The sequence below is a fragment of the Prauserella muralis genome, from assembly GCF_003202285.1.
Classification (GTDB): domain Bacteria; phylum Actinomycetota; class Actinomycetes; order Mycobacteriales; family Pseudonocardiaceae; genus Prauserella_B; species Prauserella_B muralis.
This window is the reverse complement of record NZ_MASW01000001.1, coordinates 1,229,687-1,342,438: the sequence shown is the minus strand read 5'-3', so window position 1 is coordinate 1,342,438 and position 112,752 is coordinate 1,229,687. Positions and strand designations below refer to the sequence as shown.

Sequence of the window (112,752 nt, the reverse complement as noted above, 5' to 3'; positions counted from 1 at the left end):
CTCGGCCGCCAGTCCCGGCAGGGTCAGCGGCTCGCCGGACCGGGCGTGGTAGCCGACCATCACCTGGAACAGCGGGTTCCGCGCCAGCGACCGGACGGGGTTCAGCCGTTCCACCACGGCCTCGAAGGGCACGTCGGCGTGCGAGAACGCGGCGAGCGCGGTGTGCCGCACCCGGCGCACCAGCTCGGTGAAGCTCGGCGCGCCGGACAGGTCGGTGCGCAGCACCAGCGTGTTCACGAAGAACCCGACGAGGTCGTCGAGCGCCTCGTCGGTGCGCCCGGCGATCGGTGCCCCGAGCGGGATGTCGTCGCCCGCGCCCACGCGGTGCAGCAGCGCGGCGGCGGCCGCGTGCAGCACCATGAACATGCTCGCGCCGGTGTCCTGTGCCAGCGCCCGCAGCCGCTTGCAGGCGTCCGGATCGAGCTCGATCTCGGTCTCGGCGCCGCGGAACGCGGGCCGCCCCGGCCGCGGCCGGTCGGTCGGCAACGGCAGCTCCTCCGGCACACCGTCCAGAGCGGACTCCCAGTAGGCGAGCTGGTCGTCGGCGACGGCGTCGAGCACCTGCTGCTGCCACAGCGCGTAGTCCGCGTACTGCACCGGCAGCGGCTCCCACTCCGGCGCGTGCCCGCCCAGCCTGGCGGCGTAGGCCGCCGACAGGTCGCGCAGGAACGGCCGGTCGGACCACTCGTCGGTGGTGATGTGGTGCAGCACCAGCACGAGCAGGTGGTCGTCCTCGGCGACCCTGGCGATCGTGCACCGGATGGGCAGCTCCCGCGCCAGGTCGAACGGCCGGTTCACGGCCGCGCGCACGAGCCCGGGCAGCTCCGTCTCGCGTGCAGAAACCACCTGGACCTCCGGCGCGGCGGCGGCCACCACCCGCTGCCAGGGCACCCCGTCGTGCTCGGTGAACACGGTGCGCAGCGCCTCGTGCCGGGCCACCACGTCACCGAGCGCGCGCCGCCACGCCTCGGTGTCGAGGCTTCCGCGCAGGCGCACCACGAGCGGGAAGTTGTACGCCGCCGACGTGTGCTCCATGTTCTGGATGACCCACAACCGCTGCTGTGCGGGCGAGGCGGGCAGCTCGGCGGGGCGGTCGGCGGCCACGAGCGCGGGGCGGGCCGGGGTGCCCGCGCGGCCCGCCAGCTCGGCGACGGTGGGCGCCTCGAACAGGTCGCGGATCGCCAGCTCGGCCCCCAGCGCCGACCGGGCCCTGCTGACCAGCCGCGTCGCCAGCAGCGAGTGCCCGCCGAGGTCGAAGAAGTTGTCGTCGATGCCCACGCCCGGCACGTCGAGCAGTTCGGCGAACAGCCCGCACAGCAGCTCCTCCTCCGGCGTGCGCGGTGGGCGGCTCGGGCCCCTGTCCTCCGTCTCCGGTGCGGGCAGTGCGCCGACGTCGAGCTTGCCGTTGACCGTGAGGGGCAGGCGCTCAACGCGCAGCACGGCGGCCGGGACCATGTAGTCGGGCAGCCGCGCCCTGAGGTGCTCGCGCCACTCGATGTCGCCGTCGGCCACCACGTAGCCGACGAGCCGGTTCCCGCGCACCACCACGGCGGCGTGCGTGACGTCCGGGTGTGCGGCGAGCGCGGCCTCGATCTCGCCCAGCTCGACCCGGTAGCCCCGGATCTTCACCTGGTCGTCGGTGCGGCCGAGGAAGTCGATGATCCCGTCGGGCCGTCGTTTTACCAGGTCACCGGTGCGATACATCTGGGATCCCGGCTCGCCGAACGGGTCGGCCACGAACCGCTCCGCCGTCAGTCCTGGCCGGTCGTGGTAACCGCGCGCGAGGCCGACCCCCGCGATGTAGAGCTCCCCTGGCGTGCCGGGCGGCACCGGGCGCAGGTACGGGTCGAGCACGTACGCGCGGGTGTTCCGGATGGGCCTGCCCACAGCGGGCGTCGCACTGTCCATCGTGGACGCGCCGAGGGTGTTGATGGTGTACTCGGTGGGCCCGTACAGGTTGTAGCCGTAGGTGCCCGGCGTCTCGGCGAGCGCGCGCCACACACCCTCGGACACGGCCTCACCGCCGAGCAGGACCAGCGGCGGCACCCGGCGCGCGAGCAGCCCTTCCTCGATGAGCAGCTGCGCGTACGTCGGGGTCACGTTGACGACGTCGATGCGGTGCTCGTCGCAGTAGGCCACCAGCGCCTCGGCGTCGCGCCGCAGCTCCTCGTCGCAGACGTGCACCTCGTGGCCCTCGACGAGCCACAGCAGCTCCTCCCACGACATGTCGAAGGCGAACGAGACCGTGTGCGCGATGCGCAGCCGCCTGCCGCCCGCCGACGCGATGGCGGGGCCGAAGATGGCCTCGCGGTGGTTGAGCTGCATGTTCGTCAGGCCCCGGTAGGGCGTCACCACGCCCTTGGGCTTGCCGGTGGAGCCGGACGTGTAGATGAGGTAGGCCGGGTACTCCAGCCGGTGCGGCACGTCACTGGCGAACGCGGGCCGCTCGTCGTCGCCGATCGGCGCGCTCGGCAGGCCGTCCAGCTCGGCGCGCACCTCGTCGAGCAGCGGCGCCGTCAGCACGAGCAGCGGGTCGGCGTCCTCGATCATCAGCCGCCTGCGCTCGTCCGGATGGTCGAGGTCCAGCGGCAGGTACGCGGCACCGGTGCGCAGCACGGCGAACAGCGCCACCACCATGTCGATCGAGCGCGGCAGCTCCAGCGCCACCACGCGTTCCGGCCGCGCGCCGCGCGCGAGCAGGAACCGGGCGAGCCGGTTGATGCGCGCGTCGAGCTCGGCGTAGGTGAGCCGGTGCTCGCCGAAGACCAGCGCCGTCGCCTCGGGTGTCCGCTCCGCCTGCGCGGCGAGCAGGTCTGCCACGGTGTCGTTGCCGATCGGCCGGTCCGTCCACTCGGCGGCCAGCGCCTCGCGCTCGCGGGGCAGCAGCAGGTCCAGCGTGCCCACCGGCGCGCCGAGGTCGCCGGCCAGCCGCTCCAGCAGTGTCGTGAACCGCTCCAGCACCGCGGTTGCCCGCTCGGTGCCGAACAGGTCGGGACGCGCGGCCAGCGTCACCCGCAGCCGTTCCTCCGGCGTGACGATGAGCGTCAGCGGGAAGTGCGTGCCGTCCACGTTGGACACCGCGGTGACGCCGTGGCGCTCCCGCAACCGCTCGAGCCTGCTCTCGCCGTCGTCGGTGCGGAGCACGAACAGCGTGTCGAACAGCTGCCGGTGGCCCGCCTCGAGCTGCAGCCGCCCGAGCCCGACGTACTCGTACGGCATGACCGCGGCCCGCTCGGACTGCACGCGGCGCAGCAGGTCCAGCACCGGCTCGCGCGGGTCGAACGCGATGCGGGCGGGGATGGTGTTGAGGAACATCCCGATGGCGTTGCCGACGTTCGGCACCTCGGCGGGACGGCCTGCCACGACCGCGCCGAACACGACGTCGGTGCGGCCGACCATGCTCGACAGCGTCAGCCCCCACGCCGTGCTGAGCAGCGTGTTCAAGGTCAGCCCGTGGCGGCGTGCCTCGGTGCGCAGCCGCTCGCCCGCCTCCGCGGGCAGCACGACCTCGTGGTCGACCGGGATCACCGGCTCGCGCGACCGGTCGGCGGACGCCACGAGCGTCGGCTCGGCCAGCCCGCCGAGCGCGCGCCGCCACGCCCGCGACGCCGCGTCGTCGTCCTGCACCGCCAGCCAGCCGAGGTAGTCGCGGTAGGAACCGGGCTCGGCGAGCCCGCTGTCGTCGCCGTCGCGCTCGTACAAGGCCAGCAACTGTTCCAGGAACAACCACGCCGACCAGCCGTCCCACAGCACGAGGTGGTGCGTCACCACGAGCCGGTCACGCCCCCCGGGCAACCGGATCAGCAACAGCCTGCACAACGGCGGCGTGGCCAGGTCGAACCGCTGCCTGCGGTCGGCGGCCAGCAGCTCGTCGACCTCGGTCTCGCGCGACACCTCCACCTCGCGCAGCGGCACCGCGCAGCCGTCCACGAGGAACTGCACCGGCTGCGGCAGCCCGTCGCTGGTGAACCCGGTCCGCAGGCTCGGGTTGCGGGCGAGCAGTGTCGCGCACGCCGTACGCAGCCGCGCCGGGTCGAGCCGGTGGTCGAAGTCCAGGCACTCCTGGGAGACGTAGACGTCCAGGGCACCGGTGTCGTAGCTGGCGTGGAAGTACAGGCCCTCCTGCAACGGTGAGAGCGGCCAGATCTCGCGCACCTCGTGCGGGGTGAGCGCCCGCACCCGGCGCCACTGCTCGGCCGTCAGTTCGACCCGCCCCGCGTCCGCCGGGATCTCCCGCACTCCGTCGCCGGCGTGGACGGCCAGCGCGGCCGGGGTGCGATGCTCGAACACGTCGCGCGGGCTGACGTCCAGGCCCCGGTCGCGGGCCTGCGTCGACACGGCGATCGAGGTGATGCTGTCGCCGCCGAGCACGAAGAAGTCGTCGTCCGGCCCGGCCTCCGGCAGGCCGAGCACCCCCGCGACGATCTCGCACAGCAGCGCCTCGCGCGCGTCGCGCGGCGCCTCGCGCGGCCCGGTGGCGCGCTCCGGCGCGGGCAGCGCGCTGACGTCGAGCTTGCCGCTCGGCGTCAGTGGCAGCGCGTCGAGCACGACGAACGCACCGGGCACCATGCTCGCGGGCAAGGCGTCGGCGAGGCCCTGCCGCCAGCCGTCGACGTCCGGCTCGGCCGTGGGCACGACGTAGCCGACCAGCGCGCCGTCGCGGGCGGCGACGGTGGCCTGCGCCACGCCGGGCAGCCGCGCCAGCGCGGCCTCGATCTCGCCCAGTTCCACGCGGTTGCCGCGGATCTTGACCTGGCGGTCGGTGCGGCCGAGGTACTCGACGGCTCCGTCCGCGCGCCTGCGCACGAGGTCCCCCGTGCGGTACATCCGCCCACCCGTCACCCGGCCACCGCCCCCCATCGACGCACTCCGTGCGACGGCGTCCTCAGGCGAGCCGAAAGGGTTCGCGACGAAGCGCGACGCCGTGAGCCCCGGCCGGTCGTGGTAGCCGCGCGCGAGCTGCACGCCCTCCAGGTACAGCTCGCCGGGCGCTCCGTCCGGCACCGGCCGCAGCAGCGGGTCGAGCACGTGCAGCCGGGTGTTCCACACCGGACGGCCGATCGGCACCGAGACACCGCCGTCGGCGTCCGAGTACGGATGCCACGTGACGTCCACGGCGGCCTCGGTCGGCCCGTACAGGTTGTGCAGCGGCACGCCGGTGAGCGCGTCCCAGCGGGCCGCCGACTCGGCGGGCAGGGCCTCCCCGCTGCAGAACACGCGCCGCAGGCTCGCCGGCCACTCGCCGCGTGGCACGGCCTGGAGGAACGCGGCCAGCATCGACGGCACGAAGTGCAGCGTCGTGACCCGTTCGGCCTCGATGAGCCCGGCCAGGTACGCGGGGTCGCGGTGGCCATCGGGGCGGGCCAGCACCACGGCCGCGCCCTCGAGCAGCGGCCAGAAGAACTCCCACACCGACACGTCGAAGCTCGACGGCGTCTTCTGCAGCACGCGGTCGTCGGCGGCAAGGCCGTACTGGCCCTGCATCCACGCCAGCCGGTTGACGATCGCCCGGTGCGTGACGACGACGCCCTTGGGCCGCCCGGTGGAGCCGGAGGTGTAGATGAGGTAGGCGGGCTGGTCCGGGTGCACCGGGTCACCGGACGGCGCGGCGACGTCCTCGCCGTCGACCGCCAGCCGCTCGACGTCGCCGGGCAGCTCGGTGCCGGGCAGCGTGACGGCCAGCCGGGCCCCGGAGTCGGCGAGCATGAACGCGATCCGCTCGGCCGGGTAGTCCAGATCGACGGGCAGGTAGGCGGCACCGGACTTGAGCACTCCCAGCAGCGCCACCATGAGCTCCGCCGAGCGCGGCACGGCCACGGCCACGACCCGCTCCGGGCCCGCGCCCCTGGCCCGCAGCCGGGCCGCCAGCGCGTCCGAACGCCGGTCCAGCTCCACATAGGACAGCCGGGTGTTCTCGAACACCACGGCCGTCGCGTCCGGAGTCCGGGCCACCTGCTCGGCGAACGCCGACACGAGCGTGCGTTCGGGCACCTCGTGCGCCGTGTTGTTCAGCTCCGCGATGCGCTCGCGCTCCGGCGCGGACAGCACGTCCAGGGCCGCCACCGGACTGGCGGGCTCGGTCAGCGCGGCGAGCACCCGCAGGTAGCGCTCGGCGACGTCGCGGGCGAACGCCTCGCCGGTGCGGTGCTTGATCTCCAGCCGCAGCCGCTGCCCGGGGTGGGCGATGAGCGCCAGCGGGTAGTGCACGGCGTCGAGCACCCGCACGTCGTCGAACACGCCGGGTTCGGCCGCGGCGGGCTGGTTCTCCACCACCACGAGCGTGTCGAACAGGTCCCCGCCGCCGCGCTGGATGTCGGCGAGGCCGAGATGCTGGTGGTCGAGCAGCGCGGACTGCTCGTCCTGCCAGCGCCGCAGGGCGGTGCCGACCGTGTCGGCCGGGTCCAGCCGCAGCCGGGCGGGCACGGTGTTGATGAACAGGCCGACGGCGTTCTCGATGCCGTCGACGTCCGCACCGCGCCCGGAGACGGTGCTGCCGAACACGACGTCGGTGCGCCCGGTGAGCGCGCCGAGCAGCAGGCCCCAGGCGCCGTGCAGGATCGTGCTCAGGGTCAGTCCCTCGGCACGGGCCACCTCGCCGAGTGCTCCGGCGAGCCGTTCGGGCATCTCGACGGCGAGGCTGCCGGGTGGGGCGGGTGGCGTGGCGACGAGCCGGGTGGGTTCCGCGTCCGCCAGCGCGGCCCGCCACGCCCGCTGCGCGGCCACGCGGTCGCGGGTCGCCAGCCACGCCAGGTAGGCCCGGTGGTCGGGAGCGGGCGGCAGGTCGTCGGTGGCCAGCTCGCGCAGCAGCACGGACACCGACCAGCCGTCGGCCACGATGTGGTGCAGGGTGAGCACGAGCGTCGCGCCGCCGACCAGTGTGGCCCGCAGCAGCGGCGGCGCGCCGAGGTCGAAGCCCCGCGCGCGGTCCTGCTCCAGCGCCGTGTCGAGGTCGTCGGCCTCGCGCCAGGGCAGCTCGGCGTGCTCGGGGATGCGCTGCACGACCCGGCCGTCGGGCAGCTGCCGGAACCCGGCGCGCAGCAGCGGATGCCGGTCGAGCAGGCGTTGCAGCCGCGCCCTGAGCACGGCGGGGTCGACGCCTCCGGCGAGCTCCAGCACCTCCTGCACGACGTAGGAGTCGTCGTCGGGGCTGACCGTGGCGTGGAAGTAGAAGCCCGGCTGCAGCGGCGACACCGGCAGCGCGTCGTCGTCCAGCTCGACCCGCGCGGCGGCGTCCGGGGTGCCCGCGACGGCGGCGAGCGCCGCGACGGTGCGGTGGCCGAACACGTCGCGCGGGGTGATGGCGAGCCCGGCCCTGCGGGCCCTGCTGACGAGCTGGATGGCGACGATGCTGTCGCCGCCGAGCTCGAAGAAGCTGTCGTGCACGCCGACCGACGGCAGGTCCAGCACCTCGGCGACCAGGGCGGCGAGCGTGTGCTCGGCGGGCGAGGCCGGTTGGGCGTCGCCCGCGAGCGCCGTCCAGTCCGGCTCGGGCAGGGCCGGTTTGTCGATCTTGCCGTTGGGGGTCAGCGGCAGCGGGCCGTCGAGTGCGACCACCACGCTCGGCACCATGTACTCGGGCAGGCTGCGCGCCACGAACGCCCTCGCCACGGCCGGTTCGGCGTCGCCGACGACGTAGCCGACGAGCCGCTTGACGCCCCGGTGGTCCTCCCGCACGACGACGGCGGCCTGTGTGATCTCGGGATGCGCCATCAGCGCCGACTCGACCTCGCCGGGCTCGATGCGGTAGCCCCGGATCTTGACCTGGTTGTCGGCCCTGCCCAGGAAGTCGAGGTTCCCGTCGGCCCTCCATCTCACCCGGTCGCCGGTGCGGTACATCCTGCTGCCCGGCGGCCCGAACGGATCGGCGACGAACCGCTCCGCCGTGAGCCCCGGCCTGCCGCGGTAGCCGCGGGCGAGGCCGCGCCCGCCGACGTACAGCTCACCGACCTCGCCGACGCCCACCGGCCGCAGCGCGGCATCCAGCACGTAGGCGCGCGTGTTCGGGTCGGGCCGGCCGATCGGCACCGGTCCCGTCCAGTCCTGCTCGGCGAGCCACAACGTCGAGTTGACCGTCGCCTCGGTGAGCCCGTAGGCCGCCACCACACGCAGGCGCTTGCCCCAGCGCGCGACCAGCTCCGGCGGCACGGTCTCGGTGCCCACCACCAGCACGGCGCCCTCGGGCAGCTCGCAGTCCGGCGGCAGCGCGGCCACCAGCGACGGCGGCAGGATCATGTGCGTGGCGCCGTGCTCGGCGAGGTACTCGGTGAGCTCCGGCCCGGCGACCCGCCGTTGTGCGGGCACGACGATGCTGCGTCCCCCGACGCACAGCGACATCGTGAGGTCCCAGACGGCGACGTCGAACCCGGCCGAGGCGAACTGGGCGACCCGGCTCGTGGCGTCCACGCCGAGCCGGTCGACGGCGGTGGCGACGAGGCTCCCGATGCCCTCGTGCGACACGACGACGCCCTTGGGCCTGCCGGTGGAGCCCGAGGTGTAGATGACGTAGGCGGCCGCGTCGAGCGGGATCGGCAGCCCCAGGTCGCCGTCGTCGTAGGCCGCCAGCGCCGCGTGATCCAGAGTGGACAGCGTGAGCGTCGCACCCGCGTCGGCGACCAGGTAGTCCAGCCGCTCGCGCGGGTGGTCGGTGTCCAGCGGCAGGTACGCCGCTCCCGCCTTGAGCACGCCGAGCAGCGCGACCACGAGGTCGGCGGAGCGCGGGAGCTCCACGGCCACGACGTCCTCGGAGCCCACGCCGCGTTCCCGCAGGTGGCGGGCGAGCCGGTTGGCGGAGGCGTTCAGCTCGCGGTAGGTCAGCGTCTCGTCCTCGCACACCACCGCGACGGCGTCCGGGGTGCGCGCGACCTGCCGCTCGAACGCCTCCGGCCAGGTCAGCTCGTCGACGGCGCGTTCCTCCACGCCGAACGCGGCGGGCCGGGCGAGGTCGAGGGTGCCGAGCGGCCGGTCCGGCGCGGTGAGCAGGGCGTCCAGTGTCGCGAGGAACCGGCGCTCGTGCTCGGCCAGCTCCTCCTCGTCGCAGGCGCCGTCCAGCTCGATCAGGAGGCCGTAGTCGGCCCACCGCTCGCACAGTGTCACCGACAGGTCGGTGACCGGGCCGAGGGCGAGGTCGCGGAAGTCGACGGCAAGGCCGCCGAACCTCAGGGTCCGGCTGAAGCCGATGTAGTTGGCCGTCGGCCCGACGAGCTGGGCGAGCCCGTCGGCGAAGCCCAGCTCCCTGGCCAGGTCCTCGCCCCGGTAGCGGCTGTGCGCGGTCAGCTCGCGGACACCGGCGTCCACGGCGGCGAGCAGCTCGGCCGGGGTGGTGTAAGGCCGCACGGTCAGGCGCAGCGGCAGGACGTTGGAGGCCATGCCCGGCGCGAGGCGGGCCTGACCGGTGCGGGCCGGGACGGGCACGCCGAGCACGATGTCGGTGGCCCCGGTGGCGCGGTGCGTGTAGGCCGCGACGGCGGCGAGCGCGACGCGCGAGAGCCGCACGCCGTGCCGTTCACCCAGGTCCCGCAGGGCGTCGGTGCGCTCGCGCGACAGCTCGGTGGTCCGCCGGAGGACCTCGGCCCCGGTGCCGCGCCCGACGAGCCTGGCAGGCTCGGGCCGGTCGGCGAACCTGGCCAGCCAGTGCTCGCGGTCCACTGTGTATCGCTCGGACGCGCGGTAGCCCGCGTCCGCGTCCGCGAGCGCGCTGAGCGGCGCGAACGTCGGCTCTTCCGTGCCGTCCACGTAGAGCTGTCCCGCGCGCTGCGTGACGAGCAGGCAGCCGTAGGCGTCCATCACCAGGTGGTGGTAGCGCTGGTACCACCACAGCCGGTCGTCGGCGAGCCGCAGCAGCGCGTGCGCGAACAGCGGACCGCGTTCGACGTCGGTGGGAACGCGGCGCTCGGCGCGCATCCAGGCCGTCGCGGCGGCCTCCGGGTCCGCCTCGCCGCGGAAGTCGAGCAGGCGCGGCTCCGGGTCGGCCGGAGCGGGCACCTGGCGGGGCGTACCCCCGATGCCGGGAAACCGCACGTGCACGCTCTCGGCCTCGGCCACGGCCTGCCGCGTCGCCGCGGTGAGCCTGCCGAGGTCGACCTCGCCGTGAACGTCGAGATACCAGGCGATGTTGTAGAGCGGGTCGTCCGGTGCGATCTGCTGAGCCAGCCAGATCCCGGACTGCGCACTGGTGAGCGGAGCACCCGACATCGGGGGACGCCTTTCGTTCTTACTTGCCCGACTGGCCGGTCAGCCGCGGCACCATCTGGTCGATGGCGTAGGGGATCGACAGCACGGTGTTGAACGAGAACGCGGCGCCGATGTCCGGGTTCTCGTACGGCACGAACAGGTCACGGCCCTGCTGGTGCACCTTCAGCCGCTGGTACAGCGGCTCGGCCTTGATGCGGTCGTTGGCCTCCTCGCTGGAGGTGACCCACACGAGCCGGTCGGTGTCGAGCACGTCGAGCTGCTCGGAGCTGAGTTCGGCGACGTTGGCGCCCTCCTGCGCCAGCTCGTCGATCTTCGGGTCGAGCTTGAAGCCCATCTCGCGGAAGAAGATCGCCTTCGGGTCGGAGCTGGTGAACGCGGAGTAGATGCCGGGCTCGAAGCTGTCGGCCACGGTGAGCGTTTCCTCGGCGAACTCGGGGTGCTGCTCGCGCACCTTCGCGAACTTCTGGTCGGTCTGCTCGATCAGGTCGTTCATCGTGTCTTCCCTGCCGAGCGCCTTGCCGATGGGCCGCGCCATGTCCTTCCACGGAGCCGCGTAGTCGGGGTAGCCCTTCGGCTGCGCGACGACGGGAGCGATCTGCGAGAGCTTGTCGTACTGCTCCTTCGTCATGCCCGAGTACTGGGCGATGATGACGTCGGGCTGCAGCTCGGCGACCTTCTCCATGTTGTACTCGTCGCGCTCGCCCACGATCGCCGGCTGCGTGCCGCCCCAGCGCTGCTTCGTCCACGGCCACTTGCCGTACGGCCGCTCCTTGAACCAGTCCACGACACCGACCGGCTTGACACCGAGTGCGAGCACGGCGTCCTGGTCGGACAGACCGAGGGTGACGACCTTCTTGGGCTGCTCGGTGATCTCCGTGGTGCCGTACTTGTGCTCGATGGTCACGGGGAACGCGCCGCTCTGCGCCGCAGGCGACGTGTCACCGCCACTCGGCTCCTCGCCGGAGCCGCCGCACGCGGCCAGCACCACGCCGAGCACCAGCGCCAGCAGCGCCGCTGGCAGGCGCAGGCGCGCCTTCGCCGGCTTCCCAGTATTCGCAGACATCGGGGTCAACCTTCCTGTTTTCCTGACAGAACTGGCAGGGACGGACCCGGACGGCGCTGTCAGAGCGCGCGCCCGCTTCCACTGACCGCGTACTGCGCGGCAGGCCTGATCTCCCCCAGCGAGGGCCGTCGGTCGAGGATCGAGCGCAGGATCTCGCCCGACCGCACGGCGTTGTTGGACAGCAGCGACGACGTGATGCCGTGCGTGTGCTCGGTTCCGCCGCCCTGCAGGTAGACACCGCCCACGACGTCGGGGGCGGTGCGCACGCGGTAGTCCCGCTCGACGAGCGGCCTGCCCTGCTCGTCGCGCAGGCAGTGGCCCGCGACCTCGCCGAGCAATGGCGCGAAGTCGCCGGGGCGGTAACCGGTGGAGTAGACGGCCACATCGGCGTCGAGCACCGTGCGCTCACCGGTGGTGAGCGAGGCGACGGTGATGCGCAGGCCGTCGCCGGTGTCGGCCACCTCGGCGGGCTCGGAACAGTTGAAGATCCGCAGCCGCTCGGTACCGAGCACCTTCTCCCGGTAGAGCCGCCGGTAGAGCTCGTCGATGAGCTCGAGGTCCACCACGGAGTAGTTCGTGTTGGCGTGGTAACCCATGATGCGGTTCTTGACCTCGTCCGGCGCGCCGTAGAACTCGTCCACCGCGCCGGGATCGAAGATGCGGTTGGCGAACGCGCTGTCGTCGGAGGGGCTGTAGCCGAAGCGGGAGAACACCGCGCAGACCTCGGCGGCGGGAAAGCGCTCGTGCAGGAACGCGGTGACCTCGGCGGCGCTCTGGCCAGCGCCGACCACCACGAACCGGGACGCCTCCGACACCTCGCCGACGCGGTGCAGCAGCTCGCTGTTGTGCCAGATCCGCTCGGACGGCGGCAGCTCCTCCGGAAGATACGGTTCGAGCCCGGTGGCCACCACGAGGTTGCGGGCCCGGTGCACCTCGCCGGAGGCCGACTCGACGTCGAAGAAGACCACCCGGTCGCCGTCGTGCACGGGCCGGACGGCGACCACGTCGTGCTGGTAGGAGACCATGTCGTCCACCTGCGCGGCGGCCCACTCGAAGTACTCGTGGAACTCCACCCGCAGTGGGAAGAGGTTCTTCTGGTTGACGAAGTCGACGAGCCTGCCGCGGTCGTGGAGGTAGGCCAGGAAGCTGAACCTGCTGGCCGGGTTGCGCAGCGTCACGAGGTCCTTGAGGAAGGACACCTGCATGGTGGCGTCCTCGATGAGCATGCCCCGGTGCCAGCCGAACCGTTCCTGCCGCTCCAGGAAGTGCGCGGTCACCGGGCCGTCGGCGCCCCCGCCGTTGGCCGCGTTGTGCTCGGCCACCGCGATGGCGAGCGCCAGGTTGGACGGCCCGAAGCCCACGCCCACCAGGTCGTAGACCGGAGTACCGTCCTTCAGCAGTGCCTGTGACATGAGCTGTCCCATCGCCGACTTCACCCAGACGCAGGCAACCCTAACCTAACTAAGGGCAGCCTCAGTTAGTACATTCGTGGGTGATCCTTATCCCTCCGGCGCAGGGTTGTCAGATTAGGTAAGCCTTGCTTCACTGTGGCGGTTTGCGTCGCGTTTGCCGTCGAGGGACCGGAGGAACGATGCGGGTCGTCATGTTCGGCTACCAGACCTGGGGCCACCGGACACTACGAGCGCTGCTCGACTCGGAACACGAGGTGGCGCTGGTGGTGACGCACCCGAAGTCCGACCACGCCTACGAGCGGATCTGGGCCGACTCCGTCGCCGACCTGGCCGCCGAGCACGGCGTCGAGGTGGCACTGCGCAACCGGCCGGACGCCGAGCTCACCGCGCGGCTGCGCGAGGTCGAGCCCGACCTCATCGTGGCCAACAACTGGCGGACCTGGATCCCGCCGGAGATCTTCACGCTGCCGCGGCACGGCACGCTCAACGTGCACGATTCGCTGCTGCCCGCCTACGCGGGCTTCTCGCCGCTGATCTGGGCGCTCATCAACGGCGAGAAGGAGGTCGGCGTCACCGCGCACATGATGGACGACGAGCTTGACGCGGGGCCGATCGTGCTGCAGAAGGCAGTCGAGGTGGGCCCACGCGACACCGCGACGGACCTGTTCCACAAGACCGTCGACCTCATCGAGCCCACGGTGTCCGAGTCGCTGGCGCTGATCGCCTCCGGCCGCACGGACTGGACGCCGCAGGACCGCACGAAGGCCAGCTTCTTCCACAAGCGCTCCATCGAGGACAGTCGCATCGACTGGACCTGGCCCGCCGAGGACATCGAGCGCCTGGTGCGCGCGCAGTCCGACCCGTACCCGAACGCGTTCACCTTCTACCAGGGCGAGCGCATCCACATCCTGCGGGCATCGGTGTCGCGGGGCCGCTACGGCGGCACGCCGGGCCGGATCTTCATCCCCGAGGGCGACGGCGTCGTGATCGTCGCGGGCGCCGACGCGCGCTACGGGCAGAACCACGGGCTCGCCCTCGAACGCGTCCGCACCGACGACGGCGCCGAGCACGCGGCGACCGACTTCTTCCGCACGATGGGCGGCTACCTCACCGCGCGCCCGTGACATTCAGTGGCGGAAGGAGTGGCAACACCTGCTGCGACGCGTGCAGAGCCGGGTTGCCACGCAGGCGGCGGCGCACCGGGGCAGCGCCGTCGACGAACTGATCGCCGATCGGCGTGCTGAGGCGGCCAGGGACGACCGGAGCCCGGACGCAACGGTTGCCGGTACGCCCGGAGAGGGCACCCGCGGGTCGGGTGGGGCATGACTGCCGTGCTCGACGGCCGCGCCGCGCTGGCGTTGCTGCGTGCCGAGCCCGGGCATGAGCGAGTGGCTGAGCCCTTGCCCGGCTCGGTGATGTCGGCGCTGAACGACTCGGGGTCGTGCAGCGGCTCGTCCAGCTGGGCAGTGCCACAGCCGATGACGACGCGGCCGCACTCATTGCCCTGGACATCCGCTGAGCACCCGAGAGGACCGACTCCGGGCGCTACCCGGCGGGTCAGACGCGGACCAGCATCTTGCCCGTGTTGGCTCCGGCGAGCAGGTCGAGGAAGGCCTGCGGGGCGTTGCGGATGCCCTCCACGACGGTCTCCGAGTACTTCAGCCCGCCGTCCCGGACCAGCGGCGCGACCTCCTCCAGGAAGCGCGGCCGCAGGTCGTAGTGGTCGCCGACGAGGAACCCGCGCATCGTGAACCGCTTGGCGATGACCTGCGTCAGGTTCCGCGGCGCCGAGGGCGGCTCCGTGGCGTTGTACTGCGAGATCATCCCGCACACGGCGATCCGGCCGTGCAGCTTCAGGGCGTCGATGGCGGCCTCGAGGTGCTCGCCGCCCACGTTGTCGAAGTAGACGTCGATGCCGTCCGGCGCCGCCTCGGCGAGCTGCTCGGTCACCGGGCCGTCCTTGTAGTTGAACGCGGCGTCGAAGCCGAGCTCGTCGACCAGCCAGCGCACCTTCTCCGCCGAGCCCGCGCTGCCGACCACCCGGCTCGCGCCCTTGCGCTTGGCCAGCTGGCCGACGACGGAACCGACCGCGCCCGCCCCGCCGGAGACGAACACCGCGTCGCCCTCACGGAACGCCGCGACCTCCATCAGCCCGGCGTACGCGGTCAGCCCCGTCATGCCGAGCACGCCGAGGTAGGTGGTGACCGGCGCGGCGTCGGGGTCCACCCTGGCGACATGCCTCGGGTCGAGCACGGCGTGGCTGCGCCAGCCGAGGCCGTGCAGCACCACGTCCCCGGGAGCGAATCCATCCACATCGGACTTCACGACCTCGCCCAGCGCGCCGCCCTGCATGACCTTGCCGACCTCGTACGGCTCGGCGTAGCTCTTGGCCGAGCTCATCCGGCCCCGCATGTAGGGGTCCACGGAGAGCCAGATGTTGCGCACCAGCAGCTGCCCGGCGCCGGGCTCGGGCTCCTCGACGTCCACGACGGAGAAGTCGTCCAGCGTCGGCGTGCCGTGCGGGCGGGAGGCGAGCCGGATCTCCGTCGCGGTCATGCGGACTCCTTCGCCGTCGCGTCGAGGTTGGCGAGCACGTCGTCGTAGATCCGCTTGAGCCCGCCGGGCGCGAACGTCTTCTCGAAGAAGCCGCCGATGCCGCCGGCCCCCTCCCACTCGGTCTGGATGCGTACGAGGCTCCGCTCACCGGCCTCGCGGACCGTCCACGTGGTCACCATGCTGGAGTTGGCGTCGGTCTCCACCAGCGTGCCCGGCGCCGGCTCGCTGACCGTGGCCGCGACATCGCGGACGCGCTTGGACGTCGCCTGCAGCGTCCAGCGCGCGACCGTGCCCGCACCCGTTCCGCCCTCGCTGACCTGGTAGTCGCGGTAGGCCTCGGTCAGGATCTTCGGGCGGGTTTCGGTGTAGTCCGCGACGAGCGCGCGCACCCGGTCGGCGGGCGCGTCGATCGTGCGCTCGGCCGTGGCCGTGACCTTTCCCATGTGCTCTCCTCTTTCGCTGCTACTTGGCGAGGCCCTCGATCACCTCGGCGCCGGGCAGCGAGGCCAGCAGCGCACCGGTGACCAGGAGCTTGCTGCCCCGGATGCCGCTGCCGATCACCAGCTCGGGCGAGTCGGCCACGGCGCTGTCCACGAGGATCGGCCAGCCCTCCGGCAGGCCGATTGGGGTGATGCCGCCGTACTCCATGCCGGTGAGCGCGACGGCCTCGTCCATCGGCGCGAACGACGCCTTGCGCACGTCGAGCCTGCGCCGGATGACGTTGTTGACGTCCGCCCGCGTGGTGGCGAGGATCATCGCCGCCGCGTACCGCACCTCGCCGCCGCGCTTGCCCGCGACGACGACACAGTTGGCGGAGGCCGCCAGCGGCGAAGAGTACGCGGCGCAGAACTCGGCCGTGTCGGCCAGCGTGGGGTCGATCTCGGCGACGCCGATGGGCTGCTCGTCGAGGCCGGTCAGCGCCTTGGCGACGGGGGTGGCGACGAGGTCGGGGCGTTCAGCTGCCGGGACGACGGTGAGGGTTCCCGCGATGTTCCAGTTGCTCACACCGCAACCGTACTCACCAGCTCTGGCCGCCGCGCTGCACCTCGATCAGCTTCGGCCGGACGTCCACGATGTAGACGAGCGAGGCGACGATCCCGGCGAGCCAGAAGATCATCCCGGCGCCGTAGAAGCCGAACAGCAGCATCGCCGCCGTGGAGCCGCCGGTGATCGCCAGCCAGACCGGCTTGGTCATCCGGTCGATCGCGGTGTACGCGTCGGCTCTCTGCATCACGGCGTGCACGAATGCGACCAGGCCGACAAGGGTTCCGGCCCAGTCGATGACCCAGACGATCCACATCGCGAGAAGCGGCACGCAACCAGCGTACGTCAGTGCGCCCAGCAGGCGAGAACGCCTTCCGGCCGGGCACCCCCGGCGGTGGTGAGCGGCGTCACGCACGACAGGGCCCCGGGTACCGGCCGAACCGGTTCCCGGGGCCCTGCGGGGCGTGCGGTCACTTGGTGGACTTGCTGTTCCCGCCCGTGGACTTGCGGGTGCTGGAGCTGGTGCTCGAGCTGGTCTTGCGGGCCGACGCGGTGCGCGGCGTCGCCTTGGTGGTGGTCTTCGGGCTGGCCGGCGAGGTCTCCTCGACCTTGTCGGCGACCTCGCTGGTGACCTCCTCGACCTTCGCGGCCGCGTCCTCCATCTTCAGCGCGGTGTCCTCGCCGACCTCACGGGTGCGGCCGGTGACGCGGGCCAGCACCTCGTCGACGCGCTCGCGGGCGTCCCCGGTGACGTCGCCGACCCGCTCCTGCGCGGTCTGCAGGACCTCCTCGAGCTGCTCGATGCTGCGCCTGACCTGCGGCTGCTCCCGCAGCCGCTCCCACGTCTCCTCGCCCGACTCGGCGAGCTTGTGGTAGAGCTTCAGCGCCGCCTCGGTGTACTCGTCGAGCAGCTTGCGCAGCTCGGCGGGCTCGAAGCGCTCGCGCAGGCTGTCGACGTCGGAGGGCAGCTCCTCGATGTTCTTGCGCGCGGCGTCGCTGCTCTCGGTGACGCGCTCCTTGGCCTTGTTGACGGCGTCGACGACGGCGTGGCTGGCCAGGTTTCCCGCGCCCAGCGCGGCGAGCAGGGACGTCTTGACCTGCTCGAAGGCGGTGTTGACGGCCTTGCGGAGGTCGTCGGAAGTGGCGGTCGCCATGGTGTTCACTCCTCGGGTTTCGACTCGGGTTCTGGCTCGGGTTCGGATGTGCTGGCTACCTGGTTCTCCCGACGGAAGGACTCGTAGACGTCGAGCAGAACCTGCTTCTGGCGCTCGGAGAGCGCGGTGTCGGCGCGGATGGCGTCGGTCACCGGGCCGCCGACGGGCAGATCGAGGATCCCCGCCTGGACGTAAAGCGCCTCCGCCGAGATTCGCAACCCCTTGGCGATCTGCTGCAGGATCTCCGCACTCGGCTTGCGGACCCCGCGTTCGATCTGGCTGAGGTACGGGTTGGAGACACCGGCCAGTTTCGACAGCTGCCGCAAGGAGATCTTGGCGTGGCTGCGCTGCTGGCGGATGTAGGCCCCGATGTCACGGCCGATGTCGGCGACCTTGTCCATGGGCCCGGCCGCGGCACCGTTGCTCTCGGCTGCCGGTGTGTCCGTCACCTGCTTTCGCACCTCCTCCTCACGACACCCTCGACGGTACGCGCGAGTGCTAACTTTTGCAAGCACCCTGCTTGCACCCTTCGGGCGACTACTGTGAGGTGAATGAGCTTCGCCTCGCGGGAGCGCAGGCGCCTCGCGGACCGGCTCCGCCGCGACGGCGCCACCACCGACCCGCGATGGCTCCGCGCGTTCCGCCAGGTGCCCCGGCACGCCTTCCTGCCCCGCTTCTACGTGCCCGAGGGGTCGCGCTGGCTCGCGGTGGCCGACGGTGACGCGGGCTGGCTGGAGACCTGCTATTCCGACTGCGCGCTGGTGACCCAGCTGGACGACGACCCGGGCAGGTGGGAGCAGGCCCGGCGCGACGGACCCGTTTCCGGGGTACCCACGTCGTCGTCGAGCATGCCCGGAATCATGGCCGTGATGCTGGAGGCGCTGTGCGTGCGCGACGGCGACCGGGTACTGGAGGTCGGCACCGGCACCGGCTACAACGCGGCGCTGCTGTGCTGCCGGCTCGGCGACGAGAACGTCGTCACCGTGGACATCGACCCCGCGGTGCTGCTGCCCGCGCGGGCCTCCCTGGCCGCGCTCGGCTACGCACCCGGGTGCGAGATCGCCGACGGGGAGCTGGGCCTGCCGGAGCGCGCCCCGTACGACCGCGTGCTGTGCACCTGCTCGGTGTCGCGGATCCCGCCTGCCTGGCTGGAGCAGTGCAGGCCGGGTGGGCTGGTCGTCACGACGCTGAACCGGCCGATCGGCGCGGGGCTGGTGCGCCTCGTCGCGGGCGAGGGCGCCACCGGGCAGGGCCGGGTGCTGCCGCACGACGGGCGGTTCATGCCGATGCGCGCGCACCGGCTGCCCGCCGCGGGCGGGGTGCTCGCCGGGCGAGTGGCCACGGCGAAGGGCACCACGGCGTTGCCGGTGTCGACGGTGCTGGATCCGGCGGGCCCGTTCGAGTTCTTCGCCGGGCTCGCGCTGCCCGGCGTGACGGTGGCCGCCGACCCGGACGACGAGGGCGCCTCCTACCTGGTGCATCCGGACGGTTCCTGGGCGGGGCACCGGACCGTCGACGGCGAGTTCCGGGTGGAGCAGGGCGGCCCGCGCAGGCTCTGGGACCTCGTGGAGGAGGCCTACGAGCTGTGGCTCGCGCTGGGCGAGCCCACCCGCGGCGACTTCGCCGTCACCGTGGACGGCGAGCACCAGGAGTTCCGCCTCGGCGACCACGCCTGGCCCCTGCGCTGATCGACGAGCCGAAGGGCACCTTGGGCACGGCCCTACCCCGACAGGGCGCTAGTCGTCGGCGCGCTGGCCCCGGGGCAGGACGAAGAGCTCACCGTTCCACAGGAAGCCCCGGTCCCCGGTCCGGAACCAGCCGTTGCGCAGCGACTGCAGCGTGCGCCGCAGGTCCCGGTGGTAGCCGGAGAACACCGCCCCGCCGCTGACCTCGATGTCCCCGACGCCGTTCGCGGGCGCGGGGCGGCCGTCCGGCCCGACGATGCGCAGCCGCATGCCCACCACCGGATACCCGGAGGACACCAGCCGGATCCGCGGAGCCGCGCTGTCCTCCGGCACGAAGCCCACCCTGCCGGGCCCCCGCAGCAGGTGCTCGTCCACCGACGCGACGGTCGGCTCGGTGTCCGGCTGCTTGCAGGTCACCGCGAACGCCACGGCCGGAACCTGGTACATCGGCGTCGGGGTCGACTCTCGCACCCCCGCCGCGGCGAAGGCGTCGCGGAACCGGGTCAGCACGTCCGGTTCCAGCGCGCCGCCGATGAGCCCGACCCTCCAGCGCGTCAGGCCCTGCCTGGCCACGTTCGCGTGCTGCGCCGCCTCGCTGAGCCGCAGGTAGCACCCCGCCCTGCCGAGGGTCACCGTCGCCTGCACCTTGGCGAGGTAGGCGAGCACGTCGCCGGGCGCGCTGGTCATCCGGTGCGGGCCGAAGGCGTGCACCCTGCCCCCCACGAAGAGCTGGCTCAGCAGCCCGAACAGGCCGAGCGAGTCGTGCATCGGCAGCCACTGCACCAGCACGTCCTCCAGCCCGAGACCCGCCGACCAGCGCACGGCGCGCACACCCGCCACGACCTGCCCGTGCGTGAACGCGTTGCAGACGAGCTCGCCGTCCGGCCCCGCCGACAGCTGCACCAGTGCGGGCTGGCTGTGGTGCAGCCGGGGCAACGGCAGGAGCGCGTCCGCCACCCCGGCGCCGCAGAGCTTGGTCTCCGGCCGCACCTCCAGCAGCCGCTCCCCGACCGTCTCCAGCGCACCCCCGGCGACCACGTACTGCAGGCGCGCCGCGTCCATGGCCTCCACGATGGTCTGCAGCCCCGCCCGGTAGTGCTGTGCCCCCGGGTTGAACGGCAGGACCACCGCGGTCGCGCCTGCGCGCAGAACGCCGAACAGGTCCACGAGGAACTCCGGCCGGTGTGAGGCGAGAACGCCGACCGGCTCGGTCGCGGGAATGCCGTTCGACAGCAGGTAGGACGCGCGCCGGGCCGACATCGCCTCCAGATCGGCCAGGCGGATCGAACGGTCCACGTCGGGAAAGCTGACCATCCCAAAAGGACTGCGCTGCGAACTCTCCACCAGCCCCTCGACGATGTCGGCGGCAGCGTTGGACGCATGCGGCCGCAGCCCGATGCTCGCCTCGATCCCGTGAATGGTCGTCCCCTCCCGTTCGGGCCCGCCGGGGCACCGTGATGAATCACGAACCGTGCGAACACGGCCGGCGAACCAGCGGCGAACACGCGAGCCGGTACGGCTCGGGCAGAAATCTATCCCGCCGTTGTGACGGACCGCGACAATGACGGCGACAATTGCCGTCATTGTCACCGGCTCGGGTGTCACCTGCTCCGTCCGGATCGGTCCCGCGGCTAACTTCGCCCCAGTGGCCGGGGTGTGACACCCCCTGCGGCCGGAAACCGGAAATGGGTGGTCCGATTTGGTCAGAGTCATCTGGACGGCCGGCGGCGACGACGTCGGGCAGCCTCCTCCCGAGGTCGTCCGCCGGTTCGCGCCACCTGCTCCCTTCGACCCGGCCTGGTTCACTTCGGACACCAACGGTCACAGTGGACGATGCTCGTACTGTCTGCAGCCCGCCGTGACGATGACCACCACGGGGCCGCACCGCAGGCTGGCGTTCTGCTCGGCCCACGACCGGCAACACCGGTGGATCCGGCATGCGCCGTCGAACACGTGGTGGTACCTGCCTTCGCACCGCGACTCCGCGGAGTCCTGGTGGGTGCTGCGTCGCCAGGCCCGCGGCCTCGCAGGCGGCCGGCCCGGCTGGTACTGCCATGAACAGAGCGGTCAGCGCATCGTCGACACCTACTCCACGAGGCTCTACCGGGCCAGAGCGGTGGCGGAGTCGGTCCTGGGCAACCTGCTGACCGCGAGGTGAGTCACACGGCTTCCTCGCGCCGTTCGGTCCGCTTGCCTCCGCTCCACTCGGCCGCCAGCGAGTCCACGGTCCGCACCGGCTGCGCGTCGGTGGCCTGGTCGTGGGCGTCGGCAGACTCGGCAGGCGCGGCAGGTCCGGCAGCGGCGGTGGTCGCGCCGGGCGAGGCGGCGGGAGGCTGCGCCGACGCGGTGGCGCCGCGATCGGCGACCTCGGCCTTGAAGACACGCAGGGACCGCCCCAGACCCCGTGCCGCCTCCGGAAGCCGGCGTGCTCCGAACAACACGATCACGGCCAGGAGAAGAATCAGAAGGTGCGAAGGTGCGAATCCGCCCATTCCCATAGCGGAACCGTATTCCTGGCGACCGCGACCGGCAACGAAACGGCATGGTTGTCCGTCGATCGGCTGAACGCCACGCGCGGGCTTCGGACCCCGGCAAGGCGAAAGATTACTGTTCACACCAGCCAGCAGTTCCCGCGGTTCGCCGCTGAAAGGACATGTCGATGCCCCGAACCGAACTCGATCACCTGTTTCGGCATGGCGGGACGCGCGCCTCGGGCGACGGGAACCAGATTCCTCCGGTCGGTGCACTCACCCTCACTCGCAGGGTCGGCACCATCGCGGGCGTTCTTGCCGTCCGCACCGCCGATCTCGGCCGCCGCAGGCTGACCCGGGCGGTGCGGAGGCGGGAAAAATCGGAGTGGCAACGCTGGCTGACCGAGACGATCACCCAGCTCGGGCCTGCCTTCATCAAGAGCGCGCAGCTGCTCAGCACCCGTCGTGATCTCGTGCCGCGCCAGGTCTGCGAGGCCCTGTCCGGGCTCTACGACGACGTCCGTCCCATCCCTCCCGGCGAGCTGGTCCCCTTGCTCGAACCGCTGCTGGGTCCCGCGCTCGCCGGCATCGTCGCCAGGGACGGCGGCGCGGCGACCGCCTCGGGCAGCGTCGCCTGTGTGTACACGGCGCAGCTTCCGGACGGCTCACGCGTCGCCATCAAGGTGCGCAGGCCCGGGATCGAGCGCACACTCGCCACCGACCTCACCATTCTCCGCCGCGGCGCCCGGCTCCTGCGACGGCTTCCCGGACTGCGTGGGGTGCCGATCACCGAGATCGTCGACCAGCTCACCGAGTCGATCTTCCGGCAGCTGGACCTCAACGCGGAGTGCGACCACCTCGACGAGCTGTATCGCAACATGGCGAGGTTCGAGCGGGTGCGCGTGCCGCGGCCGTACCGGGAGCTGTCCGGAAAGGACGTCATCGTGATGGAGTTCATCGAGGGACTGCAGCAGCGGCGCCCGGACGAGATCGAGGAGGAGGTCAGGGAGAAGGCCGTGCTGGAGGCACTGCACGGCGTGTACCAGATGCTGTTCCAGGACGGTCTTGTGCACTGCGACCTGCACCCCGGCAACCTCTACTTCCGCCAGGACGGCTCCGTGGTGCTGGTGGACGCCGGCTTCACGGTCCGGCTCACCCCGCAGGCACAGGACAAGTTCGCGGGCTTCTTCCTGAACATGGCCAAGGGCAACGGCCTCCGCTGTGCGGACATCGTCCTCTCGACGGCGACACCGGGACCGGCGACCGACACCGACGGCTTCCGCCGCGAGCTGAGTGCCCTGGTGGACGCGCATTCGGGGGTGTGTGCCGGGGACTTCGACCTCGTGAGCTTCGCGACCAAGCTGTTCGACATCCAGCGGCGCTACGGTCTGTACGCCGACCCGCAGTTCGTGTTCCCGATCCTGTCGCTGCTCGTCCTGGAGGGCACGATCCGGGACTACGCCCCGGACATCGACTTCCAGCACGAGGCCATGCCCTTCCTGGTACACGGGACGATGGAACGTGCGGTGCGGGCGTGGCAGGCCGGCCTCACCGAGGAGGAGCGGCTGGCCTGACAACAGCGCAGTGCCGGTCCGCTCGCGTCCCCTCCGTGCGAGCGAACCGGCACTGGCCTTTCACCGGTTGGCTTCTGTCCGAATCAGACCAGCTGGCCCACGTTGATGTTCATGCCGTCGAGCCGCATGTAGGTGCGGCTGTCACCGGGCATGCCGATCTTGATGGGCGCGGCCATCCGGTACAGCTGGCCGCCGCTGGGGCTGCCGTCCGGGTTGGTCCCCTGCGGCGGCGGCGGGAACGTGGTGACGTTGCCGACGAGCTGCGCGGGCTCGAGCGTGCGGAACAGGAACGGGCCTTCGCAGTTGCCGCAACGCTCGAAGGTGATGTCGAAGTTGAGCATCATCTTCGCCAGCAGGCTGCCCGGACCGGTGACCGAGAGCAGGCTCTCCGGCGACACGTCCACGTCGGGCAGCCGGATGGTCACCTTCCCGAACATGTCGTGGAAACCCTCGACGGTGTGGTTGAGCACCTGAAGGCGCACGAAGTTCGCTCCGCCGACGGTCACCTTCACCACGATGCTGCCGATGAAGTTGAGCCGCGGCGCGGGCGGCGGCAGGTTGACGATCAGCGTGGCGCCGAATGCGTTGCAGCTGCAGTTGATCGTCTGACCGATCTCCGGGAGCAGCCCCGCACCGTCGCCGCCGGGCAGCGGCAGCTGGTCGGTCCGCATGGTCTGGGCCGACGCGCTGCGCGCGTCCAGCAGCGGGACGCCCGCGACGACGGCCGCGGCCGCGGCGCTCGCCTGACCTGCGCGCCGGAAGAACGACCGCCGGCTGTCTACTGGGTCGGGTTCGGTTTCGAGCGGGGGCAGAAAGTTGTCGTACAAGTCCGCCATGGTTGATTCCTTTTCCAGAGTGGGCGGCCACGGTGACCGCGAGCACCAGTGCGCTGGTGCTGGGACGTGGGCGGGGAGGGCCGGGGACCGGAGTGGGGCACCGATTGCCCGGTACCCCACCCGGCCTCCATTCCCTGCGTGATCAGCCGCCCAGGATTCCGTTCGGCAGGATCTCGTTGAACATGTGCTGCGGTGTCGTCACCGCGTCCGTGACGCTGCCGACGTTCGGGGTCAGGCCACTGCCGCCCAGCAGGCCGTCGACGGTCGGCGACAACGTTCCGCTGCCCGACTCCGGCGGCGCGGTCAGCGACGGAGCTGACCCGTCCTGGTCCTCGAGCGGCTGGCTGAAGGCGCACTCCTTGCACGGCGGCGGACCCGGAGTCGGTTCCGGTGCAGGCTCCGGCTCGGGAGCAGGCTCGGGCGCGGGCTCCGGTGCCGGTTCGGGAGCAGGCTCGGGCGCGGGCTCCGGCGCCGGTTCCGGCGCCGGTTCCGGTGCAGGCTCCGGCGCCGGTTCCGGTGCAGGCTCCGGCGCCGGTTCCGGCGCAGGCTCCGGCGCAGGCTCCGGCGCAGGCTCCGGCGCAGGCTCCGGCGCAGGCTCCGGCGCAGGCTCCGGCGCAGGCTCCGGCGCAGGCTCCGGCGCAGGCTCCGGCGCAGGCTCCGGCGCAGGCTCCGGCGCAGGCTCCGGCGCAGGCTCCGGCGCAGGCTCCGGCGCAGGCTCCGGCGCCGGTTCCGGTGCAGGCTCCGGCGCCGGTTCCGGTGCAGGCTCCGGCGCCGGTTCCGGTGCAGGCTCCGGCGCCGGTTCCGGTGCAGGCTCCGGCGCCGGTTCCGGTGCAGGCTCCGGCGCCGGTTCCGGTGCAGGCTCCGGCGCCGGTTCCGGTGCAGGCTCCGGCGCCGGTTCCGGTGCGGGCTCAGGTGCCGGTTCCGGCGCTGGGCCGGGCTCCGGGGCCGGCGCGGGGCCGTGGATGATCACGAAGTAGGAACCCGTGTCATCCACCACGATGCTGTCGACGTCGCCGTCGCAGTAGTAGTTGATGACCGTCCCCGGCGGGAGCGCGTCCTCGCCGACCGTCGTCGACTCCGACCCCTGCGGTTTGTGGATGACGATCGTGGTACCCGGGGCGACCTCGGGGAACACGAGGTGCGAGCTGTCCCCGTTGGTGTAGTACACCTGGCTGCCCGACGGCAGGGTCACCGTCTTCGGCGGTGTGGCACAGTCACGCGGGCTCGCACCGTGAGATGCCAACTGGACCGCGGAGTCACAATCGCTCGCCACGTGGGACCGGCTGTCGGATGCCGCCCCCAGCACGTGAAGCGCGGATTGCATACCGCTGCTTCCACCCGATTCAGCGGCGGAAGCCGAGACCGCGGTTGGCAGCAGCGCCACACCAAGTCCCAGCAATCCGGCACTGAATGCTCGGATCGTTCTGGACACTAAGAGTACTCCCCGTCTTTCTAGTCGCGACGCACCAGCCTCGTGGCGCACCATCGACGCGGTTGAAGACCATCAAGACTCTTGTCCGCCACTGTCCACATCGCCATGAGAAACCGGCGGGCGAAACCCGAACAGGTTGACGCAATCGCCCAACAGGTACAAGGGCCGCTCCATTGATCGCAAAGCGATACGTAACCCGCCGGTACACAGCGGACAGTCGACACGGCAGCGTCGCCAATCGCCTCTCGTGTGGCTGTTCGTCACCGACAGTGTCCATATTCGACCCATCGGACAGCGCGCCCTCCGGCAGGACGGCGACACGGCACCCACTGTGGTGAACCGGTTGCCGCTGCGCTCCCGACCGGCCCGCCGGCCGCTATACCTGTACCGGATCGAAAAGGAACCGAACGGGGACGCCCATGTCACGAGGCACGACACGAAGACTGCTCACCACACTGGCCGCTGCGCTGATCGCACTGGGTGCCGGCACGCCCGCGACGGCGAGCGGCACCGTGTCCGGCGTTCCGCGCGGAGCGCTCGCACTTCTGCTGTGGCAACCGGACACCGGCAGGTTCCTCGGTGCCGCCACGCTCACGTGCAGGCCCGACGGAGGCACCCATCCGCGTTCCCGTGCGGTGTGTTCCGCGGTCCGCGCGGTCGACGGCGACCTCACCCGGCTGCCCAGCGACCCGGCGGCGTCCTGCGTGCTGATCCACCAGCCCGTCCGTGCCGAAGCGCGCGGGTACTGGAACCACCGGGCGGTCCACTACACGCGCACGTTTCCTAACCGGTGCGTCGCCGCCGTGGACACCGCCTACCTGTTCGGCTTCTGACCGGACCGGCGGCGGTCACGCCGAGTACGGCTGCAGGGCGCTGAGCAACTCGCTGGGAATGGGCACGGGCTGCATACCCGGTCCGTCCCGGCGCATGCAGGCGATCGTCTGGCTTCCCTTGGCCACCAGCTGCGGCAGCGGTTCGCCCAGCCGGAAGTAGTCGAACAGCATCGTCACCCTGCTGCCCTCGGCACCGCCGAGCGACATGCGAACCTCAACGGTGTCCGCCGCGTACAGCTCGTGGAAGTAGTCGCAGTGGCAGGACACGGTCACCAGCGCCAGATCCGCGCGCAAGGCGCTGAGCACCCCGGGCGCGTGGTCCATCAGGAACCGTTCGCGCGCGTGCCCCTGCCAGCGCAGGTAGTTGGTGAAGTAGACGTTGCCAACGACATTCGTCTCCTCCAGCGGCACGATGTGCCGGTAATCGAACGTCTTGGCCATGCGCCCGCTCACCTTCCCGTTCCGAGCGCCACGGCCGCCGCGACCTCCTGCCGCTGTCCCGCCACGGCGAGCACGGTCGTCGCCACCCGCTGCTGCCCGGCCCGCAGCACGGCCCAGCCCCCGTCGTAGACCCCCTCCAGCGCCAGCCGGCCGGACTCGCCGTGCGGCGCGAGGGCCTCGTGGGCGGCCCGCAGCCGCGCCGCGGTGACCGGTGCCCGCTCGCCGAGCCGGGCGGACAGATCGGCACCGACGCCCGCCAGGTCCGGGGCGCCGTCGACCTCAGCGCCGTCCACACCGTCCACACTGTCCACGGCGACGCCGTGCCAGCACAGCCGTCCCGCCTCGGTCCGTGCGGCCGGCTGCCCCGCCAGCGCGAGGGCGACCCGCTCCAGATAGACCTCCAGCAACGCCGCGGGCCAGGGCTCGTGCCGCTCGATCGGACCGACGTCCCTGAGCCGCAGACCCGTCCAGGTCATGGCTCGCTTGCCGTACTGGTCCCGCACCACGACGTCCCAGACGTACTCGCGCCCGTCGGCGTGCCGCTCGGTCGCGTAGACCTCCCGCGCGTTGTGCGTGCCCGGTACGCGGGTGAAGCGCTCGCAGCCGACCGGAAGCAGCCGGCGATGGGGAACGCAGGCCTGCAGGGCGTGGACGACGGCGTCGTTACCCGCCACGTCCCCGAGCACCAGGGCGTCCCCGACGATCGGGTAGTCACCGTCGGTGGGCCGCTCCCGCAGCGACACGCGCGCGTGCCGGGCGCCGAGTGACGTGAACCGTTCGACCAGCTGGAACGCCGGACCGTGGAAGAACACCGGCCCGTAGAGCTGGTCGGGGCGCAGCTCGATCTCGGACGCGGGCAGCTCCGGGCGCTCCGGCGGCTCCGGCGGAAAGCCCAGCGGGAGCACCGCCCGGAAATGGTCGGCGTCGAAGCCGGTCTCCGCGCTGCGCAGCACGACCGTGACCCGGTCCCGGTCGCGGAGCGCGCACACGCGCACCGTCCGCTCACCGGACCCGGACAGCACGATGGGCCGGTCGAGGGCGAGCTCGGCCAGGTGTCGCTGGGGCCGCCCGGACAGCGCGGTCGCCGCCTCGGCCATCAGCTCCATGCCGAGCACCGCGGGCACGACGGTGACGCCGTCGACGGCGTGGTCGCGCAGGTACGGGTAGCGCTCGACGGTCAGGTCGGCCTCGGCGACGATCTCGATGCCGGGGTAGCTCACCAGCGTCCGGTCCAGCAGGTGTCCCGTCGGCCTGGCGTCCGCCACGGCGCCGAGCTCACCGAGGCGCCCGTGGATCGCGACGGAGGCAGGCGGGCTCGGCAGGGTGAGCACGTCCAGGAACGCGCGCACCCCGTCGTGGAGGGGAATGGGCTGCACGTCCAGCATCCGCAGGGTGTCCAGCACCCCGAGCTGCTCGCCCATCCCGGTGCCCTCCCACACCGACCAGTCGATCGTGGTCACGAACCGGCCCGGCAGGCGCTCGGCGATGCCTTCCACCTCCGCCCGCAGCGCCCCGTTGGCCAGCGCGTACTGGCACTCACCGGCAAGGCCGTACCGGCCGATCACCGAACCGAACGCGACGAGCAGGCGCAGCCGGTCCGGCTCGATCGCGGCCAGCAGGTTCCGCAGACCGTGCACCTTCGGCTCCAGGTGTGCCCGGATCTGCCGCTCGTCGAGGTCGGCGAACCGGACGGGCCGGTTGACGCCACTGGCGTGCAGGAGGCCGGTGATCGCACCGAGGCGGTCGGCGAGCAGGCGCACGGCCCGGCTGGTGGCGGCCGGGTCGGTCACATCGGCGGGCTCGTAGGCGAAGCGGACTCCTGCCGAGCGCAGGGCGTCGAGGTTGGCCCGCAGGCGCTCGTCCCCGTCCGGAGAGGCCCGGCCGAGCAGCGCCAGCGCGGCGCCCGTCCGCTGGGCCAGCACCGCGGCGCACTCGTAGCCGATGCCCTTGCCCCCACCGCTGACCAGCACCACGTCGTCGGGGCCGACGCACAGCTCACCGGGCTCCGGCTCCACCGCCCGTGGCACCGGCACCTCCACCAGTGCCTCGTCGTCGAGCAGGTACTCGCGCCACTGTCCGGGCTCGGCGACGGCGTGCCGGGCCGCCCGCCGCAACCCGGGCTCCGTGGCGGGCACCCGCAGGACGGTGACACCGACGTCCGGATGTTCCTGCTGCAGCGAGCGCAGGAACCCGTTGAGCCCGGGCCCGTGCGTGACGGCGACCAGCGTGGAGTGCGTGATCGCGGCCCGGCCCGCGTCGAGCAGGGTGCGGGGCACGGACGGGTCCGCCGGATCGGGAACGTAGACGAGCGGACCGGCGGCCGGGCCGGTTCCGGGCTCCGCCCGCGGGAAGACGCGCTCAGCCGGCGACCGGAGCGCGCCGTCGGCGAGGAACGTCTCCGCCCAGCGGCCGGGGCTCTCCGGGAGCCGGTCGATGATGCGCCTGCGCTCCTCGGCGAAGAAGCGGATCCACGGCGCCACCCCGGGGCAGGCCGCATCCGGCGCCGACTCGTCAGCGGGGTCCAGCGCCTCGACGGCCGCGACCAGCTCGGCCACCGACAGGTCCCCCGCGGCCAGCGGTGCGCTCGGGCGCTGCCTGCCCGCCGCGTCGGCCGCGGCGACGAGGAGCTGCGTGATCCCCAGCGAGCTCAGGTGCAGGTCGGCGAGCAGCCGCGCGTCGCGGTCGATCAGCTCGGGCTCCAGCTCGACCTGTTCGGCGAGCAGGCGCAGGATGTCGGTCTCCACGCTCGCCGCGGCGGAGGTGGCGGCCTCGCCCGGCTTCGGGGCGGGGCCGGGCTCCCCGGCCCTCGGCGCGACCGAGCACGGGTTGGCCAGGAAGACCCGGTCGCGCCAGATGTCGACCGGGCGGTGCGTCCGCGACCGGAAGGCGCCGGCCAGCGTCGCCACGGCACCCGAGGCGAACAGCGCGGCGGCCGTGTGCGCCGGCCCGCGCTCACCGCTTCCGCCCGCGTCCAGCGACACCGTCGGCACCGGGCAGCACGCCGTGACGAGCGCGGTCAGCGACGTGCCAGGGCCCGCCTCGCAGTAGAGGTCGGTGCCGGGGATCGTGTCCCGCACCACGTCCCAGAACCGCACCGGCGCGGTGAGCTGCCGACCGAGCAGGTCGGCGACGTCGTCGTCGCTCGTCAGCTGCCTGCCCAGCACCGTCGACAGCAGCCGCCCTGCGGGTGAGGCGGCCGCGCTGCGCTGGATGTCCTGCAGCGACGGCTTCAGCTCGTTGACGCACTCGGCCATCGCGGGCGAGTGGAACGCGTGCGACACCGGCAGCGGCACCGCGGACAGCCCCTGCTCGCGGGCCTGCGCGACGAGTGCCTCGACCGCAGGCAGATCGCCTGCCACGACATGCGACTCCGGCCCGTTGTACGCGGCGACGGTCAGCTGGTGCTGGGCGCACAGTCGCTCCACCGTGGCGACGTCCGCGGCGACGCTGGCCATGCCGGTGCCGCCCACGCCGAAGCGGCTCATCACCTGGCCGCGCACCACGACGAGCCGGTCGGCCTCCTCGGCGGACAGCACGCCGGCGGAGACCAGTCCGGCGATCTCGCCGAGGCTGTGCCCGATCGTCGCCGACGGCGTCACGCCGAGGCTCCGCAGCCACCGGACGGCGGCCATCGTCGCGCGGTGAATCGCGGGCTGCGCGACCGCGGTGTCGACCACCTCGCCCGGCGTGGGCGCAGGGGCCAGCCGCTGCCGGAGGAACGGCTCCAGCGAACCGAGCCGGGCGGGTACCGGCGCACCCTGCCCCGGCAGCAGGATGGTGACCCGCCCGGCAACGCGGTCGCCGAGGAACATCCCGGGCCCTGCCTCGAGGCGGCCGGGTTGCAGTCCCGCCAGGCGGGTCGCGGCCAGTGCCGCCCGTTCCCCGAGCTGGACCGGGGTCTCGGCGACGAGGCCGACCCGGATTCTTCCGGCGGACTCCCGGCCGAACTGGCAGGCCAGGTCGCGCAGCTCCCCCAGGGAAAGCCGGGGCGCCACCTCGGCCAGCCGGTCCAGCGTCGCACGCAGGTCGCGTACGTCGTCGCCCGCGAGCACGACCGGTTCGCACGCCCTCGTGGCGGCGCCGGGATCGGGTGGCGGGGGCGCCACGGGCACCGCCCGCGTCGTCGTCCGCTCCGCCGCACCCAGCACCAGGTGGGCGTTGATACCGCCGAAGCCCATGGAGCTGACCCCGGCGAGCCGTGGCCCTGCGGGCCAGGGTTCGGCCTCCGGCAGCGTCCGCAGCGACGATCCGCGCAGTGTCCGATGTGGTGTCTCGCAGCCCGTCGTCGGCGGCAACGTCCCGCTCGCCAGGCTCATCCCGGCCTTGATGAGCCCCGCGATGCCCGAGGCGGCCTTGGTGTGGCCGATGTTGGCCTTGATGGAGCCGATCGCCGCGGGCCGTGTGGCGCCGCGCCGGACGTCGAGCAGCGCGGACAGCTCCACCTCGTCGCCGACCACGGTGCCGGTGCCGTGTCCCTCGATCAGGCCCACCTGGCGCGGATCGACACCGGCGAGGTCGTAGGCGCGTTCCAGCGCGAGCACCTGCCCGGCCCGCTCCGGCCGCGTGATCCCGCCCTTGCCGTCCGAGGACAGGCCCCAGCCGAGCAGCTCCGCGTACGCGGGCAGGCCGCGTTCCCGCGCGTCGGCGGCGCGCATCAGCACGACCATGCCGCACCCCTCGCCGGGGATGAAGCCGCCCGAGTTCTCGTCGTAGACCCGCATCGGGCCGGTGGCGAGTGCTCCGGCCTTGGCGAAACCGACCAGTTCGAACGGGTCGAGGCTGATGTCGACGCCACCGGCGACGACGATGTCGGCGCTGCCGTCGGCCAGCGCGCGGCAGCCGGTGATCACCGACAGCAGCGACGACGCGCACGCGCCGTCGACGGTGTACCCGCCGCCGTGGAAGTCGAAGTAGTTGCAGATGCGGCCCGCGATGGTGTTGGCGAGCCCGCCGGCCAGCGTCTCGTCACCGACCGGCTCGAACGCCGCGAGGTACCGGGCCTCGGCACCGGCGAGCAGCGCCTGCGTCGCCGGTTCGTCGAGCCCCGCCTCCCTGGCCGCGTCGAGGATCGTCCTGCGCACGTACGGCCAGCGCAGCCGCAGCGTGCTCGCCCTGGTGACCTCGCCGGTGAGGCTGTTGCCGACGACGACGGCCACGCGGTCGCGGGGCAGTCCCTCGCCGGACGGGTGCCCGGCGTCGGCGAGGGCCCGGCTCGCCGTCTCCAGCGCGAGCCAGTGGGCCGGGTCGGCCGAGCGATGGACCGAGCCGGGGATGCGAAACGCCGCCCGGTCGAACTCCCAGCCCTCCAGTACGGCCGCCATCGACCCGTAGGTCTTGTCCGGAGCCTGCGGGTCCCGGTCGAAGTAGTCGGCCAGCGGCAGCCGCTCGTCCGGCATGCGGCGAAACGACTGCCGCTGTTCCAGCACCGAGCTCCACAGCTGCGCGGGGTCGGCCGCGTCCGGGTACCGGCAGGCCATGCCGACGACCGCGACCGGCCCCGGACACGGCGCGGTCACACCGCCTCCCGCTCGCGCGGCACCGACGCCACCGCGGACACCGGCTCCGGCTGCTGTTCCACCGCGGGCGCCGGCGACGGCGACGGCACCTGCGCCCGCTCCCGGCGGCCGAGGAGCACCAGCCCGACGCCGCGCAGCGCGCACACCAGCACCAGCGCGAAGAACAGGGTGAACGTGACGCCGAACTGGACGAGCACGCCGTAGGCCGCGGCGGTCGCGAGACCGAACGCCACCTGGTTGCGCGGCCGGGACGGCGACGTCGAGGGGTCGGTGATCATGTAGTTGGTGAACAGGATGAACGCGACGCCGGTGAGCGGGAGCAGCGCGCTGACGACGGAGACGTCGGTCAGCACGCCCCGCACCAGCGCCTGCGCGGCGAAGCCGCCGACCCAGGCGAGAATGAGCGGCATCTTCCTGGTGAGCTTCGCGTTCAGCATCGTCCCCGCGGCCAGCAGCGCCAGCGCGATGAACCCGTCGAAGAAGCCGCTGGTCCATTCCGTGAACTGGTACGGCGGCGCGATGCCGACCCACGGGAACAGCAGCAGCACCACGACGATGCCGGTGTTGCTCGGGTTGAGCACATGGCGCAGGCGGCCCTTGACCCGGACCCGGATGAGGTACTTGCTGGCCACCGCGATGACGCAGGCGGCCACGACGGGCATCAGCCTGTCGTTGGCGTACAGCAGCATCGCGCAGGCCAGCCCGCCGATGTAGGCGGGCAGCAGGAAGTCGACCACGCTGCCCGGCGCGCCCCGGTAGCGCGGGGCCCGGCGCAGGGACACGGCCTCGATCGTGTCCAGCACCAGCTCGGTCGCCAGCGCGGCCAGCACCGCGACCACCGGGGTGAGATAGGCCTGCTCGAACCCCAGCACGGTGTGGCCGAGCACGGTCAGGGCCGTGATCGAGATGCCGAACCTGCGAAGCGCCGTGCTGCGCGGGTCCTTCGCCTTCGCTGTCGCTGTGCCGGTCATCGCCGGACCTCCTGTGCCGTTCCGTCCGCGTTGAGAACGAGTTCGTGCCAGCCCGGCCGCAGCCTGACGGTGTCCGAGCGCAGCTCACCGCAGCCGGTACGCCAGCGCACGGTCACCGGCAGCGGTTCGTCACCCGCCGTGCCGAGGCCGAAGTGCAGGTCGGGAGCGTTGACACCGTTGTGGCCGTTCGCCGGGTACACCTGCTGGCTCAGCGCGGGCCCGTCCGGGCGCTGCACCGATGCCTCGGCGCCGATCGCGGGCCTGGTGCGGCCGTTGTCCCCGCCGTCGCAGTCCCCGCCCCTGGCCGGCTGCCGCAGCCGCAGGCCGAGGAAGTCCCCCACCTCGGAGGTGTTGTGGTAGAAGTCCGAACGCGTCCACTGGTTGGCGGTGACGAAGTCGAGCCGCCCGTCCGTGTCGACGTCACCGATCGCGAACGCCCGGCTCACCGCGTCGGTGCCGACACCGACGAGGCCGCCGATCTCGACGTAGCGGCCGTCCGCGCCGCGGGCGAAGAACTTGTTGGTGTTGTGGCCGGACAGGTCGTCCCCCGGCCCGAACCGCGGCCACAGCGCCGGATGGGCCATGATCAGGTCGTTGGACATCGCCGCCTCCTGCATCTGCACCCACCTTCCGGTCTCGCCGCGCAGGAAGCCGGTGGCGTACAGGACGTTCGGGTTGCCGGAGTTGGCGAAGTCGGCGATCTTGACGTCCCAGCTCCACCCCGTCCGCGAAAGGCCGAGTCGCTCGCTGGCGTCGTCGAACGGCGCGACGCCGTTGGCCAGCAGGCCCGGATCGTCCTTGCGGAGGAAGGCGAAGTTGCTCTCGTGCAGCGCGTAGGGCTCCGTGATGTTGCTGACCAGCATGTCGGTGTCGCCGTCGACGTCGACGTCGCCGAACGCGATGCCCATGCCCTTGAACGAGTCCCTTCCGACCACTTTGGATTTCGGGCTGAGCGCGTGCCGCTGCCCGGTGACCTCGTCGAAACGGATCCGGCCCGGCGTGGAGTCGTTGACCAGCAGCTGGTCCGGCCCGAAGTCGTTGGCGATGTAGAGGTCGGCGAGGCCGTCGCCCGAGACGTCCTGGGCGCCCGCGGCGAGCGTCCACGCCGAGCCCGCGGTGCCGTCGAACGCGGTGCTGACCTCCTCGAAGCGCACACCGGGCACCGCGCCGGATTCCGTGCCCGCGAACCGGAACATCCGGTGGGTCCCGGAGTTGCGGGCGTCGGACAGCGAGTCCGTCATCACCAGGCTCGCCTGGTCGGCCTCGGGGTCGAGCACCCGCGCGCCGTCGGGGAAGTAGTTGCCGAAGAACAGGTCGAGGTGACCGTCGCCGTCGAAGTCCGCCACCGTGGCGGCGTTGGTGTTCCAGATCTGCGGCGGCGAGGCCAGCTCACGCGCGGTGAAGCCGTCCGCCGACGGCGCCGTGTCCGGTGTACGCAGGAAGATCACCGGCGAGCGCCCCCAGTAGTAGACCACGACGTCCTGCCAGCCGTCCTCGTTGAGGTCGGCGGGAAGGCAGCCCATCGGGGCCACATAGGACTCGTACGGCAGGCTCTCGGGGTGCAGGGTGAACGGCGCGAACCGCTGACCGGTCGTGGGGGCCGGCCGGACGGTGACCGTGTCCGTGCGCGGGTCGACCAGGCAGATGTCGCGCGAGACGGACCCGCTGTCGGTGGCCAGCAGCGCCGTGCTCGCCCCCACCGAGGACACCCAGCCCTTGATCTCCTCGTAGGCGGGCGCCACCTGGCGGACCTGCCGGTCGTCGGCCCGGTCGGCGGGGCTGACCGGATGGGCCGAGAACTGGTAGGCCTCGGCGAGGCGCTCGGACTCGGCCGCCGAGGTGGACGGCAGTTGAGCGAGCTGCCACACCAGCACACAACTCAGCAGCGCGGCCAGCATGGCGACTCGCCTGCGCAGCCACGATCGAACGGTGGTCGTCACTGTTCCCCCTGGACATGTCCGGTCCATAGCTGTCGGATTTCCGCACGCCACCGCTGGTACTGACCCGAGGTGCCGTCGTGAGGTCCCAGGCGGGCCATCGCCTGGTCGGTCCAGCCGGCCGCCACGGCGACCGGCGCGCCGGCGAGCACCGCCGCCGCCGTCTCGGTGTGCCGCGGGACGATGCCGGAGAGCCGCCTTGCCGCGCTGGCGAACGCGCAGCCCTGGGCGAGCTCGGCCCGGTACGTTCCGGCGTGGCCTGCCAGCAACGCGAGCTCGTCGGCGCTCACGCCGCCGGCGTAGGTGGCGGCCAGCCCGATGCCGCTCCACAGATCGCCCCGGCGGCCTGCCGGGAACTCGGCGATCCGCAGCGCGACGCCGTCCGGGTCGGCGCATTCGTGGAACCACAGCGCCCGGCCGAGGCCCTGGTCCCGGATCGCGCGCCGGTCGCCGGTCAGGCCCGGCTCGACCCGGGTCCCGCCCACCACCCGGTCGGAGTGGAAGAACCCCTGATGGAAGCCGAAGCCGTCCCAGGCCAGCCAGCGCAGCAGCGGATCCGTGCCGGTCCGTGCCCACGGACCTGGCCGCAGACGCAGCTTCGCGAACGCCCAGCCGGTGCCGACGTGGATCAGGTGCCGGTAGTCGCTGCCGGGGCCGTCCAGCAGCGCCCTGGTCCGGCGGCCCCGCGCACAGGTCAGGATGTCGAGCAGGGCACACGCCATGCCCGCGCCTTCGAAGGCGAAGCCGCGCATCGGAGCGTCGATCGCGGCGATGTCGGAAGCCAGCCTGTCCTCCGAACGCCACTCCGCGGCCGCGTTGAAGCCCGCCAGAAACGACCGCGCCGACGTTTCGAGCTGCTCCCTCGCGGCGCCGGAGCGCAGCCGGAACCGGCGGGCGCCGAAGTCGGCGAGTGCGAGATCCTGCCGCAGCAGGTTCGCGGCCCGCCGTCGCTGCGGTGTCGCCGGCCGGGAGCCGGCGGTCCTCTCGTTGCTGAGTACCACTGGATGATCCGTTTCGTGCGAGGCGGGCGCGGGAGGCGCGGCTCGGTGGTCAGGCGCCGAGCTTGGAGGCCGCCAGCCGCGTGCCCTCGACCCGGGCGTGGATCTTGGCGAATGCGGTGTCGCGGGAGGTGGACTCGTCGTCGGCGAACGGCGAGAAGCCGCAGTCGTCACAGGTGCCCAGCCGCTCCACGGGCAGGTAGTCCGCGGCCTCCAGCACGCGCTCGCACACCTCCTCCGGGGTCTCCACACTGGACGAGATGGGGTCGGTCACGCCGACGAAGATGCGCTGGTTGGAGTAGGACACGCGGCGGACGATGTCGAGCACGCGGCCGCGGTCCGGCTCGCTCGCGAGCTGGAGGTAGAACCGGCCAGCCCGCAGGGCGAACAGCTCGGGCAGCAGGTCGAGGTAGTCGACGTCGAGGCTGTGTGTGGAGTCCTGGTCGCCGCCAGGGCACACGTGCACCCCGATGCGCGCCCTGTCCTCGGGTGCGAACTGCTCGATGACGCAGTTGTTCAGGCGGATGAAGTCGCGCAGCAGCTCCTTCGAGGGGTCGAGCTTGATCGACAGCCGCGCCTCGGTGAAGTCCAGCTGCACGGAGTCGGCTCCGGCGTCGAGGCAGCGACGGATGTCGCGCACACCCTCGGCGACGAGGTCGGCGAAGAACTGCTGGCGCGGGTAGGCGGCGAGCTCGTCCTGCGGGTACAGCAGGCTCAGCGCGGACGGGGCGATGACCGCCTGCTTGACGGCGGCGCCCGTCCGGGCCATGGCCTTGCGGAGGTAGGCGTCGGCGTACTTCTGGAAGCGGAAGGGACCCTCGGCCAGCACCGGCAGCTGCCGGGTGTGCCCGTCGTCGAAGGGGATCGCCGGGCCTCCTTCGGCGAGGAAGCCCGCGCCCTCCAGCGGGTAGGTCAGAAAGCTCGACTTGGCCTGCTCCCCGTCGGTGACGACGGGGGAGCCGGTCTGCTCGAAGCGCCGCAGGGTGTCGTCCAGCGCTTGGTCGCAGGCGCGGGCGAAGTCCTCTTCCGGCAGCTCACCGGCGGACCACGCACGATGGGCGTCCACAAGGTACTGCGGCCGGGGAATGCTGCCGATCGGCTCGGTGGGGATCACGACGCGGGGCCTCCGTTGCTGGGTGACGATGTCGGCTGAAAGCTAACCGAATCTTTACGAAGATCGACCTAAATGGACAGGACACTTTGGTGTGATCACCCGGTCCGCGCCGCTTTCAGGTGAACCGATGACGTAGCGCGATCAGCCGGGTCGGGCTCCACGCGGGGCCCCGGCGTGGCCGCCGACCACGATGCGGTGACGAGCCGCCGCTCCCGCCAGGCATGGTGCAGCGCGATCGCGAAGATGACCGACCCGACGACGTTGGCCACGAAATGCCACCAGACGCGGTAGGTCCACAACGCGGGTCCGGCGGGCAGCGTCCCGAACCACGTGGAGAGGCCAACGGCCTGTTGTCCAATCGCGACGGACACGGTGAGGACGAGGTGTTCCAGACCATGCAGGCCCTGCATCCAGACCCCCATCCGCGCCCACCGGCGGGCTCGGGACCCGGCGGCGTACCGCGTCACGAGCACGATGCCTGCCAGACCCGCCAGGAACACGGAGTTGCCGACCAGATGCAGGATCTCCATCCCGAGGGAGTGCGTGGCGGGATCGACGATGCCGAAGCCACGTGCGAGCGCGTCACCCCACGGCGTCATCCAGGGTGGCCGTTCCGGGTTGAGCACCCAGTACCCGGCCTGCGCGACGTGTTCCTGCAGGTGCCCGATCTGGCCGAGCACACCCGCGGCGACGACGCCGACGGAGGCGCGCAGGCACCAGGGCCGGACCCGGCTCCGGGTGGCGTAGGCGAGGACGGCGACGGCGGCCCACATCGCCACGGCGAGAGCCGTCATGGCCACGGCACCGGCGATGTCCCAGACGCTGGCGGTGTGTTCCATTGTCCCCCCGAGGGCGCTCCCCGGCCGCACGGTGAGGTCGCGATGCCCGCGACCGGCGACGGGTCGGTCGCAGCCTAGAAAGGACGGCGGCGGGCGCCACCCGGCTTCATCCGACCGGGGGTCGAGCGCCCCCCGGTCGGGGCCGTCGTTGCCCGGTTCCGGCTACCCCGGGCGGGCGAGCGGGTCCGGGGTGGAATCGGCGGTGCCCGCCTGAGCCGACTCGAACCAGAGCCGCACGCGCTCGACGGTCTCCACGAGCGTGGCGTCGGTGGTGTCGATCAGCGAGACGGGTGGGGACATCGTGGCCGCCTCGGCGCGCAGCCACTCGTTGAAGGCCAGCATTTCCGCGATCCGCGGTTCGTCCCACTCGCGCCACGCGGGCCGCGCGCGCAGCCGCGTCGCCAGCACCTCGGGCTCGGCGACGAGTGCCAGGTAGTGGATGCGGGAGAAGAAGACGCGCTCGGGAAGCGGTTCGAACTCCGGCGGCACGACCGTGCCGCACAGCACCACCGGACGCCGGTTCTGGTGGATCATCGCGGCCATGCGCAGCCACGTGGAGCGGAAGGCCGGGTGGCCGTCGACGTCGTCGCGCAGCCCGCCGGTCCACAGCACGTCCTGTTCCAGCACCACGGCCGCGCCACCGAGCAGCCGGGCCAGCGCGGGACCGACGGTCGACTTGCCGCCTCCGCTGGGCCCGGTCAGCGCGAAGAGGGGCAGCCGGTGGAAGTCCCAGCGGTGCGCGCACGCGCCGCACACCAGCTGCCCCTGCTCCACGATCGGAACGTCGGCGCGGTCGCCGCATTCCGGGCAGATCTTCAGGTCGAGCATCGAGCGATCGGCGTGGTCAGTCGAACAGCCCCTCGAGGAAGCTGCGCTTGCGACGGTGGCCGTACCCGTGCCCGCCGTGGCCGCCGTACGGCCGCGGGGAGTCCTTGTACCCGCCGCCGTAGGGGCGAGGCGAGTCCTTGTAGTAGCCGCCCCGGTGCGGCCGCGGCGAGTCGGCGTAGCCGTACGGCGCCGCGTGCCCGGCATGACCGGCATGGCCGGCATGGCTACCGTGCGGCGGAGGCGGAGGGGGCGGCGGCCCTCCCGCGGGCCGGTACGGCGGCGGCGCCGCCGACTGCGCGTAGTAGGCGTTCTCCGCGTTGACGATCTGCTCGAGCTCGCCGTGGTCGAGGAAGATCCCCCGGCAGCCGTCGCACTGCTCGAGGTGGATGCCGCCCTTGTCGACCGTCTTCATGACGTTCTGGCATTTGGGACAAATCACGGATCACAGCGTACGCATGTCGCGATGGTTCGTCCCGTGTCTCGGGGCAACGGCACTCAGCAGGCGCAGAGACAGAACGGATGCCCGTCCGGATCGGCATAGACGCGGAAGGTCTCGGGCTTGTCGTCGAGCAGGCGCGCCCCCAGGCCCAGCACGCGGTCGTGCTCGGCGTCGATGTCGGGCACGGTGAAGTCGATGTGCAGCATCTGCGCCCGCTCGTTGGACGGCCACGTCGAGGGCAGGTAGTCCGGGTCGCGCTGGAACGCGATGTCCGGGCCGCCGTCGGGGTTCAGCAGGGTCACCCAGTCGCTGTCCGGCCCTTCGTCCTCGTGGATCTGCCAGCCGAGGAGCTCGCGGTAGAACCCGGCGAGCCGCCACGGGTCCGGGCAGTCGAGCGCGACGGCACCGAACGAGACGGATGTACTCATGGCCACCTCCTGATAGCTAACTGGCGAAGTCAGTATGGTGGTTAGTACCCAGGGGAGCAACCGGTAAACGTCCTACACTGGTGACGTGGATGCGGACGTCGATCTGGTGCTCGGCTTCCTGAACACGGTCGACGTCGAGACCGGCACCGACGTGCTGGATGCGGCGGATCCGTGGCGGGCGTGGGCGGCCGAGCGCGGACTGGCCGCCGACCCCCTCGCCGAAGCGGTGCACGCCAGGGCGGCTCTGCGGGCGGCGGTGGGCGACCCCGGGTCCTCCCCCGGCGAACCGGCCGCGGCCGTCGAGGTGACGCTGACCCCGACGGGACCCCGGCTGCGGGCAAGCACTGCCGTCGGCGCGGTGCTCGCGGCGGCGGCGCGCCTGGCCGTGCTCGGCGAGTGGGGGCGCGTCAAGATCTGTCCCGCCGACGACTGCCGCTGGGCCTTCTTCGATCAGTCCCGCAACCGTTCGCGCACGTGGTGCTCGATGCGGGTGTGCGGCAACCGGCAGAAGGCGCGGGCGTTCCGCGAACGCTCCTCAGAGCGACCCCAGCCTGTGGACAACCCAGTGGATAACTCCCCGAACTGTGGATAACCTCCCCCACCCGGGGGTGACACAGCCGGGCGACCCATCCCACGAAGCAGGGAGCAAGGGACCTTTACTCTCGTTTGGCGGGAGTAAAGGTCCCTTGCTCACGGGCGGCGGGCGGCGAGGGCGGGGATGCTCGCGATCTTGTCGTCGGGCAGGTGGTCCCACAGGATGCCGCGGCTGCGCTTCGTGGCGCCGGTCCTGATCACCTCGTGCGGGGTGACGACGAGGTCCACCCGGAAGTCGTGGCCGGTCTCCGGCAGCTCCTCGTCCAGCACCTGCCGGTCGTGGACGGTGGTGACGATCGACGTGCGCCCGGTGACCAGCCCGGCCTCCACGAGCAGGCCCAGCTCGATGTCGGAGAACCCGCCGCCCTTGCCGACCCGCACCCCGTCGCGGTTGACGGCGACTGTCCCGCACACGACGAGGTCCACGGGCGACATGTCCGGCACGGCCGTGGGGTCACCGAGCGTGAGCGCGCTGTCCTTCGCCGCCGCCTTCCGGGGCGGCACGTCCAGGCGCGCCGGGTCGAGCACCACGAACGGCCGCTGCTCCTGCAGCTTGGGCACCGCCATGTACAGCAGCTTTCCCGCGGCGAGCACCCGCGAGCGCACCGGCAGCTGGGGGCTGTCCGGGTTGGCCTTCACCACGCGCGCGGCCTCCCACTCGGGCAGCCGGGCCAGGCCCGCCGCGGCCTGTTCGGCACCCGCGAAGTTCGGGATCCGGCCCCGCGCGCCGGGGAACCGGGCCAGCCGCTCCCGCTCCAGCACCGCCCACACCCGCTCGCGGACGGCCTGCTTCGCCGCCTCGACGCCGCCGGTGCGCGCCATGCTCTAGAACACCACCTGCGCCACCGTGTAGATCACCAGCCCGGCCAGCGCACCCACCACCGTGCCGTTGATCCGGATGAACTGCAGGTCCCGGCCCACCTGCAGCTCCACCTTGCGGGAGGTCTCCTCGGCGTCCCAGCGCTCCACCGTGTCGGTGATGATCGTGGTGATCTCCCGCGAGTAGTGGGTGACGACGTAGCCCGCGGCGCCCTCGATCCAGCCGTCGGTCTTCTCGGCGAGCGACGGGTCCGTGACGAGCCGGTCGCCCAGCGTGCGCAGGCCGTCCCGCACGCGCTTGCGCAGCTCGCTCGACGGGTCCTCGGCGGCGGTCAGCAGCATGTCCTTGGCCGTCGACCACGCCGAGCCGATGAGCTTCTGCACCTCGGGGTGGTTCACCAGCTGCTGCTTGACCTGCTCCGCCCGCGCCATCGTGTCGGCGTCCTTCTGCAGGTCCTGGGCGAACTCGCCGAGGAAGCGGTCCAGCGCCAGCCGCATCGGGTGGTTGACGTCGGTCTTCACCGCCCACGCGAACGCCAGCACCTCGCCGTAGACCTTGTCGGCGAGCATCTCGTCGACGAACCGCGGCGACCACGACGGCGCCCGGTCGGACACCACCCGCAGCACGGTGGCGTGGTTGTCCCGCACCCACTCGTAGGCGCGGTCGCACATGAGGTCGACCAGCTTGTAGTGCGCGCCGTCGTTGAGTACCTGCTCCAGCAGCTTGCCCAGCGGCGGACCCCACTGCCGCTCGATCACCCTGCGTACGACGGCCTGTTCCAGGACGGCCTGCACGTCCTCGTCGCGCAGCACGGTGACCGCGCCGCGCACCACGGTGGAGAGCTCGGCGGTCACCCGCTCGGCGTTGTCCGGCTGGGCCAGCCACTCGCCGACGCGCCGCGACACCTGCACGCGCCGCAGCTTGTCGCGCACCACCTGCTCGGAGAGGAAGTTCGAGCCGACGAAGTCACCGAGGCTCGACCCCAGCACGTTCTTCTTGCTGGGGATGATGGCCGTGTGCGGGATCTTGATCCCGAGCGGATGCCGGAACAGCGCCGTCACCGCGAACCAGTCGGCCAGCGCGCCGACCATGCCCGCCTCGGCCGCGGCGCGCACGTAGCCGACCCACGCGGGCCAGCCCGCCGACTCCGCCCAGCTCATGAGCAGGAACACGACCGTCGCCCCGAGCAGGAACGACAGGGCGACCAGTTTCATCCTGCGCAGGCCGCGCCGCTTGCTCTCCTCGCGCTCCGTCGAGCCCACCGGGTCGGCGGGCACCGGCGTGACGGGCCGGGCAGTGCTTGGTTGCTCCACACCGCCATTGTCCGTGAGGATGGGCCATCGTGCGCGAACCTGTACTCGTCCCCCGCCTGCGGCCGTTCACCTCGACCATCTTCGCCGAGATGACCGCACTCGCCGTGCGGACCGGCGCGGTCAACCTTGGCCAGGGCTTTCCCGACACCGACGGACCGTCCGGCATGCTCGACGCGGCCCGCGACGCCCTCTACGGCGGCGCCAACCAGTACCCGCCGGGCCCGGGGCGCCCCGAGCTGCGGCACGCGATCGCCGCCCACCGGGCCCGCTACGGCCTCACCTACGACCCGGACACCGAGGTCCTCGTCACGGCGGGTGCCACCGAAGCGGTCGCGGCGAGCCTGCTGGCGCTCACCGAGCCCGGTGACGAGGTCATCGTCATCGAGCCGTACTACGACTCCTACGCGGCGTCGGTCGCCATGGCGGGCGCGAGCAGGCGCGTGGTCTCGCTCGTGTCGGAGGGCGGCCGGTTCGCCCTGGACGCCGACGCCGTGCGGGCCGCCGTCACGCCCCGCACCCGGGCGATCCTGGTCAACTCGCCGCACAACCCCACCGGCACGGTGTTCACCCGCGACGAGCTGGCCGCGCTGGCCGCCGTCTGTGTCGAGCACGACCTCATCGCCATCACCGACGAGGTGTACGAGCACCTGGTGTTCGACGACCGCGAGCACCTTCCCCTCGCGGGCTTTCCCGGCATGGCCGAGCGCACGGTGTCGATCTCGAGCGCGGGCAAGACGTTCAACTGCACCGGCTGGAAGATCGGCTGGGTGTGCTCCACGCCCGAACTCGTCGCTGCCGTGAAGGCCAGCAAGCAGTTCCTGACCTTCGTCTCGGGCGGACCGCTGCAGCCGGCCGTGGCCTACGCGCTGGAGCACGAGCTGGACTGGGTGGAGCGGCTGCGCGGCTCGCTGGCCGCCAAGCGCGACCGGCTGTCCGAGGGTCTTGCCGAGGCGGGGTTCTCCGTGTGGCCGAGTGCGGGCACCTACTTCGTGTGCGCCGACGTCCGGCCACTCGGCTTCGCCGACGCGGCCGACCTGGCCTGGCAGTTGCCGGAGCTCATAGGGGTCGCGGCCGTGCCTGTCAAGGTGTTCACCGATCACCCTGACGAGTGGAATCACGTGTTGCGCTTCGCGTTCTGCAAGCGGGACGAGGTGCTCGACGAGGCGATCGCGCGCCTCCACAAGCTGGCAACGATTGGGCCTTCCGGGGTGGATCGAACCCGCACGAGGTGAAACACTCGCCACCGATGCTAGAAATAGCAGTCCATGGGTAGTGACGACCTGGTCGGACAATCCTCGAGAAAGACCAACATGGACGGCGGTGGTCGTGGTGGCGGGAAGCTCGGGCGCCCGGTGCGCCGCGCGCTCCGGCACGCCTGCCGTCCTGCGTCTCGTCGTCATCGCCACGCTGGCCGCCGGGGCCTGGTTGCTGGCCGCACTGCTGAGCTCGTCGGCGTTCGCCGAGGACAACGGAGGCAGCGGCACGAGCGAGGCCGGCAGCCCGGTCGCCGCCGAAGCCGCACAGCCGGAGCAGGCTGAGGCCGCACCCGCCGAGGCCGGTCCGGAAAAGGGGCCCGCCGAGCCCGCGCTGCCCGCCGAGGCGCACGCGCCGGAGGCACAGGACGGCCCGCGGATTCCGCCGGAACCGAAGCCCGAGCCGGAACCCGTCCCCGAGCCCGCACCGCAGCCGCGACCCGTGCCCGAGCCGGAACCCGTCCCCGAGCCCGCACCGCAACCCCAGCCCGTCCCCGAGCCGGAGCCCGTGCCGGAACCCGCGCCGCAACCCCAGCCCGTCCCCGAGCCGGAGCCCGCCCCGCAGCCTGCGCCGGAGCGGTCGCCGTCGCTGCTCGGCGGGCTCACCCAGTCGCTGACCGGACAGCAGGACAGCAGGGAAGGCATGGACCCGGCCGGTGGTGGCCTGCTCGGCTCCGTCACCCAGACCGTCACCCACCTCATCGGCACCGTCACCACCACCGTGACGGGCACGGTCGGCACCGTCGGCGGAACGGTCGACGGCACCGTCGACAACGTCACGGGCATCGTGAACGACACGGTGCGGCCGATCGTCGAGGTGCCGGACGCACTGCCCGAGATCGGCGGACTGCTGCCGGGTGGCGCCGTCCAGCCCGCGCCGGAGCCCGGTGCCGGTGCCGGTGCCGGAACGGGCACCGGCTCGCCGCCTGTCACCGCCGCGCCACAGGCGCCGCCCGCTGCCGCGGCGAAGGCCCCGGCCGCCACCGGCAGGCACGCGGTCGCGGGACCCGCGCTCACCGGGGCGGCCCCGACACCGGTCCACCGGATCCTCACCGCCTCGGCCACCACACCGGCCGACGCGCAGGCAGGCGGCGGTTCGGGCACCGGCGGCGGCGGTGCCCCGCTGCCCGCCGCCCCCGTCGGTCTTGCCGGCGCGTCGTGCTCGGTCGCGGCGGCACAGGACAACGGCGGTGGCGCCCGGTCCGTGCACGGCATCCTGAGCTGGGCACCGACCGTCACCCAGCTGCGGCTCATCGGCGTCAGCCGCGACCACGACGCCGACGGCGCGGGCCGGGAAGCAGCCCTGCCCGCCACCTCCCCTGACTGACGCGACCCGGAAAGCCGGGGACGAGCTGCGTCCAGTTCAAGATCAACTTCTTGGGTTCGCGCCCCCCGGTCACGCCTGACGTCGAGATCGCTGCCCGTTTGGCAAGGGGTGTTCCCGTGAACTCTGTGCTTCCCGCTCGGCCGACCGCGCCCGGCCGGGACGGGGTCTGGTCCCGGTGCCGCGTTGCCCCCGCGGCACCGGGGCTCCCACCGGGCGCGCGTCGGCCGTTTCCGCTCACCGCGCCGAGCGGAAGCCGCAGCCCGATGCGCGCCTGAGCCGCAGGGCCTTCCCGGCATGGCGAGGGGCGATGCCGGGTAAGGCCCGCGGCACCCCGTGCCCGCCCCCGGGCACGGCACGGAGCCGGTGCGCTGGATGATCTACCGTCCCGTATCCCTGGAGAGACGGAAACCTCACATCCAGCGCATCGGCTCCTTTTTTGCCCTCGTTCAGGTCACGGTGGCGTCCACAGTGGACGACACGCCGTCGGCGACACCCGCCGCGGACGCCGCCGCGAGGCTGAGCCGCCGCACCGCCTCCCGCAGCCGCGCGGCAGGCTGGGTGTAGGGCAGCCGCAGCCAGCGCTCCAGCCCACCGTGCACACCGAACCGCGAGCCGGGGGCGAGTTGCACCCCGTGGTTGGCGGCGGCCACGCTGAGCCGGGTGCTCATCGGCTCGGGAAGGCGGCACCACAGACCCAGCCCCCCGGACGGCAGCTGGAATGTCCACTCCGGACAGTGCTCCCGCACCGCGGCGGCCAGCGTGTCCCGCATCCCGCGCACCTCCTGCCTGCGGGCGCGCAGCGCCGGGTCGGGGTCGGCCAGCAGTTCGGCGAGTACCAGTTGTTCCAGCACGGGCGAGCCCAGGTCGAGCGACCAGCGCGCCGAGACGAGCCGGTCGAGCAGCTCCTCCGACGCGCGGATCCAGCCAAGGCGCAGCCCGCCCCAGAACGACTTGGCGGCGGAGCCGACCGTGATCGCCCAGTCCCCCGCGAACGCGGCCAGCGGTGCCGGCCCGTCCACGGGGTCGCCCTCCAGATCCAGCTCGGCGTGCGTCTCGTCGACCACGGCAGGTGTGCGCACCCTGGAGAGCACGGCGCCCAGCCGCTGCCGGTCGGCCTCGGACATGCGCAGGCCGGTGGGGTTCTGGAAATCCGGCACGAGGTAGGCCAGCCGGGGCGCGGCCTGGCGCAGCGCCGCCTCGATGCCGTCGAGGTCCCAGCCCGCGTACGCGTCGACGGCCACGGGAACAGCCAGTGCGTGGGCCGCGCGGATCGCCTCAGGTGTGTTCGGATAGCAGGGCTGCTCGACGAGCACGCGATCGCCGGGAGCCACCAGCGCGCGCAGGGCCAGCGCGAACGCGTGGTGCGCGCCGTTGGTCACGAGCACCTGCGCGGGCGTGGTGGGCAGGCCGCGTGCGGTGTAGCGGGCCGCGATCCGCTCCCGCAACACGGGCAGCCCGCGCACGCTGTAGCCGTGTTCGAGCAGTTCCGGGGTGAGCATCGGCCGGGCGGCGTCGACGGCGGCCATGAAGCCGCTCACAGCGGGCGGCGAAGCCCGCGCGAAGTCGATCAGGTCCAGCCGGGCGGCCGGGGCGAGCGTGGCCCCGCGCCCGCCGGCCGCCGTCACCCAGGACCCGGCGCCCTGCCTGCTCGCGATCAGGCCCTGCTCACGCAGCCGCTCGAGCGCCGAGCCGACGAGCGTGCGGCTCACCCCCAGCGCGTCGGCCAGTGCCCGCTCGGCGGGCAGCCGCGTGCCGGGTGGCAGCTGGCCGTCGCTCACGTGCAGCTCGATGGCGGCGGCCAGATCGCTGGCCCCGCGACGTGAGCCGCCGCGACGCCAGTCACCGAGGATCATGGCCAGCCGGGCACCCGATACCCGGCCACCGAACGGTCGATCCGCACCCATAAAGACCAATACTTGCAGATTGGCTATGGATAAACCAGCGATTGGTCCGCGATAGTGTCGATGTGGCTCAATTGGAACAGCTCGACCTGCGCACCGTCACCGTCACCGTCAGCCCCGTCCGCAGGCTCACCCAGCTCACCGCGGGCCTGGTGCTGTACGGCGCGAGCATGGCGATGATGACCCGCTCGGGGCTCGGCCTCAATCCGTGGGACGTGCTGCACGAGGGCATCACCGAGCGCACCCCGCTCACCTTCGGCATGGTGGTGGCGCTGACCTCGGTGGCCGTGCTGCTTTTGTGGATCCCCCTGCGCCAGCGGCCGGGCATCGGGACGGTGGCCAACGTCGTGATCATCTCGGTGACCGTCGACCTCGTGCGGCTCGTCCTGCCGGACCAGCACGCGCTCGGCTGGCAGATCACGCTGCTCGTGGGTGGTGTGGTCCTCAACGGGCTCGCAACGGCCGCCTACGTCGGCGCCCGTCTTGGCGCCGGCCCGCGCGACGGCCTGATGACCGGGCTGGCGGCCAGGACCGGGCGCTCCGTGCGGCTCGTGCGCACCGGCATCGAGGTGGTGGTGCTGGGCACCGGGTGGCTGCTCGGCGGCACGGTGGGCGTCGGCACGGTGCTCTACGCGCTGGCCATCGGCCCGCTCACGCAGGCGTTCCTCCCGCTGACCGTCTGGCGGGAGCGGCCCCCGCGCCCGTGAGCCCGCCGCTCACGACGCTCTGCGCAGCACAGCCCTGACGGCCTCGGCCGACACGCCGAGCCCGGACAGCACGTCCCGCGCGGGGCCGGGCACCACCGCCAGCGCCAGCAGGATGTGCTCGCTCCCGATGCGGCGGTCGCCGAGCATGATCACCTCCCGCAGGCAGCGCTCCAGAACCCGTTTGGGCTGCTCGCCGAACGGAATGTGCCCGCGCGCCCTGCGCCCACCCCCCGCGAGCGCGTGGGGTCCGTGTTCCTGCTCGATCCGCGAGACGATGTGGTCGACGTCGATGCCGAGGCCGCCCAGCGCCTCGGCGTCGGCGTCGCTCAGCCCGCCCCTGCGGCGCGCGAGCTGAGCCCGCGCGGCCACGTCGTCGAGCGCGACCCCGAGCCCGCCCAGCAGCCGCGCGGCGGCGCCCTGGGGAAAGCGCGTGAGCGCCACCAGGACATGCAGGGTGTCGACCTCGGCCGAGCCCAGCTCCGTGGCGTCGCGCACGGCCTCCCTCACCGTCGCCCTCGCGTCCTTGGTGAACTGCTCGAACATCAGCGCCTCCCGTACTTCTTGTGCACAGCCTGCTTGCTCACGCCGAGCTCCTCGGCGATCTCCTGCCACGACCAGCCGTGCACCCGCGCGCTGCGCACCTGCACGGCCTCCAAGCGCTCCAGCAGGCGGCGCAGGGCGGCGACGGCGCGGAGCCCCACCCGCGGGTCGGCGTCGCCCGCCTTGGCGGCCAGATCCGTTGCCTCTGTCATGTCGTCAATCTACGTTGACGACGATCGCATGTCAACCACAGTTGACGCTGGGGGCGCTGGCTACTGTCGTCGGCGTGCCGCACATCGACATCGCGGAGCAGGCGGGCGTGGGTCTGGACGGCGAGCCGAGGCCCACCGAGGACGTCGTGGTGACCACCGGCAATGCCGTCGTGGTGCTCGACGGCGCGACCGAGGCGCGCAAGGAGCTGCCCAGCGGCGGCTGGTACGCGCACCGGCTCGCCGAGCAGCTGGAGTGGCGCCTGCGAACGGATCCGGACGGCGACCTCGCCGCGCTCCTCGCCGATGCCATCGCCGAGGTCGCCGCCGCACACGACCTGCGGGCGGGGCATTCGCCGTCGAGCACGGTGGCGATGGTCCGCTGGACCGCCGACCGGGTCGACGCGCTCTCCCTCGCCGACAGTCCGGTTGTCGCGTTCGGACGGTCGTGGGTGGAGGTGCTCTCCGACGACAGGCTCAGCGTGCTGCGACACAGCGGCCTGCTGCGCACGCGGGCCGAGGTGAACCGGCTGCGCAACCACGAGGACGGCTTCTGGGTCGCGGAGGCCGCCCCCGAGGCTGCCGCGCACGCACTGCGCCGCAGCTGGCCTCGCGTGGATCTGGACGCGGTGCTCATCGCCACCGACGGCGTGTCCACCGGCGTCGACGACTACGCCCTGTTCCGCTGGCCCGGCGTGCTCGGCCTCGCCCGCGAACACGGGGCGGCCGCCGTGCTCGACGCCGTGCGCACCGCCGAGCGCGCAGACGCGGACGCGACCCGGTGGCCGAGGCCGAAACGACACGACGACCAGGCACTGGCCCTGATCGACTTCGCCGCGAATCAGGGGGCGGCTCAGGGCGTTCCCTGATCCCGCGCGCCCCGGTTCCCGCCATAGTCGATCTCATGGCGGACCTCGGGACGAAGGCGAAGGCTGCGACGGCGAGGACCGTGAGAACCCTGCCCGTCGCGCGGACACGCGTGTGGACCATCGCCGCGTCGGCGGCACTGGGCTGGGCCCTGTTCACGCTGCTGATCCTGCACGTCGTCAGCTCGTTCAACCCGCTGGTCGATCCGCTCAGCCGCTACGCCTTCACCGACAACGGCGAGGGCATGCTGGAGGCGAGCCTGCTGTCCTTCGCGGTGGGCGTCATCGCCGTCCGTGGCGCGCTCGCGGCGTCCGGGTTCCCGGTGACGCGCACCACCACGGTGCTCACCGGGGCGACGGCGCTGGGACTCGCCGCCGCGGCACTGTTCCCCGCCACCTTCACCGCGGAGATCGACCCGGCGAGCGGCCTGATCCACCAGTACGCCAGCGTGCTCGCGTTCGCCGCGCTGCCCGCGATCGCCTTCTCCGTGCTCGACGGGCTCCGGCACGTGCCCGAACTGGCCGCGGCCCGCACGATGTTCGTGCGGCTGCTGCAGCTGTGTGCACTGAGCCTCACGCTCTTCGCCGTGAGCTACGTCGCCGACGCCTTGCCCAGCACGCCGCTGCTGAACACGGTCGTCTCGCTGCTGCCGGTCGGCTTCGCCCAGCGCATCGTGTTCGTCGTCGACTTCTGCCTGCTCGCCGCCGTGCTCGTGCTGGCGGTCCGTACCGCACGGCTGCACGGCGCCCGTTGCCGGTGATACGTTCGTTCGAACGAACGAGCGGCCGAAAGGCAGCGGCCATGCCGGACATCGACGATGCTCGCGTGCCGGGCCGAGCCGGTGCCGCCCCGCCGATCGTGCGCGGAACCGCCGCGTGGCGCTACTTCGGCGACGTCCGGGCGAGCCTGCTCGCCGGGCAGGTGCTGGTGCTGCAGGTGGCGCACCCCGTGGTGGCGGCCGGCGTCGAGGACCACTCCGACTACCAGCGCGATCCGTGGACCCGGCTGCTGCGCACGGCGGGATCGCTGGCGACCTACGTCTACGGCGACCCGGTGGGCGCGCAGTACGAGGCCGACCGGCTGCGCGAGCTGCACCGCCGGTTCACCGGCGTCACCGGCGACGGCCGCCGTTACGCCGCGCTCGACCAGCGCGCCTACGCTTGGGTGCACGCGACGCTGGTGCGCCAGCCCGTCGACGCGCAGCGGTTCTTCGGCCGCCCGCTCTCCCGCGCCGAGCTGGACGAGTACTACGCCCAGCTGCGCGAGGTCGGCCGCAGGCTCGGGCTGCGTGAGCGGCACCTGCCGCCGGACTGGGCCGCCTTCGAGCGCTACTACGCCGAGATGGTGGCGGGTTTCGGCCCCAACGACGCGATCCGCACCCTCTTCGAGACGATCCGGACAGTGCCCAAGCCGGTGAGCCTGCTGCCCGACCGCGTGTGGGCGCCGCTGCGGGACGGGCAGGCGAGCGCGCAGTCGTTTCTCATCGCGGCCACCCTTCCCCCGGTGCTGCGCGAACGGCTGGGTCTGCAGTGGACGGACGAGCAACAGCGGAGGTTCGCCCGGCTGTGCCGGGTGACGCGCCTGCTCGGGCAGGTGGCCCCGCCGCCGCTGCTGTCGGCTCACGTGCGGCTGGTCGCAGGGCTCACTGTCCGGCGCCGCCGCCGCTGGGGTCTGCATCCCTGAGCTTGCGCCGCGCGTAGTGCGCGCGGGCCTTGGCACGGTTGCCACAGCGCGCCATCGAGCACCACTGCCGGTTGCGCTGTGGTGAGGCGTCGGCAAGGCGCAGGCCGCAGTCGTCCGCGGCGCAGATCCGCACGGTGACCGGGCTGGTGACGAGGTCGATGGCGTCGACGGCCAGCGCGCCGAGCGCCGCCGCCACGGGGTCGGCCGACGGCGCGACGGCCCGGTGCGGCGTGCCGTCGGCGCCGAGGCGCAGTGCGGGCGGGGCCGCCGCCCTCGCGGCCTCATTGAGCACCCGCACGTCCTCCCGCGCGGGGCGGTGGCCCGCCGAGACGGAACGGGTGACGCGGTCGATGGCCTCCCGCAGGTCGAGGGCCATGGCCAGGTGCGCCGCGTCCGCCCGCCCGGTGAACCCGGCCAGGCTCAGCCACTCGGTGAGCGCGGCCGGGCCGGTGAGCAGCTCCCGGCCGCCCGCGTGCCGGTCGCGCCGCGTGTTGACCAGATCGAGGCATGCCCGCCCGCTGTCGAACACCCATCCGGAGTCTGCCATCTAACTATCTTATCTGGTTAGAATCGCGTCATGGACGCTGGGATGGAGAGGGTCAACGGCATCCGCATGCACTACCGGATCGCGGGCAGCGGGCCCGCCGTGGTGCTGCTGCACGGCTGGCCGCAGACCTGGTACTGCTGGCGCACGGTGATCGAGCCGCTGGCCCGCGACCACACGGTCATCGCGCCCGACCTGCGCGGGTACGGACTCACCGACAAGCCGGCGCACGGCTACGACAAGCGCACCATGGCTGCCGACGTCGCCGCACTGGTCACCGCGCTGGGCTTCGACCGCGTCGCCGTGGCCGGGCACGACCGCGGCGGCCGGGTCGCACACCGCTGGGCGCTCGACAGGCCCGACCAGGTGCACCGGCTCGCGGTGCTGGACATCATCCCCACCAGGGAGATGTGGCGGCGGCTCGACAGCGGGCTCGGCCGCGCCTACTGGCACTGGTTGTTCCACCTGCAACCCGACCTGCCGGAGCGGCTCGCGGGGCAGGACGTCGCCGGCTACCTGGCCTACTTCTTCGAACGCTGGACCCACCGGCGCGACCGGATGGAACCGGACGCGATCGACGAGTACGTGCGCGCGTTCTCCGCACCTGGAGCACTGCGGGCGGGGTTCGACGACTACCGCGCGTCCTTCCCCGCCGACGCCGAGCACGACGACGCCGACGCCACGACGGGCCGCAAGCTGCATGCGCCCGTGCTGGTCCTGTGGGGCGCTCAGGGGCTGCTGGGTTCGCTGCCCGCCGAGGAGATCTGGCGCGACTACGCCACCGATGTCACCGGGTTCCCCGTCGCCGACTGCGGGCACTTCCTGCCGGAGGAGCAGCCGGAGGTGGTCACCGAGCGGCTGCGGGCTTTTCTCACCGCCTGAAATCGACCATTAACCCAACGGAGCCACCCTATGGCGATCACAGGGACGGCATGTGCATCATCAGGTGGTGGGCTGGTTGGATTCGGCGACGGACCGATCTGCGCGCCGCTGGCTGGGCCGAATGGCCGACGAACTGGCGACCGGCTGGCAGGCGCTCGCGCAGCCTGCGCTGCGCAGGCAGTTCGACCAGCACCTCGACTCCGTCGTGGAGGCCATCCGCGACGGCGAGGCACTGGTCGAACGGGCCGTGCCCACCACACAGCTCGTGCTGATCGCCGGCTATGCCTACGACATCCGGCAGCAGGCGCTCCTGGCGGGCTGGGAGCCACCGAAGGCGGAAGCGGACTGGGCCGCGGGCGACTGGTACGGCCTGCGGCTGCTCGCCTGCTACGAACTGGCCTCCCGCGAGCCGAAGGGGCCACGGCGAATGCACAGTCAGAGCGACTGGTCCTCGATCGTCGGGCTCCTGCGCGGGTCCCGTCCCGGCTGACCGGGCACCGGCGCCACCACGGGCCCTCGCTGCAGCTGGCTGTTCGTCATCCTCGCCTGCTCGTTGACGGCCATGCCCTCTTCGGCGACGCGGGAGTCCCGCACCTGCGCGAGCACCGCCATCATCACGGCATGGCCGAGACCCACCAGGATCAGCAGGATGCCGAGGTTGCCGACAACGGCACGCACCCCGCCCGCTCCGAAACCGAAGTCGAGCACGGACAGCAGTGCCAGAATTCCGAACATCACCAGGTGGAACAGCACGGTGATGAGTTTCGCCATCGACTTCGACGACTCAGCGCTGGAATCGGCGTCGGCGAGGTAACGCTTGCCGCTGTGGTACAGGATCTGGCCGTCAACGATGACCATAGCCAGGCCCAAGCCGAGAAACGCGAGGTAAGCGTCAGTAGCCACCTCCGGCCTCCTTTCACTCGGGACTTCGGGCCGCCACAGAGGAATACCCGGTGGTCACTCACGGAAACCGGACGTGTAACCAGCGTTCCGAGCGGGTATGCGCACCTACCAACGTGACCTCGACCCGGGGAGTAGCCGTGAACGCATACAGTCCGACCGCTCCGAGCCAGAACCCGCAGCCCGTGGTGCCCTACACCGAGGAGCCCACCGCCGAGCAGCGGCGCAGGGCGGTCCGTGCCGTGGCGTCCGCCGCGGCCGACGCCGACGACTGCGCCGAACTGCTCGCAGCACTCGGCCTTTCCCCCGAGGAGGGCAGGAACATCCCCGCGCAGCGCAACCGATGACGCGCCAGGCGAGCATCCCGGACACCGTCCGCGTCGCAGGCGAGGTCGTTCTGCCCACCCTCGCCGGTGGGGTGATCAAACGGCGGCCGCGCGCGATGGCGGCGGCCGCGGCCCTCAGGCTCGACCGCGTGGCCGTGAACGTCCTGCGGCGCCTGCGGGCCCGCCACGGCGCGGGCCCGCTCGTGCTGCGGGTGCCCGGCCGGTCGCTCGCGGTCGTGCTGGAGCCCGGCGACGTGACGCGGGTGCTCGGCAACACCCCGTCTCCGTTCGCCCCGGCGAGCATCGAGAAACGGTCCGCGCTCAACCACTTCCAGCCGCACGCCGTGCTCGCCACGCCCGGCCCCGAGCGGCAGCCGCGCCGCCGCTACAACGAGACGATCCTGGAGACCGGGCACGCGATCCACTCGCTCGCCGGGCCGGTGCGCACGATCGTGGCCGAGGAGACCGCGCATCTGCTCGCCGAACGCGGACATCTCGACTGGGACTCCTTCAACGTGGCCTGGTGGCGCATCGTGCGCCGGATCGTCCTCGGCGACGGCGCCCGCGACGACGACGAGGTCACCGACCTGCTCGCCGACCTGCGGCTACGGGCCAACTGGGCGTTTCTGATGCCGAAGGCCAAGCGGCGCAGGGCCGCGTTTCGCAGGCGGCTCGACGCGCTGCTCGACCGCGCGGAGCCCGGCAGCCTCGCCGCGCGGATCGCCGACACGCCCGCCGAACCCGGCCTCGACCCCCATGGGCAGGTGCCGCACTGGCTGTTCGCCTTCGACGCCGCGGGCATGGCCACGCTGCGCACTCTCGCGGTGCTGGCCACGCACCCCACCCAGCGTGCGAAGGCCCGGCGAGACCTGACCGACGAGGCGTTGCCCTACCTGCGCGCGTGCGTGCTGGAGACCGTCCGGCTGTGGCCGACCACGCCGGTGATCCTGCGGGAGAGCACCACCGCGACGTCGTGGCGGGGCAGCCAGCTGCCTCCGGAGACGACCTTCGTGGTGTTCGCGCCGTACTTCCACCGCGACCCCGAGCTGATGCCGTTCGCCGACCGGTTCGAGCCGGAGCTGTGGCTGGACGGGCGGGCCCGGGAGTACCCGGCGCTGGTGCCGTTCAGCGGCGGGCCCGGCCAGTGTCCCGGCGAGGACCTCGTGCTGTTCGTGACGAGCACGATGCTGGCCGAGTTCCTGCGGCGCGGCAGCTACGAGCTGCGGGCGCCACGCAACCTGAGCGCGCGGCGCAGACTGCCCGCGACGCTCGACAACTTCGGGATCCGCTTCGCGACCTCGCCCCGGTGACGGGCGCGAGTCAGGACGCCCAGGGCAGCTCGACGTAGCTCGCGGGCTCGTCAGCGCAGCCGCAGCCACCCTCGATGGTATGGCACTCGATGACCAGGTCGTGGCGCACGATGTCCAGGTCGGCGCAGCCCTGGTCCGTGCAGTCGGCGCCGCCGTCGGTGTGCCGCACCAGCGTGCCGTGGCAGTGGTCGAGCCCGGTCAGGCAGCTCTTGCAGGTCATGTCCTCTTGGTACCACCGGCCACCGCCTGCTCCGGCGGCGCCACGCCGTGGTCACTCGGTGGTTTTCCGCTTCGTGGCCTTGCGGCCCTTCGTGGTGCCGCGCGCCTTCTTGGCCGCGCTGACGCTGGCCTGCAACGCCGCCATGAGGTCCGTCACCTCGGCCTCCGCCGTCGCCGCCTTGGGCTTGGTGGTCTGCTCCCCCGCGACCTTCGACTCGATCAGCGACAGCAGCGCCTCGCGGTAGCTGTCGGTGTACTTCGACGGCTCGAACACCGTGTCCGACAGCGAGTCGATGAGCGAGGACGCCATGGCCATCTCCTGCGAGCGCACCTGCGGCGCGTCCTCCTTCAGGAACGGGAAGTCGGGTTCCCGGACCTCGTCCGGCCACAGCATCGTGGTGAGCACCATGACGTCGGAGAGCACCCGCAGCACCGCAAGGGCCTCGCGCTGCCGGATCGCCACCTTGGCGATCGCGACCTGGCCGGACTTCTGCAGCGCGTCGCGCAGCAGCACGTACGGCTTGACGCCCATCTTCTGCGGCTCGAGGTAGTAGCTCTTGTCGTAGTAGATGGGGTCGATGGCCTCGAGCGGGACGAACTCCTGCACGTCGATGGTGCGAGAGGTCGACAGCGGCAGGTTCCCCAGTTCCTTGTCGGTGATGACCACCATGCTGCCGTCGGAGAGCTCGTAGCCCTTCGCGATGTCGGCATAGGGCACCTCCTCGCCGTCGACCGTGCAGAACCGCTTGTACTGGATTCGCCCACCGTCGGCCTCGTGCACCTGGCGCAGCGAGACGTTCTTGCTCTCGGTGGCCGCGTAGAGGTGGATCGGGATCGTGACGAGCCCGAACGACACCGCACCCTTCCACATGACGCGCATAGTGAGACGGTACGCCGATCTTGGCTGTTCAGAAGGGTATGAACGGAGGAAAGGCTTGACTATCCACCGCAAGACGGATGTACCGTTTCCTTAGACCGGTATTTTTGTTCCGTAACGCGAAAAGGTGGGCAAGGATGCTCGACGCGGCGGTGCGTGAGGCGCTGACGGCCGCGGTCGGGGCCGCCAACATCGTCTCCGATCCGGTGGGACTGCGCAGCTACGAATGCGACGGGCTCACCGGCTTCCGGCAGGTGCCCTCACTGGTGCTGCTGCCGACCGATACCGCGAGCGTGGCCGCCGCCGTGCGGGTGTGCCACGAGCACCGGGTGCCGTTCGTCGCGCGCGGCGCGGGCACCGGGCTCTCCGGTGGCGCGATGCCGGTGGCCGACGGCGTGGTCATCTCCCTGCAGCGGCTGCGCAGCGTGGTGGAGGTGGACCCCGTGGACCGGCGCGCCGTCGTGCAGCCTGGCGTGACCAACCTCGACATCACCAGGGCGGCGGCGCCGCACGGCCTCTACTACGCGCCGGACCCCTCCAGCCAGCAGGTCTGCACCATCGGCGGCAACGTGGCCGAGAACTCCGGCGGCGCGCACTGCCTGAAGTACGGCTTCACCACCAACCACGTCCTGTCAATGACCGTCGTGCTTCCCGACGGCGAGGTGGTCACGCTCGGCGGCGACAGCGGCGAGCAGCTGGGCCCCGACCTGCGCGGGGTGTTCATCGGGTCGGAGGGCACGCTCGGTGTGGTCTGCGAGATCACCGTGCGGCTGCTGCGCGTGCCGGAGACCGTGCGGACGCTGCTCGCCGACTTCCCGTCCGTCACGGCCGCGGGCGAGGTGGTCAGCGACATCGTGGCGGCCGGGATCGTGCCCGCCGCGGTGGAGATGATGGACAACCTGGCCATCCAGGCCGCCGAGAAGGCCGTCGGCGCGGGATACACGCTCACCACTCCCGCCGCGCTGGTCGTGGAGCTGGACGGGCCGGCAGCCGAGTGCGGCGAGCAGTTCGAGCAGGTCAAGGCGATCTGTGACCGGCACGGCTGCACCCGCCTGCACATCGCGGGCGACGCGGCCGAGCGGGCGAGGATCTGGAAGGGCCGCAAGGCGGCGTTCGCGGCGGTCGGCCGGATCAGTCCCGACTACATCGTGCAGGACGGCGTGGTGCCGAGGACGCGGCTGGCCGAGGTGCTCGGCCGCATCGAGCAGATGGGCACGGCGGCCGGGCTGCGGGTCGCCAACGTCTTCCACGCCGGGGACGGCAACCTGCACCCGCTGGTGCTGTTCGACGCCGACGGCGGCGAGCTGGAGCGCGCGGAGGAGCTGTCGAAGGACATCGCCGAGCTGTGCGTCGAACTGGGCGGGTCGCTGTCCGGCGAACACGGCATCGGCACCGACAAGGCGTGCTCGATGCCGCGCATGTTCGGCGTCGACGACCTCGCCACGATGGATCGCGTACGGTCGGCCTTCGATCCGCACAGACTGTGCAATCCGGGCAAGCTGCTGCCGACGCCCCGGCTGTGCGGGGAGAAGCCAGGCCGGTACCGGCCACATCCGCTGGAGGAGGCGGGAGTGATCGAGCGCCTATGACCGCCACCATGCTGGCGCCCACGGACCTGCGGGGCGCGCACGAGGCGCTGGCCGGCACGTCGGGACCGGTGGAGATCAGGGGCGCGGCGACGGCCGCGGACTGGGCCGGCGCGCCCCAGCCGGCGCCGACCGTGCTGGACACGAGCAGGCTCACCGGCGTGCTGGCCTACAACCCCGCGGACATGACGGTCGGTGTGCGGGCCGGAACCCCGCTGCGCGAGCTGCAACAGGAGCTGGCCACGCACGGGCAGCGGGTGGCGTTCGACGCGGCACGGGTGGCCCGCGGCGCGACGGCCGGCGGGCTGGTCGCCACGGCCGACTCGGGTCCGCTCGCCCTCGCCTACGGCTCGATGCGCGACCTGGTGATCGGTGCGACGGTGGTGCTCGCCGACGGCACCGTGGCACGGACAGGAGGCCACGTCATCAAGAACGTCGCGGGCTACGACCTCGCCAAGCTGCTGCACGGCTCGTACGGCACGCTCGGCCTGCTCGCCGAGATCGTGCTGCGGCTGCACCCGATCCCGGCGGCCTCGCGCACCGTGCGGCTCGACGGCGAGCTGCCGGTCGCCGCCGACCGCGCGGCGGCCGTGCTGGCGAGCGCGCTGGAGCCGGTGTCGCTGGAGTGGGCGGACGGCACGCTGCTGGTCCGGGTGGAGGGCACCGTCGAGGGTGCCGACGCCAGGGCCCGCGAGCTGGCCCGGCTGATCGGCGGGTCGGTGCTCGGCGACGACGACGCCGAGGCGGCCTGGGCGCGGCACGCGGAGCTGGTGGACACGGCGAGCGTGCGGATCGGCTGCCGTCCCAGCAGGCTCGCCGGGGTGCTGGCCGAGTGCGGCGGGACGGCCGTCGCCGGGCTCGGCACCGGCATCGGCACGGTCGCCGTGGCGCCGGAACGTGTGGCGGCCGTGCACGACGTGGTCACCGCCGCGGGCGGCATGTCCGTGACGCGACGGCGGCCCGGTAACGGCGTGGGCGCGTGGGGGCAGCGGCCCTCTGCGCTGCGGGTACTGACAGCGGTGAAGAACGAGCTGGATCCGGGCCACCGGCTCGGCAGGGGCCGCTTCGAGGCCTGGTTCGGCGAGGAGGAGGCACGCTCGTGACGGAGTCGAGTTTCGACGCCCACCATCCACCCGCGCGGGACCTGCTCGACGACTGCGTGCACTGCGGGTTCTGCCTGCCGACGTGCCCCACCTACCAGTTGTGGGGCGAGGAGATGGACTCGCCGCGGGGCCGGATCTACCTGATGGATCTCGCCGAGCGCGGCGAGATCGAGCTGCAGGGCGCGTTCACCGAGCACATCGACGCGTGCCTCGGCTGCATGGCGTGCGTGACGTCGTGCCCTTCCGGTGTGCAGTACGACCGGCTGCTCGAGGCGACCCGGCCCCAGATCGAGCGCAACGTGCCGAGGACCCGCTCCGACAGGCTGTTCCGGAACGGCATCTTCGCGTTGTTCCCGTATCGCAGGCGGTTGCGCGCCGCGGCGGTGCTCGGACTTGCGTATCAGAAGCTCGGGCTCGCGCGTCTGGCCGAGCGGGTGCTGCCGCCGAGGTTGCGAGCCACCCAGGCGCTGATGCCGCCGGTGCGGCTGCGCACCGCGTTCGCGACGCTGCCCCGCCGGGTGCGGCCGGACGGCGAGGTGCGGCGCAGGGTGGCGATGCTCTCCGGCTGCGTGCAGGACGTGTTCTTCCACGAGGTCAACGAGGCCACGCAGCGGGTGCTCGCCGCAGAGGGCTGCGAGGTGCTCACCCCGCGGGAGCAGGGCTGCTGCGGCGCGCTGGGCCTGCACGCGGGGCGCGAGGAGCACGCCGTCGTGCACGCCAAGCGCACCATCGAGACGTTCGAGCGGCTGCCGGTCGACGACGTCGTCGTGAACGTCGCCGGGTGCGGCTCGTCGATGAAGGAGTACGTGCACCTGCTCGCCGACGACCCGGACTGGGCGGAGCGGGCGCGCGCGTTCAGCGCGAAGGTGCGCGACGTCAGTGAGGTGCTCGCCGCGCTGGAGCCGCGTGCGCCGCGGCATCCGGTCGAGGCGCGGGTCGCCTACCACGACGCCTGCCACCTGGGCCACGCGCAGGGCGTGCGGGACGAGCCGAGGACGGTGCTGTGCACGATTCCGGGACTCGAGATCGCCGACCTTCCCGAGGCCGAGCTGTGCTGCGGTTCGGCGGGGATCTACAACATGGTGCAGCCCGAGCCCGCCGCGGAACTGGGCGAGCGCAAGGCACGCAACATCCGCTCGGTGAGCCCGGACCTGCTCGTCACGGCGAACCCCGGCTGCCTGTTGCAGATCGGCCGCTATCTCGGCGACGACATCCGGATGCTGCATCCCGTCCAGCTCCTCGACGCCTCGATCCGGGGCGAGCGACTGCCGTGAAGCGGCGCTCACCCCGCGGCGGCCGCCGGGACGTCGCAGGCGGCGGCGATCGTGCCGGTGGCGGTGCGCAGGTAGCGCGCGGAGGCGTACACCGTCGTGCCGTCGACGGTGCCACGCAGCCACCGGCGCTCGCCGGCCACCGCCGCGCCGGGCAGCAGGCATTCCGCGGCGAACGTCTGGCCGTCGTGGAGCAGGCCGGCCCGTGCGCAGACGGTGCCGGGGCAGGCACGCAGGTTCAGCCCGGTGCCGCCCGTGTGCCACACGCGGTACGGGACGGGCTCTCGCTCAGGGGCGGCCTGCGCGGGCTCGGCCGGTGAGGAGGGCGGGGACGGCTGCACCGCGGGCGAGTCGGTCCGGGCGTTCAACGCGAGCAACACCATCGCGGTGAGCACGGCGGTCAGCACCAGCAGCCGCACGAACAGTCCCAGTCGCAACGACACGTACATGGCCGGCCCTCCTCTGCTCGACGGTTCTGCCTGCGCTTGCCGTCCGATTCGCCGGGTCTGCGTGTCGTGCTCGATGGGCTCCTTCAGGGTGAGGTCGGGTGCGAGATCGGCCGGGAAGCGTGTGTTGAGCATCCCGCATTGGGCGCCCGATTTGCAATTCCCAAAATGGCATCCCAGCGATCTCCACCGGAATGGCCTAGCCACGCCGCACCCTCCGCGCGCGACGAGGCCGGAATGGCGGACGCCGACCACTCGAACGGCGTAGCGTCGGAGCGCTGCCGTACGACCAAGGCGCGGGGCTTGCGCGCGCCAGCTAGGATTGCTCGGTGGGAATCCCAATGCGGTTTCCCAGGGCTCGCCACCCACCGACAATCGGAACGAGGTCCCATGGCTTCCCCAGGCCCCGTCGTCCATCGCAGGCGCGTCGCGGAGGAGCTGCGCAGGCTCCGCACCGAGGCCGACCGCACGCTCGAGGAGGTGGCCGACGCGCTGCTGATCTCCACCTCGAAGTTGTCCCGGCTGGAGAACGCGCAGGGCCGCCCGCAGCCCCGCGACGTGCGGGACCTCATCCGGTTCTACGGCATCGAAGGCACCAAGGTCGCCGAGCGGCTGCAGCAGTGGACCAAGGCGGCGCAGGAACGCGGGTGGTGGAGCGACAAGAACATCTCCACCGAACTGAGCACTCACCTGGCGTACGAGGCCGAGGCCGCGGTCGCGCGGGTCTACACCATCCCGATGTTCCCCGTGCTCCTGCAGACGCCGGAGTACTCGCGGGCGTACTACCGGGAGGGCGAGCCGTCGCTGAGTGGCAAGGAGATCGAGCGCTACGTGGAGCTGCGCAAGCAGCGCCAGAAGAGCCTCGACAAGCGCCCCGGCCAGGAGGCGCTGCGGCTCGTCGCCGTCGTGCACGAGTCGGCGCTGTACCAGGTCGTCGGCTCGCACGAGGTGATGCGCGAGCAGTTCCGCCACCTCATCGAACGCTCCACCGCGCACAACGTCGAACTGCGCGTGCTGCCCTTCACCGCGCCTCCGCTGCCGACGATCGGCTGCACCTACGGCTACTTCGAGTTCAGCGAGCCGCTGGACCATGACGTGGTGGACGTCGAGACCCACGCCGGGATCCAGCACCTGGACAGCGCCGACGAGGTGGCGCGCTACCGCGAGCACCACGACCGGCTCTGCGAGCACGCGCTGACCACCGACCAGACCCGTGCCCGGCTTCGGGAAGTCCTCGCCGAGCGCTACACCTGAGCGCAACGCATTCCGGTCGGACCTGTCGCCCCAGCAAGCCAACCGGCCCGGCGGCAGCGAGCCGAAGGTGACCTTGGGTACGCCTCGGGTACCCAAGGTGCCCTTCGGCTCGGCCGGCTCCGGTCTGGATGGGGCCTGGTCCGGCGATCGGCTACCGTTCGTCACGTGAACAGGCGTGGCTTGCCGCCGCTCGCGCGCTGGGCGTTTCTGTGTGCCCTCGCGCTGGCCGTCGTGGCCATGCACCACGTCGACACCGCGCCGTCCGGCCCTCCGGCCACCGGGCAGCACCACGTCGTCGCCCCGGCTCACGCACCGGGCGAGGGCGATCATCCGGCGCCGGGACCCGGTTCCCACGACAGCGGCCTGCTGCATCTGTGCCTCGCCGTGCTCGCCGCCCTCGGCGCGATCGTGCTCGCCTGCCGGGTGCTCCGGCGGCATCGCGCGCACCCGCCGCGAGCGAGGCGGGCCGTCTCCGCGTTCGGCGCCGCCCGCGCGCCGCCACTCCGCTCCGGCCGCGACCTGCTGCATTTCGCCTGCGTGATCCGGGTGTGATGGGCCGCCGTCGCCATGACGGCCGTTCCCCCGCACCCGAAACCAACCACGTAGGTAAGGACTTCCCTTGAGCAAGACAACACTGCGCTTCGTGCTGCCCACGGTCGCCGTCGCCGGGCTGCTCGCCGGCTGCGGCGGCGCTGGCGTCCAGGACCGGCAGGCCACGCCGGCGCCGGAAAGCCCCACCCGGGAGCAGACCCGGCACAACGACGCCGACATCGCGTTCGCCCAGCAGATGATCCCCCACCACCAGCAGGCGGTGGACATGGCGAAGCTCGTCCCGAGCCGGTCCAGCAACCGGCAGGTGCTCGGCCTCGCCAAGGCCGTCGAGCGGGCACAGACCCCCGAGATCCGGCAGCTCTCCGGCTGGCTGAACCGATGGGGAGCGCCCGCATCCGGTGGCCATGGCGCCCACGGCGGTCACGCCATGACCGGCCCGGCCGACATGATGAGCACCCACGACCTGGACAGGCTGGGCTCCCTGCGCGGCCGTGAGTTCGACCGCGCCTGGCTGCGGATGATGATCGAGCACCACCGGGGCGCCATCGCCATGGCCCGCACCCAGCTCGACCGCGGCGCCGACCCGGAGGCCAGGCAGCTCGCCCGGACGATCATCGACACCCAGCAGGCCGAGATCGACACGATGACGGCACTGCTGGGCGACGGCTGAGCGACCCGCCACACCCGGAAGGGGGCCGAGCAGGCACCTCGCGGTGCCGCCGGCCCCCTTCCGGCGTCCGGCCGCGTTCAGCCGTGGCTCTGCACCAGGTCGGCGTTCTTCATCACGTGGTGGATCAGGGTCACCAGCACCTGCTTGGTGGACTCGCGGTCGCGCGCGTCGCACAGCAGCAGCGGAACGGTCTGGTCCACGTCCAGCGCCGCCCGCACCTCCTCGGTGCCGTAGCGGTAGGCGCCGTCGAAGCAGTTGACTCCCACCACGAACGGCAGGCCGCGCCGCTCGAAGAAGTCCACGGCCGGAAAGCACGTCTCCAGCCTGCGCGTGTCGGCGAGGACCACCGCACCGAGCGCGCCACGCGCCAGCTCGTCCCACATGAACCAGAACCGGTCCTGGCCGGGCGTGCCGAACAGGTACAGGATCAGGTCCGGGTTGATCGTGATGCGGCCGAAGTCCAGCGCCACCGTCGTGGTCGTCTTCGCCTCCACACCGGACAGGTCGTCGACGCCCTCCGACGCCGACGTCAGCACCTCCTCGGTGCGCAGCGGGGGGACCTCGCTGACAGACCCGACCATCGTCGTCTTGCCGACCCCGAAGCCGCCCGCGACGAGCAGCTTCACGGCGGTCGCCGTCAGCCGCCGCTGAGGGTCAGAGTTTCCGGATGCCATCGAGAACCGCCTGCAGAACGTGTTGGTCGGGGACTTCGGTCGGGGGAGCGGCCTTGCGGAAGATCACGTAGTTCTGCTCGATCAGATCACTGAGCAGGACCTTCACCACCGGCAGGGGCAGATCGACGTGCGCGCCGACCTCGGCCACCGACAGCGGGCGCTGGCACAGCCGCACGATCTTCGCGTACTCGGTGGGCAACGCGGCCGCCTCGGCCACCGAGGGCAGCGCCACGACGAGCGTCAGCATGTCGAGGCCGTACTGGTCCGACCTGGTGCGGCCGCCCGTCACCGCGTACGGCCGGACCAGCGGTCCCGCCGCGTCGTCGAACCATGCCTCGTCGTAGTCGCTCATGGTGCACTGTGCTGCTCAACCCTCGGCGCCGCGGACAGCGCAGCACCGACTCGCTTGACCATCATGTTCATCGCGTAGGCGACCATGCCCATGTCGGCGTCCTCCGACGTGAGCAGTGCAAGGCACGCCCCGCGTCCCGCCGCCGTGACGAACAGGAACGCGTGGTCCATCTCCACGACGGTCTGCCGCACGTGGCCTCCGCCGAAGTGCCGTCCGGTTCCTCTGGCCAGGCTCTGGAACGCCGACGCCACCGCGGAGAGATGCTCACCGTCCTCTTCGGACATGTTGCTGGACCGGCCGATGAGCAGGCCGTCGGAGGAGAGCACGACGGCGCGGTTGGCGCCGGAGACCTGCTGCACCAGGTCGTCGAGCAGCCAGTCGAGTTCGTTGACTCCGGTGTTCGCCATGGTGTTGTCAGTCTCCAGAAGGGTCGAGGCCGGGTTGCTGGTCGCGGGCCTGCCGGGTGCCGCGCTGGAAGGCGGACAGCCGGCTGCGGGCCTGTTCGGGTGTATCGCTCGGCGCCTCCAGGTTGTCACCGGCGGAATCCGTCTCCATCAGTTGCGGAACGAGATTCTGCTGCCGCCTCCTCCGCGGAAGCGAGGGCCGTCCGGGGGACATCGGCCCCGCAGGCTGGGGCGGGCGGCCGTCGTGCGGCGGGCGCGACTCGGGCGCGGGCCGGGCCTCGTGCTGCCCCCGGACCTCGTGCCGCGGCGGCCGTACCTCGTGGTGTTGCGGCCTGCCCTCGGGCACGGCACGCGCCTCGGCGCCGGACCGCTGCGGCAGCGTCTCCCTCGGCGTGCGGACCGGCAGCGGCGGCGGGCCACCGTTGACCGAGCCGTTCATGGAGCCGTCGAGGGTGTCGCCCCCACCGCCGTCCACCCGCACCTGCTGGCGGGGCGGCCTGCGCCGCGGCGGCACGGACTGCTGCGCCGGGACGACGTCCTCGACGGCGGGGGTGCTGTCGTCGGCCTCGGGCAACGGGCTGAGCAGATCCGACTTCACCAGCACGATCGCGCGCGTGCCGCCGTAGGCCGACTCCCGCAGTGTCACCACGATGCCGTGCTTGTCGGCCAGCCGCGCCACCACGAACAAGCCCAGCCGGGGCTCCTCGGACAGCGCCATGATGCTGAAGTCGGGCGGGTTGCGCAGCATCTCGTTGAGCTGCTCGCACTGCTCCGGCTCGATGCCGAGGCCCTGGTCCTCGACCTCGACCACGATGCCCTTGCCGACGATCTCGCCACGGACCTCGACGCGCGACTGTGGCGGGGAGAACGACGTCGCGTTGTCGATCAGCTCGGCGAGCAGGTGGACGAGGTCGCCGACCACCGGGCCCGCCACGGCCAGCGAGGGCAGCTTGCCGACGCTGACGCGCTTGTAGTCCTCGGTCTCGGCGTTGGCCGCGCGTACGAGGTCGGCCAGCGCCACCGGGTTGCGCCACTGCCTGCCCGGCTGCTCGCCACCGAGAATGATCAGGTTCTCGGCGTTGCGCCGCGCACGGGTGGACAGGTGGTCGAGCCGGAAGAGCATGTCCAGCTGGTCCGGGTCCTCCTGCTTGCGCTCGGCCTGGTCGAGCGCCTGGAGCTGCCGGTGCACGATCACCTGGCTGCGGTGGGCGATGTTGAGGAACACCTTCTTGGTGCCCTCCCGGGTCTTGGCCTCCTCGACGGCGGCGGCGATGGCGGTCTGCTGCGCCTTGTTGAACGCGTCGGCCACCTGCCCGATCTCGTCCTCGCCGTGGTCGAGGAACAGCACTTCCTCGTCCAGGTCGACGGACTCGCCCGCCCGCACCCTGCCGACGATCTCCGGCATCTGCTCCTCGGCGATGTCCAGCGTCTCCTCGCGCAGCCGCTTGAGCCGCTGCACCAGCCGGTTGGACATCCGCCAGGCGATGAGGAACAGCGCGATGGCGACAACCAGCACGGCGGCGCCCGCGATGATCGAGGTCACGAGCGTCTGCTCGGCGTCGTCGAGCGCGATGTCGGTGGCGTTGGAGCTCTGCTGGATGTAGAGGTTCATCAGTGCGGCGCCGACATCGCGTGCCGCGGCCCGCCACTCGTCCTCGGCGATCGGCAGCTGGGACTGGTTGCCCCGCAGGAAGGCGTTCTCCACCGTGACCAGCCGCTGCCACGCCTCGCTGCGTACGAGCTGCTCGTACTGCTCGCGGACCGACGGGATCATTTCGGGCACGGCCGAGGCCAGCTGCGCGTGGTAGGCGCCGATCTGACCGACGTAGGTGCGGAACTCCTGCTCGTTCAGCCCGCCGCCCGCGACACCGGCCGCGGCGAGCGCGTCACCACGCGACATGCCGTCCGCGCTGGTGAACAGGGGCATCGCCGTGACGCGCAGGTAGGCGGTCTCGGCGTCCGGCGCCTCCTGCGCCACGCCGTTGAGGCCGGTGGCGAACTGGTCGATCAGCCGGTTGTAGAAGTCGTAGGCCTCCTGCAGCGACGGCCTGCCCGTGTCCACCTGCTGGCGGAACGCGGGCAGCTGCGCGAACTGTCGCGCCGTGGCGACGATGCTGCGCTGCACGTTCTCCGGTGCCTCGCCGACCATGCCCTGCAGCTCGGCGTTGATCGCCGCCGCGGCCTGATCGGTCTTGGCCCGCTGCTGTTCCAGCTCCCCGCGGTTGCCGCCGTTCGAGGCCAGGTCCTGCAGGGTGAGCCTGCGCTCCTCACGCACCGCGGCGAAGAACCGCGCTCCGGGCTCGGCCGCGTCGTGGACCTTCGTGGCGAAGTCCCGCACCTTCACTGCGTCGTAGACCAGGTATCCCGCCAGCGCGACGCCCGCGAGCAGGAGGGCGACGCTGGGCACGAACGCGATCGCGAGCACGCGGACTCGAATCGACGAACGCCGGCGTGACCCGAACAGTTTCTTGAACAACGCGCTCAAAGGCCCTTTCGAAAGACACGGTGGTAACTGGTGTGGGCCCCCGCACCCGACGCTGAAGCTCCGTCACGCCCGACGTAAGCCATCGCTTAGCACGAGATTAGGCAGCCAGGCAAACATGAGTCAACTTCACTGCTCCGTCCGGCCGAACAGGCATATCGGGCAATGCGCCCGGTCTGACCAGAGCGGATGCTCCCGCCCGGTGAACGGGTGACGTAGCACACGGTGACCAAGTTCATTCCCGCCGAAGGTGCCAGGATTCCCTTCACTGAGCGGAACCGAGAACTCGCTCAGCGGCATCAGATAACCGTCCTTTTCGGACCTGGTAACCGCGTGCGACCGACCGGCGATAGGTGGGCAGGACCAGTACCGAGGAGGCCGGTGTGATGTTGAAGCGCGCTGGCAGGCTCTCCATGACCCAACGCCTGCTGCTCGTGATGGCGTCGCTCGCGTTCGCGGCGACGGCGGCGGTGCAGGCCTTCCTGGCCGGGACGATGGCCGAGTGGTGGCCGGTCGTCCTCGCCGTGGCCCTTGCGCTCGCCGCGTTGTTCTGCGCCGCCGCGGCGGTACGGCCGTGGCTGCGTGACCGCCGCGACCTGCCCTGAGAGGGCTCCCCGGGAAATTTCTCTCCGGGTGTCGATCTGGTGCGGCGCCGTTCGACGTGTCAGCGAGACCGCTTTCCGGCGACACCGACGCGAGAGGACCCCGCACCATGACCGCCACCACCGCCACCACCGCCACCACCGCCAACACCGCCAACACCGTCGGCACGACCCGCGACGAGACGACCACCCACCGCGAGCCTTCCGTGCGACGCGGAGCCCGCACCCCGCAGTGGGCCACCGGCGCCGCCATCGCCGCGCTCCGGATCGTGGCGTCCTTCCTGTTCCTGCTCCACGGTCTGCAGGGCCTCGTCGGCGCGTTCGGCGGCATCGACGGCGCGGGCACCGCGATGGCCTTCGGCGCGTGGCCCGGCTGGTGGGCAGGCGTCATCGAGACCGGCGCGGGCGCGCTCGTGCTGCTGGGGCTGTTCAGCAGGCCCGCCGCCCTGCTCTGCTCGGGCGCGATGGCCTACGCCTACTTCACCGTGCACCAGCCGATGGGCCTGCTTCCGCTGCAGAACCTCGGTGAGCAGGCCGCCCTCTACAGCTGGATCTTCCTGCTCATCGCGGTGGCAGGTCCCGGAGCGTGGGCTCTGGACAACCTCCGGCGCCGCGGGCGGAAAAGCTAGCGCGCACACGGAACCCGGATCCCCCCTCGGCCGTCGTAGGCCGAGGGGGGATCCGTGCTTGTTCCGGACTCACCGTTGGGAGGCCCGCGTGCGTGGGTCGATACGCGCCACCCTCGCCGTGCTGCTGCTGGCGCTGTTCCCCGTCTTCGTCGTCGGGGTGGGCGCGGGCGCGGTGATCGCGGGCCTGCGCATCGGCCAGCGGACTGGTCTGTACCTCGTGATCGCAGGCGCAGGGATGGCGCTCGCGCTCGGTTTCGCACTGGTCCAGGCACTGCGCACGCGCCTGGTGCCGCCGGAAGGGCCGAAGCCCGCCCGGCACGAGCAGCCGGGGCTGTGGCGGCTCGTCGACGAGCTGGCGGCACAGGCGGGGACCCGGCCACCGGAAGAGATCGTGCTCGTGCCCGAGGTCAACGCCGCCGTCCGGGAGGATGCCCGGCTGCTCGGCCTGCGCCCGGGACGGAGGTACCTGATGCTCGGGCTGCCGCTGCTGGCCGCGCTCGATGTCGCCGAGCTACGCGCGGTGCTGGCCCACGAGCTCGGCCACTACGGCGGCGGGCACACCCGGCTGCTGGCGGCGAGCTACCGCGGTGCCGAGACGCTCGGCCGCACCCTCTCCCGGCTCGACGCGGGACCCGCGAAATGGATCCTCACCGGCTACGGGTGGGTGTACGCGGTGCTGTCGCGCTCGGCCAACCGGGCGCAGGAGCTGCAGGCCGACGCCTACGCCGTGGCGGCGGCCGGGCGGGCGGCCACGGCCTGCGCGCTGCGCAGGACCGCCACGCTGGACGCGGCGTGGAACGCCTTCACCGACCGCTACCTCCGGCTGCCGGGCCTGGCGCAGCGCACGCCCGACATCCTGCTCGGTTTCCGGGCCTTTCTCGGCCACCCCCGCCAGCGCCAGGCCCTTGCCGCGCTGGAGCGGCGGGTGCTCGACACCCGGCCGCGGTCGTTGCTGGACAGCCACCCGACCGTCCGGCGCAGGCTGGCCGCGATCGACCGGCTGCCGGAGACGCCGGCCCACCCGGACCCGCGGCCTGCGTGGCAGGTGCTGGCCGAGCCCGGAACGGTGATTCCCGCCGCCGAGCAGCGGCTCTACATCAGCGGCGAGCTGGGGCCACGAGCGAGCTGGGCCGAGATCGTCCGCCTCGCCGGGGCCGCCGAAGCGGCGCGGGGTGCCGAACTGCTGGCCAACGCCGCCCGCACCTCGGGCGCGGCACCGGGCGCGACCCTCGGCGAGATCCTGCAGGCGGTCCACCGCGGCGAAGCGGAACGGCTCATCCGTCCCCTGCTCGGCCCGAGGGCGGGTAGGCAGGAGGTGGCGCAGGCGGTCACGGAGGGGCTCGCCGAGCTGCTCGCCGACGTCGTGGTCTGCGCGCTGCTCGTCCAGTGCCGGGCCAGACACGAGCTCGACTGGGGCGAGGGCTGGCGCGTCATCGGCCCGACCGGGGAGCTGAGACCCGTGGAGCTGGCGGCACAGGCCGTCGGCAACCCAGCCCTGGCGCCGCGGTTCGCGCAGCAGTGCGTGACTCTGGGGGTGCCGCTCGACTTCGTTCCCCCGCCCGCGGGCAGGCCGGCATCCCGCCGTCCCGGCTCGGCAGGCGAGCCGCGGCTGATGGCGGCGGCGCCCGTGGTGCGCGCGCTCGGCAAGAACTGGGACGTGCTGGTGTACGACACCGGGCTGCTGCTGATCCCGGTGAAAGTGGCCGGCCTCGCCGGGCAGCGCCTGGCCGCGGTGTCCGGTCAGGCCGGGCACTGGCAGCGCAAGCGCATCGAGAAGCTGCTGGCGCACGGCACGCAGCGTCGGCTCAGCCACCCCGGCGCCCGCTGGCTCGCCATCGACACCATGCTCGGCGGCGACCACAAGAAGTTCCTCACCGGTGGCGGCAAGGTGGCGCTGCGGTTCGCCGACGGCCAGACCGCCACGCTGCGCACCGAGGACGACGCAGGCTACGCGGCACTCGTCGCGTTTCTCGACGCCCTGCCGCAGGCCCTGCCCCACAGGCGCTGACCCGACTGGTCGCGACGCGGCGTCCGAAAGGCGCCAGCGCGGGCAGCACGCCCCCGACACGCTGGACGGCATGACGTTTCGCATCGCACCGCTCGACGAGGCCCTTGCCAAGGAGGTCCGCACCACGCTGCGCTCCCCCGGCTACGGCCATCCCGCGTGGACCGACGTCCCGTCCTCACCCGCACCCTGCCGGGTGTGCCTGCATCCGATCCTGCCCGGCGAGGAACGGCTGATCGGCTTCACCTACGACGCGTTCTCGGGCCTCGAGGACCTGCCGCTGCCGGGCCCGGTCTTCGTGCACGAACGCGACTGCACGCCGTACCGCGACACGGCGCGCTTCCCGCCGCTGCTCGGCAACAGCGGCGTGGTGCTGGACGCCTACCGCCGGGGAAGGCGGCTGCTCATCGAGCGCCGCGCCGCCAAGCCCGAGATCGAGACGGCCCTCGGCGAGCTGCTGGGCCGCCCCGAGGTGGACTACGTGCACGTCCGCAGCGCCACGGCGGGCTGCTACCTGTGCACGGCGCTGCCCGCGCAGAGCCGCTGAGCGCAGAACTCGCGGGCCTGAGCGCAGAACTCGCGGGTCTGAGTGCAGAACTCGCGGGTCTGAGTGCAGGACTCGCGGGCCTGAGTGCAGGACTCGCGGGTCTGAGTGCAGGACTCGCGGGGTCAGCGGATCCGGCGTTCCTGCCCCGCCCAGGCGCGTTCGCGCAGCACGTACTTCTGGATCTTGCCGGTGGAGGTCTTCGGCAGCTCACCGAAGACCACCGACTTCGGCGCCTTGAAGTGCGCCAGCCTGGCCCGCACGTGCTCGACGAGCTCGGTCTCCGTCGCCGACGCGCCCTCGTGCAGGGTGACGTAGGCGGCGGGGACCTCGCCCCAGTGCTCGTCGGGCACCGCGATCACGGCCACCTCCAACACCGCCGGATGGTCCGCGATGGCCTGCTCGACCTCCACCGAGGCGATGTTCTCACCGCCGGAGATGATCACGTCCTTGCTGCGGTCGCGCAGCTCCACGTAGCCGTCGGGATGCAGGACCCCGAGGTCGCCCGTGCGGAACCAGCCGTCCGGGGCGGCCTGCTTGGTCGCCTCGTCGTCCTTGAAGTAGCCGAGCATCACGTTGTTGCCACGCAGCGCGATCTGCCCCACCGACGCGCCGTCGGCGGGCACGTCCTCACCGTCGTCGCCGATCACCCGCACCCGGCAGGCGATCATGTTGCCCACGCCCTGGCGCGCCTTGAGCCGGGCCTGCTCGTCGGCGGGCAGCCCGTTCCACTCCGGCCGCCAGTCGCAGATCATCGCGGGGCCGAACGTCTCGGTGAGCCCGTACAGGTGTGTCACCTCGAAACCCAGCTCACCCATGCGGCGCAGGATGGCCGGGGTGGGCGGCGCGCCACCCGTCGCCACGTGCACCGTGCGCTCCAGCGGCTCCGCCTCGGGCGCGTAGGCCAGCATCGACAACACCGTCGGGGCACCGTTGAGATGCGTGACGCCCTCCTCGCGCAGCAGCCGCCACACCTCGCCGGGCTCCACCTTCGGCAGGCACACGTGCGTCGCCGCGGCCGCGGTGACCGCCCAGGGGAAGCACCAGCCGTTGCAGTGGAACATCGGCAGCGTCCACAGGTGCACCGCCGAGGGCGACAGCCCGGTGTGCCCGGCCATCGCCAGCGCCTGCAGGTAGGCGCCCCGGTGGTGGTACATGACGCCCTTCGGCCTGCCCGTCGTGCCGGAGGTGTAGTTGATCGACAGCAACGCCCGCTCATCGCCGGGTGTCTCCGCGCGCGGGCTCGCCTCGGCCAGCAGCCGCTCGTACTCCGGCCCGGCGCGGATCACCACCGGCGGCGACGGCAGCCCGTCGAGTGCCGCGGCCACGAGGTCGTCGAACAGCGGGTCGTGCACGAGCACGGCGGCCTCGCTGTGCTCCAGGATGTAGGCGACCTCGCCCGCCGCCAGCCGGGTGTTGATCGCCACCAGCGGCGACGCCGCCCACGGGACCCCGAAGTTGGCTTCCAGCAGCACGTGCGTGTTGGGTGCCAGCACCGCCACCGGTCTGCCCTGGGCCAGGGGTGCCAGCGCACCGGCGAGCCTGCGGCAGCGCTCGTGCAGCTCGGCGTAGGTCCACCGGCGCGCGCCGTCGACCACCGCCACCCGGTCACCGTGTGCGGCGGCCGCTCGATCGAGAAACGACACCGGTGTCAGCGGCTCGAACGAGAGATCACCCGACATGCACCGAGCTTCGGCCACGAGCCGTGCCCGGGTCAACGCTCAGCCGGGCAGCCCCTCCAGCCTGCGCGTGTGCACCGGCCCGGCACGCAGTTCGGGATTCGCGAGCAGGCGGCGGTGCAGGCTCGCCGTGCTGCGCACGCCCTCCACCCGCAGCTCGGCCAGCGCCTGCGTCCCGCGGTGTCGCATTCCGACGGTGATCGCGACGGCGTACGGCACGCTCAGCGGGGTTGACCTTTCCCCAGGGACAGGACTCACCGTCGAGACCGGCCGGGCGCGGTGCCCGGTGCGAGGGAGGGACATGGCCAGGCTGAGCATCGGCGAGTTCGCGCGGGCGTCCGGGCTGACGCCCAAGGCACTGCGGCTCTACGACGAGTTGGCGCTGCTGCCGCCCGCACACGTCGACCCGCGCTCCGGGTACCGCTCCTACGAGCGGCGCCAGCTGGACCGGGCGCGGCTCGTGGCGGGCCTGCGGGCACTGGGCATGCCGCTGGCCCGCATCCGAGTGGTGTGCGATCTGGCACCACACGCGGCGGCCGCCGAGGTACTGACGTACTGGCGTCAGGTGGAGGCCGACACCGCGGCGCGGGGCGAGCTCGCCGCCCTCCTCGTCGACCAGCTGTCCGGAAAGGACAACAATATGACAGGCAACGAGGCACTGATCCGTCCGCACGCGGTGGCACGTACCGACCGGGGGCTCGTCCGAGAGTCCAATCAGGACGAAGCATACGCGGGCAGTTGGCTGTTCGCCGTCGCCGACGGGTTCGGCGACGACGCCGCATCCACCGCGGCGATCACGGCGCTGCGGCGCGCCGACACCGCCGTGCCCGCGGCCGGGCTGCTCACGGCTCTCGGCACGGCGACGGCCGGGGCACGGTCGGCCGTGCACACCGTGGCGGCCACGCTCCCAGCGGGCCAGGACGCGGGCACAACACTCACGGCGATGCTGTGGTCGGGCGGGCAGTTCGCGCTCGCCCACGTCGGCGACTCACGTGCCTACCGGCTGCGAGAGGGAGCACTGACCCGGATCACCCACGACCACAGCTGGGTGCAGTCACTGGTCGACGAGGGCAGGCTCACCCCTGACGAGGCCGCGGCGCACCCGCAGCGGCCCCGCCTGCTTCGGGCCCTCCACCGGGGCGACGAGGCCGAGCCCGACCTACACCTGCGCGAGGCGAGGGTGGGTGATCGTTACCTGCTGTGCTCTGACGGACTGCACGCCGTGGTCGCGGAGGACCGCCTGCGCGACCTGCTCGCCACTGCCGCCAGCCCCGGCGCCGCCGTGCAGGACCTCACCGCCGCCGCCCACGCCGAGGGAGCACCGGACAACGTCGCCTGCGTCGTGGTGGACGCGCTGGACAGGCCCGCTACGCTATGACAACTGTCATAGGGAGGGTCGCGGATGGACGAGCGAACGGCGAGGCGCCTGTGGCACCTGGTCGAGCCGGTGCACAGCGTCACCTACTTCACCGAGGAGTCCCGCGCGGCCGCGGACGCCGCGGGCATGCGGGGATTCTGGATGGGCTACTTCGGGATGCGCTCCGCTCCGCTGGGCGCCGTCGGGCCCGCGGTGGTCACGAGCTGCTACTACGTGTTCCACCGTGACAGGGTGGCGCGTGCGCTGCCCGACGCCTGGAGCCACGCCGGCCCGGAGCGGCTGCTCGCCGCCCGGCTCGCCGGGGCGGGCGCCGCACTGCGCCGCCTGTGCGGCGACGCGCTGATCGACTCGCCGGACACCGCGCTCGCGGCGGACCTGGCGTGGCAGGCCGCGGCCGCCGCCGACACCCGCGGCCGCGTGCTGGGCGCCGCGAACCAGGCACTCGACCGGCCGGACGAGCCACACCTGGCGCTGTGGCAGGCCGCCACCACGCTGCGCGAACACCGCGGTGACGGCCACGTCGCGGCGCTGGTCAGCCACGGCATCGGGCCGGTGCAGGCGCAGCTGCTCAAGGTCGCGGCGGGCGAGTCGGACGGCGAGTTGCTGCGCACCGGCCGCCAGTGGGACGACGAGGCGTGGCAGGCCGCCACCGAGGACCTGCGAGCCCAGGGCTGGCTCGACGGCGACGGCCACCTCACCGCGGCGGGCAGGGCCGCGCACGAGGAGGTCGAGCGGCTCACCGACGCCGCCGCCCTGTCGCCGTGGCGGGCACTCGGCGAGCGGGACACCGAGCGGCTCGCCGGGTTGCTGGCCCCGCTGGCCCGCGCGGCGAGCGGTGTCATCCCGCCGGGCAACCCGGTCGGCCTCACGGCGACGGCAGGCCGATGACCGAGCGTTCGCCGAGGGAGCGGATGGTCTACAGCGCCGCGCAGCTGATCAGGGCGCACGGTGTCAGCGGCACGAGCCTGCGCGACGTCGTCGCCCACGCGCGGGCACCGCGCGGATCGCTCGCTCACTACTTTCCCGGCGGCAAGGAACAGCTGGTCGCCGAGGCTGTCGCGTGGACCCGGCGGTACGTGGGCAGGCAGGTCTCGCGGTTCGTCGCCGCGCTCGACCCGCCCGTGCCGTCCGGGTTGTTCCGGGCCATGGCAGGCCAGTGGCGCGACGAGTTCACCTCGGCGGGCTTCGGGCGCGGCTGCCCGCTCGTGGCGATCACGGCCGGCGAGGCGGACAACGACAGCGTGCGGGAGGCCGTGCGCGACGCCTTCGACGGCTGGCAGCGGCCGGTGGCAGCGGCCCTGACTGACCTGGGCGTTCCCGCGGAGCGGGCCGAGCCGCTGGCGCTGCTGATGATCAGCGCGCTGGAGGGGGCGATCGTGCTGGCCAGGGTGCGGCGGGACGTCGAGCCGCTGGACACGGTGGTAGCCGAACTCGCGCCGCTGCTCGACGCGGCCGTGGTGACGTAACTCATCCTGGCCCGTGGCGATAGTCCAGATGTCCACCCAGGTCCGTCGGTGGGAAGCGAGGACACCATGAACACGAGCACGATCCCGCAGGAACAGCAGCCGGGCCCGGATGCCCCGCCCACGGCGGGCGAGCCCGGAGCCGACGAGCCTGCGCCGAGCGGCTCCCTCGCCGACGACGATGAGTTCGCTCCCACCATCGTGCGCGGACGCGAGTAGCGGCCCGCGGCACTAAACTGTCCGGCCATGGCCACGGATAGTGCTACCAGGGCCGATGCAGAACTCCCCCTGCGGGAACGCAAGAAGCGGCGCACCCGCAGGGCGCTGGAGGAGACCGCGCTGCGACTGTTCGGTGAGCGCGGCTTCGACGCCACGACGCTCGACGAGCTCGTCGACGAGGTGGCGATCTCCAAGCGCACGTTCTTCCGCAACTATGCATCCAAAGAGGACGTCGCCATGGCCGCGGAGATCGAGCTGTGGGACGCCTACGTCGCCGAGGTCCGGGGCGCCGACCTGCACGGGCCGGTCCTGGCCTGCCTGCGCGACGCGCTGGTGGCGGCGGTGCGCAGACTCGGTGACGACTGGGATCGCCGGTTCGTCGCCACGCGCACGCTCGTCGACCGCACGCCGACGCTGCGTGACCGCAGCCTCCTGCTCTCCGTGACCGTGCAGGAGCGCATCGTGTCGGCGCTCGAGGACAAGCTGGGCCTCGACGGGCGCAAGGACATGCGGCTGTGGCTGGTCGGCGAGGTCTCGCTGTCGGCGTGGCGCTGCGGGTCGAAGAACTGGGTCGCGGGCAGGGGCACCGTGGAGGGCGGCCGCGGGCAGGATCGCACCCGGACGCTCATCCGCCGCGTGGAGGAGGCCTTCGACACGATCCCGGACAGCCTCGCGCTGTGCGCGTAGGCACCACGTGCCATACCGGAGCGGGCGTCGTCAGCCGCCCTCGGCCACCAGCGGCTCCAGCGCCAGTTCGGGATGCTGACGCTGCAGGATGCGCATCGCCATCTCGTCCTCGAACAGCGCCAGGTCGGCGCCGTCGGCACGGGTCACGACCTCGCTGCGGCGCCCCGCGTCCACCATCGCGCGCTGGGCCGGGTCGGCCAGCCTGCGCACGGCGCTGTAGGGCAGCCGGTCCAGCCGCACCGGCGACGAGAACTCGTGCTCGAGCCGGTGGGCCGCCACCTCGAACTGCATCGGCCCCACCGCGGCGAACACCGGGGCCGCATCACCCCGCAGGTCCGACTTCAGCAGCTGCACCACGCCCTCGGAGGCCAGCTGGTCGACACCCTTGCGGAACTGCTTGGCGCGGCTGAGATCAGCGGGCCTGGCCACCGCGAAATGCGCGGGCGCGAAGCTCGGCAGCCCGGGAAAGCGCACCGCGGGCCTGCCCGCGTAGAGCGTGTCGCCCACCCGCAGCGCCGAGGCGTTCACCAGGCCGATGACGTCACCGGGATACGCGGTGTCCACAGTAGACCGCTGCTGGCCGAACACCTGCTGCACGTACTTGGTGGCGAACGGTTTCTTCGTGGTGGCGTTGGTGACCACCATGCCCCGCTCGAACACCCCCGAACACACCCGCGCGAACGCCACCTGGTCGCGGTGGGCCGGGTCCATGCCCGTCTGCACCTTGAACACGAACGCGGAGAAGTCGGCATCCAGCGGGCGGGGGTTGCCGTCGACGTCGATCCGGGGCTCCGGCGCGGGCGCCAGCTCCACCAGCAGATCCAGCAGGTGCCGCACGCCGAAGTTGAGCACGGCCGCGCCGAACAGCACGGGCGTGGCGGACGCGTCGTAGAAGCGCGCGGGGTCGAACTCGCCGCCCGAGGCCGCCATCAGCTCGGCCTCCTCCACCGCCCGCGTCCAGTCCGCGCCCTCCACGGCGGCGGCCTCGGCCGCGTCGAGCCGCTGCTCGTCGGCGGCGGTGGCACCACCGGCCGTGCGGGCGTAGCGCACGAACGAGCCGTCGGCGACATCGAGCACACCCCGGAAGTGCCCGGCCTCGCCGACCGGCCAGGTCAGCGGCATCGGCTGCAGGCCGATCCGCTCCAGAAGCTCGTCACACAGCTCCAGCGCCTCCCGGCCGGGCCGATCCCACTTGTTGACGAACGTCAGCACCGGGATGCCGCGATGCCGGCACACGTCGAACAGCTTGAGCGTCTGCGGCTCGAGACCCTTCGCCGCGTCCAGCAGCATCACCGCCGAGTCCACCGCCGAGAGCACCCGGTAGGTGTCCTCGGAGAAGTCGGCGTGGCCGGGCGTGTCCAGCAGGTTGATCACGGTGCCGTGATACTCGAACTGCAGCGCCGCCGAGGTGATCGAGATCCCCCTGGCCCGCTCCATCTCCATCCAGTCCGACACCACGCCACGGCGCCCGGCCTTGCCGTGCACCGCGCCCGCCTCCGAGATCACCCTGGCATGCAGGGCCAGCGCCTCGGTCAGCGTCGACTTCCCCGCGTCGGGGTGACTGATCACGGCGAAGGAGCGCCGTCTGCCCGCCTGTTCGGCCGCGGTCACCGCCGCCGCCGATCGTTGCACTCACACATCAACACAAAACTCTACCGTTACGTCACGGTTTGCCGTCGGTCAGCCCGCCCGTGCGGCGCTGGGTGTCTCGTCGCCGAGCGCGGCACGCAGCGTGGCGGCGAACCCCTCGGCGCTCTCCAGCTTGGCGCGCAGCTCGGTGCAGCGGTACTCGGCCGTGTCCGTGAACTCGCGCAGCCGCTCCCGCTGCTCCTTGCGCAGGCGGGGCGCCCGGCCCCCGCCGGCCCGCTCCGGCTCGAGCAGCTCCAACAGCTCCCGCATCTCCTCCAGCTGGAAGCCGAGCGGCTTCATCCGCATGACCAGCTGGAGGCGGGCCACGTCGGGCTCGGTGTAGAGCCGGAACCCGCCCTGGCTGCGGGCGCTGGGGGTGACCAGCCCCACCTCCTCGTAGTAGCGGATGGTGCGCAGGGACAGTCCGGTGCGAGCGGCGACCTCGCCGATCTGCATGTGCTCGCCCACGCGACAACCTCACTTCCGCCGTACCGGGCCTCAACGGTACCGGCTTCCGTGGCTGTGCGTGCGCGACGGAGTTCGCGCGGTGATCGACGTCCACCGGGGTCCACTATGGACGTCAGGCGATGTCGTCTGATGTGCGGATACCGCTCACCCTTCCTTAACGTCAAGGTAGTATTTCAGCCTGTGAACCCACGGTCTTTCCCGTCGGTGGAGGCGTACAACGCCGCCTACCCCGACTGCCCCATCCCCACGGATCCGGCCACGCGTCACGGCCTGCGCGGCTACCAGGCGGCCATGAGCGGTGTCACGGACGACGTGACGGGCACGGAGGGCTCGCTGACACTCGACTTCCTTCCCGGCGGCGCGCCGGGGCCGCACGAGGGCGACCGCACCGGCACGGTCGTGGCGACGCACTGGGGTGACGGGCCGGTGCTGGTGCTCGCCGAGCGGGTCTCGCTGCGGGCGGCCTGGCGGGCCATCACCGATCAGTGGCCCACCCGGCTCTCCGAGGTGCGGATAGCGCTCACACACGTCCCGTCGTGACCGGCAGGGCGGCCGGACCGCGCAGGTTGATCCGGCCGTTCCACGTCACGTCCCCGGCGAGCGCGAGCCCGGGAAGGCGCGCCAGCATGCGCTCGAACACGACGCTCGCCTCCAGCCGCGCCAGCGACGCGCCGAGACAGTGGTGCACGCCCGCACCGAACGACACGTGGTGGCGCGCGCCCTCGCGGTCCACGCGCAGGGTCTCGGCGTCCGGGCCCCACCGTCGCTCGTCGCGGTTGGCCGAGGCCAGCAGTGCCAGCACGAACGAACCCGCCGGGATCTCGACGCCGCCGACCACGGTCGGTTCGAGGGTGATCCGCCTGCTCTCCTGCACCGGGCTGTCGTAGCGCAGCAGTTCCTCGACCGCACCGGGCACCAGTCCGGGATCGGCGCACAGCGCGGCCAGCTGGTCCGGATGCCGCAGCAGCGCCAGCGTCCCTCCGGAGAGCAGGTTCACCGTCGTCTCGTGGCCCGCGATGTAGAGCAGCAGCACCTGCGCCACGAGCTCCGCGTCGCTGAGCACGTCGCCGTCCTCCTCGGCCTGGACCAGCGCCGTCAGCAGGTCGTCGGCGGGGTGCTCGCGCTTCCACGCGATCATGTCCAGCGCGATCGCGTCGAGCTCCTCGTTGGCCGAGGCGATGGCACGCATCAGGTCGGGGTCGAGCACCGGTTCCAGCGACCGCACGACCAGCCCGCTCAGCTCCCGGACCCGCTCGTGGTCGGTGGGCGGGGTGCCGAGCATCTCCGCGATCACCGCGAACGGCAGCGGAAACGCCAGTGCGGGCACGAGGTCCACGGTGCCCGCGCGGGCGATCTCGTCGAGCATGCCGTCGACCAGCTCGGCGACCCTGGGGCGCAGCGCCTCGACCGCGCGCGGGGTGAACGCCTTGGAGACCAGCCTGCGCAGCCGCGTGTGATCCGGAGGGTCGCGGTCCAGCATGGACAGTCCGTCCATCCGCGGCTGCCGGTCGCCGTAGACCTCCTCCCGCAGGTACCGCATGGGTCCGTCCACCGGCGCGAGGTTGCGTTCCTCCACCGAGGCGCCAGAGCGCAGCAGCGCCGAGACGTCGTCGTAGCGGGACACCACCCAGAAGCCGAGCGGGTGCTGGTAGACCGGCGCGGCCTCGCGCAGCCGCGCGTACTGCGGATACGGGTCCTCCACGAAGCCCTCGGCGAAGGGATCGAACAGCGGCGTCTCCTGCGTGGCGCTGCCGGACATACGCCTACCCCCTGTCGGTCACATACACTGTGTATGTCGTTAAGCTCAGCGTATGCCTGCTGTCAAGAGCCGCCGCGAGATGTACTCGGAGGCCACCCGTGCCGCCCTGCTGGAGGAGGCGACCGCGCTGTTCGCCGGACGCGGTTACGCGGGCACGTCGCTGGAGGACGTCGCGGCGGCCACCCGGGTCACCCGGGGCGCCGTGTACCACCACTTCGCGAGCAAGCAGGCGTTGTTCGAGGCGGTACTGGACCAGCAGGAGTCGCGGGCCATGCGCGAGGTGGCCGACGCGGCGACCTCGGCCAACCCGCGCGAGGCGGCGCTGCAGGCGCTGGGCGCGTTCCTCGACCGGTGCTGCGATCCCGTGTACGGGCGGCTCTGCTGGCAGGAGGCGCCGACCGCCCTCGGCTTCCGGCGCTGGAAGGAGTGCGAGGAGCGCCACGCCTACGCGCTCGTCGAACAGTTCGTCGAATCGCTGATGGAAGCCGGATACCTCCCGCGCACGGCGCGGGACACCACCATCCAGTTCTTCTTCTGGATGCTCGGCGGAGCGGGGCTGGCCCTGTCCGCGGCGCCACCCGAGGACAAGCGGCGCGTACGCGACGAGTGGTTCGAGCTCATGCGGCGCTCGCTGTCCGGGCCGCAGTCCTGATCGCACACCTGCCGATCGGCAGTGGACACTCGCACGGACGCCAGGAATCGGCGTCGAAGAAGTGAACTCGGCCACAGTACCGGCGTGCCCGGGTTAGGGTCGGCGCGTGAACCGGGACCAGCTCGCCGCCATCGCCGCGCAGACCGACGAGATCGTCGCCGAGGGCCGGTACACCAGCGGATCCGGGCAGTCCGTGCACATCGCGCCCGCCGTCGCCGAGTCGGTGCGCGCCACCCGGCTGTACCTTCCCCACGAACCGGTCGTTCCTCGCGAAGGTGACGCCGCGGACGGCAAGCAGGCCGTGGTGGAGGTGACCGGCTGCAGCACACTCGCCGCGGCACGGCGGCTGGCCGCCGAGGCCAAGGACGAGCCGGCGTGCCTGAACTTCGCCTCCGCCACCAAACCCGGCGGCGGCTACCGCAGCGGCGCGCTGGCGCAGGAGGAAAGCCTCGCCCGTGCTTCCGGGCTCGCCGCGTGCCTGCGCGCGGTCGAGGGCTACTACGAACACCATCGCGCGGCAGGCGATCCCCTCTACAGCGACCGGATCGTCTACTCGCCGGGCGTGCCCGTGTTCCGCGACGACGACCACGTGCTGCTCGACGCGCCGTACGAGGTGGCGTTCCTGACGGCCGCCGCGCCGAACGCCTCCGCCACCACGACGGCAGGGCAGCGTGCGCGGATCCCGGACGTGCTGCGTAGCCGCGCGGCGAAGGTGCTCGCCGTGGCCCACCACAACGGACACGAGCGGCTGGTGCTCGGCGCGTGGGGCTGCGGCGTGTTCGGCAACGACCCGGGGGTGGTCGCGCAGGTCTTCGCCGAGCTGCTGACCGGGCACGGGCCGTTCGCGCGCCGGTTCACGCACGTGGTGTTCGCGGTGCTGGACCGGCCGCCGTATCCGCGGCTCGATGCCTTTCGCGGGGCCTTCGGCTGAGCGCCGTCAACGCGTGAGCCTCAGCTCGGCGACCACGGCACGATGGTCGGACCCGGGCAGCTCGTACTCCCCCGCCCAGGTGGCCGCGAGCGCGTCGCCGTGCAGCACATGGTCGAGTTGCAGCAGCGGCACCGGGCTGGCGCCACGGGTCGGCCATGTCGGCGCCCAGGCCTCGCCCAGCTCGGCGTGGCTGTCGACGAGGCCCGCGGCCAGCAGCTCGCGCAGTGGCGCGTGGTCGAGCGTGGCGTTGAAGTCGCCGAGCAGGACGGCGTTGTGCCGTGCCGCCGTGCGCAGCGCCGCGAGGTCGCGGCTCCAGCGGTCCGGGTCGCCTGCCGGGAAGTAGGTGTGCACCGAGACCAGGCGGATCTCCCGCCCGCCGACCCTGACGGAGGCGGCGGCCTGCCGCCAGGTGGTGGGTGCGGCCAGTGCCCCCGTTCGCGACAGCGGCAGCCGCGAGTAGAGCGCCGTGTCCGCCCCGCCGGGCAGGACGTGGTGCGGCAGCAGGTCCGCCAGCCCGGCCTCGGCGAGCGTGCTCGCCGCCGACGGCGTGAACTCCTGCACGGCGAGCACGTCCACGCGCTGGGTGCGCACCAGGTCGACGAGTGCGCCGGCGTCCACCCGGCCTTGCAGCGTGTTGCTCGTGGCCACACGCACCGTCGCCCCGGCGGCAGGTGCGGGCTCGGCGCCCTCGGCGACGAACCGTGGCGCGAGCAGGACGACCTGGACGACGACGAGCGCGGCCGCCACCACGGAGAGTGCCCTGCCGCGCAGCAGGGCGGAGGCGCCGAGCAGCAGCACGCTTACCACGGCCAGGTAGGGCATCCCGGACACGGGCAGGGCCAGGTAGGTGCCGTCGTCGAGTCCCGCGAGCCGGATCACCACGACCGCGGCCACGCAGGCGAGCAGGAGCCAGCAGCACCCCCTCAGGCCGCGGCGAAGCCGTGACCAGCGCGAAACCGTGACGTCAGTGACCATCCCGGACCCCCGCGAGCCGCGTGCCGAAACGATCCGTGCAACCCTGCCGGAGGAGTCGCATCGGAAGACGAAGGGAGCACATCGTGCCGACGCCCGCCCAGGCGAACGTGGTCACCGACTGGTTCCGTGACAACTCCGGCGCACTGCTCAGCGGAGTGATCAACATCGCGATCATCATCGTGGTGGCGCTGATCCTGCGGGCCGTGGTGGGCAGGGTCATCGACCAGCTGACGAAGCGGATGATCAGTTCCCGGGAGCGGTTGACCCGGTCCAAGACCGCGGGCCGCGTCGTGCGCACGGCGAGCACGTCGCGCACCGAACGGCAGCGCCAGCGCGCCGAGACGATCGCGTCGGTGCTCAAGAGCGTGTCCACCTTCGTCATCCTCGGGATCGCGTTCGTCACGATCCTCAGTCAGCTGGGCATCAACATCGGGCCCATCCTGGCCAGCGCGGGCGTCGTCGGCCTCGCCATCGGATTCGGCGCGCAGAGCCTGGTGCAGGACTTCCTCGCCGGGATCTTCATGATGCTCGAAGATCAGTACGGTGTCGGTGATGTCGTCGACGTCGGCGACGCCGTCGGCACGGTGGAGGCCGTGACCCTGCGCACCACCAAGATCCGTGACCTCAACGGTGGACTGTGGCACGTGCGCAACGGCGAGATCCTGCGGGTCTGCAACATGAACCAGGACTGGGCCAACGCCGTCGTGGAGCTTCCGCTCGACTACTCCGTGGACGTGGACGAGGCCAAGGCCGTGATCCAGCGCAGCATCGACGCGTTCGCCGACGAGCCGGAGCAGGCTGGCAAGCTCATCGGCAGGCCGGAGATCAGCGGTGTGGTGAGCATCGGCAACGGCGCCGTGACCGTGCGGATCCTCGCGATGACGCAGCCCGGGGAGCAGTGGGGCCTCGGCAGGGAACTGCGCGCCCGGCTGAAGGGTGCGCTCGACTCCGCCGGCATCCGGGTGGCCTACCCCGTGCTGCCGCCCACCGGCGCGGGCGCGGCGCAGCAGGGCTGAGCAGGGCACCTGTCGGTAGCACACCGGCCCCCACGTGAGTGACGGAACGTGATCGCGAGGTCGCGTGGCGCCCTGAGGTTCACGCGCGCCAGGGCCTGCGACGGCGGTCCACCGCCCCGGCGGCCGTGCCGCACCAGAGGCCCGCTGACCAGCACGGCACGTGCAGCGACACTTGCCCATTCACGTGCAGCGGACCCGTGCACAGGGTTGCACCGAGGCAGGATCGGCCCGAACGCGCCGGTGACCGAGCGTTAGCACTGAAGTCGCTCGACCGTTGGTCGACAGGTGGCGACCGCTTGCCGCTCGCCGCCCGGGTGGGCCCGGATTCCTGTCGGTGGTGTCCGCCATGATGTGCCTGTACGCGAGCGGCCACGACAGGCCCTGCGCGAAGGGCGCGGCCCCTGTTGCCCCAGGAGCCGCGCCGGATCCATGTCCCCGCGCGAGACGAGAGGAATGGACGCGGATGACTATACAAGCTGGTACCACAGAGGTGCCAGAACAAGCCGGGCAGCCCGGCACCCCACCGGGTGACGAGCAGCGGCAGGCGGGCCGCGCGCATCCGGGCCTCGCGGACCGCGTCCTCGGCGGGCGCGGCACGACCCTGCGGCTCGCGGTGCTGCTGTTGGCGCTCGTCGCGGGCGGCGCACTGGTGATCGCACTCGCGGCGAGCTGGCTGCCCGCGCTCGCCATCCCGGTGGCGGCCGCCGTCGCGCTGGTGGCCGCGCTCGTCACCAGCAAGCTGCCGTTGCGGAACGGCCCCCGGCTCTGACGGTGGTCCCGCTACTCCAGGGAGAACCGGACGACCGGTGAGCCGTTGACGGCGAACCAGGTGACCCGCTCGCTGACCAGGTCGAACTCGACGGCCACGGCGCCCTCGGGCTGGGGCGGCACCTCCACCCGTACCGGGAACGCGGCGCTCTCGCCTGCCGCGACACCGTTGCCGGGCAGCGGGACACGAGCCAGGTCACGGCTCGTCTGGTCGGCCAGGTGCACGCGGACTCCGAGCAGGACGGGCCCGAACGGGGCGCCGGACGGCAGCCAGGCCCGTGGGCCCGGGTTGTGCACGCGGCACGTGCCCTCGATCAGCGTGCCTGCCGTGTCCGTGGTGCTGATGCGCACGTCGTCCATCGCCAGGTGGGCGACGAGCCCTTCGGCCTCGCGGCTGTCCGGCGCCTCGGCGCCCTCGCGGCGCAGCCAGAACATGCGCCGGTCGGCGATCGCCGCCCTGGCGGGGCCCGCGAAGTCGGTCTCGGCCTCCCGCCCGGCGATGACGTCGTGGAAGGTCGCCAGGTCGACCCAGCGGGGTGCGGACTCGAAAAGGCACAGGCGCAGCTCGGCGAACCCGGCGGCCTGTGCCCACTCCCAGACGTCCTCGATGACGACGTCGTTCTCGATCACCGCGAAGTTGCGCATCTCGTACTGGGACTGCGGCTGGATCGAGTGCCGGTCGCCGGGTTCGGAGAAGGCGGCGAGGCCGCCGGGACGCAGCACGCGGCCCATCTCGCGGATGACGTCGGCGGGGTTGGGGACGTGGTGGAAGGCGTCGAAGGACAGGATGCGGTCGACGCTGCCGTCGGGAAGGTCGATGCGGTGGCCGTCGAACACGAGGAACTCCGGCTCCGGGGCGCTGCCCAGCACCGGCAACCGCTCGAACAGCCGCCGCCCGAGGTCCAGCGCCGTCGGCGAGACGTCGAGCGCGATGACCCGGCAGCCGAGCTGGGCGAGGAAGCGGCTGGTCCAGCAGGTCCCCGCGCCGAAGTCGAGGACCGTCATCCCCGGCAGCGGCCGCAGGCCGCGCAGTACCTGGCCGAAACTGACGAGCAGGTCCGGCGTCTCGCTGATGTCCTTGAACGGCTTGGCGAGCAGCAGGTCCGGGTCTTCGACGGCGCGGAAGTACCGCTCGGCCTGCTCGGAGAGCTCCTCGATGCTGGTGGTGCGGATCAGCTCGGCCACGTCGATCAGGCTCGGATCGCGCTCGGCCCGCGGCCGGTCGTCCGGTTCGGGGGGCCGCAACCGCTGGGCGAACTCGCCGGACCGGGCGAGGCTGGCGCACACGTCGGCCACGGAGATCTCCCCGGCCCGCAGCGCCCGCACGTAGCCCGCGGCACCGGCCTGGTCGGCGGGGCGGCCGAGGATCAGCCGGTACGCCCGGCCGACCACGGCCTCGGCGTCGTCCGGGATGTCTTGTCCTGCAACGGGCTGATCGATGTCTGCGGAGCTCGCGCGATGCACAGCACGACGCTACACGGCACGCATCCGTATCCACCGGACCCAGGACTGGCGCCGGGGTGAGGCCTGTGGTGCGCGCCTAGGATCGCACCATGAGGTTCGCGATCTCCATCCCGCAGTTCTTCACCGACGGCGAGTTCGACCGGGACGCCTTCGCCACCTACGTCACCAGGGCCGAGGAGCTGGGCTTCGAGAGCGGCTGGACGCAGGAGCAGGTGCTGGGCTCGATGCCGCAGCTGTCGCCGATCGAGGTGATGACGTATGCCGCGGCCTGCACGAGCAGGCTCAGGCTCGGCTGCTCGGTGTTCGTGACGACCCTGCACAGCCCCGCCCATCTCGCGAAGAGCCTCGCCACTCTCGACCAGCTGAGCCGGGGCAGGCTGGAGATCGGCGTCGGCACCGGCGGCAGGCGCGAACGTCTCTTCCCCGCCTTCGGCGTGGACCCGGACACCTACGTCGCGCGGTTCACCGAGGGTCTCCGCGTGATGAGAGCACTGTGGACGGAGAGCCCGGCGGGCCTCACCGGCCGGTTCTGGCAGCTGGACGGCGTGACCATGCAGCCGAAGCCCTGGCAGAAGCCGTATCCGCCGCTGTGGTACGGCGGCAGCGGTGCGCAGGCGTTGCGGCGCGCGGCGCGTGACGGCCACGGCTTCTTCGGCGCAGGCTCGTCGCCCACGGCCCGCTTCGCCGAGCAGGTCGTTTCGGTGCGCGAGGCGCTGGCGGAGGCCGGGCGCGAGGAGGCCGGCTTCCGCATCGCCAAGCGCGCCTACATCGCGGTGGATGACGACCCGGCGCGGGCGCGGCAGCGGATGAACGACGCGCTCGCGCGGATCTACGACGGCCGCTCCCCGACGATCGAGTCGGCGGCGGTGACCGGCACCGTCGACGACGTCGTCGCGGGCCTGCACGACATCGCCCGGGCCGGGGCGGAGCTGATCCTGCTGTCCCCGGTGTACGAGCAGGCGGAGCAGATGGAGCGCCTCGCCGCCGAGGTGCTGCCTGCGTTGCCGCGTTGAGAGGGGAGGCGCGCAGGCCGCACTCGACGGGTCGGCGTGGTGCTCGGCTACGCCTCGCAGGCCGCGATGGCGGCCGGGATCGCCGCCTCGAGACCGGCGAAGTCGAGGTACGAGATCGACTTCGTCCCGGGCGAGTCCTTCTTGAGGGTGCCGCCCGCCATGGTGCCGTGCGTGTTGATCAGTGTCGTCGGCGTCGCGCCCGCGCCGTCGGCGATGATGTCGACGCCCTCCGCGCACACTGGTCCGATGTGGATCGCGACAAGCTCCGCGAACGACGTCCAGTTCTGCGATCCGTTCTTGCCCTCCCACGACGCCGGGTTGACCTCGGTCTTGTAGCAGAAGTGCGCGGATGCGGTGCCCGCGGCGAGCGCGACGGCCGCGACAGTGCCGGCTCCGGTCATGAGCACCCGGCTGAGCAGTGTCTTTCTCACGAGGAATCTCCTTCGGTCGACGCCATTGGACGGGGTGAAACCGCCGTTTGGTACAACCGAAGTCGCGGCGTGGGCGGCTGCGTTACGCCGTTTCCGGAGCCAGTCGGATGTGTCGATGCCCGCCGGGTTACGGGGCGAGTTCGCCACCGGTCGCCGGGCACGGCCACCTGCCGCCCTGCCGGCGATGGCTGGCAGGGCGGCAGGCGGCGGAGTTCAGGACCCGGCTGGTGCGGACGTCAGCAGTAGATCGAACCGCTCCCGTTGCCCCACGCGCAGGCGTCGAGCCACCGACCGTAGGTGTCGCGCAGGGTGGCGCCGTCGCCCGTGTTGTTCCAGACGTAGGCCCTGCGTCCCCAGTACCGGTGCCATGGGTTGTTCTTCCCGCTGCCGGTGTGCACGTACACGTCCTTGCCGGGGTTCACCGTGGTGGGCGGAAACGTGTACCGGTGGCCCTGCCGGTCGTGCAGGACGAAGCCCGTGATCGTGACCGGAACCCGCGAGGTGTTCCTGATCTGGACCCACTCGGCGTTGAGGCTCGCGTTGCTGCCGTTGTCGCTGCCCGGCGAGTTGTAGTAGACGCGGTGGATCTGCATCCGCGCCGCCGCGTGTGCCGGCGCCGCGCCTACCAGCCCGAGCGCCAGCACCGACACGGCGACCAGCAAGGTCGTAGTGAGTTTCCGCATGAATGTCCCTTCGGAGACCGAGATACGAATCCGAAGTCGGAGCGCGGTACGCCGCCGTTACGGGACCAAAGTCCCTTTCGGCGCGAAATACTCTGGTCCTGGATGTCGAGAACGTCGCGTCGGCTCCGTCCCAGGGACACGCTCGGCCGCCAGGAGGCCGTGCGACACACCCCGGAAAGGACCACCACCATGGCCGTCGCCGATGATCTCGACCGCGCCACCGACTCGACGTGGGATTGGGTCGCCGAACACACCCGTACCTATCTGACCTCCGGCGGGACCGAGGGACACGAGTCGAACGGTGTGCACACGCTCGTGCTGGCCACGACCGGACGCAGGACCGGCCAGCCGCGCCGAACCTGCCTGATTTACGGCACCTCGGGCGACGACTTCGTGGTGGTCGCCTCCAAGGGCGGCGCCGACGACGATCCGGCGTGGTTCAAGAACCTCCAGACGGAGCCGAGTGTCGGTGTCCAGGTCGGCACCCGCCGGTTCACCGCCCGCGCCCGTGTCGCGTCCCCGGCCGAACGCGCGCCCCTCTGGACCCAGATGGCCCGCATCTTCCCGCTGTACGACGAGTACGCGGAGAAGACCGAACGGCAGATCCCGATCGTCCTGCTCACCCCGGAGGCCTGAGCGCTTCAGCCGGTGAACGGCTCGGGGCCGAAGCGGCCCCAGGCCACGAAGGCAGCCGCACCGAGGAGGACGAGACACAGCGCGACGTTGTTGTAGTGCTCGTAGCGGGCGTGGGTGATCATCCCGCCGATCATCAACAGAATCCAGCAGACAGCGGTCACCGCCACCATCACCGGCGCGATGTCGAGCACTGCGGGCAGAATCAGGCCCACCGCGGCCAGAATCTCGAGGACCCCGAGGGTTCGGACGAAGCCGGCGCTCGCGCTCTCGGTCCAATCCGTCGATTCGTCCAGCTTGGACTTGGGCAAGAACACTTTGGTGGCACCACTGAACAGGGCGAGGGCGGCAAGCAACCCGGCAACGATCCAGAGAGCGAGGTTCATGAGCTTCCTCCAGGTGCGGGGCGACGCGGGCCGGCCGTCGTTCCGCCGAGCCGTTCATCGCCGACGGGCTGCCGGACAGGGCCGTTCGCGGGCATCCCTGTCGGCTTCCCGATGGTGTAGCTGGTCGGGTCTGAGACACCGCCGGTCGCGATTGCCTGACAGAACCGGACGACGACGTGATCTGGTTCACAGGATGTCAGCATCGGCGCCAATGCGGTGTCTTGTTCTCGACCCACTCGGATCGGAGGAGACACCATGGACAAGAGGATCAAGGTGGTCGTGGTCGGCGGCGGTTACGCCGGGGTGATGGCGGCCAATCGTGTGACGCAGCGCGACGACGTAGCGGTGACCGTGATCAATCCGCGGCAGGCGTTCGTCCCGCGGCTGCGGCTGCACCAGCTGGTGGGCGGGACCCACGATGCGGTCGTCGACTACCGGGAGGTCCTCGCCGAGGGCGTCGAGCTGGTGGTCGGCACCGCGGCGCGTATCGACGCGACCGCGCGCACCGTGACCCTCGCCGAGGGCGGCAGCATCGACTACGACTACCTGATCTATGCGGTGGGCAGCTTCAGCCGCGGACCGCAGGTGCCGGGCGCGGCCGAATTCGCCTATCCGGTCGCGACGTTGGAGGCCGCACAGCGGCTGCGGTCGGTACTCTCCGACACGCCCGTGCCGGCCCCGGTGACGGTCGTCGGAGGCGGCCCGGTCGGCATCGAGACCGCGGCGGAACTCGCCGAACAGGGTCGCGGTGTTGGGCTGGTCTGCGGCGGTGTCCTCGGCCCGAACCTGCATCCCAGCGCCCGGCGTGCAGCCCGCAAGTACCTCACCCGGCTGGGCGTCGAGGTGATCGACGGCCCGGACACGTCGGTCACCGCCGTGCGGTCGGGAGCCGTGGAACTCGGTGACGGCCGCACCCTGCCGAGTCAGGTGACTATCTGGGCTGCGGGTTTCGGTGTGCCCGATCTGGCCGACCCGGAGGCGGTATTCGCGCCGTCCAGCACTACGGCAAACTCGGCCCGGACAAGTTCCTGAGGACCTACGGCTTCAAGCCGGCGCCCGTCAGCACGGAAGCCAACACATCTACTCGAGCACGCAGCTACCGGGACTACATCGACGACCTCGGGGAAACCCAAGCTCAAGCGGCCACCAGTCGCAGCCCAAGAAGCGACCGCGGAACAACTACCAGCGCAGCCGTCAGGCCCGAGACGCGGTCCTCGTTCGCGCAGGCGACCAGTGCGAAAACGATCGTGTACCGGCATGCCGGCGGACACGACACCTGCCCGAACCGCGATCCTCGAGGTCAACCATGTAGACGGTCTCGCGCTCGGCGGCCCGGACCATCCAAGCCGCATGATCGCGCTCTGCCCTACTGCCCTGCGGCGAAGACTCGCGGAAGAACCGTGGAGCTCTACGACGCCACCTTCGAGCTCGCGCGGCTGCCTTACACCGCGCCGCGCTCACCACCGCTCGAGACTAGGCCGCGCCACACTCAGTGTCGGGAAACAAGGCAGCTACGGCTTCATGTGAGCTAGCAATTACCATGCGTGCCATTGCTGGCGTCCACAGCTGCTGCTTTCCACTGTGAACGAGCTTATTCCTGAGCTTCCGTCCCGCGTCGAGCCGATCGTTGTCCCACCCGGGCCGTGGCAGCAGGCCCTCCCGCTTTGCCAACTTCACCAGCCGGTGAAGGGGCTCCGTCCCCCCGCGACTGAGCTTCTCTCGCAGAGCAGCTTCAACCGCGAAGATAGACCACGTGCCGCCTACCGTGAGAAGCGGGTAGCAGTAGTATCCCTGCGCGTACAGGTCGCGACTGGTCGACAGGAGCTCGGCGGTCGCGCTCGGAGTCGCATCCGTTACAGGCCATGCGGACGCTTGGCGGCGCAACTCGTGATAGCCCGAGTGCGCAGGACCGTTCAAGCCCAAAAAGTTGATCATCCGGTCGTCCGGCAGCGGCGGGCTACCTCCACCTAGGTCCGCACCAGGCGGAGTCCAAAGATCCATACCGAGATGCTAAGCCGAGCCGCGCCTGCTTACGACCAGCGTCGATCGGTTCATTTCGTGCTAGAACAAAACGCGGCCCCAGGAGCGCCCCGGACGTCTGGGCTGGCTGTTGCTTGCCACGGCGACGGCCAAGGCGACGGCCAAGGGGGACGAGCCGCCCCGCATTCGTAACTACTCGTTACGGGCCGAGGGACCAAAATGAACGGGCCACAAGCTGTCTAGGCGTACGATTCTTAAGCTTCGAGCTTCTTCCGCATTTGTATCTGGTGGGCGCTGATCCAATCTGAGACAAAACCTGGAAAGGTTTCCCTCGCGGCGTCATCCCAGGCATCCCTAAAACGCTCAATCGTCTCATCAACAACACTAAGGACATCGTCATTGGCGACGCCCAGTACGCGTTGCAACCGCCGAAATGACTCACGGCCAATTCGTTCTAAAGTCTTCGTCCCTCCAAATTTCAGACCGAAGTCGTCGGGCGGCTCATTCGCTGTGAAGTAGGGAGCAGTAGACACGAGATCATATGCGGGCGAAAGCGTCGGAACCCGTCCGTCTCGATAGATCAACGACCAATTTTTAAGATGAGCATCACCATTTCCGACTAGGAGATTAAAGGTGATTCGCCGGACAAATTCACGCAAGGCCGCTGAATCATGATCTCGATATAGCAGCGCGGCAACAGTTTCGAATGTTCCCGTATACTTCTGGTCAGGATAGAAGCCACGAACCTGTGCGAGATCTTCGATGTGAATACGCCGCCCACCAGGGGCACGATCAAAACGAGCCACCGCGTAAGCGTGTGTTGCAGAGCTCGGCCAGACAAAGTCATTGACGGGCGGAAGTTGATCACGATGAACCAGTTCAATTTCCGGAACTTCAATCCCAACGAGACGCGCCAGACTCATCGTTGCGAACTCATTTTCCGGAACATCTTCGTAGTGCGGATCTGGAAACTTTACAATCCAGTCTCCAACGGAATCCCCGGCTGGAATTGTAAGGCGCTCGCCACGCTTTAGTAATGAGAACTTCAGCCCAACGCCGGCCAGCGAGAATTTTAATCGACTTGCTCGGCTCGGGGCAGCAGGGCTCGGCTGGACTTCATCCAGCAGCTCAGGGGCAATTGCAGTGTCTTCGTTTGCCGGGATTACCTGAACAGCTCCTGGCAAATCACGGCCGATCCGAAGCAGCAATTGCAATTCGCGGTCAGCTGAGACACCTTGATCGCGAGCAATCCACTGCCGAAGAGGCCCTTCTGGCAGGAGGTTCGAGAACCAGGCCGGGAGCCTAAGAGCTGCCTGCGGTGAACGTCGTGGGTCATCTTCGAACCACAATCCGAGCACCTCGCGACTGGGATCCTCCCAGTATTTCGCGTCGAAAATAAAGCGCGCAACGTCACCCCGCTGCAGGATCTCTCCTATCCTGCGGCCGTTTAGCCATACAGCGTGTGCCGCCTCAATCACTGAATGTCCTCGAACGTCGTCGATTGTGAACCGGATACGCCATCTTCCTCGCCGTCGTCAAGATCGAGCTCAGCCAGAGGAGGCGTAATTTCGAAACCGGCACCTGTTCGGTCATCCAGAAAATCGCGCAAGTAGCGTTCAAGCAATTCTGTTCGGCGAGCGAGGAAGCTTCTATGATCGCCTTTTCGGAGTAGCGTGAGTAGCTTTCTGTTGAGTAAGAGGCTTTCGAGAGGAAAGTCGTTCGGGAGAGGACCAGTGAAGGAATCGCGGTCAACCACCGCAATTACCCTGTTGGCAGCACTGGAGGCTCGCTCTTTCAAAAGCCTCCTCGGGAACAGCTCCAGGGCAACGGCCGCCGGAGAGGTTTCGCCTACAAGGTAGGAGGCGAGGTCACTGTGACTGAGAGGCGCGCCTGTCAGAGGATTGATTGGCCCCCTAGCCCACAGCGCAGCAAGCACCACCTTCCCGGATGAGCGGTTGGTACGAAAGGAATCTAATTGCGGGACTGGCACAGGCCGGGACGGGTCCGTAGCAGCGAGCAGGCTTCGCACTGAGCCACTCTCATTGTACGGTTCAACGAGGGTAGCAAGTGTTCGGATATTTTCAGTTGAGCCAGTGTAGCCGAGGACCGACGCTGCGGCCGTCGACCGCCAAAACCAGCGACTAAGCAACTCCAAATTTCGGGACGCCGGATCCTCAAAGAGCGCGAAGAATCGAGTCAGGACCAAAATATGGAAACGAAAAGAAACAAAGGTGATATGAGGGATTCCGGCTCGCTCCTGCAGGAATCTGATGACCTTCTCGAGCGCAATCTCTGTTCGTTCATAAGCATCAGCCTGAGTCTCAGTCGCAAAGGGGACAATATTGGACCGCTCAGGACTGAACTCGTTGTGCGCGTCGCGCGTTATGTCGGGGTGCCGCCTGACCAGAATAGCTTGGTAAACAATCTCTTCGTCTAGTCGGCCGAAGTCGGTAGCTTGATCGAGGCGATCGGCAATTGCGCCGATCGAGATCAACTGCCCTGATTCGCCAGCCGCACTGTGAATTGCATCAAAGATTTCTGATCCGCGGAGGCGTTTCCCTGCTGAATTTATTCGGTCAAACACCTCACGAAGAACATGCTCATCGGCCTGCGCGATTACCGAAGAGGAGATCTCTACATCTCGCAACAATCCGGTCACTCTTTGAATTTCAGAAGCATACTCAGCCGCATCTGGATTCTTCTGCAACCAGGCGAATGCGCGGCTTAGGTCGAAGAGATCCGGGAGCGGGATGGCGAGACTATGTTTTTGATCGCGCGGAGAGACAAAGCGTTGCTGTTCGAGGGAGTAGTAGATTCTGAATCGATCGTCCGAAGCGCTCGCCTCAGGATCCACTGCGTTGACCAAGCTAGTGATTCGCTGCTGCCCATCGACTACCCAGAGTGCGTCATGAACGCTTGGCGCCTTAACTTTGAGGGCACCGATTTGCAAACGAGCGGCTGGCGCAGACCGCCGCCACAGAAGCAAACTTCCAAAGGGATAGCCGCGTAGAATGCTATCGAAGAGCGCGAGAACGTCGCTAGCAGCCCACCGGAACGAGCGCTGGAACTCGGGGACTCGAATTTTTCCGGTTTTGACAAGCACGGCGAGATCTTGAATTTTATAACTCTCGTTCCGCGATGTCGTTGGCTGCTCAGACATCAGCCCTCCTGTTCACGCAGTCGAAGAGCGTGTCGTCGCTCAGTCCCGCAATGCCACTACTCACAACGGTGTGACACTGATCTTACGAGCAACACCCTAGTTGTCGGCCACTTCCCGTGTGGTGCTTGGTGGTCATCCCGTCGCCTGATGGCGTCTCGATCACGCCGTGTCGGGGCCGCAACCCTCGGCTGCCATCCGCCGGCCGACCTTGTCAGGCTTGCGGTCCCGGCGCGGTGTGATAACCATCAGAGCAGGCGACGGGATGACCAGCTGGTGACCACCCGCTCCCCCGGCCGCTGAGCTGCCCGGTCGCCGGCTTGGGCCATCCCGGAGCCTGCCCGCCGGCGAGGGCGATTCTTCTGTTCGCGGCGCCTATGGCGCTGCCCGGCCTGCCTCGCCCGGTCGGCGCGCGGGACCGGCGCCAGCCGCACGCCCGTGCTTGCCGACCGGGATGGAGATGCGGGCCGGATCAGCGGCGCCGCAGGCGCCGCCTTGAACAAGAAAGAAGGCTCTGAACACAGCATGTGCGCTGCGGCCGGGCAGAGGCTCTAGCTGGGGATGTGGTCGAGGTGCACGGCTGCGATGGTCTTGTCGTCGTGGCGCTTGGCGCGGGGTAGCTGGCGGCCGTCGGGGTCCACGTCTGGCTCCCAGACCTGGCAGCGATCGAGCAGCGCGGCGAGGCCGGTCTCGTTGGCCTCGGCAACCTGGGGCCAGTCGTCGAGGCGCAGGCGCGTCATGGTGGTGTAGGCCCCATCCGTCGCCAGGACCGCCCACCGGACGGCGGATGCTGGGCGCGATACTTGCAGAGCGTGTTCGGCGGCCTTGGGCTCGGCCTCGGCGATCCAGTAGCCGCCTTCCACGTTGCGCCGCTCTGCCTGCTCGGTCTGGAGCTGGCGCAGCAACTCACGGTGGCGATCGTCGTAGCCACTCCCGGCGGCCAGGCGCCTCCGGTACTCGTCCCGCTGAGCCAGGCGCAGACCGTCGATGCGCTCATCGGTGACGACCTCGCCGGGAAGGACGATCACGCTGTCACCCAACGCCAGCAGACCCACCCGATCCGGGCGCTGCCGCAGGATGCTGACCGTGCTGGACGGCGAACGCCCCGGCTTCAAGCCGAGTTCGTGTGCCGTGGCCTCGATCGCATCCGCGAGGGCAGCGCTCAGCTCGGCCTCGGGTTCGGCCGCAAGACCGCCAATGATCCTGCGGCCCAGATACGCGGCATAGTCCTGGGCCGATACCGGGACCGGGATGAACGCCGACGCCCCGCCCAGGACGACAGGCACTACCACCTGGAAAAAGCCAAGGGTGCGCCAACCAAAAATCCCCAGGCCACTGACCTGGGGAAATGGCGCGCCCGAAGGGATTCGAACCCCTAACCTTCTGATCCGTAGTCAGATGCTCTATCCGTTGAGCTACGGGCGCAGTGTTCAGTTGTGCCCGACCGGAGTCGGGTTGGTGCTCGGCTGGGCCGAGCCCCGGCGGAGGCTCCGGGATTTGAACCCGGGAGGGGGGGTTACCCCCAACCGCATTAGCAGTGCGGCGCCATAGACCAGACTAGGCGAAGCCTCCCAGGTCGCGACCACTGCCGTCATAGACTACACACCCCCGCCGGACTCCGGCAAAGCACCCCCCGCCCGGCACGTGACCAGGCTATTTGGCCGCGGCGAAGGCGACGAACGGTTCCAGCGAGTTCGGGTTGGCGAGCGCGTCCCGGCTCACGGCTCGGTCCGGGGCGACCCCGCGCAGGATCTTCTTCACCGGGACCTCGCACTTCTTGCCGTTCAGCGTGCGCGGCACCTCGTCGACCACGATGAAGCGGTCGGGTACGTGCCGGGGTGACAGCGCCTTCCTGAGCTCCTTCCGCAGTGCCGGCTCCAACTCGTCGAGATTGGTCCCCTCGGCGAGCACCAGGAAGCACAGCAACTCGCCTTCCTCGTTCGCCGACGTGTCGATGACCAGCGAGTCCCTGACCTGGTCGTAGCCCTCGACGACCCGGTAGAACTCCGCGGTGCCCATGCGCACGCCGCCCCGGTTGAGTGTCGAGTCGCTGCGGCCGTAGATGATCGCCGACCCCCTGTCGGTGATCTTGATCCAGTCGCCGTGCCGCCACCTGCCGGGGTACTCCTCGAAGTACGCCTCCCGCAGGCGCGTGCCGTCGGGGTCGCTCCAGAAGAACACCGGCATCGAGGGCATCGGCTTGGTGATCATCAGCTCACCGACCTGGTCGAGCACCGGCTTACCCGCCTCGTCGTAGGCCTCCACCGCCGCCCCCAGGCAACGGCAGGACAGCTCCCCCAGCCACACCGGCACATCCGGCGCCGACCCGACGAACGCCGTGCACAGGTCGGTCCCACCGGACACCGAGCAGATCTGCACATGAGCCCCGATGGCGTCGGCGATCCACCGGAAGCCCTCCTCGCTCAACGGCGCGCCCGTCGACCCGAGCGCCCGCATCGCCGACAGATCGAACCGCTCGGCGGGCCGCAGGTGCTCCTTGAGACAGCTCTGCACGAACGGCGCGGAGGTGCCGAAGTAGGTGACCTGCTCCTCCTCCGCCAGCTGCCACAGGGCGTTGAGGTCCGGATAGCCCGGGCTGCCGTCGTACAGCACGACCGTGGTGCCCACCAGCAGCCCGGAGATCAGGAAGTTCCACATCATCCAGCCGGTGGTGGTGAACCAGAAGAACCGCTCGCCCGGCCCGAGGTCGCTCTGCAGTGCCAGGGCCTTCAGGTGCTCGACGGTGATGCCGCCGTGGCTCTGCACGATGCCCTTCGGCAACCCGGTGGTGCCCGACGAGTACAGCACCCACAGCGGGTGGTCGAACTCGACCGCGTCGAACTCCAGCGGCGCGCCGGCGTGCCGCTCGAGCAGGTCCGACCAGCTGTGCGTGCCCGGCAACGTGCCGCCACCGGCATAGTCCACGAGCACCGTCGCCGCCAGCCCCGGCAGCCGGCCACGCAGCTCCTCCACGGTCGGCCGCACGTCGAACGACCGGCCGTTGTAGGTGTAGCCGTTGACGGCCACCAGCACCTTCGGCTCGATCTGCGTGAACCGGTCGGACACCGCACGCACCCCGAAGTCCGGCGAGCACGACGACCACGTCGCACCGAGGCTCGCCGCCGCCAGGAACGCCACGAGCGTCTCCGGGCAGTTCGGCGCCAGCGCCACCACGCGATCGCCCTTGCCGACGCCGAGGTCACGCAGCGCCGCCCTCGCCGCCGCGACCTGCGCACGCAGCTCGCCGTAGGTCAGCCGTGCGCGGAGGCCGTCCTCCCGCCGGAAGATCACCGCCAGGTCGCCGTCGCCCTTCGTCGCGCCGGCGACCCCACCGGTGAGCGCGTGCTCGGCGTAGTTCAGCGTGCCGCCCGCGAACCACCGCGCCCCCGGCATCTCCATCCCGGAGAGCACCTCGCCGGGGCGGTCGTGCCAGCGCACGCCCAGGTATTCGGCGACGGCGGACCAGAACTCCGGCAGCGAGGTGGTGGAGAACTCCCACAGCTGCTGGTAGTCGGTGAGCCGGACCCCCTTCTCGGCGCCGAGCCACCGGCGGAAGTCGGCGATCCTGGTGTCGGCGACCTGCTCGGGGGTCGGCTGCCACAGCACTTCGGGAACGTCGGCGTCGTTGCTCATGGCGGTGAGCCTAGGACAGATCGACCAGTGAATCCTCCACCAGCGAGAGCAGTCTCGGAGGATCGGCCGGTGTCACCGTCACCCACTCGCCACGGCGCCGCAGCGCATACCGTCCCTCACCGGTATCCACCCAGCTCACGACACCCGGAGCCCGCATCCACCTCCCGTCGTGGCTCCGCGCACCGGCGCCGAACCACCCTCCGCCGGTGTGCGCGGTCACGGCTCGCAGGAAGACGTTGGCCTCGGACGGCCGCACGCCCGCGCGACGCAGCACGTCGAGGAAACCGCCGGCCCCGTCGTGCTCACCAGCACGACATGCTCTGACGTAGTCGGCCATGCGGGCATTGCCGGGACTACCTATGCCCGCGGGCAACTCCGGCACTGCCTGCAACAGGGCCGCGGGCAGCGCCTGTCTGCTCACCGGCCCCAGGAGCACATCACCGTCGCCGGCTCCCGCGGTCACCACACCCCGGCCGCCCGCCACGCCCACCGCGCGAAACGACACGTCAGGCCCCCCGTAAACCTGCAGGTCCAACCGGATGTCCGGCTCGGCAAGCGCGCGCAGCATCGCCTCCAGGTCGGCGGCGGGGCGCGCCACCGTGCCCAGGTCCCGATCGGCCAGCGCCCTGCTGGCCAGGTCAACCAACGCGGCGCGGGCCTGCGCGGTGCGCCCGACGTACGGGATCTCCAACACCGCCGGCAGTTCGCCGAGACCCAGCTCGGTCCACAACAGATAGAACTCGCCGGGATGCAGGCTGATCCAGCCGGACGCCTCGTCACGCACTCAGTGCCCTCCACGCCGATCCGGGTGGTGCTCGCCCAGCACGGGCGGCGCCACCGGCACCTGGGGACCCCACAGGTCGTCGTCCTCCTCGAGGTACGACGGGGCCTTGTGCTCGACGTCGTCCTCTGCCTGCCGCGCGCCCGCCATGCCCGCGCCCATCGGCATCGCCGCCGGACCTGCCATCGGCCGCGGCCCTCCCGGACCGGCTGCCGGGCCCGGCACCTGTGCGTTCTGCGGGCCCGCGGTACCGGCCCGGGAACTGGGCGCGTACTGCTCCCCGCCGCTGTGCGGGCCCAGCGGCATCCCGCCGGCGGGCCCGGCCGCTCCGGGTGCCGCGACGCCGGCTCCCGGTCGCGGGCCCGCGTCGGCAGCACTCGCGGACGTGCTCTCGTCGGGCCGCACATGCTCCCGGGGTCCGTCGGGTCGCTCACCGGGATCGCCGTCGGGGTGGTGTTCGATGCCGACCTCCGGATTCGGGCTGGCGAACGCCGGAACCCTCGCGTAGAGGGCGTGAGCCTCATGCTGGTAGCGCTCCATCACCTCGGCGGCCCGCTGGTGCAGCTCGCGCGCCTGCTGCCGGTCCGGTTCCGGGTCGGCGATGAGCAGCGGACCCCGGGAGAACCCACCTCCCTGCCGGTCGTCGGTCGACATGCCGCCCTCGGCGGGCAGGAACACGGGTGGCGGCACCGGCATGTCCCGGCGTGCGGCGCTGGCCAGCGCCGCCTGCTCGCTGACGCAGCCCGCCACCTCCGTACTCCCGTCGGCCGTCTCCTCGGTCCAGGCGGCCAACCGGTGCACCTTCTGCCGCGCCTCGTCGGCGGCGGCGCCCTGCCAGCCTTCGGCGGCCGTCTCCAGCGCCTGCCGCAGATCCGTCCCGATGTCGATCAGCTCGGCGCCGAGCCGTGACCACCCTGCGGCCACCTCCGTGGTGGTCTCGAGGTCGAGCCCCTCGTTGACCATGTCGAAGAGCTGACGATGGCTGTAGGTGAGCCAGTTGACGTATTGGCCGAGGTCACCCGGCTCCGGCTCCGGCTCGGGGGGCGGCCACGGGTACGGCAAACGGTGGATCGGCGGCTGGATGCCACTCATCGCACATCGCCCTTCTGCCTGAGGAGCTCGCTCGCCTCCTCGTCGGCGGCCACGATGAGACCCGCGGCCCTGCGGACGATCAGCTCCAGTTTCTCCAGCTGGCCGCTGAACTCCTCCAGCACGGGAAGCGCGGCGTCGGTACCGCCCGACGCCGCCTGGCGAAGGCGTTCACCCATGGTCCGGCCGATGACGTTGTCCCCGAGACGCAGCGGCCGGTCGACGCGCTGCCCGGTGTCGGCGATCAGCTCGTGTACCCGCGACTGGACAGCCGCCACCGAGGCCAGCAGGCGGCGCGCCGTGCCCTCGTCGAGCCGCAGCTGACCGGAGCGCACCTGCTCGTCCACGGTGTCGAGATCCTGCGCCACGGGCGCCAGCGCGGCGGCCGCGCCCTGCGCGAAGGCAGCACCCGGCGCCAAGGCGGGCATGTCGTTGTCGGTCACGGCGACCCCCCAACGTCGTTCGCAATGGGCACCTTATCGGCTCGGATGCGGAGATTGGCCGATTCGTTCCGATTGGACTCGTGTCAGCGCAGGTGCGCGTCGAACCAGTCGAGCGTGCGCTGCCAGGCCTGCTCGGCGGCCTCCGGATCGGCGTCGAACCGATGGTCGGTGCCGGGGAAGCGCACGACGTTGGCTGCCACCGTCGCCGCGCCCGCCGCCTCCCGCAGCGCCTCCACGTCGGCGCCGCCCTCCTCGCCCGCGTCGCCGTACAGTCCGAGCCAGGGGCTGGTCAGCCGCCCGGCGATGTCGACCAGCGCGGGCAGCTCGGCGGAGACGGGCGTGCTGATCCCGCGCCCGCCGACACTCACCGCAGCACCGAGCGTGCGGCTGGAGGCCACCACCAGCGCCGCGGTGCCACCGAGGTCGAAACCCACGATGCCCATCAGGTCCGCGCGCACACCGCGGTCGGCCAGCCACGCCAGTGCGATGTCCGTGGCCGCCAGCACGTCGTCGACGCCCAGCTCGCCGCCCCGCGAGGCCAGATGCGGCGCGATGGCCAGCCAGCCCTCGCCCGCGAGACCCGTCAGCAGCAGCCGCACCGTGTCCGTCACGACATCGGCCTCGTGCAGCACGACGAGCCCGCCCCGCACCGATCCCTCCGGCTCGGCGAAGGTCACCCGGATGCCCCTGCCGTCCGCGCGCTCGTAGTCGTCGGTGTGGGTCTGCGTCATGGTCCTACTCAACCACCGACAGTGGACCCGGCGTCAACGTGAGCTGGCAGATATCCGGCGAGATAGGTTGGTCCGCGGAAGTCCTTTCAACCTCGAGGAGCTGCCGATGTCCACCGCCATCCCGACACGGCCCGACCTGGCATCGCTGCCGGCGTACGTGCCGGGGCGCACGGTCCCCGGAGCCATCAAGCTCGCCAGCAACGAGGCGCCCGGCGGCCCTCTGCCCAGCGTCTCCGAGGCCATCGCCCGCGCCACGGCCGAGGTCAACCGCTACCCCGACATGGGGGCGTGGGCAGTGGTGGAGCGGCTCTCCCGCGAACTCGGCTTTCCGCAGGAGCAGATCGCCGTCGGCTGTGGCTCGGTGTCGCTGTGCCAGCAGCTCGTGCAGGCGCTGTGCGCGCCCGGCGAGGACGTGCTGTACGCGTGGCGCTCGTTCGAGGCCTACCCGATCGTCACTCAGGTCGGCAACGCCTCGTCGGTGCCGGTGCCGCTCGACGCCACGCACACCCACGACCTCGACGCCATGCTGGCCGCGATCACGCCGCGAACCCGCCTGATCTTCGTGTGCAACCCGAACAACCCGACGGGTACCGCCGTGCGCAGGGACGCTCTCGCCCGCTTCCTCGACGCCGTGCCGCCGGACGTGCTCGTGGTGCTCGACGAGGCCTACCGCGAGTTCGTCACCGACCGCGACGTCCCCGACGGCCTGGAGTTCGCGCGCACCCGGCCGAACGTGGCGGTGCTGCGCACGTTCTCCAAGGCCTACGGGCTCGCCGGGCTGCGCATCGGCTACGCGGTGGGCCCCGAGGACGTCGTGACGGCACTGCGGAAGGTGTATGTGGCGTTCAGCGTCAACGCCCTCGCGCAGACGGCGGCGCTGGCCTCGCTCGACGCCAAGGACGAGCTGCTCGCCCGCTGCGCCGACCTCGTGCTGGAGCGCACGCGTGTGCGGGACGCCCTGCTGGAGGCCGGCTACGAGGTGCCCGAGAGCCAGGCCAACTTCGTCTGGCTGCCGCTGGGCGAGCGGGCGAGCGCCTTCGCCGAGCACGCGCTGGAGCACAAGGTCGTGGTGCGCCCGTTCGCCGGCGACGGCGTACGGGTCACCATCGGCACGCCGGAGCAGAACGACGTGTTCCTGGAGGCGGCGCGCACGTTCGGCCGCTGACGCTCACTCCACGGTCACGCTCTTGGCGAGGTTGCGCGGCTTGTCGATGTCGCGGCCCAGCTGCTTGGCGAGGTGGTAGGCGAGCAACTGCAGCGGGATGCCGAACAGGATCGGATCCAGCTCCGGCTCGGTGCGCGGCACACGCAGCTCCACGTCGGCAAGGCCCCGCGGCAGCTCGGCGTTGGTCACGGCCAGCACCGGGCCGCCGCGCGCCTTGATCTGCTCGATCGTGCCGATGTTCTTCGCCAGCAGCTCGTCGTCGGGCACGATCACCACCGACGGCATGCTCCGGTCGATCAGCGCGATCGGCCCGTGCTTGAGCTCGCCGGCCTGGTAGGCCTCGGCGTGCACGTAGGAGATCTCCTTGAGCTTCTGCGCGCCCTCCCTGGCCACCGGCCAGCCGCGCACGCGCCCGACGAAGAACATGTGCCGGGCGTCGGCGAAGCGCCGGGCGGCCTCGGCGATGTGCTCCTCGTCGGCGACGACCTCCTGGATGCGGGCCGGCAGGGCGTCCAGCGCCTCGACGACGCGCCGCCCGTCGGCCACCGACAGGTCACGGACGCGGCCCAGCAGCAGGGCCAGCATCGCGAAGCACGTGCTCATGTTCGTGACCGCCTTGGTGGAGGCCACCGACACCTCGGGTCCGGCGTGCAGGAACACGCCGCTGCCGCACTCGCGCGCGATCGCGCTGCCCACGGCGTTGACCATGCCGATCACGCGGCCGCCCTTGCGGGCCAGCTCCTGCACGGCGGCGAGCGTGTCGGCGGTCTCGCCCGACTGGCTCACCGCGACGTAGAGCGTGTCGCCGTCCACCACCGGGTTGCGGTAGCGGAACTCCGACGCGGGCTCGGCGTCGGCGGGCAGCCGCGCCAGCTCCTCCACGAGGTTCGCGCCGATCTGCCCCGCGTAGTAGGCGGAGCCACAGCCGAGGAACTTGACCCTGCGGATGGAGCGCAGCTCGCGGGCGTCCAGCCGCAGCCCGCCGAGCCGCGCGGTCGCGAACCGCTCGTCCAGCCTGCCCAGCAGCGCCCTGCGCACCGACTCCGGCTGCTCGGCGATCTCCTTGCGCATGTAGTCGGCGTAGCCGTCGAGCCCGTAGTCGGCGTCGGTCAGCTCCACCTCGGTGGGCAGCTTGTCGGTGCGCCGGGCCTGCAGCGTGCTGGTGCGGTAGTCGCCGGCGCGCAGGGTGGCCAGCTCGCCGTCGTCCAGGTACACCACGCGCTGGGTGTGCCGCACGAGCGCGGCCAGGTCGGAGGCCACGAACATCTCGCCGTCGCCGATGCCGAGCACGATCGGGCTGCCGTTGCGGGCCACCACCAGCTCATGCGGGTCGCGGGCGTCGAGCACGACCAGACCGTAGGCGCCCTCGACCTCGTGCAGCGCGGCGCGCACGGCGTCCTCGAGCGACTCGGCGCCGTCGGCCAGCCGGGCGGCGATCAGGTGCGCGAGCGCCTCGGTGTCGGTCTCGGAGGCGAACTCCACGCCGCCCGCGGTGAGCTTGGCGCGCAGCGCCTCGGCGTTCTCGATGATGCCGTTGTGCACGACGGCGATCCGGCCCTCGGCGTCGACGTGCGGATGGGCGTTGACGTCGGACGGCTCGCCGTGGGTGGCCCACCGCGTGTGCGCGATGCCCAGCTGTGCCGGGTGCCCGTCGCCGACGAGGCCGCGCAGCTCCTCGACGCGCACCGCAGCCTTGGTGACCTTCAGCCGCCCGCGGTGGGGCACCGCGATGCCCGCCGAGTCGTAGCCGCGGTACTCGAGGCGGTGCAGGCCCTCCAGCAGGATGGGCGCCGCCTGCCTGCCGCCGATGTAGCCGACGATTCCGCACATGGGGTGTTCTCCTAGCCGTAGACGATGCGGCGCAGCTGCCGTTCCGAGAGCGAGCCCGCCACGACGGGGCGGCTCGCCAGCTCGGCGGTGAGCTCGGCCCAGATCCGGTCGTTCTTCAGCCCGCGGCGTTTCAGCTCGCGGTGCCTGCGCCGCACGTACTCCTCGGTGGTCTCGCGGAAGTACGCGACGACGTCGGCGACGACCCTCGCCGCCGTGGCCGTGGGCAGCCCTGTCGACGTCGCGACGTGGCGCACCAGTTCGGCGGGCGGCGACTGGTCCATGCGGTGAGCCTCGCAGCAGCCACGTCGCGCTTCAAGTTTCCTGCCCGATTTCGGGCAGAATCACGTCACCGGAGGAGGTGGCCGGCAAGCTCCCCAATGCGGCATTGGTAGCGCTCAACGCAACGAATGCCGCATTGGTGGCGTTCAACGCCACGAATGCGGCATTGGGGGCTCTTCGGCGACGTCAGAGCTGGCGGAGGACCAGCTGGACGATGGCGGCGAGGCCGATCACCACGATCACCATGCGCAACGCGGTGGGCGGAAGCCTGCGGCCGATCACCGCGCCCAGCGCGCCGCCGACGATCGATCCGCCCGCGAGCAGGCCGACCACCGGCCAGCTGATCGGCGCGACGAACGCGTAGACCGTGCCCGCGACGACGTTGACCACGGCGGCGAGCACGTTCTTGATGCCGTTGAGCCGCTGGATCGGCTCGTCGAGCAGCATGCCCATGAACGCCATGAGCATCACGCCCTGAGCCGCGGTGAAGTAGCCGCCGTAGATGCCGACGAGGAACACCGCCGTGACGAGCAGCACCGCGGTGCCCTTGCCGTTGCCCGCCTCGGTGCCGGTGCGCCGCTCGCGGGACTCCCTGCGGGCCAGCACCCAGCTCGACACCCGAGGCTGGATGATGACCAGCACCACCGCGAGGCCGACCAGCACCGGCACCACCGTCTCGAACGCGTCGTGGGGCAGCGAGAGCAGCAGCACGGTGCCGCCCACGGCGCCGACCAGTGACGCGGGCCCGAGCGTCAGCAGCCTGCGCAGCTGGCCACGCAGCTCGTGCCGGTAGCCGATCGCGCCGCTGATGGTGCCCGGGGCGAGGCCGATGGCATTGGAGGTGGTCGCGGTCACCGGCGGGTAGCCGAAGGCGACGAGCACCGGGAACGTCACGAGCGTCCCCGACCCCACCACCGTGTTGATCATTCCCGCCCACACACCCGCGAGGGCGATGAGCACCGCGTGCCACCAGATCACGGACGGACCATAAGCAGCGCCGTCACCGGCCGCGCGCCCAGGACACGTATACGGTGTTCAGTATCACGGCGCCTTCGCGACGTTTCACTTTCGGCCCACCGGGTAGTCCCGGCCCGAACCGCGAGGGAGGTACGAGTGCAGACCACGAGGTTGCGCGAGCTGGTCACGGTGAACGGTCCGTTCGCCTCGGTGTATTTCGACGATTCGCACGACACCGCCGACGCCGCGAAGCTCCTCGACCTCCGGTGGCGCGAGCTGCGCGAGGAGCTCCAGCGGCAGGGTGCACCCGACTGGACGCTGGACGCGATGGAGACCGCGGTCAAGGACAGCCCACCGCCCGTCGGGGCCAGCGGCCGCGCGCTGGTCGCCACCGGCGACCGCGTCCTGCTCGACGAGCGGCTCGACGAGCCGCCCGCCCAGCCGGTCGCCCGGCTGTCCGAGCTGCCCTACCTGCTGCCGCTCGTCGAGCACGGCGAGCAGGCTCCGCCGTACGTGGTGGCCGTGGTCGACCACGTCGGCGCCGACGTGACCGCCTACGACGGGCGGGGCGGGATCATCGAGGAACGCACCATCGAGGGCTCCGACCATCCGGTGCACAAGGTGCGCGGCGGCGGCTGGTCACAACGCGACATCCAGGCCCACACCGACGAGGTGACCCGGCACAACATCGACCAGGTCGCCGAGCACGTCGGCGCCACCGCGCGCAAGATCGGCGCGAAGCTCGTGGTGCTCGCGGGCGAGTCCCAGGCCCGCAAGCAGCTGGCCGACCTGCTGCCCGAGCAGATCCGCGGGATCGCCGCCGAGACCGGCAGCGGCGGCAGGCACAAGGGCGCCTCCAACCAGGAGCTGCACGCCCACGTGCAGGAACTGCTGGCCAAGCTGAAGCAGGACCGGCGGGCCGAGGTGACCGAACGGTTCCGCGGCGCGCTCGGCCAGGAGCGCGGCCTCGCCGTGCAGGGACTGGAGGCGACCACCACCGCCCTGCGCGAAAGCAACGTGGAGACCCTGCTCGTGGAAAGGCCCGCGGACGTGGATGTGCTCACCGGGCCGGAGCCCGTGCTCGTGGGCACCCAGGAGGAGGAGCTCAAGGCGCACGGCACGGACACCGTCACCCGCCGCAGGGCGGACGAGGCCCTCGCCGTCGCGGCCATCGCAGGCGGGGCCGAGATCGTCCACACCGGAGACCGGCTTGACCTCATGGAAGGGTTCGGCGCGATACTTCGGCACGACTGAGCAGCACCCACGACAGCAGCCAGAACCCTGAGGTGAATGTGACCGAAACACAGCCGCCGACGCACGAGGTCGGCGCACAGGACGATATCGAGCTGCGCCTTGGCGCGAACCTGGTTCACCTGCCGGTGATCCGCTCCGTGGCGGCGAGCATCGCGATGAGAGCCGATTTCGACCTGGACGCGATCGCCGACCTGCGGCTGGCCGTGGACGAGGCGTGCTCGACGCTCATCACGCGCGCGGAGCCGGGAAGCACGATGGTCTGCCGGTTCACCATCGACGACGCCGAGCTGCGGTTCAGCGGCGCGGTGGTGTCGTCGGCAGGCGAGGCGCCCAGCACCGCGTCCTTCGGCTGGCGCGTGCTGACGACACTGGCGGACTCCGCCTCGTCGTGGATCGAACCGGGCGCGCACAACGGGCAGCGCAACTGGGTCCACATCGAGCTTGCGAAAAGGAAGCCGGCCTTTACGTGACCGAATCGACCACTCACGGACCGCGCAACTCCTCCGACGACTACGACCACCTCGTACCCCTTTTCGAGGAGTTCGTGGGACTCGCCGAGGACGATCCGCGCCGCGCCGAGCTGCGCGACGAGCTCGTCACCGGGCATCTGCCCCTTGCCGAGCACATCGCCCAGCGCTTCTCGGGCCGCGGGGTCGCCAAGGAGGACCTGGAGCAGGTGGCCAGGGTCGGTCTCATCAACGCGGTCGACCGCTTCGACCCGGGCCGCGGCACCGACTTCCTGTCCTTCGCCGTGCCGACGGTGATGGGCGAGGTGCGCAGGCACTTCCGGGACACCGGATGGATCATCCGCGTGCCGCGCAGGCTGAAGGAACTGCACCTGTCCATCAACAACGCCAGCACGCAGCTGTCCCAGCACCTCGGCAGGGCACCCACGCCGAGCGAGATCGCCGAGCATCTGGGACTGTCCCCCGAGGAGGTCTACGAGGGGCTGGAGGCGGGCAACGCCTACCACTCGATGTCGCTGGACGAGGTGCTCTCCGGGGACACGGAGAACCTCGCGCTCGGCGACACCCTCGGCGAGGACGACGCCGCGCTGGAGGGCGTCGAGAACCACGAGACGTTGCAGCCGCTGGTCCGCGAGCTGCCCGAACGCGAGCGCAAGATCCTGGCGTTGCGATTCGTGCACAACATGACCCAGTCCCAGATCGCCGAGCGGATCGGCATCTCGCAGATGCACGTCTCCCGCCTGCTCGCCCGCACGCTGGCCAAGCTGCGGGACGGGCTCGCCGAGGAGCGGCCCGACCAGGAGTCGTGACCGTCCCCGCACTGCGCTGGGCGGCGTTTTGGCTGCTCACCGCGGGGGTATACGGGCGCCATGACCAGGCGGGAGACGCTGTGCGCGTACCCGGGCTCCGGCGAGCCCGGGGCGGGCGGTCTCGCGCAGCAGGCGGGCCGGTTCGTCGTCGAGCGGCCCAGCCCGGAGAGCCCGCACGTCGTGCTCCGGCTGCGGATCGGCGGCGCTCCCGTGGTCGCCTGGGCCCTGCCCCGCCCGCCGTCGGCCGAGCCCGGCGAACGGCTGCTCGCCCTCCGCGGTGACGACGACCCGCCCGAGGGCGGGGACCAGGCGCTGGTCTGGGACGCGGGTGAGGTCGGCAACCTGGGTGACGAGCCGCTGGAGCGCGCACTGGCCGGAGGGCGGCTGACGATCCGGCTGGACGGCACGCGGCTGCGCGGCAGCTTCACCCTGGTCCGGACGAGGATCGGCGAGCACGACGAGCAGTGGCTCCTCGGCGCCACCGGGGTGTCCGAGCCCACGGACGAGGCAGCCCCGTGAGGTGGCGGGAGCCCATGCTGGCGACGCTGACCGACCGGCACTTCTCCGACCCGAACTGGCTGTTCGAGCGCAAGCTGGACGGCGTGCGGGCGGTGTGCGTGCGCGAGGACGGCGGCGAGCCGCAGCTGTGGTCGCGCAACCGCAAGCTGATGAACGCCGCCTACCCGGAGATCGTGGCCGCGCTGGCCGAGCAGGGTGGCGACACCTTCGCCGCCGACGGCGAGATCGTCGCGTTCGACGGCGGCCAGACGAGCTTCGCCCGGCTCCAGCCGCGCATGCACCTCAGCGACCCGGCGCGGGCACGGGCCACCGGCATTCCGGTCTACTACTACCTGTTCGACCTGCTCTCCTACGGCGGCACCGACGCGACCCGGCTTCCGCTGCGCCAGCGCAAGGAGTTGCTGCGCCGCGCGTTCGACTTCCAGGGCCCGCTGCGCCTGTCCCGGCACCGCAACGCCGAGGGTGAGCGGTTTCTCGCCGAGGCGTGCGGCAAGGGCTGGGAGGGCCTGATCGCCAAGCGCGCCGACGCGCCCTACACCGGGGGGCGGTCGCGCGACTGGCTGAAGTTCAAGTGCGTGCGCGACCAGGAGTTCGTGGTCGGCGGGTTCACGCCGTCGACGGCGCGGGCCGGGTTCCGCTCGCTGCTCATCGGTTACCACGCCGCGGGCAGGCTCTGCTACGCGGGCAAGGTCGGCGCCGGGTACGACGAGGCGACGTTGCGCGCACTGGGTGACCGGCTGGCCCGGCTGCGCAGGCGGACCTCGCCGTTCGCCGGCCGGGTCGGCGAGCCGGACGCCCGCTGGGTGGAGCCGGAGGTGGTCGTGCAGGTGCGGTTCTCCGAGTGGACCGGCGACGGCAGGCTGCGGCACCCTCGGTTCACGGGGCTGCGGACGGACAAGCCGGCGGCCGACGTGGTCCGAGAGAGCGCGTGAGGAGGGGAACATGGCACGAGCGATCTGGAGCGGCGCCCTCAACTTCGGGCTGGTGACGGTGCCGGTCGAGCTGTACAGCGCCACCTCGGACCACACCATCCACTTCCGGCAGTTCCAGCGCGGCACCTCCGACCGCATCCGGTACCGGCGCGTCAACGAACGCACCGGCGAGGAGGTGCCCTACGACCAGATCGTGAAGGGCTACGACCTCGGCGGCGACGAGTACGTGATCATCGAGCCGGAGGAGCTGGAGCAGATCGCGCCGGGGCGCTCGCGCACCGTCGACATCGACGCGTTCGTGGACCTCGACGACATCGACCCGATCTACTTCCAGAAAACCTACTGGCTGGCCCCCGCGAAGGAGGAGTTCGCGAGGGCCTACGGCCTGCTGATCGAGGCGATGGCCCGCACCAACCGGGCGGGGCTCGCGCGCTTCGTCATGCGCGGCAAGGAGTACCTCGCCGCGGTCCGCGCGGGCGACGGCGTGCTCGTGCTCAACACGCTGCTGTTTCCCGAGGACATCCGCGAGCCCGCCAAGGAGATCAGCAAGCTGCCCGCGCCCGGCCAGACCCGGCCCAAGGAGGTCGACATGGCGGTGAGCCTGATCGACTCCATGGCGCAGGAGTGGGACCCGGAGCAGTACCACGACACCTACACCGAGCGGGTGAAGCAGCTCATCGAGGACAAGCGCCAGGGCAGGACGGTGACACCGGCCGAGCAGCCGCCGGAGGCGACGAAGGTGGTGGACCTGTTCGAGGCGCTGTCGCGCAGCGTGGAGAGCCGCAAGCGCAAGAGCGGCGGCACCCGCACGAGCGAGGGCGTCGGCGAGCGGGGCAAGCGTAGGCGGCCGCAGCGGCAGGAGCCCGACCTGGCGGAGCTGTCCAAGGCCGACCTGGAGCGCATGGCCCGCGAGCTGGACATCAAGGGCCGCTCGAAGATGACCCGCAAGCAGCTGGAGAAGGCCGTCCGCGACGCCTCACCGGAGCAGACCCGCAGGCGCGCCTCCTAGGGCACCTCGCGCCTGGCCCGCGTCACCGGCGGCGCGGCTCTACGATCATCGGGTGCCCCGTGCCCGGTTGTCGACGCGGTTCCAGACGGTGCTGCGCACCAGCGTCGGCTTCGCGGTGCTCGGCTTCGTCTCCAGCTTCTGTGGGTCGGGGCTGGTCTTCCTGCTGTCGATGCTGCAGGGCATCCCCGCCGACGTCGGCGACCGGGGCTGGATCTTCGCCGTCTGCGCCGCCGGGTACGTGCTGGTGTCGTTCCTCATCGGCACGCTCTGGGCGGGGCTGCTGCACCGGCGCACGGTCGTGTGGTTCGTGCTGGGTCGCGCGCCGTCGGAGCAGGAGGCGCGGCGTGCGCTGCGCCTGCCGGTGCACCTGGCGACGGTCACGGTGGTCCTGTGGGCGGCCGGAGCGCTCGTGCTCGGTGTGCTGGCCGCGGTGCTCGGATCGTGGGCGGACGCGCTCGCCGTGGCGCTGGTGATCGTGCTCGGCGGGCTCTCCACGGCCGGGCTCACCTACTTGGCGGCCGAGTGGGTGGCCCGCCCGCTGATGGCCGAGGCCCTCGACGTGGCGCCGCCGCAGGACCGGCTGCCGACCACCGTGCTCACCCGGCTGGTGCTGACGTGGGCGCTGGCGGGCGGGGTGCCGCTCGTCGGCGTGCTGCTGATGGTCCTGCCGCCCTACCTCGGCAAGGCCGACCCGCGTTCGGGCCTGCTGTCGCTCGCGCTGATCGGCCTGGTCCTGGGCGCGCTCGGCACGGCGCTGCTGGCCCGGTCGGTCGCGGCGCCGTTGCACCGGCTGCGCAGGGCGCTCGGCCAGATCGCCAGGGGCCGCACGGACGTCACGGTGGGCGTCGACGACGCCAGCGAGATCGGCATGCTCCAGGCGTCGGTCAACGACCTCGCGGCAGGCCTGCGTGAGCAGGAGCGGCTGCGGGACCTGTTCGGCAGGCACGTCGGCGACGACGTCGCCCGGCACGCCCTGGAGTACGGCGCCTCGCTGTCCGGTGACGTCCGCGACGTCACGGCCCTGTTCGTGGACGTCGTCGACTCCACGGCGCTCGCGGCCGAGCTGCCGCCGCACGAGGTGGTGCGCAAGCTCAACCGGCTCTTCGCCAGCGTCGTCGACGCGGTGGGCACCCACGGCGGCCTGGTGAACAAGTTCCAGGGCGACGCGGCGCTGTGCGTCTTCGGCGCTCCCGCGCGGCACGCCGACCCGGCGACCTCGGCACTGCGCGCGGCCCGCGCCATCCGCGACGCCGTGGCCTCCAGCGGGGAGCTGGACCTGGGCATCGGCGTGGCGAGCGGGCCTGCCTTCGCAGGCCAGCTGGGCACGAGCAGCCGTTTCGAGTACACGGTGATCGGCGACGCGGTGAACGAGGCGGCGCGGCTCACCGAGCACGCCAAGCAGGTGCCCGGCCGCATCCTCGCCAGCGAGGCGGTGCTGGTGGCCTGCTCGGCGGCCGAACGAAGGCTGTGGACGGCACACGACACGCTCCACCTGCGGGGACGTGCGGCCCCGACCGCCACGTGGACACTCGACGTCGCGGCCGGCGCGAGCACGGGCTCCGTCAGGCCGGCGTGACGCCGGGCCAGCGCAGCACCGTGGAACCCCAGGTCAGCCCGGCTCCGAACGCCGTGACGAGCACGCGGTCGCCGGACTGCAGGGTGCCGTCGTTGACGCCGTCGACCATCGCCAGCGGGATCGACGCGGCGCTGGTGTTGCCGGTGCGCTCGATGTTGACGACGAGGCTGTCGGCCGGAAGCCCCAGCTGCTTGGCCGTGGCGTGGAGGATGCGGATGTTGGCCTGGTGGCCGATCAGCCGGTCGACGTCCCCGACCGTCCAGCCCACCTGCTTCAGCACCGCGCGCGAGGACTCGGCCATGCGCGCGGTGGCGTGCCGGAACACCGCCGGCCCCTGCATGCTGAAGTAACTGTCGGCCGGGTTCTGCGACGTCTTCATGCGGGAGCCACCGGCAGGCACCACCAGCAGGTCGGACAGCTCACCGTCGCTGTGCAGGTCGAACGGGCCGAGGGCACCCGGCTCGTCGGGGTCTCCCGCGCGCAGCACGACGGCTCCGGCCCCGTCGCCGAAGATCGGCACCGTGGCCCGGTCGTCCGGGTTGAGCAGCGTGGTGAAGGCGTCGGCGCCGACGAGCAGCACCCGGCGGGACACTCCGCCCGCGATCAGGCCCGCTGCCGTCGCCAGCGCGTAGACGAACCCGCTGCACACGGCGTTGACGTCGAAGGCGGCGACGGGGCCGAGTCCCAGCCTGCTCGCCACCTGCGGGGCACTGGCCGGGCAGATCTGGTCCGGGGTCGCGGTGGCCAGCACCACGGCGTCGATGTCGGCCGAGCCCGCCGACTGCAACGCTCGCCTTCCCGCCTCCACAGCCATGTCAACAGTGGACATGCCGGGGCCGACGACGTGCCGCCGCCCGATCCCGGTCCTGGTGCGGATCCACTCGTCGGAGGTGTCCAGGCGGGCCGAGAGCTCGTCGTTGTCCACCACGCGAGGGGGTAGCCAACCACCGAGACCGGCGAGAACCGCCACACCACGCGCATCGTGCGTGGGCACTTGCATTCCTCCAGGGCCAGCGTTTTGGGGACACGGAGACTGTGGTTACCCGGCCTGCCTCTACTTGTATGGCTTACTAATCGGTAGAGGCCGGCGATGTGACCTAGGTCTCATTCAGTGCATCCGTCCGCATTAATCCGGACGGATTCTGGCCGGTATCCGCCGTAGAAATACCGGCATGACGGTTCTCGGCACTCGCGCGCTCAACCGGGCCCTGCTCGCCCGCCAGCACCTGCTGAGCAGGACCGCCCTTCCGGCCCTCGACCTGATCGAGCACCTGGTGGGCATGCAGGCACAGGCGCCGTTTCCGCCGTACTATGGCCTGTGGACCCGGCTGCGTGGCTTCCAGCCGGACGAGCTGTCCC

Annotated in this window: 107 protein-coding genes and 2 tRNA genes (2 of these 109 only partly in view); 48 read left to right on the top strand and 61 right to left on the bottom strand. The window is 71.5% G+C overall.

Annotated elements, in window-relative coordinates:
• The 3 genes in view from BAY60_RS07385 to BAY60_RS07375 are tightly spaced (at most 59 nt apart) and all read right to left on the bottom strand, a layout consistent with a single transcriptional unit that may run on beyond the window.
• Positions 1-10,191, bottom strand: partial view of a non-ribosomal peptide synthetase gene (locus BAY60_RS07385; RefSeq protein ID WP_112280016.1) — the 5' portion only. It extends 3,252 nt beyond the left edge of the window; only the first 10,191 of its 13,443 coding nucleotides appear in the window; the start codon lies at positions 10,189-10,191; its stop codon lies beyond the left edge, outside the window.
• Positions 10,192-10,210: 19 nt separating this feature from the next.
• Positions 10,211-11,254 (bottom strand): iron-siderophore ABC transporter substrate-binding protein, encoded by a 1,044-nt coding sequence (locus BAY60_RS07380; RefSeq protein ID WP_112280015.1) that lies wholly within the window; start codon positions 11,252-11,254, stop codon positions 10,211-10,213.
• A gap of 59 nt (positions 11,255-11,313) precedes the next feature.
• The gene (locus BAY60_RS07375) at positions 11,314-12,666 is read right to left on the bottom strand and encodes a lysine N(6)-hydroxylase/L-ornithine N(5)-oxygenase family protein (RefSeq protein WP_112280779.1); all 1,353 of its coding nucleotides are present in this window, start codon (positions 12,664-12,666) and stop codon (positions 11,314-11,316) included.
• A 179-nt stretch (positions 12,667-12,845) separates the two neighbouring features.
• Between BAY60_RS07375 and BAY60_RS07370 the strand changes: the two genes are divergently transcribed.
• Positions 12,846-13,790, top strand: coding sequence for a methionyl-tRNA formyltransferase (locus BAY60_RS07370; protein WP_112280014.1), 945 nt, complete (start codon positions 12,846-12,848; stop codon positions 13,788-13,790).
• Positions 13,791-14,223: 433 nt separating this feature from the next.
• Here BAY60_RS07370 and BAY60_RS07365 read toward each other — a convergent pair whose 3' ends face one another.
• From BAY60_RS07365 to BAY60_RS07340, 6 genes are all read right to left on the bottom strand, one after another.
• Entirely contained in the window at positions 14,224-15,222 is a 999-nt protein-coding gene (locus tag BAY60_RS07365; protein ID WP_112280013.1) for an NADP-dependent oxidoreductase, read from the bottom strand.
• Positions 15,219-15,665 (bottom strand): SRPBCC family protein, encoded by a 447-nt coding sequence (locus tag BAY60_RS07360; protein WP_112280012.1) that lies wholly within the window; start codon positions 15,663-15,665, stop codon positions 15,219-15,221. Before BAY60_RS07360 ends, BAY60_RS07365 begins: the two co-directional genes overlap by 4 nt.
• Positions 15,666-15,684: 19 nt before the next feature.
• Positions 15,685-16,227: a YbaK/EbsC family protein gene (locus tag BAY60_RS07355; RefSeq protein WP_112280011.1), complete on the bottom strand. Its 543-nt coding sequence runs from the start codon at positions 16,225-16,227 to the stop codon at positions 15,685-15,687.
• Between the two features lie 13 nt (positions 16,228-16,240).
• Positions 16,241-16,537 (bottom strand): DUF2516 family protein, encoded by a 297-nt coding sequence (locus BAY60_RS07350; protein WP_112280010.1) that lies wholly within the window; start codon positions 16,535-16,537, stop codon positions 16,241-16,243.
• Positions 16,538-16,676: 139 nt separating this feature from the next.
• Complete coding sequence (locus BAY60_RS07345; protein WP_112280009.1) at positions 16,677-17,360, bottom strand: hypothetical protein; 684 nt, start codon at positions 17,358-17,360, stop codon at positions 16,677-16,679.
• Between the two features lie 5 nt (positions 17,361-17,365).
• Entirely contained in the window at positions 17,366-17,761 is a 396-nt protein-coding gene (locus tag BAY60_RS07340) for a helix-turn-helix domain-containing protein (protein WP_112280778.1), read from the bottom strand.
• A 150-nt stretch (positions 17,762-17,911) separates the two neighbouring features.
• Between BAY60_RS07340 and tgmC the strand changes: the two genes are divergently transcribed.
• The gene (tgmC, locus tag BAY60_RS07335) at positions 17,912-19,048 is read left to right on the top strand and encodes an ATP-grasp peptide maturase system methyltransferase (protein ID WP_112280008.1); all 1,137 of its coding nucleotides are present in this window, start codon (positions 17,912-17,914) and stop codon (positions 19,046-19,048) included.
• A gap of 48 nt (positions 19,049-19,096) precedes the next feature.
• Here the strand turns inward: tgmC and BAY60_RS07330 are convergent, their stop codons facing one another.
• The gene (locus BAY60_RS07330) at positions 19,097-20,341 is read right to left on the bottom strand and encodes an AMP-binding protein (RefSeq protein ID WP_170160323.1); all 1,245 of its coding nucleotides are present in this window, start codon (positions 20,339-20,341) and stop codon (positions 19,097-19,099) included.
• Positions 20,342-20,903: 562 nt separating this feature from the next.
• On the opposite strand from BAY60_RS07330, the gene BAY60_RS07325 reads away from it, so the two are divergent.
• On the top strand, positions 20,904-21,203 hold the full coding sequence (locus BAY60_RS07325) for a hypothetical protein (protein ID WP_146770980.1): 300 nt from the start codon (positions 20,904-20,906) through the stop codon (positions 21,201-21,203).
• Between the two features lies 1 nt (position 21,204).
• Here BAY60_RS07325 and BAY60_RS07320 read toward each other — a convergent pair whose 3' ends face one another.
• The gene (locus tag BAY60_RS07320; RefSeq protein ID WP_112280005.1) at positions 21,205-21,537 is read right to left on the bottom strand and encodes a twin-arginine translocase TatA/TatE family subunit; all 333 of its coding nucleotides are present in this window, start codon (positions 21,535-21,537) and stop codon (positions 21,205-21,207) included.
• A 167-nt stretch (positions 21,538-21,704) separates the two neighbouring features.
• Between BAY60_RS07320 and BAY60_RS07315 the strand changes: the two genes are divergently transcribed.
• The gene (locus tag BAY60_RS07315) at positions 21,705-23,090 is read left to right on the top strand and encodes an ABC1 kinase family protein (RefSeq protein ID WP_112280004.1); all 1,386 of its coding nucleotides are present in this window, start codon (positions 21,705-21,707) and stop codon (positions 23,088-23,090) included.
• A gap of 83 nt (positions 23,091-23,173) precedes the next feature.
• Here BAY60_RS07315 and BAY60_RS07310 read toward each other — a convergent pair whose 3' ends face one another.
• Both BAY60_RS07310 and BAY60_RS37510 read right to left on the bottom strand, forming a co-directional pair.
• Positions 23,174-23,926, bottom strand: coding sequence for a hypothetical protein (locus tag BAY60_RS07310; RefSeq protein WP_112280003.1), 753 nt, complete (start codon positions 23,924-23,926; stop codon positions 23,174-23,176).
• Between the two features lie 142 nt (positions 23,927-24,068).
• A complete protein-coding gene (locus BAY60_RS37510; protein WP_211330198.1) occupies positions 24,069-25,118 on the bottom strand; it encodes a hypothetical protein in 1,050 nt (349 codons plus the stop codon).
• A 659-nt stretch (positions 25,119-25,777) separates the two neighbouring features.
• Here BAY60_RS37510 and BAY60_RS07300 point away from each other — a divergent pair.
• Positions 25,778-26,191 (top strand): SSI family serine proteinase inhibitor, encoded by a 414-nt coding sequence (locus BAY60_RS07300; protein WP_112280002.1) that lies wholly within the window; start codon positions 25,778-25,780, stop codon positions 26,189-26,191.
• Positions 26,192-26,206: 15 nt separating this feature from the next.
• On the opposite strand, the gene BAY60_RS07295 is transcribed toward BAY60_RS07300, so the two are convergent.
• The 10 genes from BAY60_RS07295 to BAY60_RS07250 form a co-directional block, all read right to left on the bottom strand.
• Positions 26,207-26,632 carry an acyl-CoA thioesterase gene (locus BAY60_RS07295; RefSeq protein WP_112280001.1) on the bottom strand — a complete coding sequence of 142 codons (426 nt, stop codon included), beginning with the start codon at positions 26,630-26,632 and terminating at the stop codon, positions 26,207-26,209.
• A gap of 8 nt (positions 26,633-26,640) precedes the next feature.
• Positions 26,641-32,148, bottom strand: a complete 5,508-nt coding sequence (locus BAY60_RS37025) for a type I polyketide synthase (RefSeq protein WP_170160322.1) — start codon at positions 32,146-32,148, stop codon at positions 26,641-26,643.
• A complete protein-coding gene (locus BAY60_RS37020; RefSeq protein ID WP_170160321.1) occupies positions 32,145-33,119 on the bottom strand; it encodes an enediyne biosynthesis protein UnbU in 975 nt (324 codons plus the stop codon). Before BAY60_RS37020 ends, BAY60_RS37025 begins: the two co-directional genes overlap by 4 nt.
• Positions 33,116-35,059: a CRTAC1 family protein gene (locus BAY60_RS07280; RefSeq protein WP_170160320.1), complete on the bottom strand. Its 1,944-nt coding sequence runs from the start codon at positions 35,057-35,059 to the stop codon at positions 33,116-33,118. Before BAY60_RS07280 ends, BAY60_RS37020 begins: the two co-directional genes overlap by 4 nt.
• Positions 35,056-36,057, bottom strand: coding sequence for a DUF1702 family protein (locus BAY60_RS07275; RefSeq protein ID WP_112279997.1), 1,002 nt, complete (start codon positions 36,055-36,057; stop codon positions 35,056-35,058). Before BAY60_RS07275 ends, BAY60_RS07280 begins: the two co-directional genes overlap by 4 nt.
• Before the next feature lie 49 nt (positions 36,058-36,106).
• On the bottom strand, positions 36,107-37,168 hold the full coding sequence (locus BAY60_RS07270) for a cobalamin-independent methionine synthase II family protein (protein ID WP_245992361.1): 1,062 nt from the start codon (positions 37,166-37,168) through the stop codon (positions 36,107-36,109).
• Positions 37,169-37,263: 95 nt separating this feature from the next.
• Positions 37,264-38,007 (bottom strand): DUF6008 family protein, encoded by a 744-nt coding sequence (locus BAY60_RS07265; RefSeq protein WP_245992360.1) that lies wholly within the window; start codon positions 38,005-38,007, stop codon positions 37,264-37,266.
• Positions 38,008-38,169: 162 nt separating this feature from the next.
• The gene (locus BAY60_RS07260; RefSeq protein WP_112279995.1) at positions 38,170-38,835 is read right to left on the bottom strand and encodes an AAA family ATPase; all 666 of its coding nucleotides are present in this window, start codon (positions 38,833-38,835) and stop codon (positions 38,170-38,172) included.
• Between the two features lie 16 nt (positions 38,836-38,851).
• On the bottom strand, positions 38,852-39,274 hold the full coding sequence (locus BAY60_RS07255; protein ID WP_112279994.1) for a TFIIB-type zinc ribbon-containing protein: 423 nt from the start codon (positions 39,272-39,274) through the stop codon (positions 38,852-38,854).
• 56 nt (positions 39,275-39,330) lie between these two features.
• Positions 39,331-39,702: a VOC family protein gene (locus BAY60_RS07250; RefSeq protein ID WP_112279993.1), complete on the bottom strand. Its 372-nt coding sequence runs from the start codon at positions 39,700-39,702 to the stop codon at positions 39,331-39,333.
• An 85-nt stretch (positions 39,703-39,787) separates the two neighbouring features.
• On the opposite strand from BAY60_RS07250, the gene BAY60_RS07245 reads away from it, so the two are divergent.
• Entirely contained in the window at positions 39,788-40,294 is a 507-nt protein-coding gene (locus BAY60_RS07245) for a CGNR zinc finger domain-containing protein (RefSeq protein ID WP_112279992.1), read from the top strand.
• A gap of 98 nt (positions 40,295-40,392) precedes the next feature.
• Here BAY60_RS07245 and BAY60_RS07240 read toward each other — a convergent pair whose 3' ends face one another.
• Positions 40,393-41,118, bottom strand: a complete 726-nt coding sequence (locus BAY60_RS07240; RefSeq protein ID WP_112279991.1) for a 5-formyltetrahydrofolate cyclo-ligase — start codon at positions 41,116-41,118, stop codon at positions 40,393-40,395.
• A 3-nt stretch (positions 41,119-41,121) separates the two neighbouring features.
• Positions 41,122-42,429, bottom strand: coding sequence for a DUF445 domain-containing protein (locus BAY60_RS07235; RefSeq protein WP_112279990.1), 1,308 nt, complete (start codon positions 42,427-42,429; stop codon positions 41,122-41,124).
• Positions 42,430-42,458: 29 nt separating this feature from the next.
• Between BAY60_RS07235 and BAY60_RS07230 the strand changes: the two genes are divergently transcribed.
• Both BAY60_RS07230 and BAY60_RS37505 read left to right on the top strand, forming a co-directional pair.
• A complete protein-coding gene (locus tag BAY60_RS07230; protein ID WP_112279989.1) occupies positions 42,459-43,661 on the top strand; it encodes a pyridoxal phosphate-dependent aminotransferase in 1,203 nt (400 codons plus the stop codon).
• A gap of 97 nt (positions 43,662-43,758) precedes the next feature.
• Positions 43,759-45,009: a hypothetical protein gene (locus BAY60_RS37505; RefSeq protein WP_211330197.1), complete on the top strand. Its 1,251-nt coding sequence runs from the start codon at positions 43,759-43,761 to the stop codon at positions 45,007-45,009.
• A gap of 446 nt (positions 45,010-45,455) precedes the next feature.
• Here BAY60_RS37505 and yczR read toward each other — a convergent pair whose 3' ends face one another.
• Positions 45,456-46,913, bottom strand: coding sequence for a MocR-like transcription factor YczR (gene yczR / locus BAY60_RS07220; protein ID WP_211330196.1), 1,458 nt, complete (start codon positions 46,911-46,913; stop codon positions 45,456-45,458).
• Between the two features lie 62 nt (positions 46,914-46,975).
• Here yczR and yczE point away from each other — a divergent pair, with 62 nt between their 5' ends.
• Complete coding sequence (gene yczE / locus BAY60_RS07215; RefSeq protein WP_170160319.1) at positions 46,976-47,617, top strand: membrane protein YczE; 642 nt, start codon at positions 46,976-46,978, stop codon at positions 47,615-47,617.
• A 9-nt stretch (positions 47,618-47,626) separates the two neighbouring features.
• Here yczE and BAY60_RS07210 read toward each other — a convergent pair whose 3' ends face one another.
• Both BAY60_RS07210 and BAY60_RS07205 read right to left on the bottom strand, forming a co-directional pair.
• The gene (locus tag BAY60_RS07210) at positions 47,627-48,160 is read right to left on the bottom strand and encodes a Clp protease N-terminal domain-containing protein (protein WP_112279987.1); all 534 of its coding nucleotides are present in this window, start codon (positions 48,158-48,160) and stop codon (positions 47,627-47,629) included.
• Positions 48,160-48,369 carry a sigma factor-like helix-turn-helix DNA-binding protein gene (locus BAY60_RS07205; protein ID WP_112279986.1) on the bottom strand — a complete coding sequence of 70 codons (210 nt, stop codon included), beginning with the start codon at positions 48,367-48,369 and terminating at the stop codon, positions 48,160-48,162. The genes BAY60_RS07210 and BAY60_RS07205 overlap by 1 nt, the downstream gene beginning before the upstream one ends.
• 74 nt (positions 48,370-48,443) lie before the next feature.
• Here BAY60_RS07205 and BAY60_RS07200 point away from each other — a divergent pair, with 74 nt between their 5' ends.
• Genes BAY60_RS07200 through BAY60_RS07190 form a run of 3 tightly spaced genes read left to right on the top strand, consistent with a single transcriptional unit; the run spans position 48,444 to position 50,916 of the window.
• Entirely contained in the window at positions 48,444-49,235 is a 792-nt protein-coding gene (locus BAY60_RS07200; protein ID WP_112280776.1) for a protein phosphatase 2C domain-containing protein, read from the top strand.
• A gap of 35 nt (positions 49,236-49,270) precedes the next feature.
• On the top strand, positions 49,271-49,993 hold the full coding sequence (locus BAY60_RS07195; RefSeq protein ID WP_112279985.1) for a DUF998 domain-containing protein: 723 nt from the start codon (positions 49,271-49,273) through the stop codon (positions 49,991-49,993).
• A 41-nt stretch (positions 49,994-50,034) separates the two neighbouring features.
• Positions 50,035-50,916, top strand: a complete 882-nt coding sequence (locus BAY60_RS07190) for an oxygenase MpaB family protein (protein WP_112279984.1) — start codon at positions 50,035-50,037, stop codon at positions 50,914-50,916.
• Here BAY60_RS07190 and BAY60_RS07185 read toward each other — a convergent pair.
• The gene (locus BAY60_RS07185; RefSeq protein WP_112279983.1) at positions 50,876-51,463 is read right to left on the bottom strand and encodes a CGNR zinc finger domain-containing protein; all 588 of its coding nucleotides are present in this window, start codon (positions 51,461-51,463) and stop codon (positions 50,876-50,878) included. The genes BAY60_RS07190 and BAY60_RS07185 overlap by 41 nt on opposite strands.
• 30 nt (positions 51,464-51,493) lie before the next feature.
• Between BAY60_RS07185 and BAY60_RS07180 the strand changes: the two genes are divergently transcribed.
• Together BAY60_RS07180 and BAY60_RS07175 are read left to right on the top strand one after the other, a co-directional pair.
• Positions 51,494-52,342 (top strand): alpha/beta fold hydrolase, encoded by an 849-nt coding sequence (locus BAY60_RS07180; protein WP_112279982.1) that lies wholly within the window; start codon positions 51,494-51,496, stop codon positions 52,340-52,342.
• A gap of 121 nt (positions 52,343-52,463) precedes the next feature.
• Positions 52,464-52,832: a DUF6401 family natural product biosynthesis protein gene (locus BAY60_RS07175; protein WP_245992359.1), complete on the top strand. Its 369-nt coding sequence runs from the start codon at positions 52,464-52,466 to the stop codon at positions 52,830-52,832.
• On the opposite strand, the gene BAY60_RS07170 is transcribed toward BAY60_RS07175, so the two are convergent.
• Entirely contained in the window at positions 52,778-53,245 is a 468-nt protein-coding gene (locus BAY60_RS07170) for a hypothetical protein (RefSeq protein ID WP_112279981.1), read from the bottom strand. The two genes, BAY60_RS07175 and BAY60_RS07170, sit on opposite strands and share 55 nt — an antisense overlap.
• 137 nt (positions 53,246-53,382) lie before the next feature.
• Here BAY60_RS07170 and BAY60_RS07165 point away from each other — a divergent pair, with 137 nt between their 5' ends.
• Together BAY60_RS07165 and BAY60_RS07160 are read left to right on the top strand one after the other, a co-directional pair.
• A complete protein-coding gene (locus tag BAY60_RS07165; RefSeq protein WP_112279980.1) occupies positions 53,383-53,589 on the top strand; it encodes a hypothetical protein in 207 nt (68 codons plus the stop codon).
• The gene (locus BAY60_RS07160; protein WP_112279979.1) at positions 53,586-54,878 is read left to right on the top strand and encodes a cytochrome P450; all 1,293 of its coding nucleotides are present in this window, start codon (positions 53,586-53,588) and stop codon (positions 54,876-54,878) included. The genes BAY60_RS07165 and BAY60_RS07160 overlap by 4 nt, the downstream gene beginning before the upstream one ends.
• Before the next feature lie 10 nt (positions 54,879-54,888).
• Here BAY60_RS07160 and BAY60_RS07155 read toward each other — a convergent pair whose 3' ends face one another.
• Both BAY60_RS07155 and ku (BAY60_RS07150) read right to left on the bottom strand, forming a co-directional pair.
• Entirely contained in the window at positions 54,889-55,098 is a 210-nt protein-coding gene (locus BAY60_RS07155) for a hypothetical protein (protein WP_112279978.1), read from the bottom strand.
• Between the two features lie 51 nt (positions 55,099-55,149).
• A complete protein-coding gene (gene ku / locus BAY60_RS07150; RefSeq protein ID WP_112279977.1) occupies positions 55,150-55,977 on the bottom strand; it encodes a non-homologous end joining protein Ku in 828 nt (275 codons plus the stop codon).
• Positions 55,978-56,111: 134 nt separating this feature from the next.
• Between ku (BAY60_RS07150) and BAY60_RS07145 the strand changes: the two genes are divergently transcribed.
• Genes BAY60_RS07145 through BAY60_RS07135 form a run of 3 tightly spaced genes read left to right on the top strand, consistent with a single transcriptional unit; the run spans position 56,112 to position 59,937 of the window.
• A complete protein-coding gene (locus BAY60_RS07145; protein WP_112279976.1) occupies positions 56,112-57,563 on the top strand; it encodes an FAD-linked oxidase C-terminal domain-containing protein in 1,452 nt (483 codons plus the stop codon).
• Positions 57,560-58,663 (top strand): FAD-binding oxidoreductase, encoded by a 1,104-nt coding sequence (locus BAY60_RS07140; protein WP_112279975.1) that lies wholly within the window; start codon positions 57,560-57,562, stop codon positions 58,661-58,663. Before BAY60_RS07145 ends, BAY60_RS07140 begins: the two co-directional genes overlap by 4 nt.
• Complete coding sequence (locus BAY60_RS07135) at positions 58,660-59,937, top strand: (Fe-S)-binding protein (RefSeq protein ID WP_112279974.1); 1,278 nt, start codon at positions 58,660-58,662, stop codon at positions 59,935-59,937. The genes BAY60_RS07140 and BAY60_RS07135 overlap by 4 nt, the downstream gene beginning before the upstream one ends.
• Positions 59,938-59,945: 8 nt before the next feature.
• Here the strand turns inward: BAY60_RS07135 and BAY60_RS07130 are convergent, their stop codons facing one another.
• Positions 59,946-60,383, bottom strand: coding sequence for an SH3 domain-containing protein (locus BAY60_RS07130; RefSeq protein WP_112279973.1), 438 nt, complete (start codon positions 60,381-60,383; stop codon positions 59,946-59,948).
• A 387-nt stretch (positions 60,384-60,770) separates the two neighbouring features.
• Here BAY60_RS07130 and BAY60_RS07125 point away from each other — a divergent pair, with 387 nt between their 5' ends.
• The 3 genes from BAY60_RS07125 to BAY60_RS07115 all read left to right on the top strand — a co-directional run bounded on the left by BAY60_RS07125 (position 60,771) and on the right by BAY60_RS07115 (position 62,856).
• Positions 60,771-61,634, top strand: a complete 864-nt coding sequence (locus tag BAY60_RS07125) for a helix-turn-helix domain-containing protein (protein WP_112279972.1) — start codon at positions 60,771-60,773, stop codon at positions 61,632-61,634.
• A gap of 165 nt (positions 61,635-61,799) precedes the next feature.
• Positions 61,800-62,186 (top strand): hypothetical protein, encoded by a 387-nt coding sequence (locus tag BAY60_RS07120; protein WP_112279971.1) that lies wholly within the window; start codon positions 61,800-61,802, stop codon positions 62,184-62,186.
• Between the two features lie 67 nt (positions 62,187-62,253).
• Positions 62,254-62,856, top strand: a complete 603-nt coding sequence (locus tag BAY60_RS07115; protein ID WP_112279970.1) for a DUF305 domain-containing protein — start codon at positions 62,254-62,256, stop codon at positions 62,854-62,856.
• A 77-nt stretch (positions 62,857-62,933) separates the two neighbouring features.
• On the opposite strand, the gene BAY60_RS07110 is transcribed toward BAY60_RS07115, so the two are convergent.
• Genes BAY60_RS07110 through BAY60_RS07095 form a run of 4 tightly spaced genes read right to left on the bottom strand, consistent with a single transcriptional unit; the run spans position 62,934 to position 66,711 of the window.
• Positions 62,934-63,530 (bottom strand): GTP-binding protein, encoded by a 597-nt coding sequence (locus tag BAY60_RS07110; RefSeq protein WP_112279969.1) that lies wholly within the window; start codon positions 63,528-63,530, stop codon positions 62,934-62,936.
• Complete coding sequence (locus BAY60_RS07105; RefSeq protein WP_112279968.1) at positions 63,511-63,882, bottom strand: DUF742 domain-containing protein; 372 nt, start codon at positions 63,880-63,882, stop codon at positions 63,511-63,513. Before BAY60_RS07105 ends, BAY60_RS07110 begins: the two co-directional genes overlap by 20 nt.
• Positions 63,879-64,289, bottom strand: a complete 411-nt coding sequence (locus BAY60_RS07100; protein WP_112279967.1) for a roadblock/LC7 domain-containing protein — start codon at positions 64,287-64,289, stop codon at positions 63,879-63,881. Before BAY60_RS07100 ends, BAY60_RS07105 begins: the two co-directional genes overlap by 4 nt.
• A gap of 7 nt (positions 64,290-64,296) precedes the next feature.
• Positions 64,297-66,711 carry a sensor histidine kinase gene (locus BAY60_RS07095; RefSeq protein ID WP_112279966.1) on the bottom strand — a complete coding sequence of 805 codons (2,415 nt, stop codon included), beginning with the start codon at positions 66,709-66,711 and terminating at the stop codon, positions 64,297-64,299.
• Between the two features lie 443 nt (positions 66,712-67,154).
• Here BAY60_RS07095 and BAY60_RS07090 point away from each other — a divergent pair, with 443 nt between their 5' ends.
• The 4 genes from BAY60_RS07090 to BAY60_RS07075 all read left to right on the top strand — a co-directional run bounded on the left by BAY60_RS07090 (position 67,155) and on the right by BAY60_RS07075 (position 70,551).
• Positions 67,155-67,373 carry a hypothetical protein gene (locus BAY60_RS07090; RefSeq protein ID WP_112280774.1) on the top strand — a complete coding sequence of 73 codons (219 nt, stop codon included), beginning with the start codon at positions 67,155-67,157 and terminating at the stop codon, positions 67,371-67,373.
• Positions 67,374-67,480: 107 nt separating this feature from the next.
• The gene (locus tag BAY60_RS07085) at positions 67,481-67,999 is read left to right on the top strand and encodes a DoxX family protein (protein ID WP_112279965.1); all 519 of its coding nucleotides are present in this window, start codon (positions 67,481-67,483) and stop codon (positions 67,997-67,999) included.
• An 88-nt stretch (positions 68,000-68,087) separates the two neighbouring features.
• Entirely contained in the window at positions 68,088-70,007 is a 1,920-nt protein-coding gene (locus BAY60_RS07080; protein WP_146770978.1) for a M48 family metallopeptidase, read from the top strand.
• Between the two features lie 70 nt (positions 70,008-70,077).
• Positions 70,078-70,551: a DUF1203 domain-containing protein gene (locus tag BAY60_RS07075; protein WP_112279963.1), complete on the top strand. Its 474-nt coding sequence runs from the start codon at positions 70,078-70,080 to the stop codon at positions 70,549-70,551.
• 122 nt (positions 70,552-70,673) lie between these two features.
• On the opposite strand, the gene BAY60_RS07070 is transcribed toward BAY60_RS07075, so the two are convergent.
• Positions 70,674-72,230, bottom strand: coding sequence for an acyl--CoA ligase family protein (locus BAY60_RS07070; protein WP_112279962.1), 1,557 nt, complete (start codon positions 72,228-72,230; stop codon positions 70,674-70,676).
• Positions 72,231-72,269: 39 nt separating this feature from the next.
• Positions 72,270-72,446 carry a hypothetical protein gene (locus BAY60_RS37015; RefSeq protein WP_170160288.1) on the bottom strand — a complete coding sequence of 59 codons (177 nt, stop codon included), beginning with the start codon at positions 72,444-72,446 and terminating at the stop codon, positions 72,270-72,272.
• 82 nt (positions 72,447-72,528) lie between these two features.
• Here BAY60_RS37015 and BAY60_RS07060 point away from each other — a divergent pair, with 82 nt between their 5' ends.
• From BAY60_RS07060 to BAY60_RS07045, 5 genes are all read left to right on the top strand, one after another.
• Positions 72,529-73,605, top strand: a complete 1,077-nt coding sequence (locus BAY60_RS07060) for a MerR family transcriptional regulator (protein WP_112279960.1) — start codon at positions 72,529-72,531, stop codon at positions 73,603-73,605.
• A gap of 24 nt (positions 73,606-73,629) precedes the next feature.
• Complete coding sequence (locus BAY60_RS07055) at positions 73,630-74,493, top strand: SCO6745 family protein (protein WP_112279959.1); 864 nt, start codon at positions 73,630-73,632, stop codon at positions 74,491-74,493.
• The gene (locus BAY60_RS07050; protein WP_112279958.1) at positions 74,490-75,071 is read left to right on the top strand and encodes a TetR/AcrR family transcriptional regulator; all 582 of its coding nucleotides are present in this window, start codon (positions 74,490-74,492) and stop codon (positions 75,069-75,071) included. The genes BAY60_RS07055 and BAY60_RS07050 overlap by 4 nt, the downstream gene beginning before the upstream one ends.
• A 66-nt stretch (positions 75,072-75,137) precedes the next feature.
• Entirely contained in the window at positions 75,138-75,287 is a 150-nt protein-coding gene (locus BAY60_RS37010; RefSeq protein WP_170160318.1) for a hypothetical protein, read from the top strand.
• A gap of 27 nt (positions 75,288-75,314) precedes the next feature.
• Entirely contained in the window at positions 75,315-75,974 is a 660-nt protein-coding gene (locus BAY60_RS07045; protein WP_112279957.1) for a TetR family transcriptional regulator, read from the top strand.
• Between the two features lie 30 nt (positions 75,975-76,004).
• On the opposite strand, the gene BAY60_RS07040 is transcribed toward BAY60_RS07045, so the two are convergent.
• Both BAY60_RS07040 and BAY60_RS07035 read right to left on the bottom strand, forming a co-directional pair.
• Complete coding sequence (locus BAY60_RS07040) at positions 76,005-77,606, bottom strand: peptide chain release factor 3 (protein ID WP_112279956.1); 1,602 nt, start codon at positions 77,604-77,606, stop codon at positions 76,005-76,007.
• 48 nt (positions 77,607-77,654) lie between these two features.
• Positions 77,655-78,059, bottom strand: coding sequence for a MerR family transcriptional regulator (locus tag BAY60_RS07035; protein WP_112280773.1), 405 nt, complete (start codon positions 78,057-78,059; stop codon positions 77,655-77,657).
• Between the two features lie 192 nt (positions 78,060-78,251).
• On the opposite strand from BAY60_RS07035, the gene BAY60_RS07030 reads away from it, so the two are divergent.
• Positions 78,252-78,611, top strand: coding sequence for a hypothetical protein (locus tag BAY60_RS07030; protein WP_112279955.1), 360 nt, complete (start codon positions 78,252-78,254; stop codon positions 78,609-78,611).
• Here the strand turns inward: BAY60_RS07030 and BAY60_RS07025 are convergent.
• A complete protein-coding gene (locus BAY60_RS07025) occupies positions 78,592-79,830 on the bottom strand; it encodes a cytochrome P450 (RefSeq protein WP_112279954.1) in 1,239 nt (412 codons plus the stop codon). The two genes, BAY60_RS07030 and BAY60_RS07025, sit on opposite strands and share 20 nt — an antisense overlap.
• 52 nt (positions 79,831-79,882) lie before the next feature.
• Between BAY60_RS07025 and BAY60_RS07020 the strand changes: the two genes are divergently transcribed.
• Positions 79,883-80,482: a TetR/AcrR family transcriptional regulator gene (locus BAY60_RS07020; protein ID WP_112279953.1), complete on the top strand. Its 600-nt coding sequence runs from the start codon at positions 79,883-79,885 to the stop codon at positions 80,480-80,482.
• Positions 80,483-80,588: 106 nt separating this feature from the next.
• Entirely contained in the window at positions 80,589-81,413 is an 825-nt protein-coding gene (locus BAY60_RS07015) for a TIGR02452 family protein (protein ID WP_211330195.1), read from the top strand.
• A 6-nt stretch (positions 81,414-81,419) separates the two neighbouring features.
• Here the strand turns inward: BAY60_RS07015 and BAY60_RS07010 are convergent, their stop codons facing one another.
• Positions 81,420-82,307 carry an endonuclease/exonuclease/phosphatase family protein gene (locus tag BAY60_RS07010; RefSeq protein ID WP_211330194.1) on the bottom strand — a complete coding sequence of 296 codons (888 nt, stop codon included), beginning with the start codon at positions 82,305-82,307 and terminating at the stop codon, positions 81,420-81,422.
• Between the two features lie 164 nt (positions 82,308-82,471).
• Between BAY60_RS07010 and BAY60_RS07005 the strand changes: the two genes are divergently transcribed.
• Both BAY60_RS07005 and BAY60_RS07000 read left to right on the top strand, forming a co-directional pair.
• Positions 82,472-83,404, top strand: coding sequence for a mechanosensitive ion channel family protein (locus BAY60_RS07005; RefSeq protein ID WP_211330193.1), 933 nt, complete (start codon positions 82,472-82,474; stop codon positions 83,402-83,404).
• A gap of 490 nt (positions 83,405-83,894) precedes the next feature.
• Positions 83,895-84,173: a hypothetical protein gene (locus tag BAY60_RS07000; RefSeq protein WP_112279951.1), complete on the top strand. Its 279-nt coding sequence runs from the start codon at positions 83,895-83,897 to the stop codon at positions 84,171-84,173.
• 11 nt (positions 84,174-84,184) lie between these two features.
• On the opposite strand, the gene BAY60_RS06995 is transcribed toward BAY60_RS07000, so the two are convergent.
• Positions 84,185-85,636 carry a class I SAM-dependent methyltransferase gene (locus BAY60_RS06995; RefSeq protein WP_112279950.1) on the bottom strand — a complete coding sequence of 484 codons (1,452 nt, stop codon included), beginning with the start codon at positions 85,634-85,636 and terminating at the stop codon, positions 84,185-84,187.
• An 89-nt stretch (positions 85,637-85,725) separates the two neighbouring features.
• On the opposite strand from BAY60_RS06995, the gene BAY60_RS06990 reads away from it, so the two are divergent.
• Complete coding sequence (locus tag BAY60_RS06990) at positions 85,726-86,649, top strand: LLM class flavin-dependent oxidoreductase (RefSeq protein ID WP_112279949.1); 924 nt, start codon at positions 85,726-85,728, stop codon at positions 86,647-86,649.
• Between the two features lie 47 nt (positions 86,650-86,696).
• On the opposite strand, the gene BAY60_RS06985 is transcribed toward BAY60_RS06990, so the two are convergent.
• A complete protein-coding gene (locus BAY60_RS06985; RefSeq protein WP_112279948.1) occupies positions 86,697-87,080 on the bottom strand; it encodes a hypothetical protein in 384 nt (127 codons plus the stop codon).
• A 236-nt stretch (positions 87,081-87,316) separates the two neighbouring features.
• On the bottom strand, positions 87,317-87,763 hold the full coding sequence (locus tag BAY60_RS06980; protein ID WP_112279947.1) for a lamin tail domain-containing protein: 447 nt from the start codon (positions 87,761-87,763) through the stop codon (positions 87,317-87,319).
• A 102-nt stretch (positions 87,764-87,865) separates the two neighbouring features.
• Between BAY60_RS06980 and BAY60_RS06975 the strand changes: the two genes are divergently transcribed.
• Positions 87,866-88,399, top strand: a complete 534-nt coding sequence (locus BAY60_RS06975; protein ID WP_342769754.1) for a nitroreductase family deazaflavin-dependent oxidoreductase — start codon at positions 87,866-87,868, stop codon at positions 88,397-88,399.
• A gap of 5 nt (positions 88,400-88,404) precedes the next feature.
• On the opposite strand, the gene BAY60_RS06970 is transcribed toward BAY60_RS06975, so the two are convergent.
• Positions 88,405-88,782 (bottom strand): DoxX family protein, encoded by a 378-nt coding sequence (locus BAY60_RS06970; protein ID WP_112279945.1) that lies wholly within the window; start codon positions 88,780-88,782, stop codon positions 88,405-88,407.
• 273 nt (positions 88,783-89,055) lie between these two features.
• Here BAY60_RS06970 and BAY60_RS06965 point away from each other — a divergent pair, with 273 nt between their 5' ends.
• On the top strand, positions 89,056-89,814 hold the full coding sequence (locus tag BAY60_RS06965; protein ID WP_245992358.1) for an NAD(P)/FAD-dependent oxidoreductase: 759 nt from the start codon (positions 89,056-89,058) through the stop codon (positions 89,812-89,814).
• A 1,202-nt stretch (positions 89,815-91,016) separates the two neighbouring features.
• Here BAY60_RS06965 and BAY60_RS06960 read toward each other — a convergent pair.
• The 10 genes from BAY60_RS06960 to BAY60_RS06915 form a co-directional block, all read right to left on the bottom strand.
• On the bottom strand, positions 91,017-92,240 hold the full coding sequence (locus BAY60_RS06960) for a type II toxin-antitoxin system HipA family toxin (protein ID WP_112279943.1): 1,224 nt from the start codon (positions 92,238-92,240) through the stop codon (positions 91,017-91,019).
• Complete coding sequence (locus BAY60_RS06955; protein ID WP_112279942.1) at positions 92,237-93,922, bottom strand: DUF262 domain-containing protein; 1,686 nt, start codon at positions 93,920-93,922, stop codon at positions 92,237-92,239. The genes BAY60_RS06960 and BAY60_RS06955 overlap by 4 nt, the downstream gene beginning before the upstream one ends.
• Before the next feature lie 548 nt (positions 93,923-94,470).
• Entirely contained in the window at positions 94,471-95,205 is a 735-nt protein-coding gene (locus tag BAY60_RS06950; protein WP_112279941.1) for a hypothetical protein, read from the bottom strand.
• A gap of 63 nt (positions 95,206-95,268) precedes the next feature.
• Positions 95,269-95,344: transfer RNA gene (locus tag BAY60_RS06945), tRNA-Arg, on the bottom strand.
• A 57-nt stretch (positions 95,345-95,401) separates the two neighbouring features.
• Positions 95,402-95,491: transfer RNA gene (locus BAY60_RS06940), tRNA-Ser, on the bottom strand.
• A gap of 81 nt (positions 95,492-95,572) precedes the next feature.
• Positions 95,573-97,552, bottom strand: a complete 1,980-nt coding sequence (locus tag BAY60_RS06935; RefSeq protein ID WP_112279940.1) for an acetoacetate--CoA ligase — start codon at positions 97,550-97,552, stop codon at positions 95,573-95,575.
• A gap of 10 nt (positions 97,553-97,562) precedes the next feature.
• The gene (locus BAY60_RS06930) at positions 97,563-98,336 is read right to left on the bottom strand and encodes an ESX secretion-associated protein EspG (protein ID WP_112279939.1); all 774 of its coding nucleotides are present in this window, start codon (positions 98,334-98,336) and stop codon (positions 97,563-97,565) included.
• The gene (locus BAY60_RS06925) at positions 98,337-99,425 is read right to left on the bottom strand and encodes a PPE domain-containing protein (protein ID WP_112279938.1); all 1,089 of its coding nucleotides are present in this window, start codon (positions 99,423-99,425) and stop codon (positions 98,337-98,339) included. It lies immediately after the preceding gene.
• A complete protein-coding gene (locus BAY60_RS06920) occupies positions 99,422-99,865 on the bottom strand; it encodes a hypothetical protein (protein ID WP_112279937.1) in 444 nt (147 codons plus the stop codon). Before BAY60_RS06920 ends, BAY60_RS06925 begins: the two co-directional genes overlap by 4 nt.
• An 83-nt stretch (positions 99,866-99,948) precedes the next feature.
• Positions 99,949-100,596 (bottom strand): dienelactone hydrolase family protein, encoded by a 648-nt coding sequence (locus BAY60_RS06915; protein ID WP_112279936.1) that lies wholly within the window; start codon positions 100,594-100,596, stop codon positions 99,949-99,951.
• A gap of 106 nt (positions 100,597-100,702) precedes the next feature.
• Here BAY60_RS06915 and hisC point away from each other — a divergent pair, with 106 nt between their 5' ends.
• Positions 100,703-101,761, top strand: a complete 1,059-nt coding sequence (gene hisC, locus BAY60_RS06910) for a histidinol-phosphate transaminase (protein WP_112279935.1) — start codon at positions 100,703-100,705, stop codon at positions 101,759-101,761.
• A 3-nt stretch (positions 101,762-101,764) separates the two neighbouring features.
• On the opposite strand, the gene glmS is transcribed toward hisC, so the two are convergent.
• The 3 genes from glmS to BAY60_RS06895 all read right to left on the bottom strand — a co-directional run bounded on the left by glmS (position 101,765) and on the right by BAY60_RS06895 (position 104,848).
• Entirely contained in the window at positions 101,765-103,591 is a 1,827-nt protein-coding gene (gene glmS, locus BAY60_RS06905) for a glutamine--fructose-6-phosphate transaminase (isomerizing) (RefSeq protein WP_112279934.1), read from the bottom strand.
• An 11-nt stretch (positions 103,592-103,602) separates the two neighbouring features.
• Positions 103,603-103,872 (bottom strand): hypothetical protein, encoded by a 270-nt coding sequence (locus BAY60_RS06900; protein WP_112279933.1) that lies wholly within the window; start codon positions 103,870-103,872, stop codon positions 103,603-103,605.
• A 184-nt stretch (positions 103,873-104,056) separates the two neighbouring features.
• Positions 104,057-104,848: a sulfite exporter TauE/SafE family protein gene (locus BAY60_RS06895; protein ID WP_112279932.1), complete on the bottom strand. Its 792-nt coding sequence runs from the start codon at positions 104,846-104,848 to the stop codon at positions 104,057-104,059.
• A gap of 135 nt (positions 104,849-104,983) precedes the next feature.
• Here BAY60_RS06895 and BAY60_RS06890 point away from each other — a divergent pair, with 135 nt between their 5' ends.
• From BAY60_RS06890 to BAY60_RS06860, 7 genes are read left to right on the top strand one after another with little or no spacing between them, the layout of a single operon-like run.
• Positions 104,984-106,081, top strand: coding sequence for an Rv2629 family ribosome hibernation factor (locus tag BAY60_RS06890; RefSeq protein WP_112279931.1), 1,098 nt, complete (start codon positions 104,984-104,986; stop codon positions 106,079-106,081).
• Positions 106,082-106,119: 38 nt separating this feature from the next.
• A complete protein-coding gene (locus BAY60_RS06885) occupies positions 106,120-106,551 on the top strand; it encodes an ATP-binding protein (RefSeq protein WP_112279930.1) in 432 nt (143 codons plus the stop codon).
• On the top strand, positions 106,548-107,357 hold the full coding sequence (locus BAY60_RS06880; protein ID WP_112279929.1) for a SigB/SigF/SigG family RNA polymerase sigma factor: 810 nt from the start codon (positions 106,548-106,550) through the stop codon (positions 107,355-107,357). Before BAY60_RS06885 ends, BAY60_RS06880 begins: the two co-directional genes overlap by 4 nt.
• Positions 107,358-107,417: 60 nt before the next feature.
• Entirely contained in the window at positions 107,418-107,876 is a 459-nt protein-coding gene (locus BAY60_RS06875) for a DNA polymerase ligase N-terminal domain-containing protein (protein WP_112279928.1), read from the top strand.
• Positions 107,877-107,890: 14 nt separating this feature from the next.
• Positions 107,891-108,808, top strand: a complete 918-nt coding sequence (gene ligD, locus BAY60_RS06870; protein WP_112280770.1) for a non-homologous end-joining DNA ligase — start codon at positions 107,891-107,893, stop codon at positions 108,806-108,808.
• Between the two features lie 10 nt (positions 108,809-108,818).
• Positions 108,819-109,817 (top strand): non-homologous end joining protein Ku, encoded by a 999-nt coding sequence (ku, locus tag BAY60_RS06865; protein WP_112279927.1) that lies wholly within the window; start codon positions 108,819-108,821, stop codon positions 109,815-109,817.
• 52 nt (positions 109,818-109,869) lie between these two features.
• Positions 109,870-111,393, top strand: coding sequence for an adenylate/guanylate cyclase domain-containing protein (locus BAY60_RS06860; RefSeq protein ID WP_245992357.1), 1,524 nt, complete (start codon positions 109,870-109,872; stop codon positions 111,391-111,393).
• Here the strand turns inward: BAY60_RS06860 and BAY60_RS06855 are convergent.
• Positions 111,380-112,393, bottom strand: coding sequence for a beta-ketoacyl-ACP synthase III (locus BAY60_RS06855; RefSeq protein WP_112279925.1), 1,014 nt, complete (start codon positions 112,391-112,393; stop codon positions 111,380-111,382). The two genes, BAY60_RS06860 and BAY60_RS06855, sit on opposite strands and share 14 nt — an antisense overlap.
• Positions 112,394-112,565: 172 nt before the next feature.
• Between BAY60_RS06855 and BAY60_RS06850 the strand changes: the two genes are divergently transcribed.
• Positions 112,566-112,752: the 5' end (the start) of a winged helix DNA-binding domain-containing protein gene (locus BAY60_RS06850; protein ID WP_112279924.1), read on the top strand. Its footprint extends 917 nt past the window's final position; only the first 187 of its 1,104 coding nucleotides appear in the window; the start codon lies at positions 112,566-112,568; its stop codon lies beyond the right edge, outside the window.

What these genes read in the sequence shown, in the direction of transcription:
- BAY60_RS37020 (WP_170160321.1), bottom strand. Translation starts at nt 33,119, where the DNA reads ATGACCGGCACAGCGACAGCGAAGGCGAAGGACCCGCGCAGCACGGCG.
- tgmC (WP_112280008.1), top strand. Translation starts at nt 17,912, where the DNA reads ATGAGCTTCGCCTCGCGGGAGCGCAGGCGCCTCGCGGACCGGCTCCGC.
- hisC (WP_112279935.1), top strand. Translation starts at nt 100,703, where the DNA reads ATGTCCACCGCCATCCCGACACGGCCCGACCTGGCATCGCTGCCGGCG.
- BAY60_RS37010 (WP_170160318.1), top strand. Translation starts at nt 75,138, where the DNA reads ATGAACACGAGCACGATCCCGCAGGAACAGCAGCCGGGCCCGGATGCC.
- BAY60_RS07370 (WP_112280014.1), top strand. Translation starts at nt 12,846, where the DNA reads ATGCGGGTCGTCATGTTCGGCTACCAGACCTGGGGCCACCGGACACTA.
- BAY60_RS07045 (WP_112279957.1), top strand. Translation starts at nt 75,315, where the DNA reads ATGGCCACGGATAGTGCTACCAGGGCCGATGCAGAACTCCCCCTGCGG.
- ku (WP_112279927.1), top strand. Translation starts at nt 108,819, where the DNA reads ATGGCACGAGCGATCTGGAGCGGCGCCCTCAACTTCGGGCTGGTGACG.
- BAY60_RS07100 (WP_112279967.1), bottom strand. Translation starts at nt 64,289, where the DNA reads ATGGCGAACACCGGAGTCAACGAACTCGACTGGCTGCTCGACGACCTG.
- BAY60_RS07180 (WP_112279982.1), top strand. Translation starts at nt 51,494, where the DNA reads ATGGACGCTGGGATGGAGAGGGTCAACGGCATCCGCATGCACTACCGG.
- BAY60_RS07090 (WP_112280774.1), top strand. Translation starts at nt 67,155, where the DNA reads ATGTTGAAGCGCGCTGGCAGGCTCTCCATGACCCAACGCCTGCTGCTC.
- BAY60_RS07260 (WP_112279995.1), bottom strand. Translation starts at nt 38,835, where the DNA reads ATGCTCGACCTGAAGATCTGCCCGGAATGCGGCGACCGCGCCGACGTT.
- BAY60_RS06975 (WP_342769754.1), top strand. Translation starts at nt 87,866, where the DNA reads ATGTCGAGAACGTCGCGTCGGCTCCGTCCCAGGGACACGCTCGGCCGC.
- BAY60_RS07310 (WP_112280003.1), bottom strand. Translation starts at nt 23,926, where the DNA reads ATGGCGGACTTGTACGACAACTTTCTGCCCCCGCTCGAAACCGAACCC.
- BAY60_RS07020 (WP_112279953.1), top strand. Translation starts at nt 79,883, where the DNA reads ATGCCTGCTGTCAAGAGCCGCCGCGAGATGTACTCGGAGGCCACCCGT.
- BAY60_RS06915 (WP_112279936.1), bottom strand. Translation starts at nt 100,596, where the DNA reads ATGACGCAGACCCACACCGACGACTACGAGCGCGCGGACGGCAGGGGC.
- BAY60_RS06980 (WP_112279947.1), bottom strand. Translation starts at nt 87,763, where the DNA reads ATGCGGAAACTCACTACGACCTTGCTGGTCGCCGTGTCGGTGCTGGCG.
- BAY60_RS07295 (WP_112280001.1), bottom strand. Translation starts at nt 26,632, where the DNA reads ATGGCCAAGACGTTCGATTACCGGCACATCGTGCCGCTGGAGGAGACG.
- BAY60_RS07375 (WP_112280779.1), bottom strand. Translation starts at nt 12,666, where the DNA reads ATGTCACAGGCACTGCTGAAGGACGGTACTCCGGTCTACGACCTGGTG.
- ligD (WP_112280770.1), top strand. Translation starts at nt 107,891, where the DNA reads ATGCTGGCGACGCTGACCGACCGGCACTTCTCCGACCCGAACTGGCTG.
- BAY60_RS07075 (WP_112279963.1), top strand. Translation starts at nt 70,078, where the DNA reads ATGACGTTTCGCATCGCACCGCTCGACGAGGCCCTTGCCAAGGAGGTC.
- BAY60_RS07190 (WP_112279984.1), top strand. Translation starts at nt 50,035, where the DNA reads ATGCCGGACATCGACGATGCTCGCGTGCCGGGCCGAGCCGGTGCCGCC.
- BAY60_RS07025 (WP_112279954.1), bottom strand. Translation starts at nt 79,830, where the DNA reads ATGTCCGGCAGCGCCACGCAGGAGACGCCGCTGTTCGATCCCTTCGCC.
- BAY60_RS06990 (WP_112279949.1), top strand. Translation starts at nt 85,726, where the DNA reads ATGAGGTTCGCGATCTCCATCCCGCAGTTCTTCACCGACGGCGAGTTC.
- BAY60_RS07070 (WP_112279962.1), bottom strand. Translation starts at nt 72,230, where the DNA reads ATGTCGGGTGATCTCTCGTTCGAGCCGCTGACACCGGTGTCGTTTCTC.
- BAY60_RS07035 (WP_112280773.1), bottom strand. Translation starts at nt 78,059, where the DNA reads ATGCAGATCGGCGAGGTCGCCGCTCGCACCGGACTGTCCCTGCGCACC.
- BAY60_RS07365 (WP_112280013.1), bottom strand. Translation starts at nt 15,222, where the DNA reads ATGACCGCGACGGAGATCCGGCTCGCCTCCCGCCCGCACGGCACGCCG.
- BAY60_RS07105 (WP_112279968.1), bottom strand. Translation starts at nt 63,882, where the DNA reads ATGAGCGACTACGACGAGGCATGGTTCGACGACGCGGCGGGACCGCTG.
- BAY60_RS07125 (WP_112279972.1), top strand. Translation starts at nt 60,771, where the DNA reads ATGGCTTCCCCAGGCCCCGTCGTCCATCGCAGGCGCGTCGCGGAGGAG.
- BAY60_RS07110 (WP_112279969.1), bottom strand. Translation starts at nt 63,530, where the DNA reads ATGGCATCCGGAAACTCTGACCCTCAGCGGCGGCTGACGGCGACCGCC.
- BAY60_RS07145 (WP_112279976.1), top strand. Translation starts at nt 56,112, where the DNA reads ATGCTCGACGCGGCGGTGCGTGAGGCGCTGACGGCCGCGGTCGGGGCC.
- BAY60_RS07300 (WP_112280002.1), top strand. Translation starts at nt 25,778, where the DNA reads ATGTCACGAGGCACGACACGAAGACTGCTCACCACACTGGCCGCTGCG.
- BAY60_RS07140 (WP_112279975.1), top strand. Translation starts at nt 57,560, where the DNA reads ATGACCGCCACCATGCTGGCGCCCACGGACCTGCGGGGCGCGCACGAG.
- BAY60_RS07160 (WP_112279979.1), top strand. Translation starts at nt 53,586, where the DNA reads ATGACGCGCCAGGCGAGCATCCCGGACACCGTCCGCGTCGCAGGCGAG.
- BAY60_RS07085 (WP_112279965.1), top strand. Translation starts at nt 67,481, where the DNA reads ATGACCGCCACCACCGCCACCACCGCCACCACCGCCAACACCGCCAAC.
- BAY60_RS07050 (WP_112279958.1), top strand. Translation starts at nt 74,490, where the DNA reads ATGACCGAGCGTTCGCCGAGGGAGCGGATGGTCTACAGCGCCGCGCAG.
- BAY60_RS07345 (WP_112280009.1), bottom strand. Translation starts at nt 17,360, where the DNA reads ATGGCGACCGCCACTTCCGACGACCTCCGCAAGGCCGTCAACACCGCC.
- ku (WP_112279977.1), bottom strand. Translation starts at nt 55,977, where the DNA reads ATGCGCGTCATGTGGAAGGGTGCGGTGTCGTTCGGGCTCGTCACGATC.
- glmS (WP_112279934.1), bottom strand. Translation starts at nt 103,591, where the DNA reads ATGTGCGGAATCGTCGGCTACATCGGCGGCAGGCAGGCGGCGCCCATC.
- BAY60_RS07265 (WP_245992360.1), bottom strand. Translation starts at nt 38,007, where the DNA reads ATGGAACACACCGCCAGCGTCTGGGACATCGCCGGTGCCGTGGCCATG.
- BAY60_RS06935 (WP_112279940.1), bottom strand. Translation starts at nt 97,552, where the DNA reads ATGAGCAACGACGCCGACGTTCCCGAAGTGCTGTGGCAGCCGACCCCC.
- BAY60_RS07240 (WP_112279991.1), bottom strand. Translation starts at nt 41,118, where the DNA reads ATGGCGCGCACCGGCGGCGTCGAGGCGGCGAAGCAGGCCGTCCGCGAG.
- BAY60_RS07185 (WP_112279983.1), bottom strand. Translation starts at nt 51,463, where the DNA reads ATGGCAGACTCCGGATGGGTGTTCGACAGCGGGCGGGCATGCCTCGAT.
- BAY60_RS07205 (WP_112279986.1), bottom strand. Translation starts at nt 48,369, where the DNA reads ATGACAGAGGCAACGGATCTGGCCGCCAAGGCGGGCGACGCCGACCCG.
- BAY60_RS07380 (WP_112280015.1), bottom strand. Translation starts at nt 11,254, where the DNA reads ATGTCTGCGAATACTGGGAAGCCGGCGAAGGCGCGCCTGCGCCTGCCA.
- BAY60_RS06875 (WP_112279928.1), top strand. Translation starts at nt 107,418, where the DNA reads ATGACCAGGCGGGAGACGCTGTGCGCGTACCCGGGCTCCGGCGAGCCC.
- BAY60_RS07175 (WP_245992359.1), top strand. Translation starts at nt 52,464, where the DNA reads ATGGCCGACGAACTGGCGACCGGCTGGCAGGCGCTCGCGCAGCCTGCG.
- BAY60_RS06925 (WP_112279938.1), bottom strand. Translation starts at nt 99,425, where the DNA reads ATGAGTGGCATCCAGCCGCCGATCCACCGTTTGCCGTACCCGTGGCCG.
- BAY60_RS07055 (WP_112279959.1), top strand. Translation starts at nt 73,630, where the DNA reads ATGGACGAGCGAACGGCGAGGCGCCTGTGGCACCTGGTCGAGCCGGTG.
- BAY60_RS07210 (WP_112279987.1), bottom strand. Translation starts at nt 48,160, where the DNA reads ATGTTCGAGCAGTTCACCAAGGACGCGAGGGCGACGGTGAGGGAGGCC.
- BAY60_RS06855 (WP_112279925.1), bottom strand. Translation starts at nt 112,393, where the DNA reads ATGCAAGTGCCCACGCACGATGCGCGTGGTGTGGCGGTTCTCGCCGGT.
- BAY60_RS06955 (WP_112279942.1), bottom strand. Translation starts at nt 93,922, where the DNA reads ATGTCTGAGCAGCCAACGACATCGCGGAACGAGAGTTATAAAATTCAA.
- BAY60_RS07360 (WP_112280012.1), bottom strand. Translation starts at nt 15,665, where the DNA reads ATGGGAAAGGTCACGGCCACGGCCGAGCGCACGATCGACGCGCCCGCC.
- BAY60_RS07060 (WP_112279960.1), top strand. Translation starts at nt 72,529, where the DNA reads ATGGCCAGGCTGAGCATCGGCGAGTTCGCGCGGGCGTCCGGGCTGACG.
- BAY60_RS07130 (WP_112279973.1), bottom strand. Translation starts at nt 60,383, where the DNA reads ATGTACGTGTCGTTGCGACTGGGACTGTTCGTGCGGCTGCTGGTGCTG.
- BAY60_RS07340 (WP_112280778.1), bottom strand. Translation starts at nt 17,761, where the DNA reads ATGGACAAGGTCGCCGACATCGGCCGTGACATCGGGGCCTACATCCGC.
- yczR (WP_211330196.1), bottom strand. Translation starts at nt 46,913, where the DNA reads ATGGGTGCGGATCGACCGTTCGGTGGCCGGGTATCGGGTGCCCGGCTG.
- BAY60_RS07195 (WP_112279985.1), top strand. Translation starts at nt 49,271, where the DNA reads ATGGCGGACCTCGGGACGAAGGCGAAGGCTGCGACGGCGAGGACCGTG.
- BAY60_RS06970 (WP_112279945.1), bottom strand. Translation starts at nt 88,782, where the DNA reads ATGAACCTCGCTCTCTGGATCGTTGCCGGGTTGCTTGCCGCCCTCGCC.
- BAY60_RS07250 (WP_112279993.1), bottom strand. Translation starts at nt 39,702, where the DNA reads ATGAGTACATCCGTCTCGTTCGGTGCCGTCGCGCTCGACTGCCCGGAC.
- BAY60_RS07155 (WP_112279978.1), bottom strand. Translation starts at nt 55,098, where the DNA reads ATGACCTGCAAGAGCTGCCTGACCGGGCTCGACCACTGCCACGGCACG.
- BAY60_RS07315 (WP_112280004.1), top strand. Translation starts at nt 21,705, where the DNA reads ATGCCCCGAACCGAACTCGATCACCTGTTTCGGCATGGCGGGACGCGC.
- BAY60_RS07320 (WP_112280005.1), bottom strand. Translation starts at nt 21,537, where the DNA reads ATGGGCGGATTCGCACCTTCGCACCTTCTGATTCTTCTCCTGGCCGTG.
- BAY60_RS06900 (WP_112279933.1), bottom strand. Translation starts at nt 103,872, where the DNA reads ATGGACCAGTCGCCGCCCGCCGAACTGGTGCGCCACGTCGCGACGTCG.